Source organism: Paraburkholderia heleia NBRC 101817, from assembly GCF_000739775.1.
Classification (GTDB): domain Bacteria; phylum Pseudomonadota; class Gammaproteobacteria; order Burkholderiales; family Burkholderiaceae; genus Paraburkholderia; species Paraburkholderia heleia.
This window is the reverse complement of record NZ_BBJH01000007.1, coordinates 230,331-343,122: the sequence shown is the minus strand read 5'-3', so window position 1 is coordinate 343,122 and position 112,792 is coordinate 230,331. Positions and strand designations below refer to the sequence as shown.

The 112,792-nt window shown below is 66.2% G+C and carries 104 protein-coding genes, 1 other RNA gene and 2 pseudogenes (1 of these 107 running past the window's edge); 73 read left to right on the top strand and 34 right to left on the bottom strand.

Features of this window, described 5'->3' with window-relative positions; genetic code table 11:
* Positions 1 to 208: 208 nt before the first annotated feature.
* The 5 genes from BHE01S_RS08770 (at position 209) to BHE01S_RS08750 (ending at position 5,517) form a co-directional block, all read left to right on the top strand.
* Positions 209 to 748, top strand: a complete 540-nt coding sequence (locus tag BHE01S_RS08770) for a single-stranded DNA-binding protein (protein ID WP_042262685.1) — start codon at positions 209 to 211, stop codon at positions 746 to 748.
* A 270-nt stretch (positions 749 to 1,018) separates the two neighbouring features.
* Positions 1,019 to 2,686, top strand: coding sequence for a hydroxylamine reductase (gene hcp, locus BHE01S_RS08765; protein ID WP_042262814.1), 1,668 nt, complete (start codon positions 1,019 to 1,021; stop codon positions 2,684 to 2,686).
* 17 nt (positions 2,687 to 2,703) lie between these two features.
* Entirely contained in the window at positions 2,704 to 3,726 is a 1,023-nt protein-coding gene (locus BHE01S_RS08760; RefSeq protein WP_042262813.1) for a 2Fe-2S iron-sulfur cluster binding domain-containing protein, read from the top strand.
* Between the two features lie 154 nt (positions 3,727 to 3,880).
* Positions 3,881 to 4,549 carry a helix-turn-helix transcriptional regulator gene (locus BHE01S_RS08755; protein WP_218000404.1) on the top strand — a complete coding sequence of 223 codons (669 nt, stop codon included), beginning with the start codon at positions 3,881 to 3,883 and terminating at the stop codon, positions 4,547 to 4,549.
* Complete coding sequence (locus BHE01S_RS08750) at positions 4,546 to 5,517, top strand: threo-3-hydroxy-L-aspartate ammonia-lyase (protein ID WP_042262682.1); 972 nt, start codon at positions 4,546 to 4,548, stop codon at positions 5,515 to 5,517. Before BHE01S_RS08755 ends, BHE01S_RS08750 begins: the two co-directional genes overlap by 4 nt.
* Positions 5,518 to 5,523: 6 nt before the next feature.
* Here BHE01S_RS08750 and BHE01S_RS08745 read toward each other — a convergent pair whose 3' ends face one another.
* Positions 5,524 to 6,399 carry a LysR family transcriptional regulator gene (locus BHE01S_RS08745; protein WP_042262680.1) on the bottom strand — a complete coding sequence of 292 codons (876 nt, stop codon included), beginning with the start codon at positions 6,397 to 6,399 and terminating at the stop codon, positions 5,524 to 5,526.
* A 136-nt stretch (positions 6,400 to 6,535) separates the two neighbouring features.
* Here BHE01S_RS08745 and BHE01S_RS08740 point away from each other — a divergent pair, with 136 nt between their 5' ends.
* The 7 genes from BHE01S_RS08740 to BHE01S_RS08710 all read left to right on the top strand — a co-directional run bounded on the left by BHE01S_RS08740 (position 6,536) and on the right by BHE01S_RS08710 (position 16,095).
* Positions 6,536 to 7,858, top strand: a complete 1,323-nt coding sequence (locus BHE01S_RS08740) for an MFS transporter (protein WP_042262808.1) — start codon at positions 6,536 to 6,538, stop codon at positions 7,856 to 7,858.
* 110 nt (positions 7,859 to 7,968) lie between these two features.
* A complete protein-coding gene (locus tag BHE01S_RS08735; protein WP_322787284.1) occupies positions 7,969 to 8,664 on the top strand; it encodes a response regulator transcription factor in 696 nt (231 codons plus the stop codon).
* On the top strand, positions 8,661 to 9,431 hold the full coding sequence (locus BHE01S_RS08730) for a response regulator transcription factor (RefSeq protein ID WP_321895573.1): 771 nt from the start codon (positions 8,661 to 8,663) through the stop codon (positions 9,429 to 9,431). The genes BHE01S_RS08735 and BHE01S_RS08730 overlap by 4 nt, the downstream gene beginning before the upstream one ends.
* A 239-nt stretch (positions 9,432 to 9,670) precedes the next feature.
* Complete coding sequence (locus BHE01S_RS08725) at positions 9,671 to 10,060, top strand: hypothetical protein (RefSeq protein ID WP_042262676.1); 390 nt, start codon at positions 9,671 to 9,673, stop codon at positions 10,058 to 10,060.
* Positions 10,061 to 10,081: 21 nt separating this feature from the next.
* Positions 10,082 to 14,044, top strand: coding sequence for an ATP-binding protein (locus tag BHE01S_RS08720; RefSeq protein ID WP_052405782.1), 3,963 nt, complete (start codon positions 10,082 to 10,084; stop codon positions 14,042 to 14,044).
* A 505-nt stretch (positions 14,045 to 14,549) separates the two neighbouring features.
* Positions 14,550 to 14,984 (top strand): CHRD domain-containing protein, encoded by a 435-nt coding sequence (locus BHE01S_RS08715; RefSeq protein WP_042262675.1) that lies wholly within the window; start codon positions 14,550 to 14,552, stop codon positions 14,982 to 14,984.
* Between the two features lie 142 nt (positions 14,985 to 15,126).
* A complete protein-coding gene (locus BHE01S_RS08710) occupies positions 15,127 to 16,095 on the top strand; it encodes an alpha/beta hydrolase (protein WP_042262672.1) in 969 nt (322 codons plus the stop codon).
* On the opposite strand, the gene BHE01S_RS08705 is transcribed toward BHE01S_RS08710, so the two are convergent.
* Positions 16,065 to 16,940: an EcsC family protein gene (locus tag BHE01S_RS08705; protein ID WP_042262670.1), complete on the bottom strand. Its 876-nt coding sequence runs from the start codon at positions 16,938 to 16,940 to the stop codon at positions 16,065 to 16,067. The genes BHE01S_RS08710 and BHE01S_RS08705 overlap by 31 nt on opposite strands.
* A 120-nt stretch (positions 16,941 to 17,060) precedes the next feature.
* Between BHE01S_RS08705 and BHE01S_RS08700 the strand changes: the two genes are divergently transcribed.
* Positions 17,061 to 18,656: an MDR family MFS transporter gene (locus tag BHE01S_RS08700; protein ID WP_042262667.1), complete on the top strand. Its 1,596-nt coding sequence runs from the start codon at positions 17,061 to 17,063 to the stop codon at positions 18,654 to 18,656.
* A 95-nt stretch (positions 18,657 to 18,751) separates the two neighbouring features.
* Positions 18,752 to 19,228, top strand: coding sequence for a MarR family winged helix-turn-helix transcriptional regulator (locus BHE01S_RS08695; RefSeq protein WP_042262665.1), 477 nt, complete (start codon positions 18,752 to 18,754; stop codon positions 19,226 to 19,228).
* 33 nt (positions 19,229 to 19,261) lie between these two features.
* Here the strand turns inward: BHE01S_RS08695 and BHE01S_RS08690 are convergent, their stop codons facing one another.
* Positions 19,262 to 20,542 (bottom strand): amino acid deaminase, encoded by a 1,281-nt coding sequence (locus BHE01S_RS08690; RefSeq protein ID WP_042262663.1) that lies wholly within the window; start codon positions 20,540 to 20,542, stop codon positions 19,262 to 19,264.
* 127 nt (positions 20,543 to 20,669) lie between these two features.
* Between BHE01S_RS08690 and BHE01S_RS08685 the strand changes: the two genes are divergently transcribed.
* From BHE01S_RS08685 to pyrF, 14 genes are all read left to right on the top strand, one after another.
* A complete protein-coding gene (locus tag BHE01S_RS08685; RefSeq protein WP_042262661.1) occupies positions 20,670 to 21,602 on the top strand; it encodes a MurR/RpiR family transcriptional regulator in 933 nt (310 codons plus the stop codon).
* Positions 21,603 to 21,636: 34 nt separating this feature from the next.
* Entirely contained in the window at positions 21,637 to 23,118 is a 1,482-nt protein-coding gene (locus BHE01S_RS08680; protein ID WP_042262658.1) for an N-acyl-D-amino-acid deacylase family protein, read from the top strand.
* Between the two features lie 84 nt (positions 23,119 to 23,202).
* Positions 23,203 to 23,592 carry a RidA family protein gene (locus tag BHE01S_RS08675; RefSeq protein ID WP_042262655.1) on the top strand — a complete coding sequence of 130 codons (390 nt, stop codon included), beginning with the start codon at positions 23,203 to 23,205 and terminating at the stop codon, positions 23,590 to 23,592.
* 448 nt (positions 23,593 to 24,040) lie between these two features.
* A complete protein-coding gene (locus BHE01S_RS08670; RefSeq protein ID WP_042262653.1) occupies positions 24,041 to 24,991 on the top strand; it encodes an IclR family transcriptional regulator in 951 nt (316 codons plus the stop codon).
* Complete coding sequence (locus BHE01S_RS08665) at positions 24,988 to 26,013, top strand: 2-dehydro-3-deoxygalactonokinase (RefSeq protein ID WP_042262651.1); 1,026 nt, start codon at positions 24,988 to 24,990, stop codon at positions 26,011 to 26,013. The genes BHE01S_RS08670 and BHE01S_RS08665 overlap by 4 nt, the downstream gene beginning before the upstream one ends.
* A gap of 113 nt (positions 26,014 to 26,126) precedes the next feature.
* Positions 26,127 to 26,804, top strand: coding sequence for a 2-dehydro-3-deoxy-6-phosphogalactonate aldolase (locus BHE01S_RS08660; RefSeq protein ID WP_042262649.1), 678 nt, complete (start codon positions 26,127 to 26,129; stop codon positions 26,802 to 26,804).
* The gene (locus BHE01S_RS08655) at positions 26,801 to 27,580 is read left to right on the top strand and encodes an SDR family oxidoreductase (protein ID WP_042262647.1); all 780 of its coding nucleotides are present in this window, start codon (positions 26,801 to 26,803) and stop codon (positions 27,578 to 27,580) included. The genes BHE01S_RS08660 and BHE01S_RS08655 overlap by 4 nt, the downstream gene beginning before the upstream one ends.
* A 152-nt stretch (positions 27,581 to 27,732) precedes the next feature.
* On the top strand, positions 27,733 to 28,734 hold the full coding sequence (locus BHE01S_RS08650; RefSeq protein ID WP_042262644.1) for an arabinose ABC transporter substrate-binding protein: 1,002 nt from the start codon (positions 27,733 to 27,735) through the stop codon (positions 28,732 to 28,734).
* Positions 28,735 to 28,847: 113 nt separating this feature from the next.
* Positions 28,848 to 30,359 (top strand): L-arabinose ABC transporter ATP-binding protein AraG, encoded by a 1,512-nt coding sequence (araG, locus tag BHE01S_RS08645; RefSeq protein ID WP_042262642.1) that lies wholly within the window; start codon positions 28,848 to 28,850, stop codon positions 30,357 to 30,359.
* Positions 30,360 to 30,382: 23 nt separating this feature from the next.
* The gene (araH, locus tag BHE01S_RS08640; RefSeq protein ID WP_042262640.1) at positions 30,383 to 31,411 is read left to right on the top strand and encodes an L-arabinose ABC transporter permease AraH; all 1,029 of its coding nucleotides are present in this window, start codon (positions 30,383 to 30,385) and stop codon (positions 31,409 to 31,411) included.
* Positions 31,412 to 31,461: 50 nt separating this feature from the next.
* Positions 31,462 to 32,274, top strand: a complete 813-nt coding sequence (locus BHE01S_RS08635; RefSeq protein ID WP_042262638.1) for an SDR family NAD(P)-dependent oxidoreductase — start codon at positions 31,462 to 31,464, stop codon at positions 32,272 to 32,274.
* Positions 32,271 to 33,191, top strand: coding sequence for an SMP-30/gluconolactonase/LRE family protein (locus tag BHE01S_RS08630; RefSeq protein WP_042262636.1), 921 nt, complete (start codon positions 32,271 to 32,273; stop codon positions 33,189 to 33,191). Before BHE01S_RS08635 ends, BHE01S_RS08630 begins: the two co-directional genes overlap by 4 nt.
* Before the next feature lie 293 nt (positions 33,192 to 33,484).
* Positions 33,485 to 34,687 (top strand): aldose 1-epimerase, encoded by a 1,203-nt coding sequence (locus BHE01S_RS08625; protein ID WP_084068673.1) that lies wholly within the window; start codon positions 33,485 to 33,487, stop codon positions 34,685 to 34,687.
* Positions 34,688 to 34,861: 174 nt separating this feature from the next.
* Complete coding sequence (gene pyrF / locus BHE01S_RS08620) at positions 34,862 to 35,677, top strand: orotidine-5'-phosphate decarboxylase (RefSeq protein ID WP_042262633.1); 816 nt, start codon at positions 34,862 to 34,864, stop codon at positions 35,675 to 35,677.
* A 59-nt stretch (positions 35,678 to 35,736) separates the two neighbouring features.
* On the opposite strand, the gene BHE01S_RS08615 is transcribed toward pyrF, so the two are convergent.
* The 4 genes from BHE01S_RS08615 to thiL all read right to left on the bottom strand — a co-directional run bounded on the left by BHE01S_RS08615 (position 35,737) and on the right by thiL (position 38,466).
* On the bottom strand, positions 35,737 to 36,285 hold the full coding sequence (locus BHE01S_RS08615; protein ID WP_042262631.1) for a cupin domain-containing protein: 549 nt from the start codon (positions 36,283 to 36,285) through the stop codon (positions 35,737 to 35,739).
* A 55-nt stretch (positions 36,286 to 36,340) separates the two neighbouring features.
* Positions 36,341 to 36,841: a CinA family protein gene (locus BHE01S_RS08610; RefSeq protein WP_042262629.1), complete on the bottom strand. Its 501-nt coding sequence runs from the start codon at positions 36,839 to 36,841 to the stop codon at positions 36,341 to 36,343.
* Between the two features lie 61 nt (positions 36,842 to 36,902).
* The gene (locus BHE01S_RS08605; protein WP_084068671.1) at positions 36,903 to 37,487 is read right to left on the bottom strand and encodes a phosphatidylglycerophosphatase A family protein; all 585 of its coding nucleotides are present in this window, start codon (positions 37,485 to 37,487) and stop codon (positions 36,903 to 36,905) included.
* Positions 37,477 to 38,466: a thiamine-phosphate kinase gene (thiL, locus tag BHE01S_RS08600; RefSeq protein ID WP_042262800.1), complete on the bottom strand. Its 990-nt coding sequence runs from the start codon at positions 38,464 to 38,466 to the stop codon at positions 37,477 to 37,479. The genes BHE01S_RS08605 and thiL overlap by 11 nt, the downstream gene beginning before the upstream one ends.
* A gap of 187 nt (positions 38,467 to 38,653) precedes the next feature.
* On the opposite strand from thiL, the gene BHE01S_RS08595 reads away from it, so the two are divergent.
* From BHE01S_RS08595 to BHE01S_RS08585, 3 genes and pseudogenes are all read left to right on the top strand, one after another.
* Positions 38,654 to 40,948 (top strand): NADP-dependent malic enzyme, encoded by a 2,295-nt coding sequence (locus BHE01S_RS08595; RefSeq protein WP_042262627.1) that lies wholly within the window; start codon positions 38,654 to 38,656, stop codon positions 40,946 to 40,948.
* 435 nt (positions 40,949 to 41,383) lie between these two features.
* A pseudogene (locus BHE01S_RS39775) lies at positions 41,384 to 41,653 on the top strand (ribonuclease); the annotation flags it as partial.
* A 7-nt stretch (positions 41,654 to 41,660) separates the two neighbouring features.
* Positions 41,661 to 42,218, top strand: a complete 558-nt coding sequence (locus BHE01S_RS08585; RefSeq protein WP_042262622.1) for a barstar family protein — start codon at positions 41,661 to 41,663, stop codon at positions 42,216 to 42,218.
* A gap of 86 nt (positions 42,219 to 42,304) precedes the next feature.
* Here the strand turns inward: BHE01S_RS08585 and BHE01S_RS08580 are convergent, their stop codons facing one another.
* The 3 genes from BHE01S_RS08580 to speE form a co-directional block, all read right to left on the bottom strand.
* A complete protein-coding gene (locus tag BHE01S_RS08580) occupies positions 42,305 to 43,057 on the bottom strand; it encodes a 16S rRNA (uracil(1498)-N(3))-methyltransferase (RefSeq protein WP_042262620.1) in 753 nt (250 codons plus the stop codon).
* A gap of 19 nt (positions 43,058 to 43,076) precedes the next feature.
* Positions 43,077 to 43,490, bottom strand: a complete 414-nt coding sequence (locus tag BHE01S_RS08575) for a VOC family protein (protein ID WP_042262618.1) — start codon at positions 43,488 to 43,490, stop codon at positions 43,077 to 43,079.
* 104 nt (positions 43,491 to 43,594) lie between these two features.
* A complete protein-coding gene (speE, locus tag BHE01S_RS08570; RefSeq protein WP_042262799.1) occupies positions 43,595 to 44,458 on the bottom strand; it encodes a polyamine aminopropyltransferase in 864 nt (287 codons plus the stop codon).
* 367 nt (positions 44,459 to 44,825) lie between these two features.
* Between speE and tkt the strand changes: the two genes are divergently transcribed.
* Together tkt and gap are read left to right on the top strand one after the other, a co-directional pair.
* Positions 44,826 to 46,868: a transketolase gene (gene tkt, locus BHE01S_RS08565; protein WP_042262617.1), complete on the top strand. Its 2,043-nt coding sequence runs from the start codon at positions 44,826 to 44,828 to the stop codon at positions 46,866 to 46,868.
* A gap of 137 nt (positions 46,869 to 47,005) precedes the next feature.
* Positions 47,006 to 48,016, top strand: a complete 1,011-nt coding sequence (gene gap / locus BHE01S_RS08560) for a type I glyceraldehyde-3-phosphate dehydrogenase (RefSeq protein WP_042262615.1) — start codon at positions 47,006 to 47,008, stop codon at positions 48,014 to 48,016.
* Between the two features lie 52 nt (positions 48,017 to 48,068).
* Here gap and BHE01S_RS08555 read toward each other — a convergent pair whose 3' ends face one another.
* Complete coding sequence (locus tag BHE01S_RS08555; RefSeq protein ID WP_042262613.1) at positions 48,069 to 48,794, bottom strand: FadR/GntR family transcriptional regulator; 726 nt, start codon at positions 48,792 to 48,794, stop codon at positions 48,069 to 48,071.
* Positions 48,795 to 49,109: 315 nt separating this feature from the next.
* Here BHE01S_RS08555 and BHE01S_RS08550 point away from each other — a divergent pair, with 315 nt between their 5' ends.
* The 3 genes from BHE01S_RS08550 to BHE01S_RS08540 all read left to right on the top strand — a co-directional run bounded on the left by BHE01S_RS08550 (position 49,110) and on the right by BHE01S_RS08540 (position 52,066).
* Complete coding sequence (locus BHE01S_RS08550) at positions 49,110 to 50,453, top strand: C4-dicarboxylate transporter DctA (protein ID WP_042262611.1); 1,344 nt, start codon at positions 49,110 to 49,112, stop codon at positions 50,451 to 50,453.
* A gap of 67 nt (positions 50,454 to 50,520) precedes the next feature.
* Positions 50,521 to 51,540 (top strand): allantoicase, encoded by a 1,020-nt coding sequence (gene alc / locus BHE01S_RS08545; protein ID WP_042262607.1) that lies wholly within the window; start codon positions 50,521 to 50,523, stop codon positions 51,538 to 51,540.
* Between the two features lie 13 nt (positions 51,541 to 51,553).
* Positions 51,554 to 52,066, top strand: coding sequence for an ureidoglycolate lyase (locus BHE01S_RS08540; protein WP_042262605.1), 513 nt, complete (start codon positions 51,554 to 51,556; stop codon positions 52,064 to 52,066).
* 101 nt (positions 52,067 to 52,167) lie between these two features.
* Here BHE01S_RS08540 and fur read toward each other — a convergent pair whose 3' ends face one another.
* The gene (gene fur / locus BHE01S_RS08535; RefSeq protein ID WP_042262604.1) at positions 52,168 to 52,596 is read right to left on the bottom strand and encodes a ferric iron uptake transcriptional regulator; all 429 of its coding nucleotides are present in this window, start codon (positions 52,594 to 52,596) and stop codon (positions 52,168 to 52,170) included.
* A 136-nt stretch (positions 52,597 to 52,732) separates the two neighbouring features.
* On the opposite strand from fur, the gene BHE01S_RS08530 reads away from it, so the two are divergent.
* From BHE01S_RS08530 to BHE01S_RS08485, 11 genes and pseudogenes are all read left to right on the top strand, one after another.
* Entirely contained in the window at positions 52,733 to 53,671 is a 939-nt protein-coding gene (locus BHE01S_RS08530) for an outer membrane protein assembly factor BamE (RefSeq protein ID WP_042262602.1), read from the top strand.
* Positions 53,672 to 53,840: 169 nt separating this feature from the next.
* Positions 53,841 to 54,638, top strand: a complete 798-nt coding sequence (gene dapB / locus BHE01S_RS08525; protein ID WP_042262601.1) for a 4-hydroxy-tetrahydrodipicolinate reductase — start codon at positions 53,841 to 53,843, stop codon at positions 54,636 to 54,638.
* 53 nt (positions 54,639 to 54,691) lie between these two features.
* A complete protein-coding gene (locus BHE01S_RS08520; RefSeq protein ID WP_042262599.1) occupies positions 54,692 to 55,420 on the top strand; it encodes a MotA/TolQ/ExbB proton channel family protein in 729 nt (242 codons plus the stop codon).
* A gap of 12 nt (positions 55,421 to 55,432) precedes the next feature.
* Entirely contained in the window at positions 55,433 to 55,864 is a 432-nt protein-coding gene (locus BHE01S_RS08515; protein ID WP_042262597.1) for an ExbD/TolR family protein, read from the top strand.
* A 155-nt stretch (positions 55,865 to 56,019) separates the two neighbouring features.
* Positions 56,020 to 58,614, top strand: a complete 2,595-nt coding sequence (gene leuS, locus BHE01S_RS08510) for a leucine--tRNA ligase (RefSeq protein WP_042262595.1) — start codon at positions 56,020 to 56,022, stop codon at positions 58,612 to 58,614.
* Positions 58,615 to 58,715: 101 nt separating this feature from the next.
* A complete protein-coding gene (locus tag BHE01S_RS08505; RefSeq protein WP_042262795.1) occupies positions 58,716 to 59,279 on the top strand; it encodes an LPS-assembly lipoprotein LptE in 564 nt (187 codons plus the stop codon).
* Between the two features lie 43 nt (positions 59,280 to 59,322).
* On the top strand, positions 59,323 to 60,525 hold the full coding sequence (holA, locus tag BHE01S_RS08500) for a DNA polymerase III subunit delta (protein ID WP_042262793.1): 1,203 nt from the start codon (positions 59,323 to 59,325) through the stop codon (positions 60,523 to 60,525).
* A gap of 200 nt (positions 60,526 to 60,725) precedes the next feature.
* The gene (locus BHE01S_RS08495; protein ID WP_042262791.1) at positions 60,726 to 61,997 is read left to right on the top strand and encodes a glutamate-5-semialdehyde dehydrogenase; all 1,272 of its coding nucleotides are present in this window, start codon (positions 60,726 to 60,728) and stop codon (positions 61,995 to 61,997) included.
* A gap of 75 nt (positions 61,998 to 62,072) precedes the next feature.
* Complete coding sequence (locus BHE01S_RS08490; protein ID WP_157025230.1) at positions 62,073 to 62,495, top strand: CopD family protein; 423 nt, start codon at positions 62,073 to 62,075, stop codon at positions 62,493 to 62,495.
* Between the two features lie 655 nt (positions 62,496 to 63,150).
* Positions 63,151 to 63,285 (top strand): annotated as a pseudogene (locus BHE01S_RS39770) (ESPR domain-containing protein); the annotation flags it as partial.
* A 204-nt stretch (positions 63,286 to 63,489) separates the two neighbouring features.
* Positions 63,490 to 66,696 carry a YadA-like family protein gene (locus tag BHE01S_RS08485; RefSeq protein WP_245639674.1) on the top strand — a complete coding sequence of 1,069 codons (3,207 nt, stop codon included), beginning with the start codon at positions 63,490 to 63,492 and terminating at the stop codon, positions 66,694 to 66,696.
* 92 nt (positions 66,697 to 66,788) lie between these two features.
* On the opposite strand, the gene BHE01S_RS08480 is transcribed toward BHE01S_RS08485, so the two are convergent.
* Positions 66,789 to 67,646, bottom strand: a complete 858-nt coding sequence (locus BHE01S_RS08480) for a MurR/RpiR family transcriptional regulator (protein ID WP_042262590.1) — start codon at positions 67,644 to 67,646, stop codon at positions 66,789 to 66,791.
* A gap of 289 nt (positions 67,647 to 67,935) precedes the next feature.
* Between BHE01S_RS08480 and edd the strand changes: the two genes are divergently transcribed.
* The 4 genes from edd (at position 67,936) to BHE01S_RS08460 (ending at position 72,683) form a co-directional block, all read left to right on the top strand.
* Positions 67,936 to 69,849 (top strand): phosphogluconate dehydratase, encoded by a 1,914-nt coding sequence (gene edd / locus BHE01S_RS08475; protein ID WP_042262588.1) that lies wholly within the window; start codon positions 67,936 to 67,938, stop codon positions 69,847 to 69,849.
* A gap of 2 nt (positions 69,850 to 69,851) precedes the next feature.
* Complete coding sequence (gene eda, locus BHE01S_RS08470; protein ID WP_042262586.1) at positions 69,852 to 70,493, top strand: bifunctional 4-hydroxy-2-oxoglutarate aldolase/2-dehydro-3-deoxy-phosphogluconate aldolase; 642 nt, start codon at positions 69,852 to 69,854, stop codon at positions 70,491 to 70,493.
* Between the two features lie 303 nt (positions 70,494 to 70,796).
* The gene (locus tag BHE01S_RS08465) at positions 70,797 to 72,158 is read left to right on the top strand and encodes a GntP family permease (RefSeq protein ID WP_042262584.1); all 1,362 of its coding nucleotides are present in this window, start codon (positions 70,797 to 70,799) and stop codon (positions 72,156 to 72,158) included.
* Positions 72,159 to 72,173: 15 nt separating this feature from the next.
* Positions 72,174 to 72,683, top strand: coding sequence for a gluconokinase (locus BHE01S_RS08460; protein WP_042262582.1), 510 nt, complete (start codon positions 72,174 to 72,176; stop codon positions 72,681 to 72,683).
* Positions 72,684 to 72,779: 96 nt separating this feature from the next.
* Here the strand turns inward: BHE01S_RS08460 and purB are convergent, their stop codons facing one another.
* A complete protein-coding gene (gene purB, locus BHE01S_RS08455) occupies positions 72,780 to 74,168 on the bottom strand; it encodes an adenylosuccinate lyase (RefSeq protein ID WP_042262579.1) in 1,389 nt (462 codons plus the stop codon).
* A gap of 240 nt (positions 74,169 to 74,408) precedes the next feature.
* Between purB and BHE01S_RS08450 the strand changes: the two genes are divergently transcribed.
* The 6 genes from BHE01S_RS08450 (at position 74,409) to BHE01S_RS08425 (ending at position 80,234) form a co-directional block, all read left to right on the top strand.
* The gene (locus BHE01S_RS08450; RefSeq protein ID WP_042262577.1) at positions 74,409 to 75,365 is read left to right on the top strand and encodes a LysR family transcriptional regulator; all 957 of its coding nucleotides are present in this window, start codon (positions 74,409 to 74,411) and stop codon (positions 75,363 to 75,365) included.
* 200 nt (positions 75,366 to 75,565) lie between these two features.
* Positions 75,566 to 76,852, top strand: coding sequence for a Glu/Leu/Phe/Val family dehydrogenase (locus BHE01S_RS08445; RefSeq protein WP_042262575.1), 1,287 nt, complete (start codon positions 75,566 to 75,568; stop codon positions 76,850 to 76,852).
* A 260-nt stretch (positions 76,853 to 77,112) separates the two neighbouring features.
* Positions 77,113 to 78,006, top strand: coding sequence for a glutamate/aspartate ABC transporter substrate-binding protein (locus BHE01S_RS08440; protein ID WP_042262573.1), 894 nt, complete (start codon positions 77,113 to 77,115; stop codon positions 78,004 to 78,006).
* A gap of 88 nt (positions 78,007 to 78,094) precedes the next feature.
* Complete coding sequence (locus BHE01S_RS08435; protein WP_042262570.1) at positions 78,095 to 78,835, top strand: amino acid ABC transporter permease; 741 nt, start codon at positions 78,095 to 78,097, stop codon at positions 78,833 to 78,835.
* Positions 78,835 to 79,512, top strand: coding sequence for a glutamate/aspartate ABC transporter permease GltK (gltK, locus tag BHE01S_RS08430; RefSeq protein WP_042262567.1), 678 nt, complete (start codon positions 78,835 to 78,837; stop codon positions 79,510 to 79,512). The genes BHE01S_RS08435 and gltK overlap by 1 nt, the downstream gene beginning before the upstream one ends.
* Positions 79,509 to 80,234 carry an amino acid ABC transporter ATP-binding protein gene (locus tag BHE01S_RS08425; protein ID WP_042262564.1) on the top strand — a complete coding sequence of 242 codons (726 nt, stop codon included), beginning with the start codon at positions 79,509 to 79,511 and terminating at the stop codon, positions 80,232 to 80,234. Before gltK ends, BHE01S_RS08425 begins: the two co-directional genes overlap by 4 nt.
* 81 nt (positions 80,235 to 80,315) lie before the next feature.
* Here the strand turns inward: BHE01S_RS08425 and BHE01S_RS08420 are convergent, their stop codons facing one another.
* Complete coding sequence (locus BHE01S_RS08420) at positions 80,316 to 81,224, bottom strand: class II glutamine amidotransferase (protein WP_084068666.1); 909 nt, start codon at positions 81,222 to 81,224, stop codon at positions 80,316 to 80,318.
* 367 nt (positions 81,225 to 81,591) lie between these two features.
* On the opposite strand from BHE01S_RS08420, the gene pyrC reads away from it, so the two are divergent.
* The 3 genes from pyrC to rnpB all read left to right on the top strand — a co-directional run bounded on the left by pyrC (position 81,592) and on the right by rnpB (position 84,075).
* A complete protein-coding gene (gene pyrC / locus BHE01S_RS08415) occupies positions 81,592 to 82,647 on the top strand; it encodes a dihydroorotase (protein ID WP_042262558.1) in 1,056 nt (351 codons plus the stop codon).
* Complete coding sequence (locus BHE01S_RS08410) at positions 82,644 to 83,594, top strand: DUF3025 domain-containing protein (protein ID WP_407669481.1); 951 nt, start codon at positions 82,644 to 82,646, stop codon at positions 83,592 to 83,594. Before pyrC ends, BHE01S_RS08410 begins: the two co-directional genes overlap by 4 nt.
* Positions 83,595 to 83,664: 70 nt before the next feature.
* Positions 83,665 to 84,075: RNase P RNA component class A (gene rnpB / locus BHE01S_RS35965), an RNA gene on the top strand.
* Positions 84,076 to 84,158: 83 nt separating this feature from the next.
* Here rnpB and BHE01S_RS08405 read toward each other — a convergent pair.
* On the bottom strand, positions 84,159 to 84,581 hold the full coding sequence (locus BHE01S_RS08405) for an OsmC family protein (protein WP_027795839.1): 423 nt from the start codon (positions 84,579 to 84,581) through the stop codon (positions 84,159 to 84,161).
* A 649-nt stretch (positions 84,582 to 85,230) separates the two neighbouring features.
* Here BHE01S_RS08405 and rplM point away from each other — a divergent pair.
* From rplM to erpA, 4 genes are read left to right on the top strand one after another with little or no spacing between them, the layout of a single operon-like run.
* Positions 85,231 to 85,659 (top strand): 50S ribosomal protein L13, encoded by a 429-nt coding sequence (rplM, locus tag BHE01S_RS08400; protein ID WP_027795838.1) that lies wholly within the window; start codon positions 85,231 to 85,233, stop codon positions 85,657 to 85,659.
* Between the two features lie 11 nt (positions 85,660 to 85,670).
* Positions 85,671 to 86,063 (top strand): 30S ribosomal protein S9, encoded by a 393-nt coding sequence (gene rpsI / locus BHE01S_RS08395; RefSeq protein ID WP_028209425.1) that lies wholly within the window; start codon positions 85,671 to 85,673, stop codon positions 86,061 to 86,063.
* A gap of 42 nt (positions 86,064 to 86,105) precedes the next feature.
* Positions 86,106 to 86,228 carry a hypothetical protein gene (locus BHE01S_RS39515; protein ID WP_281177747.1) on the top strand — a complete coding sequence of 41 codons (123 nt, stop codon included), beginning with the start codon at positions 86,106 to 86,108 and terminating at the stop codon, positions 86,226 to 86,228.
* 57 nt (positions 86,229 to 86,285) lie between these two features.
* Entirely contained in the window at positions 86,286 to 86,651 is a 366-nt protein-coding gene (gene erpA / locus BHE01S_RS08390; RefSeq protein ID WP_042262553.1) for an iron-sulfur cluster insertion protein ErpA, read from the top strand.
* Between the two features lie 59 nt (positions 86,652 to 86,710).
* Here erpA and BHE01S_RS08385 read toward each other — a convergent pair whose 3' ends face one another.
* Positions 86,711 to 87,865, bottom strand: coding sequence for an anhydro-N-acetylmuramic acid kinase (locus BHE01S_RS08385; protein ID WP_084068681.1), 1,155 nt, complete (start codon positions 87,863 to 87,865; stop codon positions 86,711 to 86,713).
* Between the two features lie 304 nt (positions 87,866 to 88,169).
* On the opposite strand from BHE01S_RS08385, the gene BHE01S_RS08380 reads away from it, so the two are divergent.
* The 5 genes from BHE01S_RS08380 (at position 88,170) to BHE01S_RS08360 (ending at position 91,330) form a co-directional block, all read left to right on the top strand.
* The gene (locus BHE01S_RS08380; protein ID WP_042262552.1) at positions 88,170 to 88,448 is read left to right on the top strand and encodes a type II toxin-antitoxin system RelE/ParE family toxin; all 279 of its coding nucleotides are present in this window, start codon (positions 88,170 to 88,172) and stop codon (positions 88,446 to 88,448) included.
* 12 nt (positions 88,449 to 88,460) lie between these two features.
* The gene (locus BHE01S_RS08375) at positions 88,461 to 88,772 is read left to right on the top strand and encodes a HigA family addiction module antitoxin (protein ID WP_042262550.1); all 312 of its coding nucleotides are present in this window, start codon (positions 88,461 to 88,463) and stop codon (positions 88,770 to 88,772) included.
* A 136-nt stretch (positions 88,773 to 88,908) separates the two neighbouring features.
* Positions 88,909 to 90,162, top strand: coding sequence for a tyrosine--tRNA ligase (tyrS, locus tag BHE01S_RS08370; RefSeq protein WP_042262548.1), 1,254 nt, complete (start codon positions 88,909 to 88,911; stop codon positions 90,160 to 90,162).
* Entirely contained in the window at positions 90,159 to 90,629 is a 471-nt protein-coding gene (gene dtd / locus BHE01S_RS08365; RefSeq protein WP_042262545.1) for a D-aminoacyl-tRNA deacylase, read from the top strand. Before tyrS ends, dtd begins: the two co-directional genes overlap by 4 nt.
* Before the next feature lie 17 nt (positions 90,630 to 90,646).
* Positions 90,647 to 91,330: a histidine phosphatase family protein gene (locus BHE01S_RS08360; protein ID WP_042262544.1), complete on the top strand. Its 684-nt coding sequence runs from the start codon at positions 90,647 to 90,649 to the stop codon at positions 91,328 to 91,330.
* 162 nt (positions 91,331 to 91,492) lie between these two features.
* Here BHE01S_RS08360 and BHE01S_RS08355 read toward each other — a convergent pair whose 3' ends face one another.
* From BHE01S_RS08355 to BHE01S_RS08315, 9 genes are all read right to left on the bottom strand, one after another.
* A complete protein-coding gene (locus tag BHE01S_RS08355) occupies positions 91,493 to 92,437 on the bottom strand; it encodes an oxygenase MpaB family protein (protein WP_042262542.1) in 945 nt (314 codons plus the stop codon).
* 37 nt (positions 92,438 to 92,474) lie between these two features.
* The gene (gene ruvB / locus BHE01S_RS08350; protein ID WP_042262539.1) at positions 92,475 to 93,551 is read right to left on the bottom strand and encodes a Holliday junction branch migration DNA helicase RuvB; all 1,077 of its coding nucleotides are present in this window, start codon (positions 93,549 to 93,551) and stop codon (positions 92,475 to 92,477) included.
* Positions 93,552 to 93,650: 99 nt separating this feature from the next.
* Positions 93,651 to 94,232, bottom strand: a complete 582-nt coding sequence (gene ruvA, locus BHE01S_RS08345) for a Holliday junction branch migration protein RuvA (protein WP_042262537.1) — start codon at positions 94,230 to 94,232, stop codon at positions 93,651 to 93,653.
* 107 nt (positions 94,233 to 94,339) lie between these two features.
* The gene (ruvC, locus tag BHE01S_RS08340; RefSeq protein ID WP_042262780.1) at positions 94,340 to 94,882 is read right to left on the bottom strand and encodes a crossover junction endodeoxyribonuclease RuvC; all 543 of its coding nucleotides are present in this window, start codon (positions 94,880 to 94,882) and stop codon (positions 94,340 to 94,342) included.
* A gap of 189 nt (positions 94,883 to 95,071) precedes the next feature.
* A complete protein-coding gene (gene purH, locus BHE01S_RS08335; RefSeq protein ID WP_042262533.1) occupies positions 95,072 to 96,637 on the bottom strand; it encodes a bifunctional phosphoribosylaminoimidazolecarboxamide formyltransferase/IMP cyclohydrolase in 1,566 nt (521 codons plus the stop codon).
* A gap of 70 nt (positions 96,638 to 96,707) precedes the next feature.
* Positions 96,708 to 96,941 (bottom strand): Fis family transcriptional regulator, encoded by a 234-nt coding sequence (locus BHE01S_RS08330; RefSeq protein WP_028216158.1) that lies wholly within the window; start codon positions 96,939 to 96,941, stop codon positions 96,708 to 96,710.
* Positions 96,938 to 98,005 carry a tRNA dihydrouridine synthase DusB gene (gene dusB, locus BHE01S_RS08325; RefSeq protein ID WP_042262528.1) on the bottom strand — a complete coding sequence of 356 codons (1,068 nt, stop codon included), beginning with the start codon at positions 98,003 to 98,005 and terminating at the stop codon, positions 96,938 to 96,940. Before dusB ends, BHE01S_RS08330 begins: the two co-directional genes overlap by 4 nt.
* A gap of 220 nt (positions 98,006 to 98,225) precedes the next feature.
* Entirely contained in the window at positions 98,226 to 99,518 is a 1,293-nt protein-coding gene (locus BHE01S_RS08320; protein ID WP_042262778.1) for a UbiH/UbiF/VisC/COQ6 family ubiquinone biosynthesis hydroxylase, read from the bottom strand.
* 52 nt (positions 99,519 to 99,570) lie between these two features.
* Entirely contained in the window at positions 99,571 to 100,977 is a 1,407-nt protein-coding gene (locus BHE01S_RS08315; protein ID WP_042262776.1) for an aminopeptidase P N-terminal domain-containing protein, read from the bottom strand.
* 271 nt (positions 100,978 to 101,248) lie between these two features.
* Between BHE01S_RS08315 and BHE01S_RS08310 the strand changes: the two genes are divergently transcribed.
* Positions 101,249 to 101,860, top strand: a complete 612-nt coding sequence (locus BHE01S_RS08310) for a glutathione S-transferase C-terminal domain-containing protein (protein ID WP_042262525.1) — start codon at positions 101,249 to 101,251, stop codon at positions 101,858 to 101,860.
* 87 nt (positions 101,861 to 101,947) lie between these two features.
* Here the strand turns inward: BHE01S_RS08310 and BHE01S_RS08305 are convergent, their stop codons facing one another.
* The 3 genes from BHE01S_RS08305 to BHE01S_RS08295 form a co-directional block, all read right to left on the bottom strand.
* A complete protein-coding gene (locus tag BHE01S_RS08305; protein ID WP_042262521.1) occupies positions 101,948 to 103,555 on the bottom strand; it encodes an FMN-binding glutamate synthase family protein in 1,608 nt (535 codons plus the stop codon).
* Between the two features lie 267 nt (positions 103,556 to 103,822).
* Positions 103,823 to 105,022, bottom strand: a complete 1,200-nt coding sequence (mnmA, locus tag BHE01S_RS08300) for a tRNA 2-thiouridine(34) synthase MnmA (RefSeq protein ID WP_042262519.1) — start codon at positions 105,020 to 105,022, stop codon at positions 103,823 to 103,825.
* A 17-nt stretch (positions 105,023 to 105,039) separates the two neighbouring features.
* Positions 105,040 to 105,555 carry an NUDIX hydrolase gene (locus BHE01S_RS08295; protein ID WP_042262517.1) on the bottom strand — a complete coding sequence of 172 codons (516 nt, stop codon included), beginning with the start codon at positions 105,553 to 105,555 and terminating at the stop codon, positions 105,040 to 105,042.
* Positions 105,556 to 105,845: 290 nt separating this feature from the next.
* Here BHE01S_RS08295 and BHE01S_RS08290 point away from each other — a divergent pair, with 290 nt between their 5' ends.
* Genes BHE01S_RS08290 through BHE01S_RS08280 form a run of 3 tightly spaced genes read left to right on the top strand, consistent with a single transcriptional unit; the run spans position 105,846 to position 108,810 of the window.
* Positions 105,846 to 106,997 (top strand): Re/Si-specific NAD(P)(+) transhydrogenase subunit alpha, encoded by a 1,152-nt coding sequence (locus tag BHE01S_RS08290; protein WP_042262513.1) that lies wholly within the window; start codon positions 105,846 to 105,848, stop codon positions 106,995 to 106,997.
* Between the two features lie 14 nt (positions 106,998 to 107,011).
* Positions 107,012 to 107,341 (top strand): NAD(P) transhydrogenase subunit alpha, encoded by a 330-nt coding sequence (locus tag BHE01S_RS08285; RefSeq protein WP_042262511.1) that lies wholly within the window; start codon positions 107,012 to 107,014, stop codon positions 107,339 to 107,341.
* A gap of 14 nt (positions 107,342 to 107,355) precedes the next feature.
* Positions 107,356 to 108,810 (top strand): NAD(P)(+) transhydrogenase (Re/Si-specific) subunit beta, encoded by a 1,455-nt coding sequence (locus BHE01S_RS08280; protein WP_042262774.1) that lies wholly within the window; start codon positions 107,356 to 107,358, stop codon positions 108,808 to 108,810.
* Between the two features lie 80 nt (positions 108,811 to 108,890).
* On the opposite strand, the gene BHE01S_RS08275 is transcribed toward BHE01S_RS08280, so the two are convergent.
* From BHE01S_RS08275 to BHE01S_RS08255, 5 genes are all read right to left on the bottom strand, one after another.
* Positions 108,891 to 109,577: a helix-turn-helix transcriptional regulator gene (locus BHE01S_RS08275; RefSeq protein WP_042262510.1), complete on the bottom strand. Its 687-nt coding sequence runs from the start codon at positions 109,575 to 109,577 to the stop codon at positions 108,891 to 108,893.
* Between the two features lie 83 nt (positions 109,578 to 109,660).
* Complete coding sequence (locus BHE01S_RS08270) at positions 109,661 to 110,053, bottom strand: VOC family protein (RefSeq protein WP_373682599.1); 393 nt, start codon at positions 110,051 to 110,053, stop codon at positions 109,661 to 109,663.
* 193 nt (positions 110,054 to 110,246) lie between these two features.
* Positions 110,247 to 111,575 (bottom strand): THUMP domain-containing class I SAM-dependent RNA methyltransferase, encoded by a 1,329-nt coding sequence (locus BHE01S_RS08265; RefSeq protein ID WP_042262508.1) that lies wholly within the window; start codon positions 111,573 to 111,575, stop codon positions 110,247 to 110,249.
* A gap of 110 nt (positions 111,576 to 111,685) precedes the next feature.
* Positions 111,686 to 112,387 carry a PqiC family protein gene (locus tag BHE01S_RS08260; RefSeq protein WP_042262507.1) on the bottom strand — a complete coding sequence of 234 codons (702 nt, stop codon included), beginning with the start codon at positions 112,385 to 112,387 and terminating at the stop codon, positions 111,686 to 111,688.
* On the bottom strand, positions 112,384 to 112,792 hold the 3' end of the coding sequence (locus BHE01S_RS08255) for a PqiB family protein (protein WP_042262504.1). The gene runs 1,205 nt beyond the window's last position; the window shows 409 of its 1,614 coding nt (coding positions 1,206-1,614); the start codon falls outside the window, past its right edge — the gene reads right to left on this strand; it ends in the stop codon at positions 112,384 to 112,386. The genes BHE01S_RS08260 and BHE01S_RS08255 overlap by 4 nt, the downstream gene beginning before the upstream one ends.

Sequence of the window (112,792 nt, the reverse complement as noted above, 5' to 3'; positions counted from 1 at the left end):
CTTATAATCGCGGCCAATATGAAGGCGCCGCCCAGGCGGGCAGAAGCCAGGCGGGCTTGACCCAGGCGGGCCTGAGTTAGAACCAGACGGTTCACAGCAACGCAATTCGCGGAGGCGGTCCGCAGCCGGCGAACGCGCATGAGATCGGGCGCTCGCTGGCACGCACCGCGCGGCCGCTCCTCGCAACGGAATCAAACAGGAGAAATTCATGGCATCCGTGAACAAGGTGATCCTCGTCGGCAACCTCGGCGCCGATCCGGAAGTGCGCTATCTGCCAAGCGGCGACGCCGTGGCGAATATTCGCCTCGCCACGACCGACCGCTATAAGGACAAGGCGTCCGGCGAGTTCAAGGAAATGACCGAATGGCACCGCGTGTCGTTCTTCGGGCGCCTGGCCGAGATCGTCTCGGAGTACCTGAAGAAGGGTTCGTCGGTGTATATCGAAGGCCGCATCCGCACCCGCAAGTGGCAAGCGCAGGACGGCACCGACCGCTACTCGACGGAAATCGTCGCCGACCAGATGCAGATGCTGGGTGGCCGCAGCGGCGGCGCCTCGATGGGCAGCGACATGGGCGACGACGGCGGCTACAGCCGCGAGCAGTCCGCACCGCGCGGCGGCGGCCGTGCTTCGGGCGGCGGCGCGCCGCGTTCGAGCGGTGGCGGTGCAGGCGGCGGTGCAGGCGGCGGCCGTTCGAACGCGCCGGCTGGCGGCGGCTTCGACGAGATGGACGACGATATTCCGTTTTAAAACGTCCGAACGCATCTGCAGGACCTGAAGCCCCGGCTCGACCTCGCGGTCGAACCGGGGCTTTTCTTTGCACGCGCAAACTGTGCGAGTCGAGCGCCGACCCGCTGCGACGTTTTCGCACATACAGTCGCTCCCCCGCCTCAAGCGACACGTTTTCTGATTTTTGTCACGGCAAAACTCCCGCCGGCGCGCCACCATTTAAAAGATGTATTGATTCTGCATCTTACAAGACTGCTCGCGCCGTCACCCCACAAGGAAAAGGAGAAAGCCGTGTTTTGCTATCAATGTGAACAGACCGACCGCACCCAGGCCACACCGGGGTGCGCCTCGGCCAAGGGCAACTGCGGCAAGGATGCCACGACTGCGGATCTGCAGGACCTGCTGATCTACGCGGTCAAGGGCATCGCGCAGTATGGCGCGCTCGCGCGCGGCCTCGGCAGCCCCGATCGCGAAGCCGACCGCTTCATGCTCTATGCGCTGTTCACAACGCTCACCAACGTCAACTTCAACGCCAGCCGTTTCGTGGCGATGCTGCGCGAGGCCGCGCAACACCGCGGTCGCCTGAAGTCGACCTGCGAGGCGCTCGCGCTCGCGCAAGGCGTCGCCGTTGCGCAGCCGGGTGGCGCCGCGCTCTGGCAGCCGGGCAACGATCTCGCCGAACTGCAGGCGCAGGCCGCGCTCGTCGGCATCAAGGCCGGGCTCCCGAAGGTGGGCGAAGATGTCGTGGGCCTGCGCGCCCTCGTGCTCTACGGTCTCAAAGGCGTGTGTGCCTACGCCCATCACGCGCGCGTGCTCGGCTACGAGAGCGAAGAGGTCTATGCGGGCGTGGAGGCGGCGCTTGTGTTTCTCGCGGGCGAACCCACGCAGGCCGGCGATCTTCTCGAACATGCGCTCGCGCTCGGCAGCCTGAATCTCAAGGTGATGGAACTGCTCGATGCGGCGAACACGGGCCGCTTCGGCATGCCCGAACCCACTGCCGTGCGCGTGACGCCGGCGGCGGGCAAGGCCATCCTGGTTTCGGGCCACGACCTCGGCGATCTCGAGGCACTGCTCGAAGCCACCCAGGGCACCGGCGTGCAGATCTACACGCACGGTGAGATGCTGCCCGCGCATGCTTACCCGAAGCTCAAGGCTTATGCGCATCTGGCAGGCAACTACGGCGGCGCATGGCAGGACCAGCAATCGGACTTCGCGAACTTCCCCGGCCCGATCCTGATGACGTCCAACTGCCTGATCGAACCGCTGCCGCAGTACCGCCAGCGCATCTTCACGACGGGGCCGGTAGGCTGGGCCGGCGTGCGCCATCTCGAACATCACGCGTTCGCGCCGGTCGTGCAGGCCGCGCTCGCGCTGCCGGGCTTCCGCGAAACGGCGCCGGAGGAAACCATCACCATCGGCTTTGCGCGCAATACGGTGCTCGGCGTGGCCGACAAGGTGATCGACGCGGTGAAGGCCGGCCAGATCCGCCACTTCTTCCTGATCGGCGGCTGCGACGGCGCCGCGCCGGGCCGCAACTACTACACCGAGTTCGCCCAGGGCGCGCCCGACGACACCGTCGTCATGACGCTCGGCTGCAACAAGTATCGCTTCAACCGTCACGAGTTCGGCGACATCGGCGGCATTCCGCGCCTGCTCGATCTGGGCCAGTGCAACGACAGCTACTCGGCGATCCAGATCGCCGTCGCGCTCTCGAAGGCCTTCGACTGCGGCGTGAACGATCTGCCGCTCACGCTCGTTGTGTCGTGGTTCGAGCAGAAGGCCGCCGCGGTGCTGCTCACGCTGCTCGCGCTCGGCCTGCGCAACATCCATCTCGGACCGACGTTGCCCGCGTTCCTCACGCCGCACGTCCTCGACATTCTCGTCAAGCAGTTCGGCATCGCGCCGATCGGCGAGGCGCAAGCGGACCTCGCCGCGGCGCTCGCACGCAAGGCCGCTTGAGCGTGGGTGAAAACGTCATGAGTTATCGAATCGAGCTCACCACACGCGACGGCCAGGCGTTCGGCTTCGCGTGCGAGCCGGGGCAGGACGTGCTGAGCGCGGCGGCGGCGGCGGATATCACGCTGCCCTCGCAGTGCCGGCGCGGCAGCTGCGGCGCGTGCCATGCCACGGTGACCGAAGGGGCGTATACGCTCGGCGATCACAGCGCAGACGCGTTGCCGTCCGGCGACCCGCAGGCGGTTCTGCTGTGCCGCACGAGACCTTCGGCCGACTTGCGCGTCGCCGCGCCGTACGACGGCACGAAGGTGCTGCTGCAGCCGCTTGCCTCGCGCACGGCGCGCATCGCCGCGCTGAAAACGATTGCCGACGACACGTGCCGTCTCGAACTGCTGCTCGACGCCGACGACACCCGCGGCAGTGCCGCTGAGTTCGAAGCGGGCCAGTTCGCCGAGCTGGAGTTGCCGGAGGGCGGCGTGAAGCGCCCGTTCTCGCTTTCCAACACTAGCAACTGGGAAGGGCGGCTCGAGTTTCTCATCCGGCTGCGGCCGCAAGGCACGTTCTCGGCGTATCTGCGCGAGCGGGCGCAGCCGGGTGACGTGCTCACCGTTCATGGCCCGCAGGGCGGCTTCGGCTTGATCGCCGACAGTCTGCGTCCGCGCTGGTTCGTGGCGGGCGGCACGGGTCTCGCGCCCGTGCTCTCGATGCTGCGCCGCATGGCCGAATTCGGGGAAATGAACGACGCGCAGCTCTTTTACGGCGTGAATCGCGAGAGCGAGCTGTGTATGCTCGACGAACTGGACGCGCTTCGCGCTGCGCTGCCGCAACTGCATGTCGAGCTTTGCGTGCGTGAAGCGGCTCCTGGCTGGCAAGGCTCGCACAGCACCCCCGTCGACGCGCTCGCCGCCGCGCTTGCAGTGGGTGGCGCGGCGCCCGATCTCTACGTTTGCGGTCCGTCCGCGATGGTGAGCGCCGCGCAGGCGGTGGCGGCGCGCGCCCGAGTGCCGTCCACGCAGTTCGTCAGCGAACGCTTCACGGTCTGAGTCGCAATGCAGTGAGTCGTGTTTCTTCGTGTCTGATTGACCTCGCCTTCGGGCGGGGTTTTTTTTCGCGCATCGGGTGGTCATGCACGGCGACTCCGAGTGATCCATTCGAAGGATTGACATTCAGTCATTAACTGTCAAAATGTCCAACATCATGATGCCAACCCGCAAAGCCCATCCCGGCCATTCCACTGACGAAAACGCGCTGCTCCTGCGCGAAGGCGGGAAGATCGTCGCCGCGCTCGGCCAGACGCTCGCGCCGCTCGTGGAGGTGGTGCTGCACGACCTCACGCGGCCCGAGCACGCCGTCGTGGCGATCGCGAACAATTTGTCCGGACGGCAAGTCGGCGACGCCGCCACCGAAATGGGGCTCGCGCGCATCACCGACTCCGGTTTTCCCGAGGTCGTGGCCAATTATCCGAACCGCTTTCCCGACGGGCGTCCGGCCAAAAGCACATCCATCGGCCTCAAGAACAGCGCGGGCGAGTACGTCGCGGCCCTCTGCCTGAACATGGACGTGTCGCTGATCGGCGCGGTGACGGCTGGCCTCGGCCAGCTGATCCAGACCAGCGCGGCCGCGCCCGTCGCCGAAACGCTCGCCCCGCGCGCCGTGGGCTGCGTGCGCGAGGCGCTCGAACGCTTCGCCGCCACGCGCAATACCACGCCCATCGGCATGACGCTCGCGCAGCGCCGTGAGGCCGTGCGCGAACTCGCGGCAAACGGAATGCTGAACCTGCGTCATGCGCTCGCCGACGTGGCCGCCACGCTCGGCGTGGCGCGCTCGACCGTCTACACCTACCTGCCAGCTGAAGAACGACCATGAGCCCTCTGCCTATTAGCTTCGAAGACGTTGCCGCCGCCCACGAACGCCTGCGTGGCGTCGCGCACCGCACGCCGGTTCTGACTTCGCGCACCGTGAACGAACGCACGGGCGCGCAGCTTTTCTTCAAATGCGAGAACCTGCAGCGCATGGGCGCGTTCAAGTTCCGCGGCGCGTATAACGCGATCGCGCAGTTCACGCCGGAGCAGAAGGCGGGCGGCGTAATCACGTTTTCGTCGGGCAACCACGCGCAGGCGATCGCGTTGGCGGCGCGTCTGCTCGGCGTGAAGGCCGTGATCGTCATGCCGCACGACGCGCCCGCCGTGAAGGTGGAGGCCACGCGCGGCTACGGCGGCGAGGTCGTCTTTTACGATCGCTATACCGAGGACCGTGAGGCGCTCGGCAAACGGCTCGCGGCCGAGCGCGGCCTCACGCTCATTCCGCCGTACGACCATGCGCACGTGATGGCCGGGCAGGGCACGGCCGCAAAGGAGTTGTTCGAGGAAACGGGCGAGCTTGACCTGCTGCTCACGCCGCTTGGCGGCGGCGGACTGCTCTCGGGCTGCGCGACTGCAGCGCATGCGCTTTCGCCTGCATGCACGGTGATCGGCGTCGAGCCCGAGGCCGGCAACGACGGTCAGCGCAGCCTGCGCACGGGTGAGATCGTCCACATCGACACGCCTAAGACCCTTGCCGACGGCGCGCAAACCCAGCATCTCGGCAACTTGACCTTCGCGGTGATCCGCGAGCGCGTGAGCGAGATCGTCACGGTGAGCGACGCGGAACTCGTCGACACGATGAAGTTCTTCGCGAGCCGCATGAAGCTCGTGGTCGAACCCACCGGCTGCCTCGCGGCGGCGGCGGTGCTGCACGGCAAGGTGGACGTGCGCGGCAAGCGCGTGGGCGTGCTCATCTCCGGGGGCAACGTCGACTTGCTGCGCTTTGCCGAACTGGTTCAGGCCGCCGGCTAAAGCGCCTCAAACGAGCAGTTCCGCGAGCGCTGCGCGCGCGTTCGTCACGTGCGCGGACTCGCCCGGCCGGCCCGGCAGCAAATGAAATTCGGCTGCCGGCAGTGCAGGCAAGCCGAACGAAGCGGGGCAGGGCATCAGTCCTTCGCCAATCGACGACTCGTTCAGACACGAGATCCCCAGCCCTGCCTTGAGCGCGAGCTGCAGTCCGGCCACGCCCGATGCCGAATGCGAAATCAGGTAGGGCATGCGCGCTTCGTCGAGCAATCTCACTACGCGGCGCTGCAACTGGCAGGTCGCCGGCAGCAGCACGAGCGGCCAGGGCGGCGTGAGCGCGGGCCGCTCGCGCAGCGTTTGCGTGGCGCCCACCCACATCAGCTTTTCGCGCCGTATCGACGTGCTCTTGTGGGTGCTGCGGCCTTTCTCCATCAGCCGCAGCGATAACCCGATGTCGTAGGCGTTGTCGTCGGCGCTGCTGTCGATCACGGCGCTCGGCAGCACGGTCACATGCAGACGCAGGCGCGGATGCTGGTTCGCGAAGCGCCGGATGATCTCGGCGACGTCGTGAGGCCGGTAATAGTCCGTGATCGCAATGCGCACTTCGCCGTCGAGCGTGCGGCCGAGCATGTCGTCGAAGGCAGCGTCGCAAAGCGCGACGATGCGGCGCGCGTGGTCGAGCAGCTTCACGCCGGCGGGCGTGGCCGACATCCCTTGCTTGCTGCGCACGAAAAGCGGCTGGCCGACGCGTTCCTCGAGCTTCTTGAGCTGCTCGCTCACCGACGACTGCGAGAGGAACACGTGCTCCGCGCCCGCGGAGACACTGCCCGCTTCCGTTACGGCGATAAACGTGCGCAACTGCGCGAGATCGAAACCGCGTGCGTTCATGGTTCAGCTTGATCCGGTGCGTGCCGTGTCATTTCATGATTCGGAAATTCCGAATATATAAATTGGAATTTCCCGATTTCCCGATAGATGCTGCGCCTCTACGATGCCCTCGGTCAACCGTTTTCTGGAGGTCATCATGGGACGCAGTACAACGCGGGGCGCGGCACACCGCTGGAAAGTGCTGGCGGTGGGCGTGGCGGCCAACGCCAGCTTCGCGGCCGCGCTCGGCGGCATCCCTGCAACGGGTGTGTTGATCCGGTTGCATTACCGTATCGGCACGGGCGAACTGGGTGTCGTGCTCGGCATGCTGGGACTTGGCATCGTGCTAGGCGAGCTTCCATGGGGACTCCTGACGGATCGCTGGGGCGACCGCCGTGTGCTGCTCACCGGGCTCTCCACTACGGCGCTCGCACTCGTTGCGATGGCGCTCCGGGGCGCACCGGCGGGCGCGTACACGCCCGGTGCGACGGGGCTCGCGGTTGGCCTGCTCGCGCTCGGCCTGCTTGGCGCAAGCGTGAACGGCTCGAGCGGGCGCGCCGTGATGGCGTGGTTCGCTACCCACGAGCGCGGCCTTGCGATGAGCATCCGGCAAACCGCCGTGCCGGCCGGCGGCGGGCTTGGCGCGCTCGTGCTGCCTGCGCTCGCAGGGCATGCGGGATTCGCCGCCGTCTACGGCGTACTGGCTGCGATGTGTGTGGTCTCCGCCGTGCTGACGATCATCTGGTTGCACGACCCCGCGCACGAACAGGACGCCGCACATGCGCCGCTTGTCGTTCACGAAGCGGACGCGCAGGCACACGGCGCCGTCTCACCGCTGCGCAGCGTCACCGTATGGCGCATGGTGACGGGCATTGGCGTGCTGTGCATGCCCCAGGTGGCCGTGCTCTCGTTCGCGAGCATTTTCCTGCATGACGTCGGCCATGCGGGTACGGCGGCAGTCAGCGCGACGCTTGCGGCCGTGCAGGGCGGTGCGGCGTTCATGCGCGTGTACGGCGGCCGTTGGACAGACCGGCATGGCGACCGGCGTACCTGGTTGCGCGGCTGCGCGGGGCTCACCGTCGCGCTGTTCGTCGTGCTTGCGGTGTTGACGGCGTTTGCGTCGCCAGCGCATCGCGCAAACACGGCGTTCGTCACGCTGCTCGCCGTGGTGATCGTGGCTGGCGGTATCGCCGCTTCCGCCTGGCATGGCGTGGCCTTCACCGAACTCGCGCTGCTCGCGGGCAACGGTCGTGTGGGAACCGCGCTCGCCATGGGCAACACCGGCGCATTCGTGGCGTTCTTCGTCGCGCCTTCGGCGCTCCCGCTGCTGTTGTCGTGGTTCGGGTGGCCTGCGGTCTGGGCGGCGGCCGCGCTTTGCGCCGCCCTGGCATGGCCCGCATTTGCGGCGCCGCGCGAGCGCAGCGATGCCGGCCGCACTGGCGAGAGTCGACAGCGCGCTCGCGCGCGTGCTGCGGTTTGACTCGTGCGCACGCACAACATTAGCCATATTTAACGTTTCGGAAATCTCCGATTTCGACGGCGGCCTTTCAATGGTCAGATGAACGACCTGACTGATGTTGCGGGTTACCGATGCGCTCACGCGGCGCATCGCAGCCACGCAAACCCACTCGGAGGAAATTCAGTATGAAGCTACGTGTTGTCCTCGCCGACGATCACCCATTCGTTTTGCTTGGCGTTCGCTCGGCGCTTCTCGCGGCAGACGATATCGAGGTCGTGGGGCAAGCGTGCGGCGCGCGCGAGTTATTGCAGACGCTCGAAACCGTCGCGTGCGACGTCCTGGTCACTGATCTCAATATGCCGTCTGCTTCCGGCGAAGCCGCCGACGGTCTGCAGCTCGTGCGGCGTTTGCGCCGCGACTGGCCGCATATCCCGGTGGTCGTGCTGACCGGCGTTGCGAACGCCGTCCTCCTGCGCGCGGTGGCGCACGCGGGCGTGGTCGCCCTGTTGCGCAAAACCGAGCCAATGGACGATCTCGCCGCTATCGTGCGCGGCGCTGCCCAGGGTCTAGCCCATCTCAGCCCGGCCATCGAGCGCGAACTTGCGGCCGCCTCCGGACCGTCCGACCTGTGTTTGCCGCGCTTGACGCCGCGCGAATCGGAGGTGGTTCGCAAGTTCGCGAGCGGCAGTTCGATCACGGAAATTGCGCGCGCCTTCGGCCGCGACGTGCGCACGGTAAGCTGCCAGAAGCGTGACGCGATGGTGAAGCTCGGCGTGAGCAACGACGCGGGACTCTTCGCCTACGTCAGGGCGTACGGACTGTTATGAACCTGCTTCCCTCATCGCTGCCGGATCACGCCGCAGCGGCAAGCGCTTCCGGGTTCGTCATGCGCGGCCATGACGAACCGTGCACCTGCCTCGTGGCGCGCAACATGACGGATGCGGCCGAACTTGCGGCACCGTTGCGCGTGATCGTTGCCGACGATCACGCATGCATCCGGCTCGGTGTGGCGAATCTGCTGCACGCGACGGATCGAGCGCTCGTCGTCGGCGAAGCCGACAACACGCTCGAGCTTGCCACGCTGCTCGATATGACCGACTGCGACGTGGTCATTTCCGATCTCTGCATGCCGGGTCTGGACGGCGAATATGGCTCCCTCACCCTGCTGCGGCGCCTCGAGCAAACACGAGGCGCGCCTGCTGTCGTCGTCCTGAGCATGGTGTCGACGCCGCCCGTTCTGACGGGCCTGATGCATCACGGCCTGAACGTCATCGTCGACAAGCGCGACGTTGCGCACGATCTCCTGCTCGCCGTTGCCGCCGCCCGCGAGCACACGCCGTTTCTCTCGGGCCACGCACGCGCAACGCTCGCGCGCGCCGGCGCCGCGTGCGCCCCCTGCTCGGGCGTGCCGAGCGCGCGCGAATGGGAGGTCTTCCAGCTTTACGCGCAGGGTATGTCGGTGCGCCAGATCGCGCAGCGGTTTCAGCGCAGCGGCAAAACGATCAGCGCGCAAAAGCGCAGCACGATGCGCAAGCTGGGGCTCGTCACGGAGCGCGATCTGAGCGACTTCGCTGCGCAGATAGGCCTGATCTGATTCATCGCCAGGCGGTGCGCGTCCCCCCTCTATTCCTGCGTTCGGCGGATATTCTCTCGCTTTGTCTTGCGCAAGGCGCCCAGTGTTTTAGGAGTTCTCCTATCTGATTGCGGGAATTGTCTCTCCATAATCCCAAGTTCGACGCATCGCTTGTCAGATATTGCCGGCTCGGGAATGCGAACGAACGACGGCCTGGTCGGAACAGGGCCGGGAAGGCGTCCGGATGTGGAGATGAAACGATGAAGCTCGGTAGGCGTTTAGCGGTCGAGGGTGCAGGCAACGCGTGGCTCATGTTCGCGGGTCGCGCAGCCAAGGCGCTCAACACGAGCCCGCCCTCCCAGGGCTTGCATGTTTTCGGAATGGCCGCGGCATTCGGGCTCGCGCTCACGGTGGCGAACTACGCCGCCGCGCGCGCGGCGAGCGGGCGCCGGGGTTTCTCCGTCGCGGCGTCCGACCTCGGCAGCAATGGCTATGGCGATCATTTGCCCGCCGACTACGCTCTCGCCGCCGTGTACCTCATGGAACTGACGGCGCCACCGTTGCTGGGGGGAGCCGCGGCTGGCGTGGTGCACCGCTTCGTTAGCCGGCGCTCGCGCATTTGCGCCACGTCATCTCGCCACGGTGTTTGAAATCCAGCCTGCCGTGCGCCGATGAAGTGGATTCATCGCATCTTCCGTCTTCCCGCGCGCTCGGCTGCATGGTGGCGGGCGCGCGGGCTCACGTGCGTGTCGGTCTACCTCGGCGCGCTCACAGCCGCATGGATGCTCGCGTTTTCTGCTGCGGCGGCGAGCCCTGCGACTTTGTGTGAGCGGACAATCGAGGGCTTCACGCTCTCGCGGCAGGTCGCCCCGACGTCGCCTCGAGAACGCGTCGTCGGCGCGGTGGTGGAGGGGCGGGCGCCGCTCGAAGCGCTCGGCGGGGCCACGCTCACCGGCCTGAGCGCCGACGAGCGCGCGTGGCTGCGTGCCTTGTCGCCGCTGAAGGTCGGCTACGACGGCAGCTGGCTCCCGTTCAGCTTCACGAACAAGGCTGGTATGCCGTCGGGCATGGCCGCCGACTATCTCGGCTATCTGGGGCGTACCCTCGGCGTTACCTTCGAGCGCGTGCCCATTTTTCCCTGGACGAGCGCCGGGGACGCCATGCAGCGTGGCGAGATCGCGCTCGCCGTGACCTCGGTGGGCGATGGCGTGTTCGGCTCAGGCGTCGCCTACACGGGAGCGTTCGAGCACCATCCGCTCGTCATGGTGGGGCGCCGCGACGAGCCGCTGGCGCGCTCGCTCGCTGACCTGGCGGGACGCCGCATCGTGCTGGCGCCGCACGCGCCGGTCATGCAGGAACTGCCGGCTACGCAGGTCGTGCGCGCCGCCAGCCTCGAGGCGGGGCTCGCAATGGTCGGGCGCCACGCGGCCGATGTGCTGGTGGGCAACGCGGCCGCGCTCGACGAGCCGCTCAGCGGTACCTATCTCCACACGCTGAAGGTGCTGGGTCCGGCAGGCGTCGGCGATTCGACGGCATTTGCCGTGCGCTGCGACCTTGCCCCGCTCGCGCGGCTCATCAATCGCGCGCTCGACGCGATGCCACCCGCCGAGCAGCAGCGTATCCGCAATCGCTGGACCGCTGCCGTCTCCACCCGGGCCAGCGGCTGGAGCGTGAACGCACTGCGGCTCCTGCCGCTGCTGATCGTGTTCGGCGTGCTGCTGCTCGTCACGCTGCGCGCCTACGTGCTGCTTCAGCGCGAGATGCACAGGCGGCGGCGCGCGGAGCAGGTGCTCGCGCGCCAGGTGGAACTGCAGGACACGATGATGGAGATGATCCCGTATCCGCTCTGTGCACGGGATCTCGAAAACCGCTATCTCGCGGTCAATCGCGCCTACGAAGAATCGACCGGCCTGACGCGCGCCCGCGTGCTCGGGCGCCCGGGTTCGGCCGTGATGGCATGGGGGCCCGAAAACAGCCGCCGCATGGACGATCTCTACCGGCTCACGATCGTCGAGGGGGAGAGCCAGCGTGTCGAGCTGACCTTCGAGAACGCGCTCGGGGAGTCGCGTCATGGCATTTTCTGGACGCGCCTGTGCCGCGACCCGCAGGGCGCGCCGTTCTGCGTGCTCGGCACGATGATCGACGTCACTGACATTCGCCGCGCCGAGCTGCGCAAACGCGAATCGGAGCGGCTTCTCTCGGAGGTGACGGGGTCGCTGCCCGCGGTCGTGTTCCAGTTGCGCCGCTCGCCCGATGGCCGCTACTCGTTTCCGTACATTGGCGGCGACACGCAGCGGCTCCTCGGCGACACCGTCGAGGCGCTGCGCCACGCGGATTCGGTCGATCTCTCGCGGGTGGCGCGTCACGATCGCGCACGCCTCGCCTCGCGGCTCGAACGCTCCGCGCGCCGGTTCATCCCTGTGCACGCCGAATTCCGCTTTCAAGGCGCGGCCGGGTTCGTGTGGGTGCGTGCGGAGTTCGCGCCGCGCCGCGCCGAAGACGGGGCGATTGTCTGGAGCGGCTATGCGCTGGATGCGGACGTCGAGCACGCACGCGCAGACGAACTCGAGCACGCCCGCGACATCGCCGAGGCGGCCTCCCGGGCGAAGGACGATTTTCTCGCCATGATGAGCCACGAGATCCGCACGCCGATGAACGGCGTGCTGGGTCTCGTCGAGGTGCTCGAACGCACGCCGCTCAACCCGGATCAGGCGCAAATGGTCGCCATGGTGCAGGAATCGGCGGGGGCGCTGCTGCAGATACTCGACGATCTGCTCGACTACTCGAAGATCCAGGCCGGCCACCTCGTGATCGATTCGCAGCCGTTCGACGTGCGCGAACTCGTCGATAACGCCGTCGGGCTGCTGGCCGCGCGTGCGCACGAGAAGGGGCTGAAGGTACGCGTGGATGTGGAGCCGGACGTCGCGGCGCAGTTGCGCGGCGACAGCGTGCGGCTACGGCAGATCCTCTTCAATCTGCTCGGCAATGCAATCAAGTTCACGCCGGCGGGCGAGGTGAGCGTGCACGTTCGCGCCCGCGACGTCGGCGCCCGCGACGGCGCGCCTGTCTGCCAGCGGCTGTCGATCTCGGTGGTCGACACGGGCATCGGCATTGCGCCCGAAGCGCAGGCGCAGCTCTTCGAGCCGTTCGTGCAGGCCGAGACCTCGACCACGCGACGCTTCGGCGGCACCGGGCTCGGCCTCGCGATCTGCCGCAAGCTCGCCGTGCTGATGGGCGGCACGCTCGAACTGGAGAGCGAAGTGGATCGCGGCACCCGCCTGACGCTGCATATCGAATTGCCCGTGGAGGTGCGCAGCGGTACGGCCGCCGGGCTGCGCGGCAAGCGCGCGCTCGTGACGTGCGAGGACGCGAGCGTCGCCGCCGCATTGATGCACTATGGCTCGGCGCTTGGCATGGACATGCGCCGCGTCGCGCCAGCGGACCTTGCCCGCGCCGCGAGCGCGGACAAGGCCGATCTGGTGTTCGCGTCCGAAGCGTTGGCCGAGCGGTTGGGCAAACTCGCTGCGCCTGTGCTTTGCCTGACCGACAAACCGAAGCCAAGCGGTTATCGCGTGGCCGGGAACGGTGTGCGCGTGAGCGTCAACCCGTTGTCCTGGCGCGCCTTGAGCGCCGTTTGTGCGATGGCGCTGGCGGGGCTCCCGGTCAAGGCTGCCAGCCCGTCGCGTCCCTCCGCCGACGTCGAGACGACACTTCCAGCGCACGACCGCGAGCAGGAACGCGCTGCTGGCCGCCTCATCCTCGTGGCGGAGGATCATCCGGTGAATCAGGAACTGATCCGCCATCAACTGGCGTTGATCGGGTTCGCGTGCGATGTCGTCGACGACGGTGCGAAGGCGCTCTCAGCGCTGGCCGAATGCGAATACGGCTGCCTGATCACCGACTGTCATATGCCGAATGTATCGGGCTACGATCTCGCGCGGCGCATACGCGAATTGGAGCAGAAGACGCCCGGCGCGCGACGCTTGCCGATACTCGGCATCACGGCCAATACGGCGCCCGAGAACGTAAGTCTGTGCAGCGAAGCGGGCATGGACGATTGCCTCGTCAAACCCACGCGCGTGGCCACGCTGCGCGAGCATCTCGCGCGCTGGTTCGGCATGGAGGGTATGCAGCGCACCCTGCAGGACGAAGCCGCGCGCGAGGCGGGTGCGAACGTGCAAACGGCGGGGCAGGCGGCGGGGCAAGCCGCGTCGCCGGCTTCGGAGTCGGCTTCGGAAGAGCGCGGCAGTTCCGGCGCAAAGCTCGCGGAAAAGCCTGCAAACGCCCGGACGTTCGAACCGCTGGATCTCACGCAAATGATCCAGCTTTGGGGCGGCGAGGCGACCGTGAAGACGTTGCTCGGCTCGTTCGTTTCGGCGATGCGCGACGACCTGGACGCCTTGCCGCCGCTCCTCGAACAAGCCGACGTCGCGGGCCTGCGCGAATGGCATCACCGGTTTGCCGGAGCGGTTGGCGTGCTGCAGTATCCTGCGCTGCTCGCCGAACTCGAGACGTTTCGCCGTCACATGAATGGTCACACTGCCGGGCAACTGCGTGAGGAGGGTTATACGCTCATCCACACTTGCCAGGCGATGCTTGCCGGAATCGAGCACCAGGCCGCGCTGCTCGCGTGAATGATGTACATCAGGAAATCGACGGGCGCGGAGAAGTCGAGCGCAAAAAGCGGGCGAAAAAAAACGCGGCCGAAGCCGCGTTCAAGCTTGGAGACCCTTCGATGAAGAGTCACTTCTCGCAGTTCCTAGCTTAGTCGCCGTGTGACGAGAAATCGAGATAATTTCGATCAATTAACTGTTACCGGAAGTGGTGGTAATCGCCCCTGCTGTGAGGCGGGCGGGACGGCGGATCATTTGTCAGAAGAGGGTGGTCATAAACTTCGTTATGCAAATCAATTCGGTGATGCATCCACCCACCCCGAAGGGGTCGGCACGTGGGGCGCTGGTCAGAACGCCTGGATGGCGGGAAGGAAGTCCCTGGGTTGAAGGGCGCCGCTTTTATTGCAAGCAGCTTACGTTGGGCCGACATCGGCGCAGCAGACGCGCCCGGCGGATTTGCTCTAGCATGTGAGAGCGCGGATTTGCGCCTTCTGGTGCAACGCGCCACAAAAACAGGAGAAATTCCATGAATTTGCTTCGTCCGCTGCAGCTCGCTCTCGCGCTGTGTGTCCTCGCCTCCAGCGCCGCGTATGCCGATACGGTTGCGCTCAAGGCCGATCTCGAACCATCCAGCGAAGTCCCGCCGCGCGTGAGCCAGGGCCACGGCATGCTCAACGCCACCTTCGACACGTCCGCGAAAACGCTGAAGTGGACGGTCACCTACGAAGGCCTCTCCGGCCCGGCGGCGGCCGCGCACTTCCACGGCCCCGCGCCGGTCGGACAGAACGCTGGCGTGCAGGTACCGATTCCGAAGGGCGAACTGGCAAGTCCGATCAAGGGTTCCGCCACGCTCAACGAGCAGCAGGTCACCCAGCTCATGGGCGGCCAGTGGTACTTCAACATTCATACGGCGCAGAACCCCTCAGGCGAGATTCGCGGCCAGGTGCTGCCCGCCAATTGACCGGCTCTCGATCGTTCGCCTCATTCGTCGTACGGTGCGCGCCGCGCGTTCCCGCGATCGAAGTCCGATTGCGGGACGTTATCGATCGAGCGCCGTCGAGTGTTGCCTGAGCCCGTTTTGAGTGCCGCGGAGGGCTGAGCCGATGAGCTGGCAAAGCAGGCTGATCTGCAGGTTCTTGCGCCGCACTTTTCTGCCGCAAACGCGCAAGTCGATCAACGTCGCGCGCGTGCGCATGCTGACGGCGAGGCGCATCTGGACGCCGGGCGTGCCGGACGGCTGGCGCTTGCGCGAGCAGTACGGCGCCTCCGATGTCCCGATGCGCGGCGAGTGGCTCATCCGCGAGCGCTCGCCCGCGCCGCGCACGCTCCTTTATCTGCATGGCGGCGGGTATTACTTCTGCTCGCCGCGTTCGCAGCGCGCGATTTCGTTTGGTCTGGGCAAGCGTGCTGACGCCGACGTCTTCTCCCTCGACTATCGCCTCGCGCCCGAGCATCCGTTTCCCGCCGCGCTCGAGGATGCGTTGGCCGCGTACCGCCATTTGCTGACGCAAGGAACGCTGCCCGGCTCGATCGTGATTGGCGGCGATTCGGCGGGCGGCGGGCTCGCGCTGGCGACGCTCGTTGCCTTGCGCGACGCAGGCGACGCACTTCCCGCCGGCGCCGTGCTCTTTTCACCGTGGACCGATCTTGCGGCGACGGGCGCTTCGATACGCGAGAACGACGGGCGCGATCCCATGTTCAGCGGCGAGGTATTCGCGCGCATCGCGCCGTTTTACCTCGGCTCGGCCAGTGCGACCGATCCCTACGTGTCGCCGCTTTATGCCGACTTTCGCGGCTTGCCGCCGCTAAGCCTCTTCGTGGGCAGTTCCGAAACGCTGCTCGACGACACGCGCCGCGTCGCCGAGCGTGCGCGCGCCGCCGGCGTGGCGGTGGCGTGCGAGGTTGCCGCCGGCATGCCGCATATCTGGCCGATCTATGCGCCGTTCATGCCCGAAGCGCGCCGCACGCTCGACGTCGCCGCGAGCTTCGTGCGCCGCGTGACCCCTGCGCCGGCACGCGGCGACGAGAAACCGCAGCCGCCTCAATCGAGCGAGACGTCGATCGCGTCATAGGCCGCGTGCACGGCGGCTTCGCCGTAGCGGCGCTCGAGCCGGCGCACGGTGAAGTGGCCATGCGCCACTTGCTGGAAATGGTCGATGAACACGGTGTTGACCATGGCGCCGAGCACCGCGCCGATGGCCGGTATCGATTTCGCCGCGACCTGCTCGCTCACCTGCACGGAGAAGCGCGCGGCCACGGTCTGCATGAGCTTGAGGAGCGCGGTCGAGCCGTGCGCGGCGAAGCCCTTCGTCGCCATTTCCGAAGATGCCGCCGAGACCGCCTTCGCGAGTGCGCCGCGCACGATGAAATAGCCGAAGTCGGCTTCGTCGTCGGCGGCCGAGCGGCCCCCCATGCCGAACACAGTCAGACATTGCAGCTGCGTGTCGGCGCTCGCCAGATCTTCGCCTTCGCTGCGCGCGATGTCGCAAATCGAGCGAAACATCAGCGTGGTCGTGACGGGCAACTCGACCGGCAGCGCGAAAAGGCCGAACGCGCCGCCTGCCGCGCCCGTGGTCGCCACCGCGAACTTGTGCAGCAGGTTGCTCGGCTTCGCGCTCGTACGCGATGCGTCGGTGACGAGGGCGCCTTGCCGGCCCAGCGTCTTCAATGCGAGCCCCAGACACTTGCGCAGCGCGGCTTGCGTCGCGTCGATGACCTTGTCGTTCGCGACGCCAGGCAGCCGTGCGATCAGCTTTTCCACCGGCGCCCCCACGATCGCTGCGAGCTTCATGCCGAGCGGCGGCGTTTCGAGCTGATGCCGGGCGCGCCGCAGCGCGTCGAGATCGGCCTCGGTGAAGGTCGCGGCGGCGCCCGCGCGGGCCGGATCGGCGGCGGTGGGGTCGGTCGTGGGTTCCATTGCGCTCCCGGATTGTCGGCAACGGCGAAGGCATCGCCGCCGTCAGACACGCCAGTGTAGTGGATCGGACCGTGCTATGATGACCAATCTTTGACGCGTCAACTGTTGCTGGATCAAAAAATGGCCGTTCATACCGCCGCCCACCATTCGAGCGGGCAGGTTCTGCCGTTCCGGGAGTCGCTGCTCGCGATGCTCGGCGTCTCGTTCGTGACGATGCTCGTTGCGCTCGACCAGACCGTCGTTGGCACTGCGCTGCCGACCATCGTCGCCGAACTGCGCGGCTTCGAGCTTTACGCGTGGGTCGCCACGTCCTATCTGCTCACCTCGGTCATCACCGTCCCCATTTTTGGGCGGCTCGGCGACTATTACGGGCGCAAGCCGTTCGTGATCGCGTCGATTGTCGTCTTCACCGGTGCTTCCGTGCTGTGCGGCGCGGCCAACAGCATGCTGTTCCTCGTGATCGCGCGCGGCTTGCAAGGCATCGGCGGCGGCATGCTGGTCGGCACGGCGTTCGCGTGCATTCCCGATCTCTTCCCCGATTCGGTCGTGCGCCTGCGCTGGCAGGTACTCATGAGTTCCGCATTCGGTATCGCCAATGCGGTCGGGCCGTCGCTCGGCGGCTTTCTCACGCAGTACTACGGCTGGCGTTCCGTGTTTTACGTGAATCTGCCCGTTGGCCTGCTTTCGCTGTTTTTCGTCTGGAAGTATCTGCCGCATCTGCGCCATGTCGCGCACGAGGCGCGCATGCGGCTCGACTGGCCGGGCGCGCTCCTCATCGCGGTCGCGCTCGGCAGCCTGCAGCTTTTCGTGGAACGTCTGCCGGGGCGCGGTTTCACCGCTTCGGCCATCGGCCTGCTCGCCCTCGCGCTGGCGGCCGGCTGGGCGCTCTGGCAATGGGAGCGGCGCTGCCCGCAGGCCATCCTGCCCGTCGACATGTTCCGCAACGCGAGCCTGAACGCGCTCTTCACGCTCGCCGTGCTGGGCGGCTTCACAATGTTTTCGCTGCTGTTCTACGCGCCGCTCCTGTTCCAGGGCGGCTTCGGCATGACGCCGAAGGAAGCGGGCGTCGTCATCACCCCGCTCGTGGTGTTCATCACGATAGGCAGTATCGCGAACGGACGCATCGTCTCACGCATCCGCCATCCGAATCTGATGCTTTACATCGGTTTCGCGATGATCGCGGCAGCGTGCCTTGCCGTGGCGCTCGCCACGCGCAACACGCCGCGCGGCCTGCTCATGGCGCTCATGATCCTGGCTGGCATCGGCCTTGGCTTTGTCATGCCGAACCTCACCGTGTTCGCGCAGCAAACGGCGGGGCGCGAGCATCTGGGCATCGCCACCGCGCTGTTGCAGTCGCTGCGGATGATCGGCGGCATGATCGGCACGGCGCTCACCGGCACGATGGTCACGCAGCTCTATTCGAGCGGCGTGCAACGCGCGCTGGACGCCGATCACGCCACGCACTGGCTGCCGCAGCTCGCCGACCCGCAGATCCTCATCAACCGCGACGCGCAGGCAACGCTTATCGCCGATCTCGCGCACGCCGGGCATAATGGCGCGCCGCTGCTCGAAGCCGCGCGCGAGGCGCTCGTGGGCGCGATTCACCTGGGCATTGCCGTGGCGGCGGCGATCGCGGTGGTGTCGATCTGGCAAACCCGGCGCGTGCCGCCGGTCAGGCTGCAGCGCAAGGTGGAACCCGTGATTCACGCGGATTGAGGCGTTGCGCCCCTGGCGGGCACCGGCACGGATACCGGCCGGACACCACGGGCACCGGCAAACGCGCGGCAATGAGGCCGGCAGGAAAACACAGCATGGAAATTCAGGATCGCATCGCCATCATGCAGCAGTTTGGACGGACCTACCGGGCGTTCATGTCGGCGTTCGAGGCGCAGGTCGGCCATCCGCTGCCGCGCTGGCGCATTCTGCTCGCGCTTTACGAGCAGGACGGCGAGTCGTCGCAAAAGCGGCTCGTCGAGCGGCTGCGCGTGGACCCGGGCGCGCTCACGCGCCAGTTGAAGGCGCTGGAGTCGCTCGGCTGGATCGCGCGCCGTGCCGACGAGCGCGACAACCGCATCACCAACGTGACGCTGACCGACGCCGGCCGCGCCGTGACCGAAGAGGGCCTGCCGCGCCGCACCGCGTTCCTGAACGTGACGATGTCGCTGCCCGACGATGCGCTCTCGGCGCTATCGGGCGCGTTGGGGCTGATGGAGGCGCGCATCGGCGAGGCAGCCGCGGCGGGGGCTGCGCTCGCGCAGGCCCAAGAGGCCGGGCCCGAAGCGGGCTGAGCCCGCAGCGCCGTTTTCAACGAGGCGCCGCGCTCAGAAGAACGTCTCGATCACTTCCGTCACGCGATATTTCGCGTCGACCATCAGCACCTGACGCCACTTGTCGAACGTGAGGCAGGGGTGCGAGATGTCGAACGCGATCATGTCGCCGACCTTGAGGTCCGCGCCCGCCGGAATCTTCAGGTAGGCGTGCTGATCCATCATCTGGAACACCTCCCAGCCTTCGCTTGCCGCCACTTCGCGCGGCGCGCCGCCGTTCGCGGGGCGATAGTGGCGCGACGGCTCCGGAAAGCCCGCGTCGAACGCGGCGTCGCGCTTGCCGAAGCCGATGATGGCGCGGCCCGGCTCCGGAATCGACTGCACATAGGCCCAGAGCTGCAGCGCGGGCAGCAGCGCCACGCCCATCTCGCGCGCCACGGGGTTGCGCGTGAGGATCTGCGACTGAGCCTGCTTGTAGACGCCCACGTCGTGCGTCACGTAGCAGCCGGGGCGCAGCACCACGTCGATTGCGCCCGCCTGCGTGGCCGGCGCGAACTCTTGCGCGACGATGTCGTACCACGCCGAGCCCGCGCCCGAAAGCAGCGCGGGCGTACGCGCGAAGCGGCCGGCGGCGGCCAGTTCCTGGGTGACGTTCAGCGCGTCGCGCAGGAAGGTGCGCACTTCGCTTTCTTCCTTGAGGATGCCCTCGTAGATTTCCACGCCCGCCAGCTTGAGCGAGTCGGGATAGCGCGCGATCGCCGCGAGCACGGCATTGCGCGTGTCGGTGTCGCGCACGCCAGTGCGGCCGCGCGGCACGCCCAGTTCGAGCAGCACCTGCAGCGTGCGGCCCGACGCGCGGAAAAACTCGCCCAGGTGCTCCACGCCTTCCACCGAGTCGACGAGGCAGAAGAACTCGAAGCTCGCGTCGCTGAGCAACTCGGCGATGATCGCCATGTTGCGGCGGCCCACGAGCTGGTTCGCCATCAGCACGCGCGAGATGCCGCCGCGGTAGGCGGCGCGCGTCTGGTGCGCCGTGGCGAGCGTGATGCCCCACGCGCCGGTTTCGATCTGGCGGCGAAAGAGCTGCGGCGCCATCGTCGTCTTGCCGTGCGGCGCGAGCTTCACGCCATAGCGCGTGACGAAGTCCTGCATCCATTTGAGGTTGTGCTCGACGCGCTCGGCATACAGCACCGCAGCGGGCAGGCTCACGTCCTCTTCGAGTAAATTCCATTCGAGCCGCCCGGCGTCCCCGAGCGGCACGCTCGCACCGGGTACGTTGCCAAGGCCCTTGCTGTTCGGGTCGATCGTTGCACTCTGATAGTTTGTAACTTTCATTTCCCTTCGCTCCATATGCTTCATGCGTCCCAGCTCCGCCGGAGTCTCAGGTGCCGGCGTTGACTCGAAGATAGTACACAAAGTAACATCGCTTCGTGAATTGTTATTTATTAACAGACTCCCTGTCATGCACACTGCCGCCGATCCGGCCCGCTTCGACATCGTCGCGCGTATTGCGCAATGCGTGCCCGAACTGCGTCCGGCCGAGCGCGACGTGGCCGCGCTCATTCTCGACGATCTTGCCAGCGCCGCGCGCGCGAGCATCGGCGAGCTGGCGCAGCGCGCGGGCGTGAGCATCGCCTCCGTTACGCGCTTTGCGAAGGCGGTGGGCTGTCAGGACGTGCGCGAACTCAAGCTGCGGCTCGCTCAGGCAGCCGCCGTGGGCGAGCGCTTCCTGCGCGGCGGGGCCGACGGCGCTTCCGAAGGCGCGGGCAAGCTGCGTGCCGCCGATGCCGCTGCCGAAGCCGAACCGCTCGCCACGCGCGTCTACGACGAAATTCACACGGCGCTCGCGCGCAATCACGAACTGCTGTGCCAGGCGCCGTTTGCGCAGGCCGCCGCGACGCTGGCGCAGGCGCGCATGATCTACGTGTTCGGCATGGGCGGCGGCTCGAGCGCGCTCGCCGACGAAATGCGCTTTCGCCTCGTGCGCCTGGGCCGTCCGGTGGCGTCGTACCAGGATAGCCTGCTGCAGCGCATGGTGGCGAGCACCCTGTCGTCCGATGACGTGGTGCTCGCGCTTTCCGTAACAGGGCGCGTGCCCGAACTCGTCGACGCGTGCCGCATCGCGCGCGACTACGGCGCGAAGCTCGTCGCGCTCACCGCGCCAGCCTCGCCGCTCGCCGCGCTCGCCGACTGGCTCGTGCCGATCGTCGCGAGCGAGACCGATTTCATCTACAAGCCGTCGTCGTCGCGTTACGCGATGATGATGGCACTCGACGTACTCGTGACCGAGCTGGCGCTCGCGCAACCCGAAGCAAGCCGCGAGCTGCTGCGCCGCATGAAGCACACGCTGGACGCGCATCGGGGCGGTGGCGAACGCCAGCCGCTCGGTGACTGAGCGTCGAACCGAGAGCTATTCTGAGGAGACGCGTATGCATTCGCACCCCGAAGCCGCCGACACGCTGATCGTCGGCGCCATGCTTTACGATGGCACCGGAGCGCCGCCCGTCGAGCGCGACGTGGCGCTGCGCGACGGCCGCATCGTCGCGATCGGCAACCTGTCGAACTGGCTCGCGGAAGCGGTGATCGAGGCCAACGCCCGCGCGCTCGCGCCGGGTTTCATCGACGTCCATACGCACGACGACACGCACGTGATCCGCGCGCCGCAGATGCTGCCCAAGATCAGCCAGGGGGTGACGACGGTGGTGGTCGGCAACTGCGGGATCAGCGCCTCGCCGGTGACGCTCAAGGGCGATCCCCCCGACCCGATGAACCTGCTCGGCGAACGCGATGCGTTCAGCTATCCGACCTTCGCCGCGTACGTCGACGCGGTCAACGCGGCGCGGCCCGCCGTGAACGTGGGCGCGCTGATCGGCCATACGGCGCTGCGCAACAACCACATGAACGACTTGAAGCGCGCCGCCACCGGCGACGAGATCGCGGCCATGCGCGCGCAGCTCGAAGACGCGCTCGCGCACGGCGCGCTCGGCCTTTCCACGGGCCTCGCATACGGCTCGGCGTTCGAGGCTTCGACCGAAGAGGTCGCCTCGCTCGCCCAGCCGCTCGCCGCCGCCGGCGCGCTCTACACGACGCACATGCGCACGGAGTTCGACGCGATTCTCGAGGCGATGAACGAGGCCTACCACATCGGCCAGCAGGCGCGTGTGCCGGTGGTGATCTCGCATTTGAAGTGCGCGGGCCCGTCCAACTGGGGGCGCAGCGCGGAGGTGCTCGCGTCGCTCGAAAGCGCGCGCAAGTATCAGCCGGTCGGCTGCGACTGCTATCCGTATAGCCGCAGCTCTTCCACTTTGGATCTCAAGCAGGTGACGGGCGACATCGACATCACGATCACGTGGTCCACGCCGCACCCGGAGCAGGCAGGCAAGCTCATCAAGGACATCGCGGCCGAGTGGGGCGTGTCGCAGCAGGAAGCGGGCAAGCGTCTGCAGCCGGCGGGCGCCGTGTACCACAACATGTCCGAAGACGACGTGCGCCGCATTCTTTCGCATCCGGCCACGATGGTCGGCTCGGATGGACTGCCCAACGATCCGCTGCCGCATCCGCGCCTGTGGGGCGCATTTCCGCGCGTGCTCGGGCACTACGCGCGCGACGCGGCCTTGCTGCCGCTCGAAGAGGCGGTGCGCAAGATGACGGGCCTTTCGGCGCGGCGCTTCGGTCTTTCGCAGCGCGGCGAGGTGCACGTGGGCTGGCATGCCGACCTCGTGTTGTTCGACCCCGCGAAGGTGCGCGACGCGGCGACCTTCGACAAGCCGCAGCAGGTGGCCGAAGGCATCGACGCGGTATGGGTGAACGGCGTGCTCTCGTACCGCGACGGGCAACCCACGGGCGAACGCGCGGGCCACTTCGTCGCGCGCGGCAAACGCGAGGCGCAGGCCGAGGCGAACGCCTTTTAAGCAGGCTTTATCTATCGAATTTCGACCCCCGGCGCACGCGGCCCAACAAGTTGCGCGCGCCGCACGATCTCAAAGGAGCAAACGATGAAACGAATTGGAGCGGAAGGCGGCAAGGGCCAGGGCGGACAACATCTGCCGTTCGCGCGCGCCGTGGAAGCCGACGGCTGGCTGTACGTCTCGGGCCAGACGCCGATGGAAGGCGGCGAGGTGATCAACGGCGGCATCGTCGAGCAGTCGCACAAGGCCATCCAGAATCTTTTCGCGATCCTCAAGGAAGCGGGCTATGGCGCGGAGCACGTGGTGCGCTGCGGCGTATGGCTCGACGACGCGCGCGACTTCACCTCGTTCAACAAGGTGTTCCGCGAGTATTTCGGCGAGCATCCGCCGGCACGCGCCTGCGTGCAGTCGAGCATGGTGGTGGACTGCAAGGTCGAAATCGATTGCGTGGCCTACAAGGCGCCGGCCGGGAAGTAACGGCGCGGCGCAATTGCGCGCGGCGTGACAGGAAGCGGCTGCCGGAGTTATCCGGCAGCCGTTTTTTCTTGCGTGTGGCCGTCACGGAAGCAGGTTCTGTCCCTCGTTAGCCGTTTCGACAGAGGGCGGCCGTTTCGCCAAATTTCCCAATATATGAGCGACCCAATCACATATTGGAGAACTCGAAAAAACCTGCCTACAATCCAGCCATCCGACAGGCACTGTCGGCAGACCCAGACAAATCCGGGGCACGCGCAAGGCGCGGAGCGAACCGGACCGCAAAGGAGACATTCGCCATGCTTCAGCCAGCGCTTTGCGCGGCCACGCGCCGCCCGCCGCTACCTGTCCGAGCCCCGGCTGCCCGCGCGCCAGGCCGTCTCCCGAAGCACGGTTCGCGCGCCGCCTGACGGCACGCGCCTTTCGATCGTCTCCCTTCATCGCCCTCGCCATGAACAAAGCGATGTCTTCCGCTCTCGCCGCGAACCTTCCCGACGAGGCCGCGCCCGTGCAAAACGCCGCGGCAACCGCCTCCGCGCCAGCGCAACCGAAAGCCCGTCCCGCCGCCGATGAAATCGGCGTCGCGAGCACGTTGCTCGACGGCTCGATGCAGCAGGCCGGCACCCAGACGCTCCTGCGCGGCCTCGCAATCCTCGAAGCGGCCGCCGCCGGCGTGCGCGACCTGCGCTCGTTCGGCGCGGTGCTCGGCACGACGCGCAGCACCACCCACCGCCTGGTTTCGAGCCTCGTGCAGGCGCGCTACCTGCGCCAGGTGCAGGGCGGCTACCTGCTCGGGCCGAAGCTCATCGAACTCGGCACCATCGCGCTCGAGCAGATGCCGCTCACGGCCGTTGCCCGAGCGCATCTGCAGGCGCTCGCCGACGAAACGCTCGACACGATCCACCTCGGCGTGCGCGACGGCGACGACGTGCTGTACATCGACAAGATTCCCGGCCAGCGAGGCCTCGAAATGCGCTCGCGCGTGGGGCACCGCATGCCGCTCGCGTCCACGGGCATCGGCAAGGCGATGATGCTCGACCTCGCGCCGCAATCGTGGCGCGACCTGTTCGACGCGTCGCGCCGCGCGCTCGCGGGCGTGAGCTTCCGTCCCGATCACAGCCTCGAACCCGAGACCTTCCTCAAGCGCATGGCGACTTACTCCGCGGGCGGGTACACGTTCGATCTGGAGGAGAACGAAATTTCGATCCGCTGCGTCGCGGCGCCGGTGCGCGACGCTTCGGGTGCGATCGTGGCGGCGCTTTCGGTGGCGAGCACGATTCCCTACATGCCGCTCGAGCGCATGGACGAACTGATTCCAGTCGTGCAGCGCGAGGCGCGTGCGATTTCGCAGGAACTGGGCTGGCGCGCGCCGCAGCCCGCCGCGCGCAGGATTCGCCGATGAAAGCACGCGAGAAGTCTGCAAGCGGCGCGGCCATCGACGCCGGCGACGGCGCGAGCGCTCGCAATGCCGCGCTCATCGCGCTCGACTGGGGCACGACCTCGCTGCGCGCGTACCTGTTCGATGCGGCGGGCGAGGTGATCGCCACGCGCGTTTCGACGGCGGGGATCATGAACCTGCCCGTGCCCGCCGAAGAAGGCGGCTTCGACGCCGCCTTCGACGAAGCGTGCGGCGTGTGGCTCGCGCAAGCGCCCTCGCTGCCGGTGCTGGCCGCGGGGATGGTCGGCAGCGCCCAGGGCTGGGTGCAGGCGCCCTATGTCGAAACGCCCGCGAGCGCCCAGGCGCTGGTGGCCGGAATCGTGCGCGTGCGCGCCGCGTGCGGCGCCGAAGTCGCCGTGGTGCCGGGCGTGCTGGAGCCGGGTGCGCTGCCCAACGTGATGCGCGGCGAGGAAACGCAGATTTTTGGCGCGCTTGGGGCATCGGGCGACGAAGGCGGGCCGCAAACGGCGCTCGTCGGACTGCCGGGCACGCACGCGAAATGGGTGGTGGTGGAGGGCGAGCGCATTGCGCGCTTCTATACCTTCATGACGGGCGAGGTCTACGCGGCGCTGTGCGCCCATACGATCCTCGGCCGCACGATGAAGCATCCCGTCGAGCCGGACACCGCAGCGTTCCTGCGCGGCGTGAGCGTGGCGCGCGAGCAGGGCTGCGTGGGACTGCTGGCGACCGCGTTCAGCACGCGCACGCTCGGCCTCACGGCCCAGCTCGCCGCCGACGAGCAGCCCGACTATCTCTCGGGCCTCGTGATCGGACACGAGCTGGCGGGCCTCGAAGCGGCGCTGGCGCGGCGCGACGTGGCGCTCGCCGGCTGCGCGCCGCAGCTGATCGGCGCCGAGGCGCTGTGCGAGCGTTACCGCATGGCGCTCGCCGCGTTCGGGTGCAGCGGCGCGCATCTCGTGCGTCAGGCGACCGAACATGGGCTTTGGCGCATCGCCGTGCAGGCAGGGCTCGTCACGCCGCGCTAATCGAGTGCCGACGAGGCGAACCCGCTGCGAAACCCATGCGACGAAACCGCCGCGAACCCGCTGAACCGAACCAGACACGAAGCCAGCAAACAGGAAGCCGACAGGAAGCCGACATGGAACCCGAACTGAATCTGCCCGCCCCGTACACGCCACACGCCGGCTTCGTCGCTGCGTTCGGCGCCTGCGGCATGGTCGCGATCGTGCGCGGCATCCAGCCCGCCGAGGCCGCAGAGCATGGCCGCGCGCTCTATGAAGCGGGCTTCCGGATCATCGAGGTGCCGCTCAATTCGCCGCAGCCGCTCGACAGCATCGCGGCGTTGCGCGAGACGCTGCCCGACGACGCGATGATCGGCGCGGGCACCGTGCTCACCGCTGCGCGCGTGCGCGACGTGCGGGAAGCGGGCGGCGAACTGATCGTGATGCCGCACGCCGATGCCGACGTGATCCTCGCCGCGAAGCGCCAGGGCCTCGCCTGCGTGCCCGGCGTCGCCACGCCGACCGAAGCGTTCGCGGCGCTCAGGCACGGCGCCGACGCGCTCAAGATGTTCCCCGCCGAGCAGCTCGGCCCGGCCGTGACGAAGGCATGGCGCGCCGTGATTCCGCCTGTCGTGCCCCTGCTGCCCGTGGGCGGCGTGAAGCCCGACAACATGGGCCCGCAGCTGGCCGCGGGCGCGAGCGGCTTCGGCCTCGGCTCCGCGCTCTACAAGCCGGGCCAGGACGCGGCGGCCACGCACGCGAACGCGCTGGCCTTCATCGCAGGCTGGAAAGCGGTGCAAGGAGCGCAAAAGTGAATCGCCTCGCGGGCAAGGTCACGCTCGTCACCGGCGCCGGACGCGGCATCGGCGCGGCGATTGCGCGCGCGTTCGCGGCCGAGGGCGCCGCCGTCGTGCTCGCGGAGCTGGACGGCGCGTCGGCCGCTGCGACGGCGCGCGACATTGCGAGCGCGTGCGAAGGCGCGCGAACGCTCGCCGTGCAAACCGACGTGACGCAGGCCGCCTCGGTGCGCGCCGCCGTGGCAGAAGCGCAACGCGCGTTCGGCCCGGTCGACGTGCTCGTCAACAACGCCGGCATCAACGTGTTCGCCGACCCGCTCACGATGACCGACGAGGACTGGCGCCGCTGCTTCGCCGTCGATCTGGACGGCGTGTGGAACGGCTGCCGCGCGGTGCTGCCGGGCATGGTCGAGCGCCGTGCGGGCAGCATCATCAACATCGCCTCGACGCACGCGTTCCAGATCATTCCGGGCTGCTTCCCGTACCCGGTGGCCAAGCACGGCGTAATCGGACTCACGCGTGCGCTCGGTATCGAGTACGCGCCGAAGAACGTGCGCGTGAACGCCATTGCGCCGGGCTACATAGAAACGCAGCTCACGCACGACTGGTGGAACGCGCAGCCCGACCCGGAGGCGGCGCGCAAGGCCACGCTCGAGTTGCCGCCGATGAAACGCATTGGCCGCCCGGAGGAAGTCGCGATGACGGCGGTGTTCCTCGCCTCGGACGAAGCCCCGTTCATCAACGCGAGCTGTATCACGATAGACGGCGGCCGCACGGCGCTCCATCACGAATAGGCGCGCCGGAAAAGTCATTCGCAGCACGAAGGAACACGAGGTTGGAACGAATGCGCAGGAATCCGCCGAAGCGCTGGCCGCGCGCCTGGGCGGGTAAAAGAAGAGGCGGCCGATACCCTTCCCGTGACTAAAGAAGACAGGAGACTGACAACATGCAACGACGCATCTTTCTGACGCTGCTGGCCGCCGCCACCACGGCCGCGATCTGCCACGCGCCTGTGACCGAGGCCGCAGACCAGGTGAAGATCGGCTTTCTCGTGAAGCAGCCCGAAGAGCCGTGGTTCCAGGACGAATGGAAGTTCGCCGAAACGGCAGCGAAGGAAAAGGGCTTCACGCTGGTGAAGATCGGCGCGCCCTCGGGTGAGAAGGTGATGAGCGCGATCGACAACCTGGCCGCGCAAAAGGCGCAGGGCTTCATCATCTGCACGCCCGACGTGAAGCTCGGACCGGGCATCGTCGCCAAGGCCAAGGCCGACAACCTCAAGATGATGACGGTGGACGACCGCCTCGTCGATGGCGCGGGCAAGCCGATCGAGTCGGTGCCGCACATGGGCATCTCGGCGTACAACATCGGCAAGCAGGTGGGTGACGGCATTGCCGCCGAAATCAAGAAGCGCGGCTGGGACATGAAGGACGTCGGCGCCATCGACGTGACCTACGAGCAGCTGCCGACAGCGCATGACCGCACGGCGGGCGCGACCGACGCGCTCGTGGCCGCGGGCTTCCCGAAGGCGAACATCGTTGCCGCGCCGCAGGCCAAAACCGACACGGAAAACGCCTTCAACGCCGCCAACATCGCGCTCACGAAGAACCCGCAGTACAAGCACTGGGTGGCCTACGGCCTGAACGACGAAGCCGTGCTCGGCGCCGTGCGCGCGGCGGAAGGCCGCGGCTTCAAGGCCGACAACATGATCGGCATTGGCATCGGCGGCTCGGACTCGGCGCTCAACGAGTTCAAGAAGCCGCAGCCGACGGGCTTCTACGGCACCGTCATCATCAGCCCGAAGCGCCACGGCGAGGAAACCTCGGACCTGATGTACACGTGGATCACGCAAGGCAAGGAGCCGCCCCTGCTCACGCTGACGACCGGCATGCTGGCCACGCGCGACAACGTGGAGAGCGTGCGTCAGCAGATGGGTCTCGCTTCGAAGTAAGCGCTTGAGAGAGGTGATTTAGGTGTTTCCCGCTGCGGGGCGGCCGGTAGGGCCGAAGCGTGTGAAGAGCGCGAAGGCCGCGCCCGCAGCGTATCGAATGAGAGGAAACCGAAGTGTCAGCGACACTGCGTTTTGACAATATCGGCAAGGTGTTCCCAGGCGTGCGCGCGCTCGACGGCGTGTCGTTCGAGGTGAACGCAGGCGAAGTGCATGGCCTCATGGGCGAGAACGGGGCGGGCAAGTCCACGCTGCTCAAGATTCTCGGCGGCGAGTATCAGCCCGATTCCGGCCGCATCCTGATGGACGGCAACGAGGTGCATTTCGCCGATGCGGCGGCCTCGATTGGCGCGGGCATCGCGGTCATTCACCAGGAATTGCAGTACGTGCCCGACCTGACCGTCGCGGAAAACCTGTTGCTCGGCGCGTTGCCCAATGCGCTCGGCTGGGTGAAGCGCGGCGAGGCGCGCAAGTTCGTGCGCGAACGTCTTGCCGCGATGGGCGTGGATCTCGATCCGGCCGCGAAACTGCGCAAGCTCTCCATCGCGCAGCGCCAGATGGTGGAGATCTGCAAGGCGCTCTTGCGCAACGCGCGCGTGATCGCGCTCGACGAGCCGACCAGCTCGCTCTCGCACCGCGAGACCGAAGTGCTGTTCAAGCTCGTGCGGGAGCTGCGCGCCGACAATCGCGCGCTCATCTACATCTCGCACCGCATGGACGAGATCTACGAGCTATGCAACGCCTGCACGATCTTCCGCGACGGCCGCAAGGTCGCCTCGCACGGGAAGCTCGAAGAGGTGAAGCGCGAAACGCTCGTGGCCGAGATGGTGGGCCGCGAGATCAGCGACATCTACAACTATTCGCCGCGCGAGCATGGCGACGTGCGCTTCGCCGTGCGCGGCGTGGAAGGGCATCCGCTCAACGAAGCGGCGAGCTTCGAGGTGAAGTCGGGCGAGATCGTCGGTTTCTTCGGGCTCGTGGGCGCGGGGCGCAGCGAACTGATGCAGCTCATCTACGGCACGCACAAGCGGCGCGCTGGCGAGATCGAGCTGGACGGCAAGCCCATCCGCGTGAAAAGCGCGAGCGACGCGATTCGCCACGGCATCGTGCTGTGCCCGGAAGATCGCAAGGAGCAGGGCATCGTCGCGATGGCGACGGTGTCGGAGAACATCAACATCAGTTGCCGTCGCCACTTTCTGCGCGCGGGCATGTTCCTCGACCGCAAGAAGGAAGCGGAAACGGCGGACCGCTTCATCAAGCTGCTGAAGATCAAGACGCCGAGCCGCCGCCAGAAAATCCGCTTTCTTTCGGGCGGCAACCAGCAGAAAGCGATTCTTTCGCGCTGGCTCGCCGAGCCCGACCTGAAGGTCGTGATTCTCGACGAGCCGACGCGCGGCATCGACGTCGGCGCGAAGCACGAGATCTACAACGTGATCTATCAGCTCGCCGCGCGCGGCTGCGCGATCGTGATGGTGTCGTCGGAGTTGCCGGAAGTGCTCGGCGTGTCGGATCGCATCGTGGTGATGCGCGAAGGCCGTATTTCGGGCGAGTTGCCGCGCAGCGCGGCGAGCGAACACGCGGTGCTTGACCTCGCGCTGCCCAGGCGCGCGCAGGCCAAGGCTGCATGAGTGGACGGGGAGGAGTGACTGAAATGCAAGCAAGAGAAAACCTGGCGGCCGAGTCTGCCAACAGCGCCGCCAAGAGCGTCGCCGACGCGCTGATTCCGAGCGCCACCGACAAGCAGAAGTGGTGGCAGCAGATCACCGAGTACAGCCTGATCGTGATCTTCGCGGTCATGTTCATCGTGATGTCGCTGACCGTCGATCATTTCTTCTCGATCGAGAACATGCTCGGCCTCGCACTGTCGGTCTCGCAGATCGGCATGGTGGCCTGCACGATGATGTTCTGTCTCGCCTCGCGCGACTTCGACCTTTCCGTGGGCTCGATCGTCGCGTTCGCGGGCGTGCTGTGCGCGATGGTGCTCAACGCGACGAACAACACGTTCATCGCCATCGTCGCGGCCGTTGCGGCGGGCGCCGCGATCGGCTTCGTGAACGGCGCGGTGATCGCGTATTTGCGCATCAATGCGCTGATCACCACGCTCGCCACCATGGAGATCGTGCGCGGCCTCGGCTTCATCGCCTCGCACGGCCAGGCCGTGGGCGTGTCGTCGGACACGTTCATCGCCATGGGCACGGCCTCGCTCTTCGGCGTGCAGCTGCCGATCTGGGTCACGCTCATCTGCTTCATCGTGTTCGGCGTGATGCTCAATCAGACAGTGTACGGGCGCAACACGCTCGCCATCGGCGGCAACCCGGAGGCTTCGCGTCTCGCCGGCATCAAGGTCGAGCGCACGCGTGTGTGGATCTTCCTGATCCAGGGCGCGGTCACGGCGCTCGCGGGCGTGATTCTCGCCTCGCGTATCACGTCGGGCCAGCCGAATGCGGCCGAAGGCTTCGAGCTGAACGTGATCTCGGCGTGCGTGCTGGGCGGCGTCTCGCTGCTGGGCGGCCGCGCGACGATCTCGGGCGTGGTGATCGGCGTGCTGATCATGGGCACGGTCGAAAACGTCATGAACCTGCTCAACATCGACGCGTTCTACCAGTACCTCGTGCGCGGCGCGATCCTGCTCGCGGCGGTGCTGCTCGACCAGCTCAAGAACCGCGGCGGACGCGATTGAAAGCCCGCGTTTGAAACCCCTGCAGAGCGATTCATCAGGAGCCCAATACGATGTCGTCCAATGCAAATTCGCCCGCTAACGCGCTCTCGCGCCACGCGCACGAAAACTACGCGCGCTATCCGAGTCTGGCCGACCGCGTGGTGCTGATCACGGGCGGCGCGACCGGCATCGGCGCGTCGTTCGTCGAGCACTTCGCCGCACAGGGTGCGCGCGTGGCGTTCTTCGACATCGACGCGAGCGCGGGCCAGGCACTCGCCGACGAACTCGGCGATTCGCCCCACAAGCCGCTGTTCGCCGATGTCGATCTCACCGATATCCCGGCGCTGCGCGCCGCCGTCGCCGATGTGAAGGCGGCGCTCGGGCCGATCCAGGTGCTCGTGAACAACGCGGCCAACGACAAACGCCACACGCTGGCCGAAGTCACGCCCGAATCGTTCGATGCGAGCGTGGCCGTGAACCTGCGGCATCAGCTCTTCGCCGCCCAGGCCGTGGCGGAAGACATGAAGGCCGCGCGCGCGGGTTCGATCATCAATCTGGGCTCGATCAGCTGGATGCTCAAGCAGTCGGAAATGCCGGTCTACACGATGAGCAAGTCGGCGGTGCAGGGACTCACGCGAGGTCTCGCGAAAGACCTGGGTCCGTACGGCATACGCGTGAATACGCTCGTGCCGGGCTGGGTGATGACCGAGAAGCAGCGGCGGCTGTGGCTCACCGACGAAGGCCGCGCGGCCATCAAGCGCGGCCAGTGCATCGACGCGGAGCTGCTGCCCGCAGACCTTGCGCGCATGGCGCTCTTCCTCGCCGCCGACGACAGCCGCATGATCACGTCGCAGGACATCGTCGTTGACGGAGGCTGGGCATGAGCGCAAAGGAAAGCGCGTCGAACGAAGCGGTGGCCGAGCTGCTCGTCCACGCGAAATGCGAGCTGGGCGAAGGCGCGACGTGGTGCGCGCGCAGCGGCCGGCTCTATTGGGTCGATATTTCGGGCAAACGCCTGCAACGCTACGACGCCAATGCGGCAGGCGCCAAACACGTGACGTGGGAGATGCCCGAGCGTCTCGCATGCTTCGCGCTGTGCGAAGACGAACGCACGCTGCTCCTCGGCCTCGCCTCGCAACTGGCGTTCTTCGACCTGGAGACGGGCGCGCTCGAAACCATCGTCGAAGTCGAACCCGGCGTGCCGACACGCCTGAACGACGGACGCTGCGACCGCCAGGGCCGCTTCGTGTTCGGCACGAAGTACGAAGGAACGCCGAGGCAGGCGATCGGCGGCTTCTATCGCCTGAACCACGATCTCACGCTCGAACGTCTGCCGCTGCCCGCGCCCGCGATCTCGAACAGCATCGCGTTCAGCCCGGACGGTTCGACCATGTATTACACCGACACGCTCACGCGCGAGATTCGCGCGTGCGACTACGGCGCGGACGGGACGATTGCAAACGAGCGTACCTTCGTCACGCTCACCGACGACACCGGCGTGCCGGACGGCTCGACCGTCGACGCCGAAGGCGGCCTCTGGAACGCGCAGTGGGGCGGCGAGCGCGTGGTGCGTTATGGCGCCGACGGCGTCGAAACCGAGCGCGTAAAGATTCCCACAGCGCAGCCAAGCTGCGTTACGCTCGGCGGTGCGCTTCTGGACACGCTTTATGTCACGAGCGCGCGCGAGGAAATGGAGGAGGAGGCCCTCGCGCGCGAGCCGCATGCGGGCGGCGTGTTTTCGGTTCGAATTGGCCGCCAGGGCCTTGAAGAACCGCGGTTTCAGGGGCGCAGGCGCGCTTGAGTCCGGAGTATCGGGCGCTTGCGCAAGGGCGTGCGTGCATTTTCATCAGACGATACACGCGCACGAAGCGTGCGAAGCGCCGCTGGCGGCAGGCGGCATGAAGAGACGGACAGTCGTTGCAGTTCGGCAACAGATGCAGTCGATCGATACGTGCAGTTGGCTTTGCCAGTACCACTAGAAGGGCGAACACAAGAAGCGGCCACAGGCCCGGCGCGCACGCGCGCGGAGTCGACAGGCCACCGGTGAGCCGCCTTTTGCGGCGGCAATCAAACATGCCTCTCGAGGAGCATCTTATGAGCGTCGCGAATTCCGCTGTGCGTCGACCCACCCGTTCCACCGTGACTGCCGGCGCCGCCGCTGCAAGCGTGCCGCCTTCCGCTACATCCGCCGCGTCTGTCCCGCCCGTCGTCTCACCGGTTGTGTCACCGGCCGCCGCGGCGCGGCGCGCGCGGCTCGAAGCTGCCACGCATCCGGTTTTGCCGGGGCCGAGCACCTCGGCGGTCGCGATCGGCGCGGCGGGCTCGAGCGACGTGGCGTGCGTGACGCTGGCGAATGCGTATCTGAGGCTCGACGTCGCGCCCCAACTGGGCGGCGGAATCACGCGATTCGACTGGCGCAGCGAGGGCGCATTCGAGCCCGTGTTTCGCCGTTGCGAGCGCGTGAGCGCGCGCATGGATCCGGACGAACTCGCGTGCTACCCGCTGCTGCCGTACTCGAACCGCATCGGCGCAGGGCGTTTTCACTTTGGCGGCCGCGATATCGAAGTGCCGCGCAATCGCGCAAGCGAACCGCTGCCGATCCACGGTGACGGCTGGCTCGCGCCCTGGCGCATCGAAAGCGCCGATCGCGAGAATGTGCGTCTCGTGCTCGACCGCAGCGACGGCGAACCGTATGCGTACCGCGCGGCGCTCACCTATGCGCTCGACGGCGCGACGCTCGCGATCACGCTGGAGGTGGAGAATACGGGCCGCGAGGCGCTGCCGTTCGGCCTTGGCGTTCATCCGTTTCTGGCGCGCGACACGAGCACCGAGCTTTCGGCGCCCGCGAGCGGCCTGTGGCTCTCGGGCCAGGACTGGCTGCCGGTGCGCCACGTGCCCGCGCCGCCCGCCTGGCAGTTCGGCGTGGCCTATCCGCTGCCTGCGCAACTCGTCAATCATGCGTTCAGCGGCTGGAGCGGGCGCGCCGCCGTGGTGTGGGAGCGCCGCAGGCTCTCCCTCTCGATTTGCGCGAACACCGACTACTACGTGCTCTACACGCCTCCCGGCGCCGACTTCTTCTGCTTCGAACCCGTCGATCATCCGATCAACGCGGTGAACCTGCGCGGCGGCGGCGACGCGAACGGCATGACCGTGCTCGCGCACGGCGAGCGGCTCGTGCGGCGCTTTTCCTTCACCGTGGAGCGCATGGACATGCGCGCGGCAGCCAGCCCGCACCGCGCCGGCGCGCGCGGCCGCACGGGCGCGAGAGGCGGCAAGGGCGCACACGCGCGAACCTAAGGCGGTCGTGAGCTGGGCGTAGCACGCGTCGTCCATGCGCGCTCAGCGCCTCCCGCGATTCGTCTCGCAGGAGCGCCGGACGCAGCCCGACTCAGGAGCCGCAGCGCGGCCTCATCTCCGGCGCGGGTAAAATACGCGCCGTTTTCCCTTATTGGCTCGCCGCGAGCAACGACCATGACTTCCTTCATCCAGACCCTCGGCGCCGCCTGGCAGCGCACCGGCTCGCTGTTGTGCGTGGGCCTCGACCCTGAGCCCACGAAGTTTCCCGCTGCGCTGGCCGGCCGCAGCGACGCGATCTTCGAGTTTTGCCGCGAGATTGTCGACGCCACCGCGGCATACGCGTGCTCGTTCAAGCCGCAGATCGCGTACTTCGCCGCGCACCGCGCCGAAGACCAGCTCGAGGCGCTGATCGCGCACATCCACGAGAAGCACCCGGGCCTGCCCGTGATCCTCGATGCCAAGCGCGGCGATATCGGCAGCACCGCCGAGCAATATGCACGCGAAGCCTTCGAGCGCTTCAAGGCCGACGCCGTCACGGTCAATCCGTATATGGGCTTCGATTCGATCGAGCCGTGGCTCGCGCATAAGGGCAAGGGCGTGATCGTGCTGTGCCGTACATCGAACCCCGGCGGCTCGGACCTGCAGTTCCTCGAAACCGGCGGCAAGCCGCTGTACCAGGTGGTGGCGGACCTTGCCGCGAACAAATGGAACGCAAGCGGCGAACTCGGCCTCGTGGTGGGCGCGACGTTTCCGAAGGAAATCGAGACCGTGCGCGGCATCGTCGGCGACATGCCGTTGCTGATTCCCGGCATCGGCGCGCAGGGCGGCGACGTCGAGGCAACTGTGAAGGCGGGCCGCACGGCGAACGGCACGGGCATGCTCATCAACTCGTCGCGCGCGATCATCTACGCGAGCAAGGGCGAAGACTACGCACAGGCGGCTGCAATGGCCGCGAGAGAAACGCGCGAGCGCATCAACGCGTATCGTTGAGATGGGTTTGCGCGATGGCGGGTAGACGTTCCTGAATCCGCGCCCTGGACGCCGCGCGCCTAGACTTTCTTCGCGGCTGCGGCCGCAACGGACGCCGGTTTGCCGAACAGTTCGATGATCGGTCGATGCAGCGGGTATTTTTCGGCGAGCGCGTTCGCGTCGGCGATCTCGAACTCGCTGAATTCGAACCCCGGCGCCACCGTGCAGCCTACGAGCGCATAAGTCGAAGGATCGCAGCAGCGCGCCGCGAACCAGTGTCCGGCCGGCACCACCGCCTGAAACACGGTGCCGGGATGGTCGAGCGCGTGGCCCAGCTTGCGCGTGGAGAGCACGCCGCGTTCGTCGATCGAATGAATCTCGATGGGCGAGCCCGCGTAGAAGTGCCAGAGCTCGTCGGAGCGGATGCGGTGCCATGCCGAATAGGCGCCTTCCGCCAGCAGGAAGTAGATGGCCGTCGAGGCTGCGCGCGTGCCCTCTGCGGCGGCTGCGCCGTCGCGCCGCACGAGCTTGTCGGCTCGATAGGTTTCGCTGTAGTAGCCGCCTTCGGGGTGCGGTTCGAGCCCGAAACGGCGGATCAATTCCTCGACTGCGGTATTCGCGGCTGCCATGACGTGCGCCTCCTGGGTGGGACCGGCCGGCGCGCCAGCGAGGCGCGGGCCGGTTTTAGCGTTCCTGTTCGTCGATGAACGCGAGCAGCCCGCGCAACGCGTGCGCGGCGGCCTGCACGCGGATCTGTTCGCGGTCGCCCTTGAAGACCAGCGTCTCGACGCTCGTATGCAGCCGGTTGCTCCAGCCGAACGACACCATGCCAACCGGCTTTTCCGGCGTGCCGCCGCCCGGTCCGGCGACGCCCGTGATCGAGAGCGAAACTTGTGCCCGGCTGTTGCTGAGCGCGCCTTCGGCCATCGCGCGCGCGACCGGTTCGCTCACCGCGCCATGCTTCTCGATGAGTTCGGGCGGCACGCCGATCATCTCGGTCTTCGCCTGGTTCGAGTAGGTGACGAAACCGCGTTCGAACCAGACGCTGCTGCCGGAAATGTCGGTGATGGCGGTGGCGACCATGCCGCCCGTGCAGGACTCGGCGGTCGCGAGCATGAGCCGCCCGTCGCGCAGCTTGTTGCCGACGCGGATGGCGAGTTGATGAACGACGGAATCGGTAGACATTGCAGCAATCCGTTGGGTTGGCGGCGGCGTGGCGGCGTGGCGGCGTAGCGGTGTGGTGGTGCTACACCGACATGCGCCAGAGCGCGATGACGAGCAGCGTGAAGAATGCGGCGACGATGTCGTCGAGCATGATGCCGAGGCCGCCCTTGAAGCGCCGGTCGAAATAGCGGATGGGCGGCGGCTTCACCATGTCGAAAAACCGGAAGATGACGAAGGCCCAGAGCCGCCCCTCGAAATTGACGGGCGTGATCATGAGCAGCACGAGCCAGAACGCCACGATCTCGTCCCAGACGATGGCCGAGGGATCCTCCGTGCCCAGTTTCTTCGCCGTGAACCCGGTGATCCAGATGCCCGCAAAGAAGCCAAAGAAGATCAGCAGTCCCCACTCGGTCACCGTGAGATAGCGGTTCAGCACCTCGAAGGCCGCCCAGGCGAACAGCGTGCCGGCCGTGCCGGGCGCGAGGCGCGAGAGCCCCGAGCCGAAGCCGAGCGAAACGAAGTGCAACGGATGGGTGAGCATGAACGGCGCGTCGGCGCGGCGCGCGCCAGTGGCCCGGCCGAGCGTGCCGGATGCGGCGGCGTTGCTTGCCGGGCCTGCCGGAGGAGCCGGCTGACCGGCGGGCGAGGGCGTGGGGTCAGTCTGCATGGAAGTGATCGAAACCTTGCAACGTCAGATTGAGCGGCGTGCCGCCGGCGTCGCGCCAGGCGATCTGGGGGGCGGCTTGCGGCGAAGTGCGGGAAGTCATTGTACCGATGCGCGTGACGCGCACACCCTCCTGTTGCGCCGCCGCCTCGACCGCGCCGCGCTGCGCCGGCGCCGCCGTGAAACACAGTTCGTAGTCGTCGCCCCCCGCGAGCGCGCATTGCAGCTGCACGTCGCGCGGCAGGCGCGCAAGCGCAGGCGAGAGCGGCAGGGCGTCCACGTCGATCGTCGCGCCGAGGCGCGAACGTTCCAGAACATGGCGCAGGTCGCCGGCCAGGCCGTCCGATACGTCGAGCGCCGCGCGCGCCACGCCGCGCAGCGCGAGACCCAGCGCCACGCGCGGTTCAGGGTATTCGAGCGCCCGGCGCAAAGACCTGGCGTCCTGCTCGCTCACCTTCCATTCGCCGCGCATCATGCCGAGGCCCGCGCGCGCGTCGCCGGGCGTGCCGGAGACCCAGATGTCGTCGCCCGCCTGGGCGGCGTCGCGCCGAAGTGCGGCATCCTGACGCACCGAGCCGAATACCGTCAGGCACAGGTTCAGCGGCCCCGCCGTGGTATCGCCGCCGATCAATTCGCACTCGAAGCGGTCTGCCAGGTCGAAGAGGCCCGCGCTGAACGCGGCTAGCCAGTCCTCGTCCGCCCTGGGGAGCGCGAACGCAAGCGTGAAGCCGAGCGGCTTCGCACCCATCGCGGCGAGGTCGGAGAGATTCACGGCGAGCGCCTTGTGGCCGAGCGCGTGCGGAGCGATGTCGGGGAAAAAGTGGCGGCCTTCCACCAGCATGTCGGTCGAGACGGCCAGCATTTCGCCCGCGGCGGGCGCGATGAGCGCACAGTCGTCGCCAATGCCCAGCGCGGCGCGCCGCGTGTTCGTGCGCGCTCGCCGCGCAAAATATCGGTCGATCAGGGAGAACTCGGAAAGCATGACGAAAGGGTTATGACAGTCGGGAAATGGGCCGTCGCCGCAAAAGGCGCCCTGGCATGGCTTTTCCTCCATCGCGGTTGCGCCACTTGCGCCCGGATTGAAAGGAATGCTGTCAGGGATTGGCGCTACAATCGGTCCACTCAGCGTTCGAGTTGTCATTCTAATCCGCACTAACGTCCTGCCTCCCATGTCGAATCCCGCTACGAACAAGCTTCGCGAAGCCGCCCTCGATTATCACGAGTTCCCCACGCCGGGGAAGATCGCGATCGCGCCGACCAAGCAGATGATCAATCAGCGTGATCTCTCGCTCGCGTACTCGCCGGGCGTCGCGTTCGCGTGCGAGGCGATTGTCGAAAATCCGCTCAACGCCGCGCGCTTCACGGCGCGCAGCAACCTCGTGGGCGTCGTGTCCAACGGCACGGCCGTGCTCGGCCTCGGCAACATCGGGCCGCTTGCCTCGAAGCCGGTGATGGAAGGCAAGGCAGTGCTCTTCAAGAAGTTCGCGGGCATCGACGTGTTCGACATCGAACTCAACGAGACGGACCCGCACAAGCTCGTCGACGTGATCGCCGCGCTCGAACCCACGTTCGGCGGCATCAACCTCGAAGACATCAAGGCGCCCGAGTGCTTCATCGTCGAGCGCGAAGCGCGCAAGCGCATGAAGATTCCGGTCTTCCATGACGACCAGCACGGCACGGCCATCGTGGTGGCGGCGGCCTTCACGAACGGCCTGAAGGTCGTGGGCAAGGACATCAAGGACGTGAAGCTCGTCGCCTCGGGCGCTGGGGCGGCCGCGCTGGCGTGTCTGGACCTGCTCGTCGACCTCGGCCTGCCGCTCGAAAACATCGTCGTCACCGACCTGGCGGGCGTGGTCTACAAGGGCCGCACCGAGCTGATGGACCCGGACAAGGAGCGTTTCGCGCGGGAAACCAACGCGCGCACGCTCGCGGAGGTGATCGAAGGCGCCGATATTTTCCTCGGCCTTTCGGCCGGCGGCGTGCTCAAGCAGGACATGGTCAAGCAGATGGCGGCCAGGCCGCTCATCCTCGCGCTCGCCAACCCGACGCCGGAAATCCTGCCGGAGCTCGCGCTCGAAGTGCGTCCGGACGCCGTGCTCGCCACGGGCCGCACGGACTACCCGAACCAGGTGAACAACGTCCTGTGCTTCCCGTTCATCTTCCGCGGCGCGCTCGACGCGGGCGCGACCACCATCACGCGCGAAATGGAAATTGCCGCGGTGAACGCGATTGCGGAACTGGCGCGCCAGGAGCAAAGCGATGTCGTGGCCACGGCCTACGGCATCCAGGATCTGCAGTTCGGGCCCGAGTATCTGATTCCGAAGCCTTTCGACCCGCGTCTGATCGTCAAGATTGCGCCGGCTGTGGCCAGGGCGGCAATGGACTCGGGCGTCGCGACGCGTCCGATCGAGGACATGGACGCCTACGAGCAGCACCTCCAGCAGTTCGTCTACCACAGCGGCACGACCATGAAGCCGATCTTCCAGCTTGCGCGCGCCGTGGAGCCGGAGAAGAAGCGCATCGTGTTCGCCGAGGGCGAAGAGGAGCGCATCCTGCGCGCCGTGCAGATCGTGGTCGACGAAAAGCTCGCCAGGCCCATCCTGATCGGCCGCCCTTCGGTGATCGAGCAGCGTATCGCGCGCTACGGCCTGCGCCTGCACGCCGGCCAGGACTACATGGTCGTGAACACCGACCACGACGAGCGCTACCGCGAGTTCTGGCAGACCTATGCGAAGCTCATGGCACGCAAGGGCATCACGCAGCAAATGGCGAAGCTCGAAATGCGCCGCCGCACCACGCTGATCGGCTCGATGCTCGTGGAAAAGGGCGAAGCCGACGGCATGATCTGCGGCACGGTCAGCACGACGCACCGCCACCTGCACTTCATCGATCAGGTGATCGGCAAGAAGGCGGGCTGCAACGTCTACGCGGCGATGAACGCACTCGTGCTGCCGAACCGGCAGATTTTCATCGTCGACACGCATGTCAACGTCGACCCGACGCCGGAGCAGCTTGCGGAGATCACCATCATGGCGGCCGAGGAAGTGCGCCGCTTCGGCATCGAGCCGAAGATCGCGCTGTGCTCGCACTCGAACTTCGGCTCGAGCAACGCGCCCAGCGCCCAGAAGATGCGCGACCTGCTCGAGATCCTCCAGGAGCGCGCGCCGGACCTGCAGGTGGACGGCGAAATGCACGGCGACGTGGCGATCGACGCGAACCTGCGCAAGGAGATCCTGCCCGAGTCGACGCTCGAAGGCGAAGCGAATCTGCTCGTCATGCCGAATATCGACGCGGCGAACATCTCCTACAACCTGCTCAAGACGGCGGCTGGCAACAATATCGCCATCGGGCCGATCCTGCTGGGCGCGGCCAAGCCGGTGCACGTGCTGACGGCTTCCGCCACGGTGCGTCGCATCGTCAACATGACGGCGCTGCTCGTCGCGGACGTGAACGCGGCACGTTAAGCGCCGTCGCGCAGGTCGCCGGCAACGCCGGCAACCCCGGTCTTGATAATCGGCGCGCTCCTGCGAGCGCGCCGATTTTTTGAGTGCGAGACCCGGCTCGATATCGCGCAAGATCGTGCAAAACGAGATTGTAAAATTTACCAGTCTGGCCCTTGCGCGGGGTCAAGCCGTGGTCCTTCCCGCCTGACTAACGTTGCTTCCAGGCATCATTAGCGATACCCTTACACCTTTCATGGTCGTCGAACGCGTAACCAGGGAAGCGGGAACCAGGGGATGGCGCCTCGTCTAACTCATTGTTTCGGCGGCAGTTTGTCTAGCTTGCGGCGTGCCGCGGCGGTGGCGCTGGTCGCAACTGCCGCGCTCGTGGCAGGTGGCGCTCAGGCGCGCACGAGTCAGCCGGAAGAGGCGGGTAATCCGCTCGGCAGCATTTCGGTCAACGAACTTCCGCGTGAGGCGGTGGGCACGTTGAGCCTGATTGCAGCGGGCGGCCCGTTCCCTTACGAGAAGGACGGCGTCGTATTCGGGAATTTTGAGCGGATATTGCCGCCGCATCGGCGGGGCTACTATCACGAGTACACGGTCCCGACGCCCGGCGCGCACAACCGCGGTGCCAAGCGCATCGTTTGCGGCGGCCCACGCAAGCGGACCGATAACTGTTACTACTCCGACGACCACTACGCCAGTTTCAGGCGAATTATTGATTGACACCGGGATGAGCGGCATGAGCGATAACGTTTACGCGCACGACCCCCGGGTCGCGAGCGATCTGTTCGCGTCCGGGGAGGGCAACCTGTTCCAGCGCGTCATGCAGTTGAAGCACGACAGCGAGGCGCGCCAGGATGAGGCGGGGCTTTCATCGAACGAGGGGGCCATGAGCCTGTTTTCGACCGTGCAGCCGAATATTGTCCAGTCGATCCGGGCGTTTCGCATTCAGGATCTCGCGGACGAAGCCCAGCGGCTGCAGCAGCATTTTCTTTTTGCGTTTTGCGCGAATGCGCAAACCAAACAGGAAGTGCTCGAGACCATTGCCACATCGTTTCTGTTTCCGAAGCATTTCGGCAAGAACTACGACGGCTTGTACGACTGCCTGACCGATCTGGTACAGAAGGCTGGCGAGCAGCCGGGTTTCGTGATCGTGCTGGAAGGGCTGCCGATTGCCCAGAAGTTCGACAAGGACGGGCGGGAGACATTGCTCGACGTATTTCGCGAGGCTTCGGAGTACTGGGCCGAGCGCAAGGTGCCGTTCCGCGTTTTTTATTCGTTCGCCTGACCTTCGGCTAACGTTCCGTCGCGTGCATGCGACAGAAAAGCGCAAGCCCGCCTGCCGGCGGGCTTTGTCATTTTTACCCGCTGCGCTTACCAGCCACCCCAGCGCGCCGCGAGCGCCGCGAGCACGGCGATGCCCGCCGTTTCGGTGCGCAGCACGCGCGGCCCGAGCCCCACGGCTATGAAGCCGTGGTCGAGCGCCGCCTCCTCTTCCTGGGACGAGAGTCCGCCCTCAGGCCCAATCAGCACCGTCACTTCGCCCGCAGGCGGGTCGACCGGCAAGGTCGAGAACGCGACGTTGGCGCGTGGCGAGAGCAGCAAGCGCAGTTCGCCCTCGAGTTCGCCCTCGCCGGAGCACCTGGGCAGGGAGTCGAGCCAGGCGGCGATGTCGCGCGTGGGCGCGACACCGGGCAGGCGGTTGCGCCCGCATTGTTCGCACGAAGCCTGCACGATCCGCTGCCAGTGTGCGAGGCGGCGCTCGGCGCGCTCGCCCGAAAGCCGCACGACGCTGCGCGACGCGGTAAGCGGCACGAAGTTCGTCGCTCCCAGTTCAACGGCCTTTTCGATCAGCCAGTCCATCTTGTCGTTGCTGGCAATGCCCTGGGCGAGGGTGACACGGTAAGGCGGCTCGGCTTCGACGTCGCGATGGGGGCCGATGCGTACCTGCGTGTCGCGGCGCTCCATGCCGAGAATCTCGGCGCTGTACTCGCCGCCGCGACCGTTGAACAGCACGATGGTGTCGCCGGGCTGCAGGCGCAGCACCTGGACATGGCGCGTGACTTCGTCGGGAAGGGTGACGACCTCGTCGGATTGCAGGGCGCTGCCGACGAAAAAGCGGGGCATAGAACTATTTCTCATTGAATCAGGACAAGTGCCGAGCCAGCGCCCAGCGGTAACCGTCGAGGTCTTCGACCTGCGCGAAACGGTCCCCCCAGAACTGGTCCTGTGGCTCGCTCAGCGATTTCGCGCCGGCTTCGAGCGCCCGCGCATAAACCGCGTCGACATCGTCGACATACAGATAAAAAGATTGCGGTGCGATGGTTTGTGCGCTTTTGGGCGTGCGCGCCGTCGAACCAAAGGCGCCTTCCGGCGCGAACATCACGATCAGCTGATCGTGGTAAGTCATTTCCACGTGCATGATCGCGCCGTCGTCCTCCACGCTGTCGCGTACCGCAAAACCGAGCGCTGACCGGTAGAAGTCCATCGACGCCCGCGCGTCGCGCACCGTCAGATACGGGGTCAGCCACGGCACGCCGGCAGGACGGGGTGCGGTCATCGAGTCTCTCCAGATTCGCGGTTCGGATGAAGTGCCATGCCGCTCCTGGCCAGGGCGCACATGACAAAAACGCCTGGGACCGCCATTCTCCACGGGCAGGACCACTAGCGTTGCAGGAATTCGCCTAGTTTATCGCGGGCCGCCCATGAACCTTTTAAGAGGGCCGCGTGCAGTCGCGGGTCGTAGTAGCGCAAGCCCTCGAGCTGCCGCCTGGCTGCCCGCGCCTGCAGCGTGGTCTCGTCGACGTCGGCCGGGTCGAGCGCGTCGCTCGCGATCGCCATGAGCCAGAGCGAGCCGTAGAGCGGCACGTAGGCGGCCAGCGGCCGCACGACGGCGAAGGCCTCGCGCAGTCCGCCGAGCAGCGCGCCCACGCGCTGCGCATGATGGAACGGCGAGCCCAGATGGAGCGAGACGAGGGCATCGGCGCTCATCACGCGCTTGAGCGCGGCGTAGAACGCCGGCGTGTAGAGCCCCGCAGCCGGCGAATCCGGCGGCGTCAGATCGAATACGACGAGGTCGAAACGATCCTGCGCGGAGGCGACAAACGCGGCTGCGTCGCCGATCACGAGTTCCACGCGCGGGTCCTCGAAGGCCCCGCCGCGCACTTCGGGCAAATAGTCGCCCGTCAGGCGCACCACGTCGGGGTCCAGTTCGGCCACGACGATGCGCCCGATCGGCGGGTGGCGCAACAACTGGCGCGCCGCGCCGCCGTCGCCGCCGCCCAGCACGAGCGCCGCGCGCGGCGCGGGATGCGTGAGCGCGGCCGGGTGCGTCATGCACTCGTGATAGATGAACTCGTCGCCGGCGGACGTCATCGGGCGGCCGTCCAGCGTGAAGAGACAGCCCAGTTGCGGCGTGTCCCACACCTCGATGCGCTGCCACGGCGTATCGGCCGCGGCGAGGCGGCGCGCGCCCGGGAAGCCGTAGAGCGCGTCTGCCGCAGGATGGAAGAGGAGGGAGTCGGTCACGGAGGTCGAGATGCGCTGCTGGCGCGCCGGAGCACGCGAAAATCGCACAGAAAATGGGGCCAACAGCGACATTATAGGGGGCGCGAAGCGTGCCCGGCCGCGACAGAAGACGACGAGGAGACAAAGGCGCGCACGGCACATTCGCCGCGCCCTGGAGGCAGGGGTAGTCCCCACGATCTGCTAGAATATTTCGCTTTGCAGCCCTCTCCGTTTGCTCCGGCCGTTTCGCGTCTCCTGGCGCCGCATGTGCGCCTGAGCGGGCGATTTGCCGAGCTTCCGGACCCCCGCGCTGCTGTGTGCGCCCGCCGTTTGCGCTGTTCGCGACCTGCGCCGCCCACGCCGCTTTTTGCACACTTCCGGACTCGACATGACGACCTCGTCCTCCGCCTCCCCCGCTACCACCCAGTTGATGGCCAACGCCATTCGTGCGCTGTCCATGGACGCCGTTCAGCAAGCGAACTCCGGTCACCCCGGCATGCCGATGGGCATGGCCGAGATCGCCGTTGCGCTGTGGTCGCGTCATCTGCGCCATAACCCGACGAACCCGCTCTGGAGCGACCGCGACCGCTTCGTGTTGTCGAACGGCCACGGCTCGATGCTGCTGTACTCGCTGCTGCACCTGACGGGCTACGACCTGCCGATGGCGGAACTGAAGAACTTCCGTCAGCTGCACTCGAAAACGCCGGGCCACCCCGAGTTCGGCATCACGCCGGGTGTCGAGACGACCACGGGCCCGCTGGGCCAGGGGCTGGCGAACGCGGTCGGCATGGCGCTGGCCGAAGCGCTGCTCGCCGCGGAGTTCAACAAGGCCGACGCGAAGATCGTCGATCACCACACGTACGTGTTCCTCGGCGACGGCTGCCTGATGGAAGGCATCTCGCACGAAGCCTGCTCGCTCGCCGGCACGCTCAAGCTGAACAAGCTGATCGCGCTGTACGACGACAACGGCATTTCGATCGACGGCGACGTGGTCAACTGGTTCCACGACAACACGCCGGAGCGCTTCGAAGCCTACGGCTGGAACGTGATCCCGCACGTGGACGGCCATGACGTGGACGCGGTCGACGCGGCCATCCAGAAGGCCAGGGCCTCGGACAAGCCCACGCTGATCTGCTGCAAGACCATCATCGGCAAAGGCGCGCCCACCAAGCAAGGCGGCCACGACGTGCACGGCGCGGCGCTCGGCGCCGAAGAAATCGCCAAGTGGCGCGAAGCCGCGGGCTGGAAGTGGGAGCCGTTCACGCTGCCGCAGGAAGTCTACGCAGACTGGGACGCGAAGGACGCCGGTGCGAAGTTCGAAGCCGCATGGAACGAGCAGTTCGCCGCGTACCAGTCGAAGTACCCGGCCGAAGCCGCCGAGTTCGAGCGCCGCATGGCGCACAAGCTGCCCGCCGACTGGGCGCAGAAGGCCGCCGCAATCGTCGCCGGCGCCGATTCGCGCAAGGAAACCGTTGCGACGCGCAAGGCTTCGCAGCAGGCCATCGAAGGCCTCGCCGCGGCACTGCCCGAACTGCTGGGCGGCTCGGCCGACCTGACCGGCTCGAACCTCACCAACTGGAAGGCTTCGAAGCCCGTGCGCGCCGCCAAGGCCGGCGAGACCGGCATCCAGTGGGGCAACCACATCAACTACGGCGTGCGCGAGTTCGGCATGAGCGCGGCGCTCAACGGCCTCAACCTGCACGGCGGCTACAAGGCGTTCGGCGGCACGTTCCTCACGTTCTCGGACTACAGCCGCAACGCGCTGCGCGTGGCCGCGCTGATGAAGTGCCCGTCGATCTTCGTGTTCACGCACGACTCGATCGGCCTCGGCGAAGACGGCCCGACGCACCAGTCGATCGAGCAGGTCGCAAGCCTGCGCCTGATCCCGAACATGACGCTCTGGCGTCCGGCCGACACCGTGGAAACCGCGGTGGCCTGGACCGAATCGATCGCGCATCACGGCCCGTCGTCGCTGATCTTCAGCCGCCAGAACCTGCAGTTCAACGAGCGCACCGACGCCCAGATCGCGAACATCGCCAAGGGCGGTTACGTGCTCAAGGACTGGAACGACGACATCCCGAGCCGCAAGATCATCCTGATCGCCACGGGCTCGGAAGTCGAACTGGCGATGAAGGCCGTCGAAGCGCTGCAGCGCGAAGGCATCGGCGCCCGCGTGGTGTCCATGCCGTCGACCAACGTGTTCGACAAGCAGGACGCCGAATACCGCGAGCGCGTGCTGCCCAAGGGCGTGCGCCGTGTCGCGATCGAAGCCGGCGTGACCGACTTCTGGCGCAAGTACGTGGGCCTCGAAGGCGGTGTGGTCGGCATCGACACGTTCGGCGAATCGGCCCCGGCTGGCGTGCTGTTCAAGCACTTCGGCTTCACGGTCGATCATGTCGTCGCGACGGCCAAGGCCGCGCTCGACAACTAGGCATGCGTAACGGGCCCGCCTGATCGGCAAGATCCGGCGGGCCCGCTGCCTTACGCGCCCCGCCGGGCCGCCCCAGCCCGGTGTCGGCGCCAGCACAGCACTGGTTTCAGAATTTTTCAGCCCTCAGGAGATCAACCATGACCATTCGCGTCGCTATCAATGGCTACGGCCGCATCGGCCGTAACACGCTTCGCGCGTTCTACGAGAACGGCAAGAAGCACGACATCCAGATCGTTGCGATCAACGACCTGGGTGACGCGAAGACCAACGCGCATCTGACGCAATACGACACGGCACACGGCAAGTTCCCCGGTGAAGTGACGGTGGACGGCGACTACCTCGTCGTGAACGGCGACAAGATCCGCGTGCTGGCCAACCGCAACCCGGCCGAACTGCCGTGGGGCGAGCTGGGCGTCGACGTCGTGATGGAGTGCACGGGCTTCTTCACGACCAAGGAAAAGGCGAGCGCGCACATCAAGGGTGGCGCGAAGAAGGTCATCATCTCGGCGCCGGGCGGTAAGGACGTCGACGCGACCATCGTCTACGGCGTGAACCACAACGTGCTGAAGGCCGAACACACGGTCATCTCGAACGCATCGTGCACGACCAACTGCCTGGCACCGCTCGTCAAGCCGCTGAACGACAAGATCGGCCTCGAAACCGGCCTGATGACGACGATTCACGCGTACACGAACGACCAGGTTCTGACCGACGTGTATCACGAAGACCTGCGCCGCGCGCGCTCGGCCACGCACAGCCAGATCCCGACCAAGACGGGCGCGGCTTCGGCTGTCGGCCTCGTGCTGCCGGAACTGAACGGCAAGCTGGACGGCTACGCGATTCGCGTGCCGACCATCAACGTGTCGATCGTCGACCTGTCGTTCATCGCCAAACGCGACACGACGGTCGAAGAAGTCAACGCCATCATGAAGGAAGCTTCGGAAGGCGCGCTCAAGGGCATCCTGGGCTACAACGACGCACCGCTGGTGTCGGTCGACTTCAACCACAACCCGGCATCGTCGACGTTCGACGCCACGCTCACAAAGGTCTCGGGCCGTCTCGTGAAGGTGTCGAGCTGGTACGACAACGAGTGGGGCTTCTCGAACCGCATGCTGGACACGGCTGTGGCTTTCGCGAACGCGAAGTAAGCACGCTCTGCGCCGCATGAAAAACCGCTCCTCGGAGCGGTTTTTTTTGTCCTTATTTTTCGATGGCGCTTTGGGACGCGGCGGCGAACGCGGGCGGAGTGGGGAAGTACACGCCCGCGCGTTGTGCCGCGTTGGCGATGTGCGCCTCGATCGCCTCGCCGGCCGCCGCCGGGTCGCGCGCCTTCAGCGCCGCCACGATCAGGACGTGCTCGCGATGCGTGGAGAGCACGCGCTCGCGCCGGTAGAACGGCATGCGCTGGCTCTCTTTCATGATGTCGGCGCTGCTGCGCAGGATCGATTCGATCGCTGCATTGCCGGCGAGGTTCACGATCCGCATGTGGAATTCGAAGTCGAGCTGCGCGGCTTCGTCGAGTTCGTCGCAGGCGAGGGCGCCGTGCAACGCCTCGGTGTTCGCTTCGAGCCACGCGACGTCGGCGTCGGAGATGGCGAGCGCCGCCATGCGCGCGGCGAAGCCTTCGAGCGCGTAGCGCATCTGGTAGGTGTCGGGCAGCGACGACTGATCGGCGAAGCGCCACGGGTGAGCATTCGTGGCCTGCGCGCTCGTCACGTACACACCTTTGCCGGCGCGGATCGACAGCATGCCGAGCGCTTCGAGCGTCGAGAGCGCTTCGCGCAGCGACGCGCGGCTGATCGCCAGTTCCCCGGAAAGCTGCCGCTGCGCCGGCAGCAGGCTGCCGACCGGATACAGGCCGCCCTCGATCCGTTCGCGGATCGTGGCGACGGCGGCGTCGGTGACGGTGTGCGGGACGTTCTTCATCGGATGGCGCGGGCAGCATTCGCGTGGTCTGACCGGTATTGTAGTCCTGCCCAGCGCACCCGCATGATGCATCGTGTCAACGCCCGCGTGCCGCCGGATAAGGCGTAGCGCTCCGGCCCGCAAACTGGTCAGACCGCACAAGGGTAAACACCGCACTTCCCAACCTTGACTCCGGTATATCGGCTTTCTACTATCCGCCATAACAGTGCTGGTCAGACCAGTCAGAACAGTTGCCTGCTCCCCCCTCACTTAGTGCGTTGCATGGAGCCAGAGTAAGCCGCTCAAGCGCCAGCTCTGGCCGCAAAGGAGAAAGTCGTGACGAAGTTCTTCAATTCGCTGTTTGGCCGCGTGGTGATCGCCCTCGTACTGGGCATCGTGGCAGGCGCGGCGTTTCCCCATTTCGCCCAGTCGCTGCGCCCGCTCGGCGACGGCTTTCTCAAGCTCATCAAGATGGTGATCGGGCCCATTGTGTTCTGCGTGGTCGTGAGCGGCATGGCCCACGCGGGCGACCTCAAGAAGGTGGGCCGCGTCGGCCTGAAGTCGGTGGTGTACTTCGAGGCGATGACGACCCTCGCGCTCGTGATCGGCGCCGTGCTCGCGTATCTCACGCGTCCGGGCGCCGGCATGAACGTGGATCTGCATTCGCTCGATGCCGCGTCGCTGGCGACCTACACCGAGCACGCCAAGAGCCTGAAGGACACCGCGGGCTTCCTGCTGAAGATCATTCCCGACACCGCCTTCGACGCCTTCGCGAAGGGCGACATCCTGCAGATCCTCGTGTTCTCGGTGCTGTTCGGCAGCGCGCTCTCGCTGCTCGGCCCGAAGGCACAGCGCGTGAACAGCCTGATCGACGAACTCGCGCAGGTGTTCTTCCGGGTGATGGGCTTCATCATCAAGCTCGCGCCGCTCGGCGTGCTCGGTGCGATCGCGTTCACGACCGGTACGTACGGCGTGGCATCGCTCAAGCAACTCGGGCTGCTCGTGATCGTGTTCTACGCCAGCTGCATCGTGTTCGTTGCGCTCGTGCTCGGCATCGTCATGCGCCTCGCGGGCTTCAGCGTGTTCAAGCTGATCCGCTACCTGCGCGAAGAGCTCTCGATCGTGCTCGGCACCGCCTCGTCCGACGCCGTGCTGCCGCAGGTCATGCGCAAGCTCGAATGGATGGGCGTGAAGGATTCCACGGTGGGCCTCGTGATCCCGACGGGCTACTCGTTCAATCTCGATGGCTTTTCGATCTACCTCACGCTCGCCGTGATCTTCATCGCGCAGGCGACCAACACGCCGCTGTCGATGCACGACCTCATCGTGGTCGTGCTGGTGTCGCTCATCACCTCGAAGGGCGCGCACGGCATTCCCGGCTCGGCGATCGTGATTCTCGCCGCCACGCTTTCCGCCATTCCCGCGATTCCGGTGCTCGGCCTCGTGCTGATCCTGCCGGTGGACTGGTTCGTCGGCATTGCCCGCGCGCTCACCAACCTGATCGGCAACTGCGTCGCGACGGTGGTGGTCGCGGTGTGGGAGCACGACATCGACAAGGTGCGCGCGAGGCGCGTGCTGAACCTCGACGAAGGCTTTCTCTACGTACCCACAGGCGACAGCGATGCCGACACCGCGCATGGCGAAGACAGCGCGCTCGGCGGCAAGCACGCGCATGCCTGAACCCACGCGGTGTGTACCGCACCGCTTTGTTTCGATCAACTGACAAACTCAAGCGTTCGACACCATCATGGCCATTCCGACTCTCGACCCCAATGCTCCCGCCTTCACGCGCCGCTACATGAACCTCGCCGATCCGCGTCTGGGCGCCCGCGCGCTGTTCGCGAGCGACGAGTTCTTCGCGCCGAAGGAGCGCATGCTCGAGCCGCAGCCCGCGGTCTTCATCCCCGGCAAATACGACGATCACGGCAAATGGATGGACGGCTGGGAAACGCGCCGCAAGCGCACGACGGGCCACGACTTCTGCATCGTGCGTCTCGCGCGCCCGGGCGTGATTTGCGGCCTCGATCTCGACACGAGCCACTTCACGGGCAACTTTCCGCCGGCGGCTTCGATCGAGGCGTGCCACGCGCAGCTGGGCGGCGACGAAACGCCCGGCGACGCCGCCGACTGGCAGACCATCGTCCCGGCGACGACCTTGCAGGGCAACCAGCACCACTACGTCGAAGTGAGCGATACGCGTGCGTTCACGCATCTGCGCGTGAATCTCTTTCCCGACGGCGGGCTCGCGCGTCTGCGCGTGTACGGTCAGCCCCGGCGCGACTGGGTCACGGTGGAGCGCGGCAGCCTCGTCGATCTCGCGGCGATCGAAAACGGCGCGTATCTCGTCGCGGCCAACAATCAGCACTTCGGGCTCGCTTCCGCCATCCTGATGCCTGGCCGCGGCGTGAACATGGGCGACGGCTGGGAAACGCGGCGCCGCCGCGAACCGGGCAACGACTGGGCCATCGTCGCGCTTGCGCGGCCCGGCATCATCCGCAAGATCGAAGTCGACACGGCGCACTTCAAGGGCAACTACCCGGACCGCTGCTCGCTGCAGGCGGCGAGCGTGACGGGCGGCACCGACGATTCGCTCGTCACCCAGGCGATGTTCTGGCCGGAACTGCTCGGCGAGCAAAAGCTCGACATGGACCAGCAGCACGTGTTCGAGAGCGCGATTGCCGCGCTCGGCCCGGTCACGCACGTGCGTTTCAACATCTTTCCGGACGGCGGCGTCTCGCGCCTGCGCCTGTGGGGCGAACCGGTCTGAGCGAGGAGCCGCGATGCAGATCCTGCACCTGGAACCCTTGACGCGCGAGGCGTTCGCGCCGTTCGGCGACGTCATCGAACTCGAAGGCGCGCGCCACTTTCCGATCAACGGCGGCACGACCGAGCGCTTTCACGATCTCGCCGCCATCGACGTGCACGAGGCGGGCGGCCGGCCCATCGTCAGCGTGTTTCGCGCCCAGCCGCGCGCGTGGCCCGTCGAGATCGCGATGATGGAGCGGCATCCGCTAGGCAGCCAGGCGTTCGTGCCGCTCGGCGACGCGGGCTACGCGGTGGTGGTCGCACCTGCGGGCGCGTTCGATCCGGCCGGGCTGCGCGCGTTCTGGGCCGGGCGCGGGCAGGGCGTCAATTACGCCAAAGGCGTCTGGCATCACCCGTTGCTCGCTTTCGGGCGCGTGAGCGATTTCGTGGTGATCGACCGCGGCGGTACACAGCCGAACTGCGACGAGATCGTGCTCGGGGAGCCCCGACTGCTTGCGCAAGCCGACACGGTGCTCGTGCCCGCCTGAGGTGCATCCGGCTCCTCCCGGAGACCGGCTTGCCCAAACGAAAACGCCACGGCAGATCTGCCGTGGCGTTTCCTTTTCTGCGGCCTGCAAGCCGCAAGCGCTCAGTGCTTGCGGTGCGGGCAGTTTTCCTTCGTGCAGGCGCCGTACAGGGCGAGCGCGTGCTCCTGGAGCTTGAAGCCGCGCTCCGTGGCGATCAGCTGCTGGCGCTTTTCGATTTCGGGGTCGAAGAATTCTTCAACGATGCCGCAGTCGAGACAAACGAGATGGTCGTGGTGACTACCCTCGTTCAGCTCGAACACCGCCTTGCCCGATTCGAAGTTGCTGCGCGTGAGCAACCCGGCCTGCTCGAACTGCGTGAGGACCCGGTAGACCGTGGCGAGGCCGATGTCGAGCTCCTCGTTCAGCAGGTTGCGATAGACGTCTTCCGCGGTCAGGTGGCGCACCGCGCTGTGCTGAAAAATCTCCAGGATCTTGAGGCGAGGCAGTGTCGCCTTGAGGCCGATGTTCTTGAGATCGGTTGGATTGGTCATGACGATAAGTCCCTGGAGTACAATGCCAGGTTGTTATGTTAATGCGTTTTTACCGTTCCGGGCATTTTCGCCAGAACTTCGAACGATCTTCTACAGAATACGCGCGGCTTCGCGAAAAGCCCGCACGGTGAGGGAAATGATTCCAGAATTCACAACGATCGGCCGGCGCATGCACGGCGGCCGCCTGGCGTGCACCCTGCTGGCTGCGGCCGCGTTCGCGGCGCTCGCCGGCTGTTCCACCTACAACAGCGTGACGCAGCGCATCGCCCAGAGCATTACGCCTTACCGCATTACCATCGTGCAAGGCAATTTCGTCTCGGCGGAAGCCGCGGCGCAAATGAAGGTGGGCATGTCGCGCGCCGAGGTCAAGCAGCTGCTCGGCACGCCGCTCCTCACCGACATGTTCCATGCGAACCGCTGGGACTACATCTTCTATTTCAAGCGCGGCTCGACCGCCGTGGTCCAGCAGCGCGACTTCGTCGTGCTGTTCGAAGGCGACCGCGTAGCGAGCTGGTCGGGCGGTGAAGACCTGCCGTCGAATCTCGAACTGCTCGCCGAAATCGACGGTGACCGCAGCGGCAAGAAGAAGGCCGTCGCGGCTGCGCCCGCGTCGGGCGCTTCGGCGCCGGTGGCGGCTGCAGCAGGCGCGCCCGACCAGGCTTCGAGCGCGACAGGCCCGACGGTTGGCGACACGGCGCGCACGCCGTCGTCCGAACTCGGCACCGCCACCAACGCGCTGCCGCAGGATGCCAACGCGCAGGCGGCCGCCGCCGCGAACCGCGCCACGGAAGCCGTGCAGACGCCTGCCGGTCTCACGCCTTCGGTGCGCGCGGGCAACCCGCAATCGTCGGCGCTGCCGCAGAACGTCGGCACGATGCCCTCGCAGGTTCAGTTGCATCGCCAGCCGCAGCCGCAAATCCAGGGCGTGCCGCCGAGCAACCCGGTCGGCCCGACCGCTGGCGCGCAAGGCACCGGCGACACCAATGCGGCGCCGTCGGGCCCCGCGCGGGATTCGTCGCTCGCCGCGCCGCCCACGGTGCCGGCTTCCGGGGCTGCTGCGGCCCCGAGCAACTGATCCGGCAAACCCAGCCGGTAAGACAGGCAGAGCGGGGTGCGCGAGGCGCGCCACGCTTCGATCCGGCGGCCGGGGGTCACTACCGGCCGCCGCGTTTTTTGGCGGCGGCGCTTCGTGGCGCCAGGTGGCACCCGGCACCGCGGCCAGCGACACATTGGCAGGAAGACTCATGAAAATCGCAATCGCCGGGGCATCGGGCCGCATGGGCCGCATGCTCATCGAAACCGTCCTGAATTCGCCCGACGTCACGCTCTCGGGCGCGCTCGTGCGCAAAGGCTCGGCCGCCGTCGGCCAGGACGCTGGCGCGTTCCTCGGCAAGGACACCGGCGTGCGCGTCACCGACGACATCGAGCAGGTCTTCGCGCAAAGCGACTGCCTGATCGACTTCACGCGCCCCGAAGGCACGCTCGTGCATCTCGAGGCGGCCCAGCGCCACGGCGTGAAGATGGTGATCGGCACGACCGGCTTCGACGCCCAGCAAAAGGCGCAGCTCGGTGCCGCCGCGCAAAAGGTCGGCATCGTGTTCGCGGCCAACATGAGCGTGGGCGTGAACGTCACGCTCAAGCTGCTCGAATACGCGGCGCGCTTTTTCGAGACCGGCTACGACATCGAGATCATCGAGGCGCATCATCGCCACAAGGTCGACGCGCCCTCGGGCACCGCGCTTGCGATGGGCGAGGCCGTGGCGCACGCGCTCGGCCGCAATCTCGACGAATGCGCCGTGTACGGTCGCGAAGGCGTGACGGGCGAGCGCGACCCTTCGGCGATCGGGTTTTCGGCGATTCGCGGCGGCGATATCGTCGGCGATCATACGGTGCTGTTCGCAGGCATTGGCGAGCGCATCGAGATCACGCACAAGTCCTCGAGCCGCCTTTCCTATGCGCAGGGCAGCGTGCGCGCCGCGCGCTTTCTGCAGGACAAGGCCCATGGCCTGTACGATATGCAGGACGTGCTCGGCCTGCGCTGAGCGTTTCCCCTACGGTCCGGCGCCCGCGCCGGACCGACAGTGAGCGAGGTCCGATGGCCGCGAGTTCCGGAGTCATTCACTATCTGCAGACGGGCGACGCGGTCACCCATGCGGTTGCGTGGGTATTGCTCGCCATGTCGGTCGCGAGCTGGTGTTTTCTCATCATCAAGAGCTGGATCCTGCTGCGCGCGAAGCGCCAGGGGCCGCGCGCCGTGGCGCGCTTCTGGCAGGGGCGCACGCTCGCAGACGGTGTTGCCGCCATGCGTGCGCTCGACCGCGAGCGCGTGTTCCTGCCGCTCGCGCAGGCGGCGCTCGCCGCCGAGGAAGCCGAGGCGCCCGGCATGCTGCTCGCGCGCGTGGATCGCGGCGAGCGCGTGCTGCGTGCGCTGCGCGGCGCGCTGCAGGCGTCGCAGCGGCGCCTCGAGTTCGGGCAGGTCCTGCTCGCCTCGGTGGGCAGCACGGCGCCGTTCGTCGGTCTGCTCGGCACCGTCTGGGGCATCTACCACGCGCTCGGCAGCATCGCCGCGAGCGGCCAGGCGATGATCGAGAACGTGGCCGGCCCGGTGGGCGAGGCGCTCATCATGACGGCCTTCGGTCTCGTCGTCGCGATTCCGGCGGTGCTCGCCTATAACGTGCTGGGCCGCCTCGTGCGCCAGCTCTGCGACGATCTCGACGGTTTCGCGCACGATCTGCACGCCTATGCCTGCGCGCCCGAAGGCGCGCCGCTGCGCCGCGAAGGTGCGCAGGGCGCGCTGCGCGAAGGCGCGCGCGCCGAGTCGTAGGAGGCAGCGCGTATGGCATTCGGCGGACTCGAAAAGAAGCGCGATGCGGCACCGATGTCGGAGATCAACATGACGCCGCTCATCGACGTCATGCTCGTGCTGCTCGTCATCTTCATCATCACCGCGCCGCTCTTCACGCATGCGATCCGGCTCGATTTGCCGAAGGTCGTCGCCGAGCCGGTGCAGCAAACGGCGCAGACCGTCACGCTCTCCATCGACGCCGCCGGCAAGCTCTTCTGGAACGCCCAGCCCGTCACGCTCGACGAACTGCGCGCGCGCTTCACGGCAGCGGGTAAAGAGCCCGAGTCGCAGCAGCCCGAACTGCAACTGCGCGCCGCGCGCGAGACGCGCTACGACGTGATCGCCCAGGTCATGGGCGCCGCGCAGCAGGCCGGGCTCACGCGCCTCGGCTTCGTCACGGAGCCGCCCGCCGGCGCGCATTGAGTACGCGACTGAGCGCGTGCCAGTCAACGGTATAATCAACGTTTCCTTTAAAAACGGGCCCAGCGAAACCGCCGCAATCTGCCGGTATCGTGAACGGCCGGCCCGGTGCATCCGGCACCGAAACCGCCCGCTTTCCAGCGTTCACCACCCACACCATGCTCGAAAAATACGTTCCCTCCGACGTCGAATCCGCCGCGCAAGGCGAATGGCGCGCCACCGACGCTTACCGGACGGCCGAGAAGGCCGGCAAGCCCAAGTTCTACTGCGTCTCGATGCTGCCGTATCCGTCGGGCAAGCTGCACATGGGCCACGTGCGGAACTACACGATCAACGACGTGATGTACCGTTACCTGCGCATGAACGGCTACAACACGTTGATGCCGATGGGCTGGGACGCGTTCGGCATGCCCGCCGAAAACGCCGCGATGGCCAACAGCGTGCCGCCGGCCAGGTGGACGTACGACAATATCGAGTACATGAAGGGCCAGATGCAGTCGATGGGTCTTGCCATCGACTGGTCGCGCGAAATCGCCACCTGCAAGCCCGACTACTACAAGTGGAACCAGTGGTTCTTCCTGAAGATGCTCGAGAAGGGCATCGCCTACAAGAAGACCGGCACGGTGAACTGGGACCCGGTCGATCAGACCGTGCTCGCCAACGAGCAGGTGATCGACGGGCGCGGCTGGCGCTCGGGTGCGCTCGTCGAAAAGCGCGAAATCCCGATGTACTACCTGCGCATCACGCAGTACGCCGATGAGCTGCTGAACGACCTCGACGGCCTCGGCTGGCCCGAGCGCGTGAAGATCATGCAGCAGAACTGGATCGGCAAGAGCTTCGGCGTGAACTTCGGCTTCCCGTACGAGCTCGACGGCGAGAAGAAGCTGCTGCGCGTGTTCACCACGCGCGCCGACACGATCATGGGCGTGACCTTTGCGGCGATCGCGGCCGAGCATCCGCTCGCCACGCGTCTGGCGCTTGGCAAGCCGGAGCTGCAGGCGTTCATCGACGAGTGCAAGCGTGGCGGCGTGGCGGAGGCCGACGTCGCGACGATGGAAAAGAAGGGCGTGCCCACGGGCTTTACCGTCACGCACCCGCTCACGCACGAACAGGTGCCGGTGTGGATCGGCAACTACGTGCTGATGAGCTATGGCGAAGGCGCCGTGATGGGCGTGCCGGGCCACGACGAGCGCGATTTCGCGTTCGCGCAGAAGTACAACCTGCCGATCAGGCAGGTCGTCGCCGCGGAAGGCGAGACGTACTCGCTCGACGGCTGGCAGGAATGGTACGGCGACAAGGAACGCGCCGTGTGCGTGAACAGCGGCAAGTACGACGGCCTCGCCTACACGGCGGCGGTGGATGCCGTCGCAGCCGACCTCAAGGCGCTCGACCTCGGCGACAAGCAGGTCACGTGGCGTCTGCGCGACTGGGGCATCTCGCGCCAGCGCTACTGGGGCACGCCGATTCCGATCATCCACTGCCCGAGCTGCGGCGACGTGCCGGTGCCGGAAAAGGACCTGCCGGTCGTGCTGCCGGAAGACCTCGTGCCGGACGGCACGGGCAACCCGCTCGCGAAGTCGGAAGCCTTCCTGAACTGCAAGTGCCCGACGTGCGGCGCCGATGCGAAACGCGAAACCGACACGATGGACACCTTCGTGGACTCGTCGTGGTACTTCTACCGCTACGCCGCACCGGACGCCGTGAACATGGTCGACGAGCGCACCGACTACTGGATGCCGATGGACCAGTACATCGGCGGCATCGAGCACGCGATTCTTCACCTGCTGTACTCGCGTTTCTGGGCGAAGGTTTCGCGCGACCTCGGCCTCGTGAAATTCGGCGAGCCGGCGAAGAACCTGCTCACGCAGGGCATGGTGCTAAACGAAACGTTCTACCGCGAAGACGCGGCGGGCAAGAAGACCTGGTACAACCCGGCCGACGTGACCGTCACGCACGACGACAAGGGCCGCCCGATTGGCGCGACGCTCAATAGCGACGGCCAGGCCGTGGTGCTGGGCGGCGTGGAGAAGATGTCGAAGTCGAAGAACAACGGCGTCGACCCGCAGGTGTTGATCGATCAGTACGGCGCCGACACGGCGCGTCTCTTTACGATGTTCGCGGCGCCGCCCGAGCAGCAGCTCGAATGGTCGGGCGCCGGTGTGGAGGGCGCGAGCCGCTTCCTGCGCCGCGTGTGGGCCTTCGGCCACGCGAACGCCGAAGCGATCCAGTCGCGCGCCTCGTTCGATACGGCTGCGCTCACGGACGTCGAGAAGGCGCTGCGCCGCGAAGTCTATAGCGTGCTCAAGCAGGCCGACTTCGACTATCAGCGCCTGCAGTACAACACGGTCGTTTCGGCGGCGATGAAGATGCTCAACGCCATCGACGGCGCCAGGGGGGCCGGTGCGGGCGTGCAGCGCGAAACGTTCGGCGTGCTGCTGCGCGTGCTGTACCCGGTCGTGCCGCACATCGCGTTCGAGCTCTGGAAGGCACTCGGTTACGCCGACGAATACGGCACGCTGCTCGACGCACCGTGGCCGAAGGTCGACGAAAAGGCGCTGGAGCAGGCCGAGATCGAACTCGTGCTGCAGGTGAACGGCAAGGTGCGCGGCGCCGTGACGGTGGCGAAGGACGCGACGAAGGATGCGATCGAAGCCGCCGCCCTCGCGCACGAGATGTTCGTCAAGTTTGCGGAAGGCCGCGCACCGAAGAAGATCATCGTCGTGCCGGGCCGCCTCGTGAACGTCGTGGTCTAACGAGGCAAACCCAGGCCATGTTGAGCGGCGTGGCGCGCGAAGCACCGCGCGCCGCCATTCAGCCGACACCGGCGACTCTGTCGCGAACCCAGGGAGTCCATGTGATTCGCAGATCGTTTCTCAGGTTGTTCCCGCTCGTGGCGGGCAGCGCGCTGGCCCTCTCGGCGTGCGGCTTCCAGCTGCGCGGCGAGGAGAACTTCGCCTTCAAGCGCCTCGCCGTCGTCGGCGCGCCGCCGCCGCTCGTCGGGCGTCTCTCGCGTATGGTCGAAGGCGGCAGCGATTCGGTCGTGGTCGACTCGGTGGCCAACGCCGACGCCGTGCTGCGCGTTTCCGAAGGGCGCAGCTTCAGCACGCTCACGCTCAATTCGCTCGGCGCGGTGGTGGAATATCAGGTCAACTATTCGCTGAACTACACGCTAATGAGACCGGACGGCACCGTGCTGATCCAGCCGAGCATGATTTCGCTGAACCGCGCGATGACCTACAGCGATCAGTTCTCGACCGCCAAGACGCAGGAAGCCGATCTGCTGTTCACCGACATGCAGAACGACGCTGTCGACCAGCTCATGCGGCGGCTGGCCGTGCTGAAATCGATCAACCCGACGCCCGATCAGGTCGTGCCGGGTGTCGCGCCGCGCGCGCCGCTGCCGCCGCCGCCGCTGTGATGCGCGCGGTTTCCCTCTACTGAGCGATCTTCGACCGAGCGCCATGCAACTGCGACCCGACGCACTCGAACCGCATCTCGCGAAAGGGCTGGCCGGCCTGTACGTCGTCTACGGCGACGAACACCTGCTCGCCCAGGAGGCGTGCGACCGCATCCGCGCGGCCGCCCGCGCGGCGGGCTTCACCGACCGCTCGGTGTTCACCGTCGAGCGCGGCTTCGACTGGAGTTCGCTCCTCGGCGCGAGCCAGTCGATGTCGCTCTTCGGCGATCGTCAACTGGTGGAGTTGCGCATTCCGTCGGGCAAGCCCGGCAAGGAAGGCGCGGACGCGCTCAAGACGCTCGCCGCCGCCTCGAATCCCGACGTGCTGATGCTCGTCACGCTGCCTCGCCTCGACGCCGCCACGCAGAAGTCGGCGTGGTTCACGGCGTTGGCTGAGAGCGGTGTTGCGCTGAAGATCGAGCCCGTGGAACGCGCGGCGCTGCCGAACTGGATCGGCCAGCGTCTGGCGCTGCAGGGGCAGCGCGTGGCGCCCGGCGAAGACGGCCGGCGCGCGCTGCAATTCGTGGCGGAGCGCGTGGAAGGCAACCTGCTGGCGGCGCATCAGGAAATCCAGAAGCTCGGTTTGCTTTATCCACAAGGCGTGCTGAGCTTCGAGCAGATTCACGACGCCGTGCTCAACGTCGCGCGCTACGACGTATTCAAGCTCAACGAAGCGATGCTCACAGGCGACGCCGGACGCCTCGCGCGCATGCTCGACGGGCTGCAGGGCGAAGGCGAGGCTTCAGTGCTGGTGCTGTGGGCCGTGGTCGAGGAAATCCGTACGTTGTTGCGCATCAAGCGCGGCGTGGCGGCGGGCAAGCCGCTCGCCATGCTGCTGCGCGAGAACCGCGTGTGGGGGCCGCGCGAGCGGCTCATCGGGCCGGCGCTGTCGCGTCTGAGTGAGGCGACGCTTGAGCGCGGGCTCGCGCTCGCGGCGCGCCTCGACCGCCAGGTCAAGGGCCTTTCGGGGCAAGCGCGCGCCGACTGGCGCAATGCACTGCCGCCCGATGCCTGGGATGGCCTGTTCGAACTCGCCATGACCGTGGCCGCGCCTCGCGACGGTGGAGCGCAGGCGCGCGCCGGCGCGCATGCCGGTGCTGGTGCGGCGCCGGGGCGCGCGCAGCCAGCCAGCCCAGCCGTGGCGGCAGCCGCCGCAGCTACCGCGGCCCGACCGCGCACCGCAGGGCCGTCGCGCCGGCAAGACTAAAGCGTTCCGCGCTTGCCTGAACCGGCACTACGGCGCCTGCTTTACACCTGCCGTGCAGCCGATGGGCCTGTCGTGCCGCCCGGCCACGTCCAGCAAACCTTGGCGGCTGGCCTTAAAATCGGCCTGAACCGCTTTGAATCGAACCGCGCTGCCGGCAGTTCATTGGACTGCGCCTCACGCGCCGCATGACGACAGACACCATGGATATCGACCAGTACATGACCGGCCTCGGCCGCCGCGCCCGCAACGCGTCGCGCGCGATGGCACGGGCCTCGACAGCCGCGAAGAACGCGGCACTCGAAGCGGTGGCGCAAGCCATCGAGCGCGACGCGCAGCATTTGAAGGATGCCAACGCGCGCGACCTCGCACGCGCGCAGGAGAAGGGTCACGACGCGGCGTTCATCGACCGCCTCACGCTGTCGGACAAGGCGCTCAGGACGATGGTCGAGGGCCTTCGCCAGGTCGCGGCGCTGGCGGACCCCATCGGCGAGATCAGCAACCTCAAGTTCCGCCCGAGCGGCATTCAGGTCGGGCAGATGCGCGTGCCGCTGGGCGTGATCGGCATCATCTACGAATCGCGGCCGAACGTGACGATCGACGCGGCGGCCCTGTGCCTGAAGTCGGGCAACGCCACGATTCTGCGCGGCGGGTCCGAGGCGCTCGAATGCAATACCGCGCTCGCGAAGCTGATTGGCGAAGGGCTGGCGGCGGCGGGATTGCCGCAGGACGCAGTGCAGGTGGTCGAGACCGCCGACCGCGCGGCCGTGGGCAAGCTCATCACGATGACGGAATTCGTGGACGTGATCGTGCCGCGCGGCGGCAAGAGCCTGATCGAGCGCCTGATGGCGGAGGCGCGCGTACCGATGATCAAGCACCTCGACGGCATCTGTCACGTCTACGTGGACGACCGCGCCGATCTCGCGAAAGCGCTGAGCGTGTGCGACAACGCCAAGACGCACCGCTACGGCACCTGCAACACGATGGAGACGCTGCTCGTGGCGCGCGGCATTGCGCATGACGTGCTGCCGCCGCTTGGCCGCCTGTATCGCGAGAAGGAAGTCGAGCTGCGCGTGGATGCGGCGGCACGCTCGATTCTCGCCGACGCGGGTGTCGCTCCGCTGGTGGATGCGACCGAAGAGGACTGGCGTACCGAGTACCTCGCGCCGGTGCTGGCGGTGAAGGTGGTCGACACGCTCGACGACGCGATTGACCACATCAACGCCTATGGGTCGCACCACACCGACGCGATCGTCACCGAAGACCACGACCGCGCCATGCGCTTCCTGCGCGAAGTCGACTCGGCGAGCGTGATGGTGAACGCCTCGACGCGCTTTGCCGACGGTTTCGAGTTCGGTCTGGGTGCGGAGATCGGTATCTCGAACGACAAGCTGCACGCGCGCGGCCCGGTCGGTCTGGAAGGGCTGACCTCGCTGAAGTACGTGGTGCTCGGTCACGGTGAAGGCCGTCAATAATCGCGTATCGCACGAGGCGGCGCACGGCCTGGCCCGCCGCCCCGTTGCACAATCGCTCACGAAGAAGAAAAAATAATGTCGATGCTCTGGGTCAAGACGTTTCACATCGTGCTCATCGCCTCGTGGTTCGCGGGCCTGTTCTATCTGCCGCGTATCTTCGTGAATCTCGCGATGGAAACCGAACCCGCGGCCGTCAAACGTCTGCTCATCATGGCGCGCAAGCTCTACCGCTTCATGACGATGATCGCCGTGCCCGCGCTTCTATGCGGACTGTGGCTGTGGCTCGTGGTGGGGATCGGGCGCGGCCAGGGGTGGATCCACGCGAAAGTGGGCGTGGTGGCGCTGCTCGTCATCTATCACGCGTACTGCGGACGTTTGCTCAAAACGTTCGAGCGCGGCGAAAACCGCCGCTCCGACAAGTGGTATCGCATGTTCAACGAGCTTCCCGTGCTCGGCATGCTGGCTGCGGTGGCGCTGGTTGTCATCAAGCCGTTCTGAACCCCTGACGCACCGGCGTCGCCACCGCGGCGCGTAATCCAGCTTTTTCTCCTGCGCGGGCGCCGTCGTCAGATGGCGCCCGTCGTCTCGCGGCGCACGCGGGCCGCTCCAACACGCCAGCCGTGCTCCTGCTTCACGAACATATCAGTGAAGCGATACTCGATTGCCTTCTAGTCAGCTTGTCGGGCTGCGGCCTGGGTCCACGGGTGCTCAAGCCATTCGAAGCCGGCAGTGACGACCTCGATGCGTATGCAGGCGCGTATCGTTCCAGAAAATCCGGGATTCAATATTCTCTGAAAAGGATCTGGCAATTTTTAATGTAATTGAGGTGTCTGCGCAGGATTTTTGAAAATGTGTGAGGAATGTTCTTGACATAGAGGTGAGATTTATTCTCTGCAATAAATTTCTGCGTGATCGAGAAAAATAAGCGAAAAATTCCGCTTGATTATTAAGCCCTTATATCGGCCATCGACAGTGTCGCGGAAGCCTTCGATCTGCCCCCATCGTCTTTGCTGATCGTGTATCTCGGCTCTATCGCATAGGGCCTTTTGCTTTAAGAGTTCTCTTATTCTCCCTGTGATTTCCAGCCCATAAAGTTGCTGCTGTCATCACCTATTGGTCCGGTAGATCTGTAGGAAATTCACCAGGGACAGGAATGAACAAGGCATACCAATCAGTCTGGAACGAAACCACAAGAACGTGGGTGGCAGTGGCAGAAAACGCGAAAGGCAAGCGCAAAGCCAAGGGCAATGTGAAGGCGGTGGCGATTGCCGTCGCGGCGCTGGGCGTGGCCAGCCAGGCGCACCCCTATAGCGCTGGCGGGACGGGTAGCACCGCTGCGAATGACAACGGCGTTGGCGCAAATGTTGCGATTGGTACGGGCGCTTATGCGGCTAATACTTCAAATGTGTTTTTGATTACAAAGGATGGTCGCAATCTCCAGCAGTTCAATTTTGCGATCGGCTCCAGTGCCAGTGCCGCAGGGGCAGGATCAATGGCAATCGGCCAATACACGCTTGCCAGTGGCCAGAATGCGGGCGTGGTTGGCTTCGGTGCCACCGCTTCGGCTGCGTTTGGAACCGTGGTGGGTTCGCTCGCAACGGCGGCCGGCGTTGCGAGCAGTGCTCTGGGCTACCGCACAGTCGCTAGTGGCGACTTCTCCTCCGCAATCGGCAGTTACAACGAGGCGTCGGGTTACGGGTCGGTGGCGATGGGTGCGTCGACGACTTCGGCCGGCGACGGCTCGGTTGCCATCGGTACCAGATCGACGTCAGCCGGTAACGGCTCAGTGGCGCTAGGCACGAACGCCGTTGCGACCAATGCAAACGACGTGGCACTGGGCACACTTACGACCACGGCGGCCGTGGCGAACACGTCGGGCGCGACGATCGGCGGAAAGAGCTATAGCTTCGCAGGCACGAACGCGCAGAGCACGGTCTCAGTGGGTTCGGCGGGCAGGGAGCGCACGATCACCAACGTGGCGGCGGGCCAACTGACGGCTTCGTCGACCGACGCGGTGAATGGCTCGGAACTGTTCGCGACCAACCAGCAGGTCACGCAGAACACAACCGACATCAGCAATTTGCTGGGCGACGTGACGAACATCAATGGCCAGCTGGCCGATGCGGTGAAGTACGACGCGTCGGCGCACGACTCGGTGACGCTGGGCGGTATGGATGCCACCACGCCTGTTGGCCTGCACAACGTGGCGGCGGGTGAGCTGAGCGCGAACAGCGCGGATGCGGTGAACGGTTCGCAGCTGTATGCGACGAACCAGAGCATCTCGAACCTGTCGGTCGACGTGACCAACATCGCTGGCGACGTCACGAACATCAACGGTCAACTGGCTGACGCGGTGATGTACGACACGTCGACACACGACTCGGTGACGCTAGGCGGCACGGATGCCACCACGCCGGTGGAACTGCATAACGTAGCTTCGGGCGCAGTCTCGGCAACGAGCTTCGACGCGGTGAACGGCTCGCAGTTGTACAAACTGGCCAGCTCGACGGCGGATTCGCTCGGCAGCGGCTCGACGGTGAACAGCGATGGCTCGATCTCGAACCCGACGTATAACGTGGGTGGCAGCACCTATGACAACGTAGGTGGTGCGATCACGAACCTCGATGGACGCGTGACGCAGAACACGACCAACATCACGAACCTGCAAGGCGACGTCACGAACATCAACGGCCAACTGGCCGATGCGGTGAAGTACGACACGTCGACACACGACTCGGTGACGCTGGGCGGTGTGGATGCCACCACGCCTGTTGGCCTGCACAACGTAGCGGCGGGTGAACTGAGCGCGAACAGCGCGGATGCGGTGAACGGCTCGCAGCTGTATGCCACGAATCAGCAGGTCAGCCGGAACGCTGCGGACATCAACAACATCACTGGCGACGTCACGAACATCAACGGCCAGCTGGCCGATGCGGTGAAGTACGACACGTCCGCGCATGACTCGGTAACGCTGGGCGGCGCGGCTGCAATCACGCCGGTCGGGCTGCACAACGTGGCGCGGGGTGAAGTCTCGGCTACGAGCTTTGACGCAGTGAACGGTGCGCAGTTGTACAACCTTGCCAGCTCGACGGCCGGCGCGCTCGGTGGCGGTTCGACGTACAGCGCAGACGGTTCGATCGTGAGTCCGACCTATACCGTCGATCACAGGACCTACAACAACGTCGGCGATGCGATTGCCGCGCTGAACGCAGGCGGCGGCAGTGGCACGGACCAGAACGCTGTGCACTACGACGACGCGTCGATGAACGGGGTGACGCTCGGTGGCAAGGACCACGCACCGGTCGTCTTGACGAACGTGGCAAACGGCGCACTGAACGCCACGAGCCTCGATGCGGTGAACGGCTCCCAGCTCTACGCACTGGGCGCGACGACCGATGACTCCGGCAACATCACCAACGCCTTCGTCGCGTACGACGACACGTCGCTGAACACGGTCACGTTTGGGGGCTCGGGTCATGCGCCGGTCGTGTTGCACAACGTGGCGAACGGCGTGGATGCGAACGACGCCGTCAACGTCGCCCAGCTCGAAGCGATGGGAGCGAAGGTCGGTCCCTCGGGCAACATCTCGAACGCGTTCGTCGCCTACGATGACACGTCGCTGAACACGGTCACGTTTGGGGGCTCGGGTCATGCGCCGGTCGTGCTGCGCAACGTGGCGAATGGTGTCGTCGCGGCTGGCAGCACCGAGGCTGTGAACGGCGGCCAGCTGTACGGTGTCGCCTCGAGCGCGGCCGGCGCGCTGGGCGGCGGTTCGACGGTCAATCCCGACGGCTCGGTCTCGGCGCCGACGTATGTCGTGGGTGGCGGCACTTACCACAACGTGGGTAGCGCGATCTCGAGCATCGACAGTCGCGTAACGAACATCGACGGCCGCGTAACGAACATCGAGCAAACGGTGACTGACATCTCGGGCCAGGTGGCGAACGCGGTGCAGTACGACTCGTCGGCACGCGACAAGGTCACGCTGGGCGGCACGGATTCGACGACTGCGGCGAGGCTGACCAACCTGCAGGATGCCGAGCTCTCGGCGTCGAGCACGGACGCCGTAACGGGCTCGCAGTTGTACGCCACGAACGTCGAGGTCGCGAACCTGAATCAGCAGATTCAGAACATCAGCGTCACCGGATCCGAGTATCTGTCGACCACCACGACGAGCGGCGCGGCTTCGGCCACGGGCCCCAGCTCGATCGCGGCAGGCGGCGGTGCGGTTGCTTCGGGTGCGAACTCGACGGCGATCGGCGACTCGGCGAAGGCCACGGGCAACAACTCGGCCGCACTGGGTGCAAACTCGGTGGCGGACGAGGACAACACCGTGTCCGTGGGCTCGCGAGGCAATGAGCGTCGAATGACCCATGTCGCGAATGGCGTCAACGCCACCGATGCGGTGAACATGGGGCAGTTCCAGAGCGGCTTGAACGCGCTCCAGGGCAGCGTCAATTCGGTGGCGCGCAACGCGTACGGCGGTATCGCGGCGGCAACCGCGCTGACGATGATCCCGGAAGTCGATCAGGGCAAGACCGTCGCGGTGGGTATCGGTACAGCCAACTTCCAGGGCTATCAGGCAGTGGCGCTCGGCGCATCGGCGCGCATCACGCAGAATCTCAAGGTGAAGGTGGGCGGCGGTTATGCATCGGGTGGCGGTGCCACGGTCGGCGGCGGTATGGCATACCAGTGGTGAGCGTCTGAGGTACAACCGGCTTCGCTATGGGCCGAAGCGCGCAGCGGACTCACCCGGAGTCCGTTTTTTGTGGCACGCCTTCTGACCGGCTGTCAGCCGTTCGCGTCCAGCCTTCTTCGCGCGATGATTTCCTTCGCATCGGCGAGTTTCTCCGCAAGCTCCGGACCGCGCTGCAGCGCGACCCCCACCGCGAGTATGTCGCCGATCGCGAGATGCGAAGTCCGCGAAGTCATCGGCGAGAAAACATCGGTGTCCTCATCGACGTTCGCGTGCAGGCCCACGCTCGCGAGGCGCGCGAGCGGCGAAGTGCCATGCGTGATCGCGATCACCTTGGCGCCGCGATCGAGCGCCGTGCGCGCGGCGTCCACGATGTCGCGCGTGCGCCCCGTGTTCGAGATCGCCACGACCACGTCGCCGGGGCCGAGTAGCGCCGCCGACATCAGGAACGTCTGTGGATCCGAATACGCGACGCTCGGCATGCCGAGCCGGAAGAACTTGTGCTGCATATCCTGCGCGGCGATGCCCGAGCCACCCGCCCCATAAAACTCGATACGCGCCGCATGCGCGAGCAGGCCGATCGCCGCGGCGAGCGAGTCCGTGGAGAGGTTGTTGCGCACCTGCACGAGCGCACCGATGGTGCGCTCGAGCACCTTGGCCGCGACGCCCGGCACCGGCTCGTCCGGGCTCACGTCGCGGTACACGGCCGGATGTTCCGTGGGCAGATCCGCCGCGACTGCCTGCGCGAGGCGAATCTTGAACTCCCTGAATCCCGAGAACCCCAGCGCATGGCAAAACCGCGCGATGGTCGGCTGGCTGACACCCGCACGCTCGGCGACCTCGGTCATCGACAGATCGAGCACCTCGCGCGGCGCCTGGATCACGTAATCGGCGAGCTTGCGCTCCGAAGGGCGCAATTGCTCGCGCATGGCTTTCACCTGGGACAGCAGCATCGGGAAACTCGCACTATGCTGAAAGATCCGTGGACTATAACGGATCGGACGTTATGTACAAAAACTACATGATCGATGTTTGCTTCTTTTCAGTCCGGACGTGCATCAACGCGCAAGGCCTGTAAATAATGAGACTAGGCGTTCGTTTAACGTCGTGCTCCCAGGGTCTTACCGGAATTGTCTTCGTGTAGTTTTTCTACTAACATCGCGCCATCGCTGTCTGGTGCGTGACCTGCGCGCCTGATCTGGCCCCGAGCGTCCCCGCCGTGACAAGAAGGAAGGAGATTCGATGGTTTCCCCGCATTCTCAGTTGATGAAGGTCACGCAGCGCGTGATCGAGCGCAGCAAGCCCACCCGCGAGGCCTATCTCGCGCGCATCGCGGCGGCTCAGGACCGGTTCCCGGCGCGCGGCGCGCTCTCGTGCGCGAATCTCGCCCACGGCTTCGCCGGCCTCGAAGGCCGCGACAAGATCTCGATCAAGGCGATTCGTGAACCGAATATCGGTATCGTCTCGGCGTACAACGAGATGCTCTCGGCGCACGCGCCCTACAAGGATTTCCCCGACATCATCAAGAAGGCGGCCCGCGAAGGCGGCGGCGTCGCACAGTTCGCGGGCGGCGTACCGGCGATGTGCGATGGCGTGACGCAGGGCAACGCCGGCATGGAGCTGTCGCTCTTTTCGCGCGAAGTGATCGCGATGAGCACGGCCGTCGCGCTCACGCACAACATGTTCGATGCGGCGCTGTGCCTTGGCGTGTGCGACAAGATCGTGCCGGGCCTCCTGATCGGCGCGCTGCAATTCGGCCACTTGCCGACCATTTTCGTGCCCGCCGGCCCGATGACGAGCGGCATTACGAACGACGACAAGGCCAAGGTGCGTCAGCAGTTCGCCACGGGTCAGTGCGATCGCGCGGCGCTGCTCGAATCGGAGGCCGCCGCGTACCACGGCCACGGCACCTGCACGTTCTACGGCACGGCCAACAGCAACCAGATGCTCATGGAGGTCATGGGCCTGCATTTGCCGGGCTCGGCGTTCATCCATCCGCATACGCCGTTGCGCGACGAACTCACCGCCGCTGCGGCGCGCCGCGTGCTCGAACTCACCGTCGAGCGCGGCAACTACACGCCGATCGGCCATGTGGTCGACGAGAAGGCCGTGATCAACGGCATCGTCGCGCTGATGGCGACGGGCGGCTCGACCAACCACACGCTGCACCTCGTGGCGATGGCGCGGGCGGCGGGCGTCATCATCGACTGGAACGACTTCGACGTGCTTTCCGATGCCGTGCCGCTGCTCGCGCGCGTCTATCCGAACGGCAAGGCCGACGTGAACCATTTCCACGCCGCGGGCGGCATCGCCTTCCTCGTGCGCGAGCTGCTCGACGGCGGGTTGCTGCACGAAGACGTGAATACCGTCGCGGGCCGTGGACTGCGTCATTACACCGAGGAGCCGAAGCTCATCGACGGCAAGCTCACGTGGGTGCCGGCGGTCGAGAAGAGCGCCGACGAGACCGTGCTGCGTCCGCTGCCGACGCCGTTCCAGCCGGACGGCGGGCTGCGCCTGATGCAGGGGCGTCTGGGCCGCGGCGTCATCAAGGTTTCCGCTGTCGCGCCGGAGCGCCGCAAGGTGCGTGCGCCCGCCATCGTGTTCGATTCTCAGGAAGCCGTGCAGGAAGCATTCGACCGCGGCGAACTCGAGCGCGATTTCGTGGCCGTCGTACGCTTCCAGGGCGCGCGCGCGAATGGCATGCCGGAGCTGCACCGCCTCACGCCGCTGCTCGGCGTGCTGCAGGACAAGGGCTTTCACGTCGCGCTCGTGACCGACGGGCGCATGTCGGGCGCGTCGGGCAAGGTGCCCGCGGTCATCCACGTCTCGCCGGAAACGCTGCTGCACGGCCCGATCGGCAAGGTGCGCGACGGCGATACGATCGTGATCGACGCGGTGGAAGGCGTGCTCGACGTCGAAGTGGATGCCGCCGAGTGGGACGCGCGCCCGGTTGCGCAGCCGGCGCATCAGGAACTCAATGAAGTGGGCTTTGGCCGCGAACTGTTCGGCGTGTTCCGCGCCACCGCCGCGCCGGCGGAACTGGGCGCGACGGTGTTCGGTCCGCTCGTGGGCGAGCAGGCCGCGCCGGCACCGGCCACCGCAGCCACCCCCGCGCCGGCCCACGCCGCGAACTCAATTCATCATCAAGGAGCCTGAACATGGCAAATAGCACAGTCGCCGACATCGTTCGCCTCGGTCCCGTCATCCCGGTGCTCGCATTCGATACGCCGGAGCAGGGCGAGCATGTTTCCCGCGCACTCCACGCGGGCGGCGTGAAGGTGCTCGAAATCACGCTGCGCACGAAGGCCGGCCTCGAAGCGATCGAGCGCGCCGCGAAGATCGCGCCGGATATCGTCGTGGGCGTGGGCACGATCACGAAGCCCGAGCATTGCGCGCTCGCGAAGCAGGCCGGTGCACAGTTCGGCGTTTCGCCGGGCCTCACGCGCGAGATCCATCAGGCTTCGCTCGATGCGGGCCTGCCGCTGCTGCCGGGCGTGATGACGCCGACCGACATCATCGTCGCGATGGAACTGGGCTACGAGATCGTCAAGTTCTTCCCGGCGGTTCCGGCCGGCGGGCTGAACATGCTGCAGGCCTTCCACGGCCCGTTCCCGACGCTCAAGTTCTGCCCCACGGGCGGTATCAGCGCCGAATCCGCGCCGACCTTCCTCGCGCTGCCCAACGTGGTATGCGTGGGCGGTTCGTGGCTCACGCCGAAGGCGGCGATCGCCGCGCAGAACTGGGACGAAGTCACGCGCCTTGCGCACGCCGCGAGCGAGCTGTCGCGCCCGGTGCGCTAAATGAGCGCGTCTGCTTGACGCGCGTGCCGCATGCTGCGGCGCAACGAAGACTGGAATGCCCCGCCCCGCTTGAACGAGGGAGCGCGCAACGAGCCGCGCAAACGGCGCCTTTCAGGCGCGTGGTTTGCGCGGCTCGCGTGTCTTCGCGTGTCTTTCAGGCACGCGGCACCAAAAGTCGTTATAAGCTCTACAATCCCCGGCCCGGCGACGGCCGGCCCTTTTGTCCCGCGTGGGCCGCTGCTGCGCTCATCCGTCGCCGCACAGGGCAAAAGGACGTCGAACAACTACCTGAAGAGGAGCCTCATGGGAGTGGCCCACGGCAGCATGCTGCTGATTTACGCGCTCGTCGCGATCGCCGCGCTGATCCTGCTGATCACGCGCTTCAAGGTTTATCCGTTTCTCGTCCTGATCATCGTTTCGCTGCTGCTCGGCCTCGCCGTCGGCATGCCGATGGATCAGATCGTCAAGTCGTTCGAGACCGGCAACGGCAACACGCTCGGCCACATCGCCATCGTGGTGGGCCTCGGCACGATGCTCGGCAAGATGATGGCGGAGTCGGGCGGTGCCGAGCGCATTGCCACGACGCTCATTCGCTGGTTCGGCGAGAAGAACATTCACTGGGCCATGATGGTCGTCGCGATCATCGTCGGCTTGCCGGTGTTCTTCGAAGTCGGCTTCGTGCTGCTCATTCCGATCGCGTTCAACGTCGCCAAGCGCACCGGCAAGTCGCTGCTGCTGATCGGCCTGCCGATGGTGGCAGGCCTTTCGGTCGTGCACGGGCTGATTCCGCCGCACCCGGCCGCGCTGCTGGCCGTGCAGGCGTATCACGCCGACATCGGCAAGACCATCGCTTACGGCCTGATCGTGGGCGTGCCCACGGCGATCATCGCCGGGCCGCTTTTCGCGCTCTTCATTCACCGCTACATCAAGCTGCCGGAGAGCAATCCGCTTGCCGACCAGTTCGTGAGCAAGGCCGACCCCAAGCCCGATAGCGAACTGCCCGGCTTCGGCGTCACGCTCTTCACGATCCTGCTGCCCGTAATCCTCATGCTGATCGGCAGTTGGGCCGATCTCGTGTTCGCGCCCAGGACGTTGCCGAACAATCTGTTGCACTTTATCGGCACCTCGGACGTCGCGCTGCTGATCGCCGTGCTGGTAAGCTTCTGGACCTTCGGCGCGCAACGCGGCTTTACACGCGAGCAGATCCAGAAGTTCTGCGGCGACTGTCTCGCGCCGATCGCGGGCATCACGCTGATCGTGGGCGCGGGCGGCGGCTTTGGCCGCGTGCTCATGGACAGTGGCGTGTCGAAGCAGATCGTCGAGCTGGCGCAGAACGAACATCTGTCGCCGCTGCTGCTCGGCTGGCTCGTCGCCGCGCTGATCCGTCTCGCGACGGGCTCGGCCACGGTCGCCATGACCACGGCCTGCGGCATCGTCGCGCCGATCGCATCGGCCAGCGCCATGACCGTGAAGCCGGAGCTGCTCGTGCTCGCCACGGGCTCGGGCTCGCTGATCTTCTCGCACGTCAACGACGGCGGATTCTGGCTGATCAAGGAGTACTTCGGCATGAGCGTCGTGCAGACGTTCAAGACATGGTCGTTGCTGGAGACCATTATTTCGCTGCTGGGCCTTGGCTTGACCTTCGCCCTCGCAGCGGTGGTGTAAGACTGGGAGCAGTAAATGATTCTGATAGCGATGGGCGTGTCGGGCGCGGGCAAGACACGCATCGGCGAATTGCTCGCCGAGCGCCTCAAGTGCAGCTTCACCGACGGCGACGCCTTCCACAGCGAAGCCAACAAGAAGAAGATGCACGACGGCATTCCCCTCACCGACGACGACCGCTGGCCGTGGCTGCGGACGATTCGCGCGGCGATCGAGGAGAAGCAGCGCGCCCACGAAACGGCCGTGTTCACCTGCTCGTCGCTCAAGCGCTCGTATCGCGACATCCTGCGCGGCAACGACCGCGACGTGTGCTTCGTCTACCTGAAGGGCTCCGTCGAGATGCTGCACGAGCGCCTCGCTTCGCGCACCGGCCACTTCTTCGATCCGTCGCTGCTGCAAAGCCAGCTCGATACGCTCGAAGAGCCGGCAGCCGATGAGGCGATCGAGGTCAGCATCGAACTCACGCCCGAGCAGATCGTCGACGAGGTGATGAAGCAAATGGAAACGCGCCGCAATCAGGCCTCCTGATTTCGCGCTCGCGCACGATCACGCGATCACGCGGCGGTAAACGAAAAAGCGCCCGATTCGATCGAGCGCTTTTTTTATGGCTTGCGGTTTGAGCGATTACGCAATGCGCTTCGCCAGTTCCGCCGCCTTGCCGACGTACGATGCAGGCGTCATCTCCAGCAGACGCTTTTTCGCGTCTTCAGGAATCGCCAGACCGCTCACGAACGTCTGCAGCGCTTCACGCGTAATGCCCTTGCCGCGCGTGAGCTCCTTCAGCTGCTCGTACGGGTTCTCGATGCCGTAGCGGCGCATGACCGTCTGCACCGGCTCGGCCAGCACCTCCCACGTGGCGTCGAGGTCGTCGTTCAGGCGCTGCGGATTCACTTCGAGCTTGTCCAGGCCGCGGATCAGCGCGTCGTACGCGAGCAGCGAGTAACCGAGCGCCACGCCGATGTTGCGCAGCACCGTCGAGTCGGTGAGGTCGCGCTGCCAGCGCGAAACAGGCAGCTTGTCGGCGAGGTGGCGCAGCGTGGCGTTCGCGAGGCCCAGGTTGCCTTCCGAGTTTTCGAAGTCGATCGGGTTGACCTTGTGCGGCATGGTCGACGAGCCGATTTCGCCGGCCTTCGTCTTCTGCTTGAAGTAGCCGAGCGAGATGTAGCCCCAGACGTCGCGGTCGAGATCGAGCAGGATCGTGTTCGCGCGCGCGACGGCGTCGAACAGTTCCGCCATGTAGTCGTGCGGCTCGATCTGGATCGTGTACGGATTGAACGTGAGCTTCAGGCGTTGCTCGACCACTTCCTTCGAGAAGGCTTCCCAGTCGAACTCCGGATACGCCGAGAGATGCGCGTTGAAGTTGCCGACCGCGCCATTCATCTTGCCGAGCAGTTCGACCTTCTCGATGCGCTGGATCGCACGCGCGAGACGCGCCGCGACGTTGGCGAGTTCCTTGCCGAGCGTCGTGGGGCTGGCCGGCTGGCCGTGCGTGCGCGAGAGCATCGGCTGGTCGGCGTGCGTGTGCGCGAGCGCGACGAGACGTTGATGCACCGAGCGCAGCGCCGGCAGGATCACGTGCTCGCGTGCGCCCGCGAGCATCAGGCCGTGCGACGTGTTGTTGATGTCTTCCGAGGTGCAGGCGAAGTGGATGAACTCGCTTGCGCGCTCCAGTTCCGGCTGACCCTTCACCGACTCCTTGAGCCAGTACTCCACGGCCTTCACGTCGTGGTTCGTCACGCGCTCGATCTCCTTGATGCGCGCGGCGTCGTGCGCCGTGAAGTTTTCGGCGAGCTTGAGCAGGAATTGCTCCGAGGCTGCCGAGAAGCGCGGCACTTCCGCGAAACCGGCCTGCGACAGCGCGATCAGCCAGTGGATTTCCACCGTTACGCGATTGCGCATGAACGCGGCTTCCGAGAGCCAGTCGCGCAGCGCTTCGGTTTTCGAGGCGTAGCGGCCGTCGAGCGGGGAGAGCGCGTTGAGCGCGAAGAGGGTATCGGGACGAGTGTCGGACATGATGGGGACGTAACGTGGCGCGTTACGCTCAGTTTGCAGTCGGTTGGCGGTCGGTTGCAGTCAGATTTCGGGACGGCGGGAACCGCACATTTTATCACCTTGCCGCCAGGGGGCCGAGGGCGGCGCCGTCGGCGACCGGCGCGGCGTGGCCGGCGCGCCGCGCGATATTCGCCGCGCCGGCGCCCAGGCGTGCGAGCGCGGGCCTAGAATGCGGACTTCTCATCCGCTCGCTGGCCCCGCATGGAACTCAAATGGCTCGAAGACTTCGTCTCGCTGGCGGAGACGCATAGTTTCAGTCGCTCGGCCGAACTGCGCCACGTGACGCAGCCGGCTTTTTCGCGCCGCATTCAGGCGCTCGAAGCGTGGCTCGGCACCGAGCTGATCGATCGTTCGGTTTATCCGACGCGCCTCACGGCCGCGGGCCTGGTCTTCTACGAGCAGGCGCTCGCGATGCTTTCGCAGTTTCACGAGGCGCGCACGCTGTTGCGCGGCCACACGGCCACGCCCGCGGCGACGATCGAGTTCGCGGTGCCGCACACCCTCTCGCTCACGTACTTCCCGCGCTGGCTGCAGCGCATCGAGGCGAAGCTCGGCCGCATCCACACGCGCTTGCGCGCGCTGAACGTGCACGACGCCGTGCTCTCGCTCGTGGAGGGCGGCTGCGACCTCGTGATGGGCTATCACCACCCGAGCCATCCTGTCACGCTCGACCCGGCGCGTTACGACACGCTGACGCTCGGCATCGAGTCGATCAGCCCGTACTCGGCGCCGCAGCGCGCGGGTCGTGCGCGTTACACGCTGCCCGGCACGCCCGATGCGCCCGCACCCTATCTCTCCTATACGCCGAACGCGTATCTCGGCCGCATGACCGAGGTGATCGTTGCCAACGCACCGGCCCGGCTCTATCTGGACCGCGTGTACGAAACGGACATGGCAGAAGGGCTCAAGGCGATGGCGCTGGCCGGTCACGGCATCGCCTTCTTGCCGCACAGCGCGGTGGAAGACGCCGTGGCCCAGGGCGAGCTGATTCGCCTTGACCGCGGCACGCGCGGCGTGCCGGAAGGCCAGTTCACGCTCGACATGGAGATCCGCCTCTATCGCGACAAGCTCGCGGCGCAGGGCGACGATGCGCGCCAGGCGCTCGTGCGTGAGCTGTGGGAGGCGGTCAGCGAGGAACTTGCGCAGGGCAGGCGCTGACGAAGCGGCAGGCTGCACTCACAAGACCACGAAATCAGTCAGGCTATTTCAGTCTGCAAGGCCTGAAACACGGAGCCCGCGACAGGTTTTTTCGACTTCGGAGACGTTATGCACGAAAAGCATAACGGGATGATCAAACGGCATTGGATTTCACGTGGGCGTTTTCTGACAATGGCACCACTTGTTAGATCGGAGCGTTCATGTCATCCCAACTGCAGTCGGTTCCTTCCTATCTCCACGCCGACGATCTCGGCCCGTGGGGCAACTATCTTCGTCAGGTCGACCGCGTGGCGCCGTATCTCGGCTCGCTTTCGCGCTGGCTCGAAACGCTCAAGCGTCCGAAGCGCATCCTGATCGTCGACTGCCCCATCGAACTCGATAACGGCACCGTTGCGCACTTCGAAGGCTATCGTGTCCAGCACAACGTCTCGCGCGGTCCCGGCAAGGGCGGCGTGCGTTATCACCAGGACGTTACGCTCTCCGAAGTCATGGCGCTGTCCGCGTGGATGTCGGTGAAGAACGCCGCAGTGAACGTGCCGTACGGCGGCGCGAAGGGCGGTATCCGCGTCGATCCGCGCACGCTTTCGCGTGGTGAGCTCGAGCGCGTGACGCGCCGGTACACCAGCGAAATCGGCATCATCATCGGACCGAACACCGACATTCCCGCGCCGGACGTCAACACGAACGAGCAGATCATGGCGTGGATGATGGACACCTACTCGATGAACCAGGGCCAGACGGCCACGGGCGTCGTGACGGGCAAGCCCATCTCGCTTGGCGGCTCGCTCGGCCGCCGCGAAGCCACGGGGCGCGGCGTGTTCGTCGTCGGCTGCGAGGCTGCGCGCCGCACCGGTCTTTCGATCGACGGCGCACGCGTTGCGGTGCAGGGCTTCGGCAACGTGGGCGGCATCGCCGCGCGCCTGTTCCAGGAAGCCGGCTCGAAGATCGTCGCCGTGCAAGACCATACCGGTTCGCTCTACAACTCGAGCGGCATGAACGCAGAAGCGCTGCTCGAGCACGTTGCGAAGACGGGCGGCGTGGCGGGCTTTTCGGGCGCCGAAGTCATGGCGAACGAGGAATTCTGGAGCGTCGAAACCGACATCCTCATTCCGGCCGCACTGGAAAACCAGATCACCGAGAAGAACGCGGGCAGGATCCGCACGAAGATCATCGTGGAAGGCGCCAACGGCCCGACCACGACGGCAGCCGACGACATCCTGCACGACAAGGGCGTGCTCGTGATCCCCGACGTGGTGGCGAACGCGGGCGGCGTGACCGTTTCGTACTTCGAGTGGGTACAGGACTTCTCGAGCTTCTTCTGGACCGAGCACGAAATTAACGAACGTCTCGAGCGCGTGATGCGCGAAGCCTTCACGGCCGTGTGGCAAGTTGCGAGCGAGCAGAAGGTCTCGATGCGTACCGCGGCGTTCATCGTTGCATGTAAGCGCATCCTGATGGCGCGCGAAATGCGCGGTCTGTACCCCTGATTGCACGCGGTGCACGCGGTTTGCAGGCGTGGCGGCGTCACACGCCCCGCCAGCCAGGGCGCGCAGCGACGTGACGAATCCATGACTGCGCCGTGACAGGTTTTTGCGCTGCACATCAAGGCGCATAGAAGGCGGACGTCCTCCACAAGGGGGCGTCCGCCTTCGCACATTCAGGCGTTGCGCCAGGGTCATTCTTGATTCTTTCAAAATAATTACTTTGATAAACTGGCGGCGGTTCTTGTCTTGTACCGGAGAAAACAATGCACATCAAAAAGACCGCCGCTCTGCTCGCACTCCTTGGTTTCGTCGCCACCAGCGCTTTCGCGCAGGACGCAGGCACGCTCAAGAAGATCAAGGACACGGGCGTCATCTCGCTGGGGCACCGCGAGTCGTCCATTCCTTTTTCGTACTACGACGAAAAGCAGAATGTGATCGGCTACTCGCAGGACTACGCGATGAAGATCGTCGAGGCCGTCAAGCAGAAGCTGAACATGCCTAACCTGAAGGTCAAGATGGTGCCCATCACGTCGCAGAACCGCATTCCGCTCGTGCAGAACGGCACGGTGGACATCGAATGCGGCTCGACCACGAACAATGCCGAACGTCAGCAGCAGGCCGCCTTCTCGAACACGATCTTCGTGATCGGCACGCGCCTCATGACGAAGAAGGATTCGGGCATCAAGGACTTCGCGGACCTCAAGGGCAAGACCGTCGTGACGACGGCGGGCACGACGTCCGAGCGCCTGCTGCGCAAGATGAACCAGGACAAGAGCATGGGCATGAACATCATTAGCGCGAAGGACCACGGCGAGTCGTTCATGACGCTCTCCACGGGCCGCGCAGTGGCGTTCATGATGGACGACGCGCTGCTCGCGGGCGAGCGCGCCAAGTCGAACAATCCGGGCGACTTCGTGATCGTCGGCCAGCCGCAGTCGCGTGAAGCGTACGGCTGCATGATGCGCAAGAACGACCCCGAGTTCAAGAAGGTCGCCGACGACGCCATCGCCAAGGTCCAGACCTCGGGCGAAGGCGAAACGATCTACAAGAAGTGGTTCGAGTCGCCGATCCCGCCGAAGGGTCTCAACCTGAACTTCCCGATGAGCGACGACATGAAAGCGCTGTTCAAGAATCCGAACGACAAGGCGATCGATTAACACGGCCCCTGCCGGTCGACCCGCATTTAGCGTTTAGCACGGAACGGAAGAAGCGCCGCTTCTTCCGTTCTTTTTCTTGGAGTCTCTGATGTCCTATCACTGGAACTGGGGCATTCTGCTCAGCCCGGTCTCGACGGGCGAACCCACCACGTACCTCGGCTGGATCCTCTCCGGTCTCTGGGTGACGGTCTCGGTGTCGCTGTGCGCGTGGGTGATCGCGCTCATCGTCGGGTCGTTCTTCGGCGTGCTGCGTACGGCGCCGAACAGGTTTCTCGCGGGCGCCGGCACCGTTTATGTGGCGATCTTCCGCAATATTCCGCTTATCGCGCAGTTCTTCATCTGGTACTTCGTGCTGCCGGAGATCGTGCCGCAATCGATCGGCACTGCGTTCAAGCAATCGCCGCCGGGCGTGCAGTTCTTTTCGGCGTCGGTCGTGTGTCTCGGGCTCTTTACCGGTGCACGCGTGTGCGAACAGGTGCGCTCGGGCATCAACGCGCTGCCGCGCGGCCAGCGTGCAGCCGGCCTCGCGATGGGCTTCACGCAGTGGCAGACGTACCGCTACGTGCTGCTGCCCGTGGCGTACCGCATCATCGTGCCGCCGCTCACCTCCGAGTTTCTCAACATCTTCAAGAACTCGGCGGTCGCCTCGACGATCGGCTTGCTCGATTTGTCGGCCCAGGCGCGGCAGCTCGTCGACTACACGGCGCAGACCTATGAGTCGTTCATCGCCGTCACGCTCGCTTATGTGCTCATCAACCTCGTCGTCATGACGCTCATGCGCTGGGTCGAGGCGAAGTCGCGTCTGCCCGGCTACATCGGAGGCAAGTGATGCATCACTTCGACTGGAGCGGCATTCCGGGTGCGCTGCCCACGCTGTGGACGGGCGCGATCATCACGTTCAAGATCACGCTGTGTGCAATCGTGGTCGGCATTCTGTGGGGCACGCTGCTCGCGCTCATGCGGCTTTCCGGCGTGAAGCCGCTCGAATGGTTCGCCAAGGGCTACGTCACGGTCTTCCGCTCGATCCCGCTCGTGATGGTCCTGCTGTGGTTCTTCCTGATCGTGCCGCAGGTGCTGCAAAACGTGCTGGGTCTGTCGCCCGACATCGACATTCGCCTCGCTTCCGCGATGATCGCGTTCTCGCTGTTCGAGGCCGCGTATTATTCGGAGATCATTCGTGCCGGCATTCAGGCGGTGCCGCGCGGGCAGGTGAACGCTTCGTTCGCGCTCGGCATGCGCTACGGCCAGGCCATGCAATTCGTGGTGCTGCCGCAGGCGTTCCGCGCGATGGTGCCGCTCCTGCTCACGCAGGCCATCGTGCTGTTTCAGGACACCTCGCTCGTGTACGTGATCAGCCTCGCCGACTTCTTCCGCACCGCCACCAATATCGGCGACCGTGACGGAACGATGGTCGAGATGGTACTGTTCGCGGGCGCGTGTTATTTCGTGATTTGCGTGATCGCGTCGAGCCTTGTCAAAGGTCTTCAGAAAAAGGTCGCAAGATGATTTCAATCAAGAACGTTTCGAAGTGGTACGGGCATTTCCAGGTGCTGGCCGACTGCACGACGGAAGTGAAGAAGGGTGAGGTGGTGGTCGTGTGCGGGCCCTCGGGCTCGGGCAAGTCCACGCTCATCAAGACCGTCAACGGGCTCGAACCGTTCCAGCAGGGCGAGATCCTCGTGAACGGCGAGTCGGTGGGCGACAAGCGCACCAATCTCTCGAAGCTGCGCTCGAAGGTGGGCATGGTGTTTCAGCACTTCGAGCTGTTCCCGCATCTGTCGATTACCGAGAATCTCACGCTTGCGCAGATCAAGGTGCTCGGCCGCAGCAAGGACGAGGCCACGCAAAAGGGCCTGAAACTGCTCGACCGCGTGGGCCTGCGCGCGCATGCCGACAAATTCCCGGGTCAGCTCTCGGGCGGCCAGCAGCAGCGCGTGGCGATTGCGCGCGCGCTGTCGATGGACCCCATCGCCATGCTGTTCGACGAGCCGACCTCGGCGCTCGACCCCGAGATGATCAACGAGGTACTCGACGTGATGGTGGAGCTTGCCCAGGAAGGCATGACCATGATGTGCGTAACGCACGAAATGGGCTTTGCGAAGAAGGTCGCGCACCGCGTGATCTTCATGGACAAGGGCGCCATCGTCGAGGACGACCAGAAGGAAGCCTTCTTTGCGAGCCCGAAGTCGGATCGCGCGAAGGACTTTCTGGCGAAGATCCTGCACTGAGGCTTTGCACGTGTCGAAAAAAAGCCGCGCTCGATGCGCGGCTTTTCGTTTTGGGCTTGACAGCTTCCCCCTTCGACCGGCTTACTCGCCCCAGCTTTGCAGGGCGGCCACGGCTTCCGGGTCGATCTCGCCCGGCTGGGCGGCGCACGGCGCGCTGGCCGACGCGTCGAGCGAAGGGTTGGCGAGCTTGTCGAGCACCTTCTGCGGCACCGGCACGCTCGCCCGGGCGATCACGTCGCCGTGCTGGAACATCAGCAGGTCGCCGGGAGCGAAGCGCGTCCAGACCTCGTTGTCGGTGAGCGGCGCGGTGGCGATCACGGCTACGCGGTCCTCGGGCGTCGTGTACTTGGCGAAGTCGATGGAGACATCGGCGTCGACGAGATGGGCCGTCGAAAACGGCCAGCGCCGCACGAGATAGTAGAGATGCGTCGAGCAATGCGCGAACAGCGCCTGGCCGTTCGACATCAGGAAGTTGAAGACGCCGAACTGCGTGACCTCGCGCGTGAGCGACTCCAGCGCCGCGAACAGCTCGGCGAGCGGCGGCTGCGCAGCGGGAAATGCCTTGCGCAAGCCCTGCAGCAGCAGGCAGAACGCGCGCTCGCTATCGGTCGTGCCAACGGGCTGGTAGACGCCCGACATCACCGGATTGAAGTCCTGAAGGTCGCCGTTGTGCGCGAAGATCCAGTGCCGGCCCCACAGCTCGCGCTGGAACGGGTGACTGTTCTCGAGCGCGCAGTTGCCTTGCGTGGCCTTGCGGATGTGGGCGATGGTGTTGCGCGACTTGATGGGGTAGTGCTTGACCATCTCGGCGATAGGCGAACGCGCCGAGGCCTCGTTGTCGATGAAGAGGCGGCAGGCCTTGTCCTCGAAGAACGCGATCCCCCAGCCGTCGGCATGGTGATCGGTGGCGCCCCCGCGCGCCGCGAATCCTGTGAAGGAGAACGTGACGTCCGTCGGCGCGGCGCAATTCATTCCGAGAAGTTGGCACATGGTGCTGATGGTGCGTAATGCGACTGGGACGGCGGCTGCAGTGCCAGGCGGGACCCGCCGTCGACCCGTTACAATAATGATTTTCCAAGCATATCACCGGCCTGCGGGTCGCCAATACGAAATTTGTCGGATGCATTGCAGGGCTGCGTAGAAGGTGCGTGCGAGGGTGCATGCCGCGGTCGATGCAGCGCGGATTGTCGTGTGCACGCGACGGTGCGGGCAGCGCGCGGGTTCGATCTGCATCGATCGGCGCCGCGCTTTTTTGCCGTGATATGCCCGGAATTTCCGGCAGCCTGGGCGCGTTCCCGCGAACTTGCCGCCGTTCACTCATCCCGCTGTTGGTTCACTACCGCGCCAGACTCTTGCCATGAACGCCTCTTCCCCCACGACTCTCACGCTCGCCCGCCCCGACGACTGGCACCTGCACGTGCGCGACGGCGCGATGCTCGCGGCCGTGCTGCCGCACACGGCGCGCCAGTTCGGCCGTGCGATCATCATGCCGAACCTCAAGCCGCCGGTCACGACGACCGAACAGGCCGCCGCCTATCGCGAGCGCATTCTCGCGGCGTTGCCGGCGGGCTCGACGTTCGAGCCGCTGATGACGCTCTATCTCACCGACAACACGCCGCCCGAGGAAATCCGCCGCGCGAAGGCGAGCGGCTTCGTGCACGGCGTGAAGCTGTATCCGGCGGGCGCGACGACGAATTCGGATGCCGGCGTGACCGACATCCGCAAGTGCGCGAAGACGCTCGAGGCCATGCAGGAAGTGGGCATGCCGCTCCTCGTGCACGGCGAAGTGACGAGCGCCGACATCGACCTGTTCGATCGCGAGAAGGTCTTCATCGACCGCGTGATGATTCCGACGCGCCGCGATTTTCCGGGCCTCAAGGTGGTGTTCGAGCACATCACGACGAAGGACGCCGTCGACTACATCCGCGCCGATCGCGCCGCGCCCGGCCTGCTAGGCGCAACGATCACCGCGCATCACCTGCTGTACAACCGCAACGCGATCTTCCAGGGCGGCATCCGTCCGCATTACTACTGCCTGCCCGTGCTCAAGCGCGAGACGCATCGCGTGGCGCTCGTGGATGCAGCGACCTCGGGCGATCATCGCTTCTTCCTCGGCACCGACAGCGCACCGCACCCGAAGGGGCTGAAAGAGCACGCATGCGGCTGCGCGGGCTGCTACACGGCGCTGCACGCGCTCGAGCTCTACGCCGAAGCGTTCGACAACGCCGGCGCGCTCGACAAGCTCGAGGGCTTCGCGAGTTTTTACGGCGCGGACTTCTACGGCCTGCCGCGCGCGACCGAAACGGTCACGCTGCAACGCGAGAGCTGGACGCTGCCCGCCGAAGTCGAGGCAGGCGGCACGCCCGTCGTGCCGCTGCGCGGCGGCGAGACGATCGGCTGGAAACTCGCTTGAACGAGGCGGGGCGGGGCGTGGCTGCGGGCGTAACGGCTGGTCCGGTCGGGGCAGTCGATGCGCACGCACCGATGCCCGTGCGCGCCCCGCGCCGGACCATGCCGCTGGGGAGTTTCACCGACATCGACTGGGCCCGCCCGTGGTTCGCGCAACACGAAGCGCGCGGCCGGCGCTGGCAGCAGGCCGCGCTGGCGGGATACGCGGCGTACCTGGATGAACTGAACGCCGATGCGCTGGCTGCCGCACGAAGCACGGGCCGCGGCCGGCCGCTGCGCTTCATCGCCCAGCACGACCTGCCCGAGGGCTCGGCCTACGAGGCGCATATCGCGGCGACGGGCTGCGTGCCGACGCGCCACAACCTCCACGACTTCTTCAACGCGCTTGCCTGGTTCGCGTTCCCGCGCATCAAGGCGACGCTGAACGCGCGCCAGGCCGCGGCGATCGACGTGCGGGGCGTGGGCCCCACGCGCGGCGGCGTGCGCGACGCGCTTACGCTGTTCGACGAGAACGCGGTGCTCTTCGCCTCATCGGATGCGCCGCTGACAGCGGCGTTGCGCGGCTTCGACTGGCGCACGCTGTTCGTGACGCAGCGCGCAGGCTGGGAAGCGCCTCTCGGGGAGACGATTGGCGCGGCGCGCTGCGAAGTCCGCGTATTCGGCCATGCTTTGCTCGAAAAGATGATCTCGCCTTACGCGGCGTGCACGGCGCACGCATGGGTGGTCGAGGCGCCGCAAGCGTATTTCACGTGGCCGCGTGCGCAACGCGACGCGTATCTGGACGAGACAGTGAGCGGCATGCTCGCCGCCGACGCGACGCTCGACGCGCTCAACGGGCGCAGCTTCGCGCCGCTGCCGGTGCTCGGCATTCCGGGCTGGTGGGCGCAAAACGATGACCCGTCGTTCTACGACGACGCCACGGTCTTTCGCGCCGGTCGACGGACTCGCTAAAAGCCCGGCGGGCAGCGGTCGATCCGACCCCCGGCGCGTCGCGCCCGCGCGTGCTAATATCGCGCCTCGCAAAGCAGGCCAGGCAGTCGCGGCTCCGAGGTTTCGGCCAAGGAGGCGAGGAAAGTCCGGACTCCACAGGGCAGGGTGATGGCTAACGGCCATCCGTGGCGACACGCGGAACAGGGCAACAGAGAACAGACCGCCGATGGCCCGACTTCGGTCGGGATCAGGTAAGGGTGAAACGGTGCGGTAAGAGCGCACCGCGTCTGCGGCGACGTAGACGGCACGGTAACCTCCACCCGGAGCAATTCCAAGTAGGCAGGCGCGCATCTTCGGGATGCAGGATGGGGCCCCCATTCCGTCTGCGGGTAGGAAGCTTGAGCGCGTCAGCAATGGCGCGCCTAGAGGAATGGCTGCCACGCGCGGCGCGTCTTCGGACGCGGCGCGTGCACAGAATCCGGCTTATCGGCCTGCTTTGCAGCCTCATTCATGCAAAAAGCCGGCGCGGTTCTCCGAAGAACCGCGCCGGCTTTTTCTTTTTGCCGCCGATTTTTGCCGCAGGCCTTAAGCCGCGACGATCTCGAACGTATGCGTGATCTCGGCGGTCTTGCCGATCATGATCGACGCCGAGCAGTACTTGTCGTGCGAGAGGTTGATCGCGCGCTCCACGGTGGCCGGGTTCAGGTTCTTGCCGGTCACGGTGAAGTGAAAGTGGATCTTCGTGAAAACCTTGGGGTCTTCGCTCGCACGCTCGGCCTTGAGCGTCACGCTGCAGCCACTCACTTCCTGGCGGCTCTTCTTGAGGATCAGCACCACGTCGTAGGCCGTGCAGCCGCCCGTGCCGAGCAGCACCATTTCCATCGGCCGCGGCGCGAGGTTGTGGCCGCCGCCTTCCGGTGCGCCGTCCATGTTGACGAGATGGCCGCTGCCCGTTTCGGCCGCGAACGCCATGCCGTCCTGACCCATCCAGCTAACTTTGCATTCCATGTGCGTATGCCTCTGCGCGGTTTCCTGATTCAGACGGCATTGTAGCCCGCGCCTTACTGGTATGTCCGAGGGGACACGGCGGCGCGCGCCTTATGCCACCTGCTTGAATGTTGCGATGCGATACCTTTGGACAAGATGGATTTCCCCTGCGCAATTAGGCGCTGGACTCTAGTTGTCTCGCATGCTTTTCGCATGTCAAATTTGCAAGCATTTGATTTTTAATCAATTTTCTGCTGACGTGCCGGGTCGGTGTGATTTCACATTGTGATGTTGCATTTCGCAATGCAAATGTCCTTGCGCCGCACAACGCCCATCCGTATAATTCAGCTTATTGGTTGTCGTGCTTCACGACACCTCAGCATGTCTCCTCCACCCTCCTCCAAAGAGTGGATTAAGCCCGAACAAACGCGTTCGGGCTTTTTTTCGTCTGCCGCCTTCGCTTTGGCCCGCATCCGCGCCATCACAAGCAACTTTTTGACTTGCAGCCCAATTTCCCTTTATAATCGTAGGTTCTCCGCATCCATGCCTGCGCGGAGACGGGGAAACTCGAACCAGGGAGAGCCTGCGCCGACGTCAGCGAGCGTCACCATACAAGCAGGACAGACGTGCGAAAGCACAACAGGGCACAGCATATTTTTTTGGATCGATCATGAAGACTTTTTCCGCCAAGGCACATGAAGTGCAGCGCGAATGGTACGTGATTGACGCGACGGATAAGGTTCTCGGCCGTGTCGCCAGCGAAGTGGCACGCCGTCTTCGCGGCAAGCACAAGCCTGAGTTCACCCCGCACGTCGACACGGGTGATTTCATCATCATCATCAACGCCGGCAAGCTGAAGGTCACGGGCAACAAGACCACCGACAAGAAGTACTACCGTCACTCGGGCTACCCGGGCGGTATCTACGAAACGACGTTCGGCAAGATGCAGGAACGCTTCCCGGGCCGCGCGCTCGAGAAGGCCGTGAAGGGCATGCTGCCGAAGGGCCCGCTCGGCTACGCGATGATCAAGAAGCTGAAGGTCTACGCTGACGCAACGCACCCGCACTCGGCGCAACAGCCGAAGGCGCTCGAGATCTAAGGGGAGCCCACATGATCGGTAACTGGAATTACGGTACGGGCCGCCGCAAGAGCGCCGTCGCTCGTGTCTTCATCAAGTCGGGCAAGGGCGAAATCGTCGTCAACGGCAAGCCCATCGCCGACTACTTCTCGCGCGAAACGTCGCTCATGATCGTGCGTCAACCGCTGGAACTCACGAACCACGGCACGACGTTCGACATCAAGGTGAACGTGACGGGCGGCGGCGAAACCGGCCAGGCCGGCGCAGTTCGCCACGGCATCACGCGCGCGCTGATGGACTACGACGCGACGCTCAAGCCGGCACTGTCGCAAGCTGGCTTCGTCACGCGTGACGCACGTGAAGTGGAACGTAAGAAGGTCGGTTTCCACAAGGCACGTCGCCGCAAGCAGTTCTCGAAGCGTTAATTTCAGATTGGCGCTTTGCGCCTGCGCCCCTCGCGGGGTGCAGTGCTGCTGCAAAAGCCGTCCGCGCTGCGTGCGCCGGGCGGCTTTTTCGTTTTTGCCGGCGTGCCGCCGGTATGGCGCGCAAGCCGCGGCAATCTGGAGAAACCCTTGATTTTGTGGGCTTAAGCACGATATCGGGAAGAGCCCTACAATAGCGGCTAGAAGCTTTTTTGGAGAGTTCGAATGAGCGCTGTCACCGAAACTACCGCGACCGAAATGCCCGGTCCCTTCGTTTTCACCGAAGCAGCGGCTGACAAGGTCAAGCAACTGATCGACGAGGAAGGCAACCCGGAGCTGAAGCTGCGCGTATTCGTGCAGGGCGGCGGCTGCTCGGGCTTCCAGTATGGATTCACGTTTGACGAAACGGTCAACGAAGACGACACCGTGATGAACCGCAACGGCGTCCAGCTGCTGATCGACTCGATGAGCTATCAGTATCTCGTCGGCGCCGAGATCGACTACAAGGACGATCTGAACGGCGCACAATTCGTCATCAAGAACCCGAACGCGACCACCACGTGCGGCTGCGGCTCGTCGTTCTCGGTTTGATCGATTGGCTGCCATGAAGAACGGGGCTTCGGCCCCGTTTTTTATTGCCCCGCGCCTGCTCAGCGTGGATAAATCGCGCCCAGCACGCGCTCGCCGGCAGCTCCGGTTACGGCTGCGAGATTGCCCGGCTCGCGCGCCACGCAGCGCATGGCGAGCCACGCGAAGGCAAGCGGTTCCACCTGATGCGGCGGGACGCCGAGCGCCTCGGTGGTCGTGACCGGCACGCCCGCCACGCCGCCCGTTTCGAGCGCCTTTTGCAGCGCCGCCATCAATGCCGCATTGCGCGCGCCGCCTCCGCAGACATATACGGCGCGGCAATCACTCGCGTGACGCTCGATCTCACGCGCGACACTCACGGCGCTCAGTGCGACTAGCGTGGCCTGCACGTCGGCGGGCGTGAGCGACTCGAAGCCCTTGAGCTTGTCGTCGAGCCACCGGGCGTTGAAAAGATCGCGGCCCGTGCTCTTGGGCGGCTGTTGCTCGAAGAACGGTTCGTCCAGCAGGGCATTGAGAAGCGGCTGATGCAGATTGCCGCTCGTGGCGAACTTGCCGTTCTCGTCGTAGGGCTTGCCGAGGTGCCGTTCAGCCCACAGGTCGAGCAGGGCGTTGGCCGGGCCGCAGTCGAAGCCGCGCACGGCGCCTGTCGACGAGAGCACCGTAATGTTGCTGATGCCGCCGAGGTTGCAGACCACGCGCGTTTCTTCCTGCGAGCCGAACAGCGTCGCGTGGAACGCGGGCACGAGCGGCGCGCCCTGGCCGCCCGAGGCGACGTCGCGGCTGCGGAAGTCGGCGATCACGTCGATATGCGTGAGTTCCGCGAGCAGCGCCGGGTTCTGGATCTGCACGGTGTAGCCCTTCTCCGGCCGATGCCGCACGGTCTGCCCGTGCGCGCCGATCGCGCGCACCTCGGCGGGCGGAACGTTGCTCCCGCGCAGCAATTCGTGGCAGCACACCGCATAACGGGCAGCCAGCGCGTTGCCGGCGAGCGCTTCGCGCTCGATCTCGTTCTCGCCCGGCTGCTGCAACGAAAAGAGCGCTTCGCGCAGTCCCTGTGCGAAGCTCACGAACGCCTCGGCCAGCACGACTGGCCGCTGGCCCGCCTCGAAGCGCACGGCAATGCCGTCCACACCATCCATGCTCGTGCCCGACATCAGGCCGAAATACACGCCGTCGGCGGCGTGTGCGCTCTCGTTTCGTGCGTCGCGTGGCGCCACGTTGTGCTCCTTGATCAATGCAATTCAGTGCCCTGCGAGGGAATTATCGGCGCAATGCCGTTCGAGCGTAAGCCGAAAGGCCGACTGTTGGCCGTCCTGGCGACGTGGGACGCTAATCCGTGCCGCTCGAAGCGCGAGCGGCACTGGAGCCTTGCGCGAAATCAACTCCTTGAGTCTCGATGTTGACCACGCACCGCGTCATCCGTATAGTGAGCCTATACGCTATACGGATGACGCGCACTGATCGCAAACCGGACCCTGGCTCCAGACCCACCCATGTTCGATCTGCCTGATCTGGAGAGTCATGATCAAGTCCTGGAATCACAAAGGGTTGAAGGCGTTCTTTTTCACCGGCAGCAAGGCGGGCATCCGTCCCGATCACATACCGCGCCTGCGGCGGCAGCTGGCGCGGCTCGATGAGGCCGAATCTCCGCAGGACATGAACGTGCCGGGCTGGCGCTGCCATGCGCTTGAGGGCCGTCTCGACGGCCACCACGCGATTCTCGTCAACGGCAACTGGCGCCTGACTTTCGCGTTCGAGGGCCGCCACGCGGTACTTGTCGACTATCACGACTATCACTGAGGCACGAGCAACATGAACGACACGCTACGCATGCACAACCCGCCGCACCCCGGCGAAACGCTGCGCGAAGATATCCTCCCCGAACTGGGGCTCACTGTGACCGAGGCCGCGGCGCAACTTGGCGTCACGCGCGCCGCACTTTCGCGCGTGCTCAACGGCCGCGCCGGAATTTCGCCGGAAATGGCGCTGCGCATCGAGGCCTGGCTTGGCGAAGAGAGCGGCGGTCGCGCCGACCTGTGGCTTGCCATGCAGATCGCCTACGACCTCTGGCAGGCGCGCGCGAAAGGCGTGCCGCGGGTGGCGCGCGCCGCTGCCCGTTCCTGAGCGCGAGGCCTCGCGCGCGCGCCGCGAGTCAAAGCCGCATGCGCGGCCCGCAAACACCCGCAAACCTCGGCCCGGCGAAGCGAATCACGTAAAATTGCCGTCTAGACCCAGACTTAACGACAGAACCGATCGAAGCATGAGCAACGAGTCCACTACTACCAGCGGCGCAAAAGACGCCTTTCCGGTCACCGACGAAGTCCGTCACGCGCTTGCCGTCACGAAGCGCGGCGTGGACGAACTGCTGATCGAAGAAGAATTCGAGCAAAAGCTCGCCCGCAGCGCGGCCACCGGCAAGCCGCTGCGCATCAAGCTCGGCCTCGACCCGACCGCGCCCGACATCCACATCGGCCATACGGTCGTGCTCAACAAGATGCGCCAGCTGCAGGACCTCGGCCATAACGTCATCTTCCTGATCGGCGACTTCACCTCGCTCATTGGCGACCCGTCGGGCCGCAACGCCACGCGTCCGCCGCTCACGCGCGAGCAGATCGAGTCGAACGCGAAAACGTATTTCGAGCAGGCCGCGCTCGTGCTCGACCGCGAAAAGACCGAAATTCGTTACAACAGCGAATGGTCGATGCCGCTCGGCGCCGACGGCATGATCAAGCTCGCGTCGCGCTACACGGTTGCGCGCATTCTCGAGCGCGAGGACTTTACGAGGCGCTTCCAGAGCGGCGTGCCCATCTCGATCCACGAATTCCTGTATCCGCTCATGCAGGGTTACGACTCGGTCGCGCTCAATGCGGACCTCGAGCTCGGCGGTACGGACCAGAAGTTCAACCTGCTCGTCGGCCGCGAACTGCAAAAGCAGTACGGCCAGGAGCAGCAGTGCATTCTCACGATGCCGCTGCTCGAAGGCCTCGACGGCGTCGAGAAGATGTCGAAGTCGAAGAACAACTACATCGGCATCAGCGAGAAGCCCAACGACATGTTCGGCAAGCTCATGAGCATTTCCGACGTGCTGATGTGGCGTTATTTCACGCTGCTCTCGTTCCGGCCGATGGACGAAATCGAAGGATTCAGGCGCGAAATCGAAGCGGGCCGCAACCCGCGCGACTTCAAGGTGCTGCTTGCGCAGGAAATCGTCGCGCGCTTTCATTCGCAGGCCGACGCCGAGCGCGCGCTCGAAGACTTCAACCATCGCGCCAAGGGCGGCGTGCCGGACGACATTGCGTCGATCACGCTCGCGGGCGCGCCCCTCGCCATTGGCCAGTTGCTCAAGCAGGCGGGGCTCGTGCCGTCCACGAGCGAAGCGCTGCGCAACATCGAGCAGGGCGGCGTGAAGATCGACGGCGCGACCGTCTCCGACAAGGGCCTCAAGGTCGAAGCGGGCGAGTTCGTCGTGCAGGTGGGCAAGCGCCGCTTTGCGCGCGTGACGCTTACCGCATGATTGCGCTGATCCAGCGCGTGCGCCGTGCCGAGGTGCGCGTGGCCGACGGCGGCGGCGAGCGCGTGACCGGCGCGATCGGCCAGGGGCTGCTCGCGCTGGTTTGCGCTGAACGCGGCGACACCGAGGCCAACGCCGACAAACTGCTCGCGAAGCTGCTCGGCTATCGCGTGTTCAGCGACGCGGCGGGCAAGATGAACCTGAGCGTGCAGAACATCGACGGCAACGGCGCCGCCGGCGGCCTGCTGCTCGTCTCGCAGTTCACGCTGGCGGCCGACACGAACAGCGGTCTGCGCCCGAGCTTCACGCCGGCCGCGCCGCCCGAAGAGGGGCGGCGCCTGTTCGATTATTTCGTCGCCGCCGCGCGCGAGAAGCATACGAGCGTCGAGACCGGCGAGTTCGGCGCCGACATGCAGGTGTCGCTCGTCAACGACGGCCCCGTCACGTTCTGGCTGCAAGTGCGCAACTGAACCCTGCGCTTTGGATCATGAACACGCAGATTCTCCTTATCCGCCACGGCGAAACGGACTGGAACCGCATCAAGCGCATCCAGGGACACATCGACATTCCGCTCGCGGGAAGCGGCGAAGCGCAGGCGCAGCGGCTCGGCGCGCGGCTAGCGAATGAAGCGCAGTCGGGTGCGCGGCTCGACGCCATCTGGTCGAGCGATTTGTTGCGCGCGCAACAGACGGCGCAGCCCATTGCCGAAACCCTGGGTCTGCCGGTGCAGCTCACCGAAGGCCTGCGCGAGCGCAACTATGGCGCGTTTCAGGGCCACGACAGCGACGAAATTGCCGAGCGTTTTCCGGACGAGTACGCACACTGGCAAACGCGCGACCCCGGCTTCGCGCCGCCCGAAGGCGAGTCGCAGCGCGAGTTCTACCACCGTGTACTGCATGCGCTCGAGCCGATCCTGGCGAGGCATGCGGGCGGCCGGATTGCGTGTGTCGCGCACGGCGGCGTGCTCGACTGCGTGTACCGCTTCGCCAACGGCCTCGCGCTCGACGCGCCGCGCGCGTGGCCGCTCCTCAACACGAGCGTCAACGTCGTCGATTTCGAACGCGGCGACTATGTGATGCAGGCGCGCGTCGTCGCGTGGGGCGATGTGGCCCATCTGGGCGGTGTCAGCGCCGACGACGGCTTCAGGCGCACGCCCGGGCCGGGGCGCTAATCGGGCACGGCGACGGACAATATACAACTACAAGGCGGACAAGAAGACGCTGCCCGATGTCGTGAAGCTGTAAGCACGCGAGCCGCGCGCAGTCGCATCGAGCGCCGCTGATGAAATGGCCAACCTGCGCGAGCGGGTTGGCCGTTTTTTGTTGCGCAGCGCTTACTTCGCGGGTGTTGCCGACGCCCGCCGCCGCGCCCGTTTCGAGACGCCGTTGACGAGCGCCCAGCGCAACACAGGCGCGACGGCGAGCATGCCGGGCCGCACCATGGCGCGGCGCGCGAAGGCGAATGAATCGAAGCCGAGCATGCGCTGGGCGAAGGGCGGCAACAGGTCGATGCCCGCGTTCCTGATCAGCGCGCCGGCGGGGCGCATCCCCGGGCGGGGCGCGCTCGCTTGCATGAGCACGCGCACCACTTCGAACGTGCGCTCGCTCGCGACGAGTTCGGGCTGCATCGACTGCAGATACGCAGCGATTTCGGCGCGCGAGCGCGGCACGTTCGTCGCGCCCAGCCGTTCGGCAATGCGCGCGACTTCGGCGTAGTACTGATCCTGCATCTCACCGGGCAGCGCGGGATTCACGAAGCGCAAATACGCGCCGAGAAAGCTCGAAACTTCGGCCACATGCACCCAGGTCAGCAACGCAGGATCGCTTGCGCGATAGGGGCGGCCATCGGGCGCGGTGCCCGTCACGGCGAGGTGGATCCGCTTGACGCGTTCAATCAGCGCCAGCGCGTCGGCGCGGCTGCCGTAAGTCGTGCCGGCGATGAACGTGGCGGTGCGTCGCAGCCGCCCGAGTATGTCGATGCGAAACGTCGAATGGTCCCACACCCCGGCGAGCGCAAGCGGATGCAGCGCCTGCAGCAGCAGCGCGCTGACACCGCCCGCCATCATCGCGGCGAAATCGGCGTGGACCTTCCAGCAGACGGCGTCCGGGCCGAAGAGGCCGGGGTCGCCTGGCGGATTCGAGTAATCGAGTCTCGGGCCGCTGCCCGTGGTGAGATGCGTGATGTTGTCGGCGAGCATCATGCGCAGGCGGCGCACGAGTTGACCGGCAAGGCCGGTCGGCTCAGGCGCGTTGGGAGGAAGGCCGGCGTGATCGGACATCGTGCTCTCGCTCGCGCTGCGTCGGGGCTTGCGCGCCTTATGACGCGTCCGGTTCCCAGTCGCCGCCCGTCGACGCGTCGTCCGGCACCGTGAGGCCGAAGTGGCGGTAGCTCAGTTGCGTGGCTACGCGCCCGCGCGGCGTGCGCTGCAGATAGCCCTGCTGGATCAGATACGGTTCGAGCACGTCCTCGATCGTGTCGCGTTCCTCGCCGATCGCGGCGGCAAGGTTGTCCACGCCCACCGGACCGCCGTCGAACTTGTGCAGGATGGCTTCGAGCAGCTTGCGGTCCATCAGGTCGAAGCCCACGGGATCGACGTCGAGCATGCGCAGCGCAGCGTCGGCGACCTTCGCGGTGATCGCGCCGTCGGCCTTCACCTCCGCGTAGTCGCGCACGCGGCGCAGCAGGCGGTTCGCGATACGCGGCGTGCCGCGCGAGCGGCGCGCGATTTCGAGCGCGCCGTCAGGGTGGATCTGCGCGCCGAGCAGCGAAGCGGAGCGCTGCACGATGCGCGAAAGCTCGCCTGCGTTGTAGAACTCGAGGCGCGAGACGATGCCGAAGCGGTCGCGCAGCGGATTTGTGAGCATGCCCGCACGCGTGGTCGCGCCCACGAGCGTGAACGGCTGGAGGTCGAGCTTCACGCTGCGCGCGGCCGGTCCTTCGCCGATCATGATGTCGATCTGGTAGTCCTCGAGCGCCGGATACAGGATTTCCTCGACGACCGGCGAGAGCCGGTGAATTTCGTCGATGAAGAGCACGTCGTTGGCTTCGAGATTGGTGAGCAGCGCCGCGAGATCGCCCGCACGCTCCAGCACGGGCCCCGACGTCTGTCGCAGATTGACCCCCATTTCGCGCGCAATGATGTGCGCGAGCGTGGTCTTGCCGAGGCCCGGCGGCCCGAACAACAGCACGTGGTCGAGCGGTTCGGAGCGGCGTTTCGCAGCCTCGATGAAGATCTCGAGCTGGCCGCGCACCTTTTCCTGGCCGACGTATTCGTCGAGCTGGCGCGGGCGCAATGCGCGTTCGAACGCTTCCTCATGAGTCGAGGCGGGCGTGGCGGCGATCACGCGGTCGGCGCCGGCGTGGTTGGCGGCGAGTTTGTCGGTTTCGATCATGCAGCGATTGTACCGCGCAGACTATGCGACGGCGGGGCCGTCCCAAGCCCAGCGACGGCGTCGCAACTAACAGCCCGCCTTGGGCGTACGCGAGGGCGATCAGGCCTTGGAAAGCGCCTTGAGCGCGAGCTTGATGCCTTCTGAAACGCTGGTGCCGGCGGGCACGTTCTTGATTGCGGCGAGCGCTTCCTTCTCCGAATAGCCGAGCGCGAGCAGCGCGTTGAGGATGTCGTTCGCGTGGTCGGAAGGCGAAGCGGCGGCGGCCATCGCGCCAAGGTCCGCGCCGAGCTTGCCCTTGAGTTCGAGCAGCAGGCGCTCGGCCGTTTTCTTGCCGATGCCGGGCACGCGCGTGAGGCGTGCAGCATCCTGCTGCGTGACCGCCTGCGCCAGGTCATTCACGCTCATGCCCGAGAGCACGGCGAGCGCCATGCGTGCGCCGATGCCGCTGATCTTGAGCAGTTCGCGAAACGTGGAGCGTTCCTCCTGCGTGCCGAAGCCGAAGAGCAGATGCGCGTCTTCGCGCACGATCATCTGCGTGAGCAACACGATTTTCTCGCCAGTGCCGGGCAGGTTGTAGAACGTGCTCATTGGCACGTCGACTTCGTAGCCGACGCCGTTGCAGTCGATGAGCAGGTGCGGCGGGTTCTTTTCCAGCAATACGCCGGCAATGCGACCGATCATGGCGGGTTCTGTGATGAGGGAAAGCTCAAGAGTGTAGCCCAGGGCAGGGCCGTACGGAGCACGCGGCGGGAACGCTGGCCGTTCGGCCAGGCGCATCGGCCGCGCATTCAGCCGATCAACCGCCCACGCCGCACTCGCATGCCCTTCTTCGCGAGTGCGGGCGCAAGCCCGCCGAGCGCGGCAAGCGCGTCGCCGCCGTGCGCGTGGCAGATCGCCATGCCGAGCGCGTCGGCGGCGTCGGTGCCGGGCGTGCCGGTCAGGGCGAGCAGGCGCACGACCATCTGCTGCATCTGTTCCTTGGTCGCGCGTCCGTAGCCCACCACGGCCTGCTTGAGCTGCAGCGCAGTGTACTCGGCCACCGGCACGCCGCCCGAAACCAGTCCGCAAATGGCCGCGCCGCGCGCCTGGCCGAGCAGGAGGGTCGACTGCGGATTGACGTTGACGAAGACTTTTTCGATGGCGGCCTGGTCGGGCGCGTGCTGGCGGATCAGCGTGGAAATGCCCTCGAAGATAGTGCCGAGGCGCGTGGGCAGATCGGCATCGGCGGTGCGGATGACGCCGCTTGCGACGTACGTGAGCTGATGGCCGTGACGCTCGATCACGCCGAAGCCGGTGACGCGCAAGCCGGGGTCGATGCCGAGAATTCTCATGAAATGCAGGAAAGACGGATGTGCCTGCGATGGTACAACGAACGGCGCCTGGGCCGCGAGCCTCGAAGGCGCGAGCGAACCGGGCGCGCGGCCCAAGGAAAAAGCCCGCGAGACGCGAGTCCGGCGGGCTTTGCACTAGCGGCGCGTCACGTGCAGGTCACGCGCCGCACGCAACCAGGGCGGCGAAGATCAGTGACGGAAGTGGCGGATGCCCGTCATCACCATGGCGATGTTGTGCTCGTCGGCGGCGGCGATCACTTCGTCGTCGCGCATCGAGCCGCCCGGCTGGATCACGCAGGTCGCGCCGGCATTGACCACCACGTCGAGGCCGTCACGGAACGGGAAGAACGCGTCCGAGGCGACTGCCGTGCCTGCGAGCTTGAGGCCCGCGTTTTCCGCCTTGATACTGGCGATGCGCGCCGAGTCCACGCGGCTCATCTGGCCCGCGCCTACGCCCATCGTCATGCCGTTCGCGCAGAACACGATGGCGTTCGACTTCACGAACTTCGCGACGCGCCATGCGAAGAGCAGATCGTCCATTTCCTTCGGCGTGGGGTGGCGCTTCGTTACCACGCGCAGTTCGTGCGGCCGCACGTTCTTCGCGTCGAGCGATTGCACGAGCAGGCCGCCGCCCACGCGCTTCAGATCGAATGCGTTATGGCCATCGCCCAGCGCGATTTCAAGCAGACGCACGTTCTGCTTCGCGGCGAACACGGCCCTGGCCGCTTCCGAGAACGACGGCGCGATCAGCACTTCGACGAACTGCTTCGCCACGGCCTGCGCCGCCGCTTCGTCCACTTCGCGGTTGAACGCGATGATGCCGCCGAACGCCGAGGTCGGGTCGGTCTGGAACGCCTTCGAGTAGGCTTCGAGCGCGTTCGCGCCGATTGCCACGCCGCACGGATTCGCGTGCTTGATGATCACGCACGCGGGGGCATCGAACGTCTTCACGCATTCCCATGCCGCGTCCGAGTCGGCGATGTTGTTGTACGAGAGTTCCTTGCCCTGGAGCTGCGTGTAGTTCGCGAGCGCGCCGGCCGGCGTCGTGAGGTCCCGGTAGAACGCGGCGCTCTGGTGCGGGTTTTCGCCGTAGCGCAGGTCCTGAACCTTGTCGAATGCGAGGTTCAGCACCGCAGGGTAGGTGTTGCGCGACTTGTGCTCGAGCGCATCGGTGAGGCTCGTGAGGTAGTTCGTGATCGCGCCGTCGTACTGCGCCGTGTGCGAGAACACCTTGGTCGCGAGGCGGAAGTTCGTGGCGTAGCTCACGGTGTTGCCGTTCGCGCGCATCTCTTCCAGCACCTTCGCGTAGTCGGCCGGGTCGACCACCACGGTCACGTCGCGATGATTCTTCGCCGCCGAGCGCAGCATGGTCGGGCCGCCGATATCGATGTTCTCGATCGCGTCTTCGAGCGTGCACTCGTCCTTCGACACTGTCTGGACGAACGGGTAGAGGTTCACGACGAGCAGGTCGATCGTCGGGATGTCGTGCTTTTCGAGCGCGGCCATGTGCTCGGGCAGGTCGCGGCGCGCGAGGATGCCGCCGTGCACCTTCGGGTGCAACGTTTTCACGCGCCCATCGAGCATTTCCGGAAAGCCGGTGTAGTCGGCCACTTCGGTGACGGAAAGACCCGCGTCCGCGAGCAGTTTCGCGGTGCCGCCGGTCGAGAGGATCTTGACGCCGAGGTCCGACAGCGACTTCGCGAAGTCGACGATGCCGGCCTTATCGGAAACGGAGATGAGCGCTTGCCTGATCATGATGGGTAACGAGGTAGATTGCCGAGAGATCGAGGGGTCCGTGCAAAAGGTCCAGTAAAACGCAGCGGCGTTACAGCAGGCCGTGCTGCTGGAGCTTCTTGCGCAGCGTGTTGCGGTTGATGCCGAGATACTCGGCGGCCAGCGACTGATTGCCGCCTGCCTGCTCGAGCACCACCTCGAGCATCGGTTTTTCGACGCACGCCATCACCATTTCGTAGACGTCGTGCGGATTGCTGCCGTCGAGGTCCTGGAAGTAGATGCCAAGGCTCTCGCGGACGGATTGTTCGATGTTGTGCTTGCTCATGCTGCCAGTCGATCGGTTGATTCGTCGCTGCCGTCGCTGTCGTTGTTCTCGTCGTCGACGTAGACGAGGCGCTCGGAGCGCGCCTTCTGTTCGTCGAAGAACTGGTTGACAGCGACGAGCTGTTCGCGCGTGGTGTCCAGCGTATTCATGCGATGCCGGAACGTATTGGCGCCGCAAAGGCCGCGAGTGTACCAGCCGATATGCTTGCGCGCAGTACGCACGCCCGTAAATTCCCCATAAAACGCGTAGTGATCCTCCAGATGCTCGTTCATGATCGACTGGATTTCGTCCACGCGCGGCGGCGGCAACTGCTCGCCCGTCGCGAGGAAATGCCCGATTTCGCGGAACAGCCACGGGCGCCCCTGCGCCGCGCGGCCGATCATGATGGCGTCGGCGCCCGTGAGCGCGAGGACCTCGCGCGCCTTTTGCGGCGACGTGATGTCGCCGTTCGCGACCACCGGAATGCGCGCGGCGGCTTTCACCGCGGCAATCGTTTCGTACTCCGCTTCACCGTGATAGAGGTCGGCGCGCGTGCGGCCGTGCACGGTGAGCATGGCGATGCCGCTTTCCTCGGCAATGCGCGCGACGGTGAGCGCGTTGCGATTGTCGCGGTCCCAGCCGGTGCGGATCTTGAGCGTGACGGGCACGGCGTCGGGACCCACGCCGACCGCGTCGACCACGGCCCCGACGATGCGCGCGACAAGCGGCTCGTTCTGCAGCAGCGCCGAGCCGGCCGCGACGTTGCAGACCTTCTTGGCCGGGCAGCCCATGTTGATGTCGATGATCTGCGCGCCGTTCGCGACGTTGTAGCGCGCGGCTTCGGCCATCATGTCCGGATCGGCGCCGGCGATCTGCACGGAGATGGGCTCCACTTCGCCCGCGTGATTCGCGCGGCGCATGGTCTTTTCGCTCTTCCAGAGCTGCGCGTTGGACGCAACCATTTCGGACACCGCATAGCCCGCGCCGAGGCGCTTGCACAGCTGGCGGAACGGCCTGTCCGTGACGCCCGCCATGGGGGCGACGAACAGGTTATTACGCAAGGTGTGATGGCCGATAGTGAACATGACGCGCGGGCGAGGCCGGTGCCGCGACCCGGATGGCATTCCGGCCGGCGCGGCGAACGGCGTGTATTTGAAAAAGGGGAAACGCGTATTTTAGCGTAAGCGGGATGCGAGGTCCCGCAGCGCGGACCCTGGTCTTGTTACAGGCCGTGCGTTCGTTAAGCAAGTGCGGCAAGTGCGGCGCTGCCACGACGAAATGCGATGCGACCCTTAGTTCGCCACATCAACTCCGCTGCCCAAACATCATCTGCCTTGCGAGCGCCGTCTTCACGGGCGGCGCGAATTCGAGCGCCGTGAGCGCGAGCCCGCGCAGCGTGGCGAGCGGACCGAAATCGACGGTGAACAGGCGTGCGAGCGTATCGGTCGCACCGATCGTCATGCGCCGGTCGAACGCGCGGCGGCCCGCGAACTCGGCGAGCGCACGCGGCGTGGCGCCGTGTTGCGCGAGGGAGTCGGCAAGGGCGTGGGCATCGCGCAGGCCGAGATTGAGGCCCTGGCCCGCCACCGGATGCAGCGTCTGCGCCGCATTTCCGACCGCCGCGATGCGGCCGTTACCGGAAACCAGCGCATCGAGCGCGTTCAAGCCGAGCGGGAACGCCGCGCGAGCGTGGATCCGCATGAAGCGGCCCATGCGCGCGCCAAACGCCACGCCCAGTTCGGCGAGGAAGCCGGCGTCGGAAAGCTGCGCGCGGCGCTCGGCTTGCGCGGGCGAGCAGCACCACACGAGCGCATAGTCCGCACCGCGTACGCCGCCCATCGGCAGGAGCGCGATCGGGCCTTCGCTCGTGAAGCGCTCCCACGCCACATTTGGCTGCGGGGCCGCGAGCGTCACCACGCCGACCAGCGCCGTTTGGCCGTAGTCGCGCGTGCGCTTGGGCGTACGTCCGGTTTCGGCGGCCGGCACGACGGCTTTCGCGCCGGTCTCATCGGAATCGTCTTGTGCGTCGCGTTGCGGCGGCGCGCGATAGAGCCCGCCTTCGGCATTCACGAGGATGCGCGTGCGCAGATGCCGCTCGACTCCGGCGCTCACGACCGGCAGCGTCACGCCGTCGTTTTGCACGACCGGGTCGTGCGCCTGCGTGTGATGCAGCCAGTGCACCTGGGTGCCGCGCACGGCCTGCGCGAGCGCGTGAACGATCGTCCCGTAGCGCACCACGTAGCCGAGCGCGGGCAAGTCGTAGTCGTGGCGGTCGATCAGCGTGCGCCCGAAATGGCCGCGCTGCGAGACATGGATGCGCTCGATGGGCGTGGCGTCGTGCGGCCACGCGAGCGCTTCGAGCAGCGTGCGGCTGCCCTGCGAAACGGCAATGGCACGCGGATCGCTGGCGCTATCCTCGGGTTCGCGCGCGTCGATCAGCGCGATCGAGAGCCCTTGCGTGGCGCTGCGCCGCGCGAGCCAGCCCGCGAGCGCGAGACCCACGGGCCCCGCGCCGACGATCGTCACGTCGTGGTCGAAGTGGGCGTGCGCGTTCGCGCCGGTGGAAGTGTCGTTCGCGCTGCCGGAAACTGCGTTCATGTCGTTTGCTTCGCTTCGTGTGGAATCTTCGCGTCTGCGTCCGCCGCCTGCATCAAGCGACGCGTTGCGCATCCTGCATGAGCGCTTCGATTTCATCGGCGCCAACGGGCACGTCGCGCGTAATCAACTCGCAGCCCGTTTCGGTGACGATGGCGTCGTCCTCGATGCGGATGCCGATGTCCCAGTAGCGCTCGGGCACGTCTTCGGCCGCGCGGACGTAGAGGCCCGGCTCGATCGTCAGCGTCATGCCGGGGCGCAGCGTGCGCCAGGGCGGCGGAGCGTCGGGCTTAGCGGCGCCTGCTGCATCGGGACGTTCGCCGCGCTCACGATAGTCGCCCGCGTCGTGCACATCCATGCCGAGCCAGTGCCCGGTGCGATGCATGTAGAAGCGCGCGTAGGCGCGCTCGGCGATCACGTCGTCGACGCCCGCAAAACGCTGCCGGTCGATGATGCCGGTATCGAGCAGCCCCTGCGCGAGCACGCGCACTGCGGCGTCGTGCGGCGCCTCGAAATTCACGCCGGCGCGCGTGGCGTCGACGGCGGCCTGCTGTGCGGCGAGCACGATGTCGTAAAGCTCGCGTTGCGCGCTCGTGAAGCGGCCGCCCGCGGGGAACGTGCGCGTGATGTCCGAGGCATAGCCGTTCAACTCGCACGCGGCGTCGATCAGCACGAGGTCGCCCTCGCGCGCCACCGCGTTGCCCGCGGGGTAGTGCAGCACGCATGCGTTCGCGCCGGCCGCGACGATCGAGCCGTAGGCGGGCGCCTGCGCGCCGTGCTTGCGGAACGTGTAGAGCAGCTCCGCCTCGATCTCGTATTCGCGCATGCCGGGCCGGCATGTCCGCATCGCGCGAACGTGTGCGAGGGCCGAGATTTTCGCGGCGCGGCGCATTGTGTCGAGCTCGTGCGCGTCCTTGATCACGCGCATGTCGTCGAGCAGCGGCAGCAGGTCGTAGGCGGCGCCCGGCGCGGTGACGCCGCTGCGCCCCTGCGCGCGCACCGCGTCGATCCAGCGCTTCACCTGCGCGTCGAAGCGATCGGAGGCCGCGAGCGCGTAGTGCAGCGCCGGACGGCCGGCGATGAGCTGGGGGATGCGGGCATCGAGTTCGTCGAAGGCAAACGCGGCGTCGAAGCCGAACGCTTCGCGCGCGGCGTCCGGACCGAAGCGAAAGCCTTCCCACGTTTCACGCTCGACGTTCTTCGCGCGGCAGAACAGGATGGCGGCGGGCTGGTTCTCGCCCGCGTTCGCGTCGAGCATGAGCAGCGCCTCGGGCTCCGTGAAGCCGGTGAGATAGTAGAAGTAGCTGTCGTGCCGATAAGGATAGTCCGCGTCGCGATTGCGCAGCGCTTCGGGCGCGGTCGGCACGAGTGCGACGCCGCCGCCTTGCGCACGCAGCGCCGCAAGCACCCGTTCGCGGCGCGCGCGATAGAGCGCTGCGCCGCCGTCGGGGCCGCGCTGCATGTCGGCTGCGTCGGCCACGCTGGCCGCAGGGTGGGCTTCGCTCGGGGCGGCCGGGGCGCTTTGCTTGAGGGTCGAGTCCATCGTGAGATTGTAGCGCTGGCTACAAACGGACGCGCTGCCTCGCGGTGACCCGACCCGCGCGCCGCTCGTGCCGGGTGTTGTCTCCTGCTGACATCATTTGTAGGAAAAATCCTGCACTGCAACAGGCGGCGCGTCAGAAAAATGCAAATCCAACTTATACTTCGGCCGGATTCCAGAAAAGGCAGGTGGTATGAAACTCATCGGTTCGCTCGGCAGCCCGTATGTCCGCAAGGCGCGGATCACGCTCGCCGAAAAGAAAATCGACTACAAGCTGGTGCTCGAAAACGTGTGGGGCGAGGAAACGGCGATTCACGATTTCAACCCGCTCGGCAAGGTACCGTGTCTCGTGATGGATGACGGCGAGGCGGTGTTCGACTCGCGCGTGATCTGCGAGTACGTCGACATGCTTTCGCCCGTGGCCAAGCTCATTCCGCCCGCAGGCCGCGAGCGTATCGAAGTGCGTTGCTGGGAGGCGCTCGCCGACGGCATGCTCGACGCCACCGTCCTGATCCGCCTCGAAGCCACGCAGCGCACGCCGGAGCAGCGCAACGAGGCCTGGGTGAAGCGCCAGGCGCGCAAGATCCACGAAAGTCTCGCCGCGATGGCCAAGGGGCTCGACGCCAACCCGTGGTGCGCGGGCAACCGCTACACGATCGCGGATATTGCCGTGGGCTGCGCGCTCGGTTATCTCGACTTCCGCATGCCGGAGCTGGACTGGCGCGAGGCGCATCCGAATCTCGCGCGCCACTTCGAGAAGCTCTCGCAGCGCCAGTCGTTCATCGACACGGTGCCGCAAGGCTAACCGGCGGTTCGCAGGCAGTCGATATGAAAACGCCCGGCGGCATGGCGTGCCGCCGGGCATTTTCGTGCATGCCGCACATCGTCTGCTTCAGACGATCTTTTCCTCGGCCGGCGCAAACGAATCGCTGCGCGCGACGGGCCACCACTTCTCATACAGCTGATAGCGATAGCGGCCTTCGAGCAGATCGCCGGGCTTCAGGTACTTGAGCAGCTCCGACATCAGCTTCACTTCATACGACGACACGCGCCGCACGATGTGGTGCGCGCGCAGATCCGATGGGCTCGAAAGACCCGCGGCCTGAATCAGCTCCTGCAGCGCGTGCAGCGTGTTGCGATGGAAGTTGAAGACGCGCTCGCCCTTGTCCGGCACGTTCAGCGCGCGCTGGCGCACGGGGTCTTGCGTGGCGACGCCGGTGGGGCAGCGGTCCGAGTGGCACTTCTGCGCCTGGATGCAGCCCACGGCGAACATGAAGCCGCGCGCCGAGTTCACCCAGTCCGCGCCGATCGCGAGCGTACGCGCGATATCGAACGCGGTGATGATCTTGCCGCTCGCGCCGATCTTGATCTTGTCGCGCAGGCCGATGCCCACGAGCGTGTTGTGCACGAGGAGCAGGCCTTCCTGCAGCGGCGTGCCGATATGATCGGTGAATTCGAGCGGCGCCGCACCCGTGCCGCCTTCCGCGCCGTCCACGACGATGAAGTCGGGCAGGATGCCGGTTTCCAGCATCGCTTTGGCGATGCCGAAAAACTCCCATGGATGGCCGATGCACAGCTTGAAGCCCGTGGGCTTGCCGCCCGAGAGCTTGCGCAGGCGCTCGACGAATTCGAGCAGGCCGCGCGGCGTGGAGAACTCCGAATGGCGGGGGGGCGAGACGCAATCGCGGCCGATGGGAATGCCGCGCGTCTCGGCGATCTCGGGCGTGACCTTGGCCGCGAGCAGCATGCCGCCGTGGCCGGGTTTCGCGCCTTGCGAGAGCTTCACCTCGATCATCTTCACCTGCGGCTCGCCCGCGAGGCGCTGGAATTTCGCGGCGCTGAAGGTGCCGTCGTCGTTGCGGCAGCCGAAGTAGCCCGAAGCGATCTCCCAGATGATGTCGCCGCCATTCTCGCGGTGATACTTCGACATCGAGCCTTCGCCCGTGTCGTGCGCGAAGCCGCCTTTCTTCGCGCCCATGTTGAGCGCGCGGATGGCGTTCGCGGAGAGCGCGCCGAAGCTCATCGCCGAGATGTTGAAGATCGACATCGAGTACGGCTGCTCGCGGTTCGCGCCGACGAGCACGCGGAAGTCGCTGCCTGCGAGCCTGGTGGGCGCGAGCGAATGGCTGATCCATTCGTGGCCCACGGCCTTCACGTCGAGTTCGGTGCCGTACGGGCGGCTGTCCACCGCGTTCTTCGCGCGCTGGTAGACGAGGCTGCGCTGGGCGAGCGAGAACGGTTTTTCGTCGGTGTCGTCCTCGACGAAGTACTGGCGGATCTCGGGCCGCACGAATTCGAACAGAAAGCGCAGATGACCCCAGATCGGGTAGTTGCGCAGGATCGCGTGGCGCTCCTGGGACATGTCGTAGAGGCCGAGCGCGACGAGCAGCGCGGGCACGATTACGCAGTACCACGACAGGTGATGGAGCGCAGCCGCGGCGACGCAGGCCGCGAGCAGCAGCACCGCGCCCCACATGGCGAGATAACGTCGGGAAAACATTGGGGGAACTCCTCGAACTGGATGTGATGCGCGCGCCTGCTCTCTTCCCGTAAAGGGGCGGTGCGCGTCAGCCGCGCGGTTGCCGGGCGCGGCTTGCGGGAATGATGCCGCAAGTTCGTGAATCAGGGCGGCAGGCGCGCATAGCCACTCGATCCGGGCTTCGGCAAGCGTCGAAAGCTTCGGCAGGCGTCGAAAGGCAGATGAAAAAAACGCGGCGCCCAAGGCGCCGCGCGGTGTTTGCTGACGGTTTGCCTGACGCAGCCCGCGTCACGCGGTTGCCGCCGCAGCGGGCTTCTTGCGCGGTACGCGCTTCTTTTTCTTCGGCGCTTCGGGCGGCAGCACGGCGGGCACGTGCGGCGCGAGCGTCGTCACTGCCTCGATGATGCCGCCGCCCAGGCACACGTCGCCGTCGTAGAGCACGGCCGACTGGCCGGGCGTCACGGCCCATTGCGCGTCGGCAAAGCGCAGGGTGAACTGGCCCGCGCCGAATGCGTCTGCGCGATGGAACGAGCAGGGCGCATCGGCCTGGCGATAGCGCGTTTTTGCGCCGCACGCGTGGTCCTGCGCGGGCGGTTCGCCCGCCACCCAGCTCACGTTGCCCGCGCGCAGCTCGTGCGCGAGCAGCCACGGATGATCGTGGCCCTGCACGACGTAGAGCGTGTTCGAGGCCATGTCCTTGCCCGCCACGAACCACGCTTCGCCGCTGCCGTCCTTGCTGCCGCCGAGGCCAATGCCCTTGCGCTGCCCGAACGTGTAGAACGCGAGGCCGATATGCTCGCCCACGACGCGGCCGTCGGGCGTCATCATCGGGCCGGGTTGGGTCGGCAGATAGCGGTTGAGGAAGTCGCGGAACGGCCGCTCGCCAATGAAGCAGATTCCTGTGGAATCCTTCTTTTTGGCGTTCGGCAGGCCGATCTTTTCGGCGATCTCACGCACCTTCGTCTTGGGGATTTCGCCGAGCGGGAACATCGTCTTCGAAAGCTGGGCCTGGTTCAGGCGATGCAGGAAGTACGACTGATCTTTCGTGTGGTCGAGCGCCTTCAGCAGTTCGAAACGTCCGTCACGCTCCTGGTTCTGGCGCACACGCGCATAGTGGCCCGTGGCGATCGTTTCCGCGCCGAGCGACATGGCATGGTCCAGAAAGGCCTTGAACTTGATCTCGGCGTTGCAGAGCACGTCGGGGTTCGGCGTGCGCCCCGCGGAATACTCGCGCAGGAACTCCGCGAATACGCGGTCCTTGTATTCGGCGGCGAAGTTCACGGCCTCGACGTCGATGCCGATCAGGTCCGCGACCGACACCACGTCGATCCAGTCCTGGCGCGTCGAGCAGTACTCGCCGTCGTCGTCGTCTTCCCAGTTCTTCATGAAGAGACCGACGACGTCGAATCCCTGCTCCTTGAGCAGCCATGCGGTAACCGACGAATCGACGCCGCCCGACATGCCCACCACGACCTTGCGTTTGCTCATTTCGTTGCTGCCTTAATTCAGCTCTTGGGTACTGCCCTGGATGCCGCGCCCTGTCCGGCCTTCGGTGCCGTCGCGTGCGTCTGGATGAAATCCAGCGGCACGCGCTTGCCGGCGAGGTAATCGTCGACGCAGCGCATGACGAGCGGCGTGCGATGACGCTCGCTCGCCGCGCGCAGCTCGTCCACGCTCATCCACACCGTGCGGACGATATCCGGATCGAGCGCGCGGTTTTCCGCCTCGGCTGTCACACTGCCGCAGTACGTGAACCGCACGTACGTCGCACCGCTCTCGCCTGGCTTGCCGAAGTGCGTCATATACACGCCGACCAGCGCTTCGGGCGTGAACGCATGCGCGGTTTCCTCGAGCGTTTCGCGCACCACGGCCTCGTGCAACGTCTCGCCCGCTTCCAGATGGCCGGCGGGCTGGTTCAGGCGCAGTCCGGCGCTCGTGTGCTCTTCGACGAGCAGAAAACGCCCGTCGCGCTCGACGATGGCGGCCACGGTGACGTGGGGTGCCCAGGTTTCCTCGTTCATGGGCCGGTATTTTACCGGGACGGCAGGAACGCTGCCCGGGGCCGGATCGGGCCCCCAAGGGTGCGCACCCGGCTCGCCTGGCACTGCCGACCGTCCGGTCGGACGACGCAGCATGTTGTGTGCATCGCACAAAGACGGGCAATTCCCGCTACAAAGGCGCCGCTGCTTTCGGTTAAAGTGGTGCCGTCGTTTGCCGTTGCAATGGATGCCGGCGCCTGAACGCCGTCGATCTCCCTTCGCTCGATTCGAGCCAGAACAGCTAGAACAAGAAGGTCGAGGAGGAAACAACGATGCATATCGGAGTGCCTGCAGAGACGCGGGCGAACGAAACCCGCGTGGCCGCGACGCCGGAGACAGTGAAGAAGTACGTCGCCCAGGGCCACACGGTCACGGTCCAGGCCGGCGCAGGCGCCGGCGCGAGCTATCTCGACGAGGCCTACACGGCCGTGGGTGCGCAGGTCGCCGACGCGGCCGCCGCCTTCGGCGCGGACCTCGTGCTCAAGGTCCAGTCGCCCACGGTCAGCGAATTGCCGTTCATGAAGCGCGGCGCGGTGCTGGTGGGCATGCTCGATCCCTTTAATGCGGAAAACGCCGCGAAACTCGCCGAGGCAGGCGTGACGGCCTTCGCGCTCGAAGCCGCGCCGCGCACCACGCGCGCGCAGAGCCTCGACGTGCTGTCGTCGCAGGCCAACATCGCCGGGTACAAGGCGGTGCTCGTGGCCTCGAACCTCTATCCGCGCTTCATGCCGATGCTCATGACCGCCGCCGGCACCGTGAAAGCCGCGCGCGTGCTGATTCTCGGCGCGGGCGTGGCGGGCCTGCAGGCCATCGCCACGGCGCGGCGCCTCGGCGCCGTGATCGAGGCCTCGGACGTGCGTCCCGCCGTGAAAGAGCAGATCGAGTCGCTCGGCGGCAAATTCCTCGAGGTGCCCTACGAAACCGATGAGGAGCGCGAAGCGGCCGTCGGCGTGGGCGGCTATGCCCGGCCCATGCCGCCGTCGTGGCTGGCGCGCCAGTCGGCGCTGGTGCACGAGCGCGCGAAGCAGGCGGACATCGTCATCTCGACCGCGCTGATTCCTGGCCGCGATGCGCCGACGCTCCTGCCATCGGAAACCGTGCAGGCGATGAAGCCGGGCTCGGTGGTCATCGACCTCGCGGCAGGACGCGGTCCGGTTGCGGACGAGGCAAGCGGGCGGCGCGGCGGCAACTGCCCGCTCACCGAGGCCGACAAGGTCGTGACGCACCACGGCGTGCAGATCTGCGGCTACACGAACCTCGCCTCGATGGTCGCCGCCGACGCCTCCGCGCTCTACGCGCGTAACCTGCTCGACTTCCTGAAGCTCATCCTCACGAAGGAAGGCGCGCTCAACATCGATCTCGCGGACGACATCGTCGCGGCCACGCTGCTGGCCCGCGACGGCCAGGTCACGCGCAAGACATAAAGGGGAGAACAGGAATGGAAGTCATCAACCATACCGTCATCAACCTGATCATTTTCGTGCTGGCCGTGTACGTGGGCTATCACGTGGTCTGGAACGTCACGCCCGCGCTGCATACGCCGCTCATGGCCGTGACCAATGCGATCTCGGCCATCGTGATCGTGGGCGCGATGCTCGCCACGGGCCTGACCGTGGGCGGACCGGGCAAGTTCTTCGGCACGTTCGCCGTGCTGCTGGCGGCCGTGAACGTGTTCGGCGGGTTCCTCGTCACGCGGCGAATGCTGGAGATGTTCCGCAAGAAAGAGCCGAAAAAGCGCTCCGCTCCGGGCAGCAAGGAGGGCGCATGATGGGGCTGAACTTCGTGAGCATGAACGTCGTTACGCTGCTTTACCTGGTGGCGTCGGTCTGCTTCATCCAGGCGCTCAAGGGGCTGTCGAATCCGAAGAGCGCGCGCGCCGGCAACGTGTTCGGCATGGTCGGCATGGCCATCGCGATTCTCACGACCCTCGCGCTGATCGTGAAGGAGTCCGCACAGTTCGGCTCGAATCTCGGGCTTGGGCTTGCGTTGCTGTTCGCGGCGCTCGTGGTGGGCGGCGGCGTTGGGGCCTATGTCGCCGCGCGCGTCGAGATGACGAAGATGCCCGAACTCGTCGCGGCCATGCACTCGCTGATCGGTCTGGCGGCCGTGTGCATTGCCTATGCCGTGGTTTCGGAGCCCGCCGCATTCGGGCTGGTCGCCGAAGACGCGCCGTATCCGGGCTTCCTGCCGTATGGCAACCGCATCGAGCTGTTCATCGGCACCTTCGTCGGCGCGATCACGTTCTCAGGCTCCGTGATCGCCTTTGGAAAGCTCTCCGGCAAGTACAAGTTCAGGCTCTTTCAGGGCGCGCCCGTCGTCTACGCGGGCCAGCATCTGATCAACCTGATGCTCGCGCTCGGCATGATCGGCTTCGGCATCCTGTTCTTCCTCACGCAGTCGTGGCTGCCGTTCATCATCATGACGCTGATCGCGTTCGCGCTGGGCGTGCTGATCATCATCCCGATCGGCGGCGCGGACATGCCTGTGGTCGTCTCGATGCTGAATTCGTACTCGGGGTGGGCGGCGGCGGGTATCGGCTTCTCGCTGAACAACGCCATGCTGATCATCGCGGGCTCGCTGGTGGGCTCTTCGGGCGCGATCCTGTCGTACATCATGTGCCACGCGATGAACCGCTCGTTCTTCAACGTGCTGCTGGGCGGCTTCGGCGGCGAAGCGGGTGCGGCGGCGGCGGGCGGTGCGCAGGAACAGCGTCCGGTGAAGTCGGGTTCGGCCGACGACGCCGCGTTCATGCTCGGCAATGCGGAAAGCGTCGTGATCGTGCCGGGTTACGGCCTCGCGGTGGCGCGTGCGCAGCATGCGTTGAAGGAACTCACCGACAAGCTCGTGGAGAAGGGCGTGGACGTGCGCTACGCGATTCACCCGGTGGCGGGCCGTATGCCGGGCCACATGAACGTGCTGCTCGCCGAAGCCGAGGTGCCCTACGACATGGTGTTCGAGATGGAGGACATCAACAACGAGTTCGGCCAGACCGATGTCGTGCTCGTGCTCGGCGCGAACGACGTGGTGAATCCGGCCGCGAAGAACGATCCGAAGTCGCCGATCGCGGGCATGCCGATCATCGAGGCGTACAAGGCGCGCACGATCATCGTGAACAAGCGCTCGATGGCGGCGGGCTACGCTGGCCTCGACAACGAACTCTTCTACATGGACAAGACGATGATGGTGTTCGGCGACGCGAAGAAGGTGATCGAGGAGATGGTGAAGGCGGTGGAGTAAGCGCGGCTCGCATCCAATCCACGCAAAAGGCGCGCAGCGATGCGCGCCTTTTTCATGGGCGGCCGCATCGTGACGAACGCTCACAGCGAAGGCGCATTCACGCGGCGCAGATAGTCGGCGAGGCGCCGCCCGCTCACATCGGGAAATGGCTCGAGCACCTCCACGTTTTCCATGCGCGCGATGTTGAAGTTGCGGAAGTCCTCGCGCATTTCGCACCAGGCGCCCACGGTCCATTGCGCGCCCCAGTACACGAGTCCGAGCGGCCAGATGCGCCGCTGGGTATGCGCGCCGATACGGTCGCAGTACGCAAAGCGCACGACGAGCCGCGTGTCGACAGCGCGATGCAGCGCGTCGAGCTTGTCCGAAAACGTGTGATCCATGTGATACGCCGGCGCGAACACGGCAAGCCGCTCCAGCACGGCGCGCTTTTCTGCGGGCATCGCGGCGGCGATCTTCGCGAGCGCGCCGCGTGCGCCGCTCGCGAGCGCCGCGCCGCCCCACGATTCGGCCATGCGTGCGCCTACCGCGAGCGCGGTGAGTTCGTCGGCGGTGAAGGTGAGCGGCGGCAGACTCGCCGTGCGCGCGAGCCGGTAGCCAATGCCCGCTTCGCCCTCGATCGGCACGCCCGAGAGCTGCAGGTCTCGCACGTCGCGATAGACCGTGCGCGGCGAGACTTCGAGCCAGGCGGCCAGTTGCTGCGCGGTAGTGAGACGCCGGCCGCGCAGCAGTTCGGCGATGCGAAAGAGGCGGTCGGCACGGCGGGTCATGGCAGGGCGGTTGCGTGGGCGGGCGCGGTGGCTGGGATAACTGCAGATGATAGCGCCGGGCGCGCGCGGCGCCCGGCCGCGGCTTAACCGAGCTTCGGCGCGTGCAGGCCGACGCGGTTGCCTTCCGTATCGATGAAGAAGCCGATGTAGCCGTAGTTGTTCGGCAGCTCCACTGCGGGCCCTTGCTGCTTGCCGCCGGCTTTTTCCACCCGGTCGAGCACGGCCGTGACCGATGGCTGTGCGTTCAGATACACGAGCACGCCCTTGGGGTCGGGCTTGGCGTCATGCGGATTGAACACGATGCAGCCGCCGGTTTCCGTATCGGTGTGAGCGAACAGCGCCATCGGCACGCCGCCGACCACCTCGCGTTGCAGCGCGGTATCGAAGGCGGTTTCGTAAAAACGGGCGGCACGCTCCAGGTCGTGCGCGGGAATTTCGAACCACGAGATCACACGGGACAAATCGGTAGACACGATGCAGCTCCTCGAAGGCAACGGCGGACGGAAATGGCGGCAGCCGGGCGGCGGCGGCCTCGCCGGATGGCGTAGAAGCAGTGTGCCAGGGGGCTGCTGACAGCGTGCTGTCAGTAGGTTTGACGCGCCATGCCGTGCCATGCCGCGCGAGTTTTGGCGGCGGGTGGGAGCGTCACCCGCCGGGCGATTGGCAATGTCAGCCGGCGTCGTCGTTGCCGGCGGCGGGGTTCGCGCCGCCGCCGGCCGGACGCTGGCGCACGCTGCCTGCGATCAGGTCGAAGCGGAACAGGCGGCATTCGAGCGCGCCGTTGTAGAGCGGCGTCTTGGCCGCTTCGCGCAGGCGCAGCTGGCCCGGCAGCTTGCGGTCCGAGGTGAGGACGAACGCGCGCCAGCCGGTGAAGCGCTGCTTGAGCGCGTCGCCGAGCGCCTGGAAGAACTCGGCGTCGGCTGCCTCGTCCTTGGCGCGGCGAAAGCCTTCGCTGCCTGCGCCATCTTCGTCGCCGCGCCGCTCGCGCGCCGTCGGGCGCGCCTCGCCGCGCGCGTTGCGGCCGCGCACTTCGATACGCTCGCCGTACGGCGGATTCGCCACGAGAATGCCGGGCGCAGCCGAGGGCGGCGTCATGTTGCGCGCGTCGAGCTGCTTGAGCGTCACGCTGCCGAAGCCCGCGCGCTTGAAGTTCGCGCGCGCCTTTTCCAGCATGACGTCGGAGATGTCGCTGCCGTAAATCAGCAGATCGCCGGTCTTGCCTTGCGCGAGATTGCGCGCCGTGTTCGCCTCGCTCTTGAGGTGCCGCCATGCGGCCATGTCGGCCTGCTTGAGCGACTCGAAGCCGAAGCGGCGATCGAGCCCCGGCGCGATGTCGAGTGCGACCTGCGCGGCTTCCGCAAGGAAGGTGCCGCTGCCGCACATCGGGTCGTAGAGCGGCGTGCCGGGCGTCCAGCCCGTGAGGCGCAGGATGCCCGCGGCGAGGTTCTCGCGCAGCGGGGCGGCGCCCTTGTCCAGACGCCAGCCGCGCTTGAAGAGCGGCTCGCCGGAGGTGTCGAGATAGAGCGTGCATTCGTTCGCCGTGAGGAAGGCGAAGACGCGCACGTCGGGATAGGCGGTATCGACGCTCGGACGCGCGCCGGCCTTGTCGCGCATGCGGTCGCAGATCGCGTCCTTCACGCGCAGCGTGGCGAATTCGAGGCTGCGCAGCGGCGACTTGATTGCGGTGATGTCGATGCGGATCGTCTCGTTCGCCGAGAACCACTTCTCCCACTGTTGCTCGCGCGCGAGCGCATAGATGTCCTGTTCGCTGCGGTACGGGCGCTGGGCGATCTTCAGGAGCACGCGGCTCGCAATGCGCGAATGCAGGTTGGCGGCGATGCCGCCGGCCCAGTTGCCGCGGAAATGCACGCCGCCGGGCACTTCGGCGCCGACCTGGAGCGCGCCGGGCGGCAGGCGGCGTTGCGCAGTTTCGGCCAGTTCGGCGGCGAGCGCGGCTTCGAGGCCGCGCGGGCAGGGGGCAAAGAAATCGAAAGACATGAAGGAGGATGGGACGCTGCGGGGAAGGCGCTATTGTACGCGGGTTGCGGGAGCGGCCAGACGTGCATGCCAGGTACGCCACACGACCGCGTCAGCGAAAAACCACCGCCTCAGCCGCCGGCGGCCGCCATCTGCGGGCAGGCGATGCCCGGCGCCGGCTTCGCGCGCATGCCGGTCTTCGCGCCATTCGCCGCCACGCTCACGCGCGGCGCGGCCGCAAGCGCGCGCACGCCGCTCGCGATCGACTGCGAGAGCGCCTCGACTGCCTGCCGGTGGCCGATGACGAGCGCGTCGTAGCCGTCGCCCACCTTCTCGTTGAGCACGCTGCGGCAGGTCAGGACCGTTTGCGTGTCGAGCGCGCGCACGCTCCACACGGCGTCGATGAGCGCATGCGAGCCCGGCCACGATTCGAAGCGCTGCACGTTCACGCTTACGCGGTACACGGGCACGCCCTCGGGATGCGGCGAGCCGTACACGTCGATGGTGCCGAGCTGCTGCGTGAGGTCGCCCGAGAGCGCCCGGCGGATCTCGTCGCCGGGCATCGAGGACCAGCGCTCCTGCTCGAGCACGCGCACCTGGTTCGCGTCGGTCTGCACGACGAACTGTGCCTTTGCCACCTGCGGCGGCACATCCACAGGCGCCAGCTCGATCAGCCACTGGGCATTGCCTGCGCCCGGCGCGGCGGTGCGAGCCGTGTCGTCGGTCGGGCTGAGCGTGTAGAACCGGCTGGCGGGGGAACTGCAGCCCGCCAGCGCGGCTGCGACGACCAGCGCGCCGAGCGCGGCAAGGGCGGGGACGCGTCGGAACGTCATGGCTTGTCTCCAGATTTGCCGCGCAGCAGCGATTCGGGATGGCGCTCCAGATAATCGGAGAGCGCGTTGAGGGATTGCAGCGTACGCGTGAGTTCCTGCATCGCCTGGCGCACATCGGACTGCAGCGGCGAATCCTGCTGCAGCGTGGACTGCGCGGCGTTGAAGGTCTTCTGCGCCTCGTCGAGGGTGCCTTGCAGCTGCGGCAGGATCTGGTCGTTCACCTTGCCGAACAACTGGTTCGCATTCTTGAGCGACTCGTTCAGGTTGTTGCCGATCTTGTCGAACGGAATCTGATCGAGCTTCTTCGCGATGTCCGCCACCTGCAGCTGCAGTTCCTCGAGCGAGTTCGGCACCGTGGGCAGTTCGAGCGGGTCGCGGTTGAAGTCGACCGTCGCGGGCCCCGCC

Coding starts and splice junctions, on each gene's coding strand:
- BHE01S_RS08770 (WP_042262685.1), top strand. CDS start 209: ATGGCATCCGTGAACAAGGTGATCCTCGTCGGCAACCTCGGCGCCGAT.
- BHE01S_RS08760 (WP_042262813.1), top strand. CDS start 2,704: ATGAGTTATCGAATCGAGCTCACCACACGCGACGGCCAGGCGTTCGGC.
- BHE01S_RS08755 (WP_218000404.1), top strand. CDS start 3,881: ATGATGCCAACCCGCAAAGCCCATCCCGGCCATTCCACTGACGAAAAC.
- BHE01S_RS08750 (WP_042262682.1), top strand. CDS start 4,546: ATGAGCCCTCTGCCTATTAGCTTCGAAGACGTTGCCGCCGCCCACGAA.
- BHE01S_RS08745 (WP_042262680.1), bottom strand. CDS start 6,399: ATGAACGCACGCGGTTTCGATCTCGCGCAGTTGCGCACGTTTATCGCC.
- BHE01S_RS08740 (WP_042262808.1), top strand. CDS start 6,536: ATGGGACGCAGTACAACGCGGGGCGCGGCACACCGCTGGAAAGTGCTG.
- BHE01S_RS08735 (WP_322787284.1), top strand. CDS start 7,969: ATGCGCTCACGCGGCGCATCGCAGCCACGCAAACCCACTCGGAGGAAA.
- BHE01S_RS08730 (WP_321895573.1), top strand. CDS start 8,661: ATGAACCTGCTTCCCTCATCGCTGCCGGATCACGCCGCAGCGGCAAGC.
- BHE01S_RS08725 (WP_042262676.1), top strand. CDS start 9,671: ATGAAGCTCGGTAGGCGTTTAGCGGTCGAGGGTGCAGGCAACGCGTGG.
- BHE01S_RS08720 (WP_052405782.1), top strand. CDS start 10,082: ATGAAGTGGATTCATCGCATCTTCCGTCTTCCCGCGCGCTCGGCTGCA.
- BHE01S_RS08715 (WP_042262675.1), top strand. CDS start 14,550: ATGAATTTGCTTCGTCCGCTGCAGCTCGCTCTCGCGCTGTGTGTCCTC.
- BHE01S_RS08710 (WP_042262672.1), top strand. CDS start 15,127: ATGAGCTGGCAAAGCAGGCTGATCTGCAGGTTCTTGCGCCGCACTTTT.
- BHE01S_RS08705 (WP_042262670.1), bottom strand. CDS start 16,940: ATGGAACCCACGACCGACCCCACCGCCGCCGATCCGGCCCGCGCGGGC.
- BHE01S_RS08700 (WP_042262667.1), top strand. CDS start 17,061: ATGGCCGTTCATACCGCCGCCCACCATTCGAGCGGGCAGGTTCTGCCG.
- BHE01S_RS08695 (WP_042262665.1), top strand. CDS start 18,752: ATGGAAATTCAGGATCGCATCGCCATCATGCAGCAGTTTGGACGGACC.
- BHE01S_RS08690 (WP_042262663.1), bottom strand. CDS start 20,542: ATGAAAGTTACAAACTATCAGAGTGCAACGATCGACCCGAACAGCAAG.
- BHE01S_RS08685 (WP_042262661.1), top strand. CDS start 20,670: ATGCACACTGCCGCCGATCCGGCCCGCTTCGACATCGTCGCGCGTATT.
- BHE01S_RS08680 (WP_042262658.1), top strand. CDS start 21,637: ATGCATTCGCACCCCGAAGCCGCCGACACGCTGATCGTCGGCGCCATG.
- BHE01S_RS08675 (WP_042262655.1), top strand. CDS start 23,203: ATGAAACGAATTGGAGCGGAAGGCGGCAAGGGCCAGGGCGGACAACAT.
- BHE01S_RS08670 (WP_042262653.1), top strand. CDS start 24,041: ATGAACAAAGCGATGTCTTCCGCTCTCGCCGCGAACCTTCCCGACGAG.
- BHE01S_RS08665 (WP_042262651.1), top strand. CDS start 24,988: ATGAAAGCACGCGAGAAGTCTGCAAGCGGCGCGGCCATCGACGCCGGC.
- BHE01S_RS08660 (WP_042262649.1), top strand. CDS start 26,127: ATGGAACCCGAACTGAATCTGCCCGCCCCGTACACGCCACACGCCGGC.
- BHE01S_RS08650 (WP_042262644.1), top strand. CDS start 27,733: ATGCAACGACGCATCTTTCTGACGCTGCTGGCCGCCGCCACCACGGCC.
- araH (WP_042262640.1), top strand. CDS start 30,383: ATGCAAGCAAGAGAAAACCTGGCGGCCGAGTCTGCCAACAGCGCCGCC.
- BHE01S_RS08635 (WP_042262638.1), top strand. CDS start 31,462: ATGTCGTCCAATGCAAATTCGCCCGCTAACGCGCTCTCGCGCCACGCG.
- BHE01S_RS08630 (WP_042262636.1), top strand. CDS start 32,271: ATGAGCGCAAAGGAAAGCGCGTCGAACGAAGCGGTGGCCGAGCTGCTC.
- BHE01S_RS08625 (WP_084068673.1), top strand. CDS start 33,485: ATGAGCGTCGCGAATTCCGCTGTGCGTCGACCCACCCGTTCCACCGTG.
- pyrF (WP_042262633.1), top strand. CDS start 34,862: ATGACTTCCTTCATCCAGACCCTCGGCGCCGCCTGGCAGCGCACCGGC.
- BHE01S_RS08615 (WP_042262631.1), bottom strand. CDS start 36,285: ATGGCAGCCGCGAATACCGCAGTCGAGGAATTGATCCGCCGTTTCGGG.
- BHE01S_RS08610 (WP_042262629.1), bottom strand. CDS start 36,841: ATGTCTACCGATTCCGTCGTTCATCAACTCGCCATCCGCGTCGGCAAC.
- BHE01S_RS08605 (WP_084068671.1), bottom strand. CDS start 37,487: ATGCAGACTGACCCCACGCCCTCGCCCGCCGGTCAGCCGGCTCCTCCG.
- thiL (WP_042262800.1), bottom strand. CDS start 38,466: ATGCTTTCCGAGTTCTCCCTGATCGACCGATATTTTGCGCGGCGAGCG.
- BHE01S_RS08595 (WP_042262627.1), top strand. CDS start 38,654: ATGTCGAATCCCGCTACGAACAAGCTTCGCGAAGCCGCCCTCGATTAT.
- BHE01S_RS08585 (WP_042262622.1), top strand. CDS start 41,661: ATGAGCGGCATGAGCGATAACGTTTACGCGCACGACCCCCGGGTCGCG.
- BHE01S_RS08580 (WP_042262620.1), bottom strand. CDS start 43,057: ATGCCCCGCTTTTTCGTCGGCAGCGCCCTGCAATCCGACGAGGTCGTC.
- BHE01S_RS08575 (WP_042262618.1), bottom strand. CDS start 43,490: ATGACCGCACCCCGTCCTGCCGGCGTGCCGTGGCTGACCCCGTATCTG.
- tkt (WP_042262617.1), top strand. CDS start 44,826: ATGACGACCTCGTCCTCCGCCTCCCCCGCTACCACCCAGTTGATGGCC.
- gap (WP_042262615.1), top strand. CDS start 47,006: ATGACCATTCGCGTCGCTATCAATGGCTACGGCCGCATCGGCCGTAAC.
- BHE01S_RS08555 (WP_042262613.1), bottom strand. CDS start 48,794: ATGAAGAACGTCCCGCACACCGTCACCGACGCCGCCGTCGCCACGATC.
- alc (WP_042262607.1), top strand. CDS start 50,521: ATGGCCATTCCGACTCTCGACCCCAATGCTCCCGCCTTCACGCGCCGC.
- BHE01S_RS08540 (WP_042262605.1), top strand. CDS start 51,554: ATGCAGATCCTGCACCTGGAACCCTTGACGCGCGAGGCGTTCGCGCCG.
- fur (WP_042262604.1), bottom strand. CDS start 52,596: ATGACCAATCCAACCGATCTCAAGAACATCGGCCTCAAGGCGACACTG.
- BHE01S_RS08530 (WP_042262602.1), top strand. CDS start 52,733: ATGATTCCAGAATTCACAACGATCGGCCGGCGCATGCACGGCGGCCGC.
- dapB (WP_042262601.1), top strand. CDS start 53,841: ATGAAAATCGCAATCGCCGGGGCATCGGGCCGCATGGGCCGCATGCTC.
- BHE01S_RS08520 (WP_042262599.1), top strand. CDS start 54,692: ATGGCCGCGAGTTCCGGAGTCATTCACTATCTGCAGACGGGCGACGCG.
- BHE01S_RS08515 (WP_042262597.1), top strand. CDS start 55,433: ATGGCATTCGGCGGACTCGAAAAGAAGCGCGATGCGGCACCGATGTCG.
- leuS (WP_042262595.1), top strand. CDS start 56,020: ATGCTCGAAAAATACGTTCCCTCCGACGTCGAATCCGCCGCGCAAGGC.
- holA (WP_042262793.1), top strand. CDS start 59,323: ATGCAACTGCGACCCGACGCACTCGAACCGCATCTCGCGAAAGGGCTG.
- BHE01S_RS08495 (WP_042262791.1), top strand. CDS start 60,726: ATGGATATCGACCAGTACATGACCGGCCTCGGCCGCCGCGCCCGCAAC.
- BHE01S_RS08490 (WP_157025230.1), top strand. CDS start 62,073: ATGTCGATGCTCTGGGTCAAGACGTTTCACATCGTGCTCATCGCCTCG.
- BHE01S_RS08485 (WP_245639674.1), top strand. CDS start 63,490: ATGGCAATCGGCCAATACACGCTTGCCAGTGGCCAGAATGCGGGCGTG.
- BHE01S_RS08480 (WP_042262590.1), bottom strand. CDS start 67,646: ATGCTGCTGTCCCAGGTGAAAGCCATGCGCGAGCAATTGCGCCCTTCG.
- edd (WP_042262588.1), top strand. CDS start 67,936: ATGGTTTCCCCGCATTCTCAGTTGATGAAGGTCACGCAGCGCGTGATC.
- eda (WP_042262586.1), top strand. CDS start 69,852: ATGGCAAATAGCACAGTCGCCGACATCGTTCGCCTCGGTCCCGTCATC.
- BHE01S_RS08465 (WP_042262584.1), top strand. CDS start 70,797: ATGGGAGTGGCCCACGGCAGCATGCTGCTGATTTACGCGCTCGTCGCG.
- BHE01S_RS08460 (WP_042262582.1), top strand. CDS start 72,174: ATGATTCTGATAGCGATGGGCGTGTCGGGCGCGGGCAAGACACGCATC.
- purB (WP_042262579.1), bottom strand. CDS start 74,168: ATGTCCGACACTCGTCCCGATACCCTCTTCGCGCTCAACGCGCTCTCC.
- BHE01S_RS08450 (WP_042262577.1), top strand. CDS start 74,409: ATGGAACTCAAATGGCTCGAAGACTTCGTCTCGCTGGCGGAGACGCAT.
- BHE01S_RS08445 (WP_042262575.1), top strand. CDS start 75,566: ATGTCATCCCAACTGCAGTCGGTTCCTTCCTATCTCCACGCCGACGAT.
- BHE01S_RS08440 (WP_042262573.1), top strand. CDS start 77,113: ATGCACATCAAAAAGACCGCCGCTCTGCTCGCACTCCTTGGTTTCGTC.
- BHE01S_RS08435 (WP_042262570.1), top strand. CDS start 78,095: ATGTCCTATCACTGGAACTGGGGCATTCTGCTCAGCCCGGTCTCGACG.
- gltK (WP_042262567.1), top strand. CDS start 78,835: ATGCATCACTTCGACTGGAGCGGCATTCCGGGTGCGCTGCCCACGCTG.
- BHE01S_RS08425 (WP_042262564.1), top strand. CDS start 79,509: ATGATTTCAATCAAGAACGTTTCGAAGTGGTACGGGCATTTCCAGGTG.
- BHE01S_RS08420 (WP_084068666.1), bottom strand. CDS start 81,224: ATGTGCCAACTTCTCGGAATGAATTGCGCCGCGCCGACGGACGTCACG.
- pyrC (WP_042262558.1), top strand. CDS start 81,592: ATGAACGCCTCTTCCCCCACGACTCTCACGCTCGCCCGCCCCGACGAC.
- BHE01S_RS08405 (WP_027795839.1), bottom strand. CDS start 84,581: ATGGAATGCAAAGTTAGCTGGATGGGTCAGGACGGCATGGCGTTCGCG.
- rplM (WP_027795838.1), top strand. CDS start 85,231: ATGAAGACTTTTTCCGCCAAGGCACATGAAGTGCAGCGCGAATGGTAC.
- rpsI (WP_028209425.1), top strand. CDS start 85,671: ATGATCGGTAACTGGAATTACGGTACGGGCCGCCGCAAGAGCGCCGTC.
- erpA (WP_042262553.1), top strand. CDS start 86,286: ATGAGCGCTGTCACCGAAACTACCGCGACCGAAATGCCCGGTCCCTTC.
- BHE01S_RS08380 (WP_042262552.1), top strand. CDS start 88,170: ATGATCAAGTCCTGGAATCACAAAGGGTTGAAGGCGTTCTTTTTCACC.
- BHE01S_RS08375 (WP_042262550.1), top strand. CDS start 88,461: ATGAACGACACGCTACGCATGCACAACCCGCCGCACCCCGGCGAAACG.
- tyrS (WP_042262548.1), top strand. CDS start 88,909: ATGAGCAACGAGTCCACTACTACCAGCGGCGCAAAAGACGCCTTTCCG.
- dtd (WP_042262545.1), top strand. CDS start 90,159: ATGATTGCGCTGATCCAGCGCGTGCGCCGTGCCGAGGTGCGCGTGGCC.
- BHE01S_RS08360 (WP_042262544.1), top strand. CDS start 90,647: ATGAACACGCAGATTCTCCTTATCCGCCACGGCGAAACGGACTGGAAC.
- BHE01S_RS08355 (WP_042262542.1), bottom strand. CDS start 92,437: ATGTCCGATCACGCCGGCCTTCCTCCCAACGCGCCTGAGCCGACCGGC.
- ruvB (WP_042262539.1), bottom strand. CDS start 93,551: ATGATCGAAACCGACAAACTCGCCGCCAACCACGCCGGCGCCGACCGC.
- ruvA (WP_042262537.1), bottom strand. CDS start 94,232: ATGATCGGTCGCATTGCCGGCGTATTGCTGGAAAAGAACCCGCCGCAC.
- ruvC (WP_042262780.1), bottom strand. CDS start 94,882: ATGAGAATTCTCGGCATCGACCCCGGCTTGCGCGTCACCGGCTTCGGC.
- purH (WP_042262533.1), bottom strand. CDS start 96,637: ATGATCAGGCAAGCGCTCATCTCCGTTTCCGATAAGGCCGGCATCGTC.
- BHE01S_RS08330 (WP_028216158.1), bottom strand. CDS start 96,941: ATGAGCAAGCACAACATCGAACAATCCGTCCGCGAGAGCCTTGGCATC.
- dusB (WP_042262528.1), bottom strand. CDS start 98,005: ATGTTCACTATCGGCCATCACACCTTGCGTAATAACCTGTTCGTCGCC.
- BHE01S_RS08320 (WP_042262778.1), bottom strand. CDS start 99,518: ATGAACGCAGTTTCCGGCAGCGCGAACGACACTTCCACCGGCGCGAAC.
- BHE01S_RS08315 (WP_042262776.1), bottom strand. CDS start 100,977: ATGCAGCGCGGCCCCGACGGCGGCGCAGCGCTCTATCGCGCGCGCCGC.
- BHE01S_RS08310 (WP_042262525.1), top strand. CDS start 101,249: ATGAAACTCATCGGTTCGCTCGGCAGCCCGTATGTCCGCAAGGCGCGG.
- BHE01S_RS08305 (WP_042262521.1), bottom strand. CDS start 103,555: ATGTTTTCCCGACGTTATCTCGCCATGTGGGGCGCGGTGCTGCTGCTC.
- mnmA (WP_042262519.1), bottom strand. CDS start 105,022: ATGAGCAAACGCAAGGTCGTGGTGGGCATGTCGGGCGGCGTCGATTCG.
- BHE01S_RS08295 (WP_042262517.1), bottom strand. CDS start 105,555: ATGAACGAGGAAACCTGGGCACCCCACGTCACCGTGGCCGCCATCGTC.
- BHE01S_RS08290 (WP_042262513.1), top strand. CDS start 105,846: ATGCATATCGGAGTGCCTGCAGAGACGCGGGCGAACGAAACCCGCGTG.
- BHE01S_RS08285 (WP_042262511.1), top strand. CDS start 107,012: ATGGAAGTCATCAACCATACCGTCATCAACCTGATCATTTTCGTGCTG.
- BHE01S_RS08275 (WP_042262510.1), bottom strand. CDS start 109,577: ATGACCCGCCGTGCCGACCGCCTCTTTCGCATCGCCGAACTGCTGCGC.
- BHE01S_RS08265 (WP_042262508.1), bottom strand. CDS start 111,575: ATGTCTTTCGATTTCTTTGCCCCCTGCCCGCGCGGCCTCGAAGCCGCG.
- BHE01S_RS08260 (WP_042262507.1), bottom strand. CDS start 112,387: ATGACGTTCCGACGCGTCCCCGCCCTTGCCGCGCTCGGCGCGCTGGTC.